The sequence below is a fragment of the Streptomyces sp. NPDC047028 genome, assembly GCF_040644095.1.
Classification (GTDB): domain Bacteria; phylum Actinomycetota; class Actinomycetes; order Streptomycetales; family Streptomycetaceae; genus Streptomyces.
In genome coordinates this window covers 68,296-163,257 of record NZ_JBEYVS010000015.1, presented here as the reverse complement: position 1 = coordinate 163,257, position 94,962 = coordinate 68,296, and the positions used below count along the sequence as shown (strand labels likewise).

78 protein-coding genes, 1 pseudogene and 1 riboswitch are annotated in these 94,962 nt (G+C 71.1%); of the genes and pseudogenes, 54 read left to right on the top strand and 25 right to left on the bottom strand.

The window, feature by feature from the left end; translation table 11 throughout:
- A pseudogene (locus tag ABZ854_RS16225) lies at positions 1-90 on the bottom strand (sigma factor); the annotation flags it as partial.
- A gap of 11 nt (positions 91-101) precedes the next feature.
- Positions 102-635 (bottom strand): TerD family protein, encoded by a 534-nt coding sequence (locus ABZ854_RS16220; protein WP_361210399.1) that lies wholly within the window; start codon positions 633-635, stop codon positions 102-104.
- Positions 636-786: 151 nt separating this feature from the next.
- On the opposite strand from ABZ854_RS16220, the gene ABZ854_RS16215 reads away from it, so the two are divergent.
- The 3 genes from ABZ854_RS16215 (at position 787) to ABZ854_RS16205 (ending at position 3,108) form a co-directional block, all read left to right on the top strand.
- Positions 787-1,392, top strand: a complete 606-nt coding sequence (locus ABZ854_RS16215) for a YdbC family protein (protein ID WP_361210397.1) — start codon at positions 787-789, stop codon at positions 1,390-1,392.
- A 138-nt stretch (positions 1,393-1,530) separates the two neighbouring features.
- Entirely contained in the window at positions 1,531-2,190 is a 660-nt protein-coding gene (locus ABZ854_RS16210; protein WP_129306165.1) for a histidine phosphatase family protein, read from the top strand.
- Between the two features lie 12 nt (positions 2,191-2,202).
- Positions 2,203-3,108: an ADP-ribosylglycohydrolase family protein gene (locus ABZ854_RS16205; RefSeq protein ID WP_361210393.1), complete on the top strand. Its 906-nt coding sequence runs from the start codon at positions 2,203-2,205 to the stop codon at positions 3,106-3,108.
- 406 nt (positions 3,109-3,514) lie between these two features.
- Here the strand turns inward: ABZ854_RS16205 and ABZ854_RS16200 are convergent, their stop codons facing one another.
- Entirely contained in the window at positions 3,515-5,062 is a 1,548-nt protein-coding gene (locus ABZ854_RS16200) for an MFS transporter (protein WP_361210390.1), read from the bottom strand.
- A gap of 188 nt (positions 5,063-5,250) precedes the next feature.
- Here ABZ854_RS16200 and ABZ854_RS16195 point away from each other — a divergent pair, with 188 nt between their 5' ends.
- From ABZ854_RS16195 to ABZ854_RS16185, 3 genes are all read left to right on the top strand, one after another.
- Complete coding sequence (locus ABZ854_RS16195; protein ID WP_361210387.1) at positions 5,251-5,874, top strand: TetR/AcrR family transcriptional regulator; 624 nt, start codon at positions 5,251-5,253, stop codon at positions 5,872-5,874.
- An 80-nt stretch (positions 5,875-5,954) separates the two neighbouring features.
- Positions 5,955-6,656 carry a ribonuclease HII gene (locus tag ABZ854_RS16190; RefSeq protein WP_361210384.1) on the top strand — a complete coding sequence of 234 codons (702 nt, stop codon included), beginning with the start codon at positions 5,955-5,957 and terminating at the stop codon, positions 6,654-6,656.
- 68 nt (positions 6,657-6,724) lie between these two features.
- Positions 6,725-7,354, top strand: coding sequence for a hypothetical protein (locus tag ABZ854_RS16185; protein WP_361210381.1), 630 nt, complete (start codon positions 6,725-6,727; stop codon positions 7,352-7,354).
- 273 nt (positions 7,355-7,627) lie between these two features.
- Here the strand turns inward: ABZ854_RS16185 and ABZ854_RS16180 are convergent, their stop codons facing one another.
- Together ABZ854_RS16180 and ABZ854_RS16175 are read right to left on the bottom strand one after the other, a co-directional pair.
- The gene (locus tag ABZ854_RS16180; protein ID WP_361210379.1) at positions 7,628-8,245 is read right to left on the bottom strand and encodes a hypothetical protein; all 618 of its coding nucleotides are present in this window, start codon (positions 8,243-8,245) and stop codon (positions 7,628-7,630) included.
- Between the two features lie 284 nt (positions 8,246-8,529).
- The gene (locus ABZ854_RS16175; protein ID WP_361210376.1) at positions 8,530-10,695 is read right to left on the bottom strand and encodes a RecQ family ATP-dependent DNA helicase; all 2,166 of its coding nucleotides are present in this window, start codon (positions 10,693-10,695) and stop codon (positions 8,530-8,532) included.
- Positions 10,696-10,826: 131 nt separating this feature from the next.
- On the opposite strand from ABZ854_RS16175, the gene ABZ854_RS16170 reads away from it, so the two are divergent.
- The 7 genes from ABZ854_RS16170 to ABZ854_RS16140 all read left to right on the top strand — a co-directional run bounded on the left by ABZ854_RS16170 (position 10,827) and on the right by ABZ854_RS16140 (position 22,902).
- Entirely contained in the window at positions 10,827-12,599 is a 1,773-nt protein-coding gene (locus ABZ854_RS16170) for a DUF4192 domain-containing protein (protein ID WP_361210373.1), read from the top strand.
- A 556-nt stretch (positions 12,600-13,155) separates the two neighbouring features.
- On the top strand, positions 13,156-15,144 hold the full coding sequence (locus ABZ854_RS16165; RefSeq protein ID WP_361210370.1) for a glycogen debranching N-terminal domain-containing protein: 1,989 nt from the start codon (positions 13,156-13,158) through the stop codon (positions 15,142-15,144).
- 129 nt (positions 15,145-15,273) lie between these two features.
- The gene (locus ABZ854_RS16160) at positions 15,274-16,032 is read left to right on the top strand and encodes an NUDIX hydrolase (protein ID WP_361210367.1); all 759 of its coding nucleotides are present in this window, start codon (positions 15,274-15,276) and stop codon (positions 16,030-16,032) included.
- Positions 16,033-16,156: 124 nt separating this feature from the next.
- Positions 16,157-18,850, top strand: coding sequence for an ATP-binding cassette domain-containing protein (locus ABZ854_RS16155; RefSeq protein WP_361210364.1), 2,694 nt, complete (start codon positions 16,157-16,159; stop codon positions 18,848-18,850).
- A 166-nt stretch (positions 18,851-19,016) separates the two neighbouring features.
- The gene (locus ABZ854_RS16150; protein ID WP_361210361.1) at positions 19,017-19,904 is read left to right on the top strand and encodes a FadR/GntR family transcriptional regulator; all 888 of its coding nucleotides are present in this window, start codon (positions 19,017-19,019) and stop codon (positions 19,902-19,904) included.
- Between the two features lie 481 nt (positions 19,905-20,385).
- Positions 20,386-21,912 (top strand): RNA polymerase sigma factor, encoded by a 1,527-nt coding sequence (locus tag ABZ854_RS16145; protein ID WP_361210358.1) that lies wholly within the window; start codon positions 20,386-20,388, stop codon positions 21,910-21,912.
- 129 nt (positions 21,913-22,041) lie between these two features.
- A complete protein-coding gene (locus ABZ854_RS16140; protein WP_361210355.1) occupies positions 22,042-22,902 on the top strand; it encodes a serine protease in 861 nt (286 codons plus the stop codon).
- Between the two features lie 119 nt (positions 22,903-23,021).
- Here ABZ854_RS16140 and ABZ854_RS16135 read toward each other — a convergent pair whose 3' ends face one another.
- Positions 23,022-23,252: a hypothetical protein gene (locus tag ABZ854_RS16135; RefSeq protein WP_030735014.1), complete on the bottom strand. Its 231-nt coding sequence runs from the start codon at positions 23,250-23,252 to the stop codon at positions 23,022-23,024.
- A 438-nt stretch (positions 23,253-23,690) separates the two neighbouring features.
- Here ABZ854_RS16135 and ABZ854_RS16130 point away from each other — a divergent pair, with 438 nt between their 5' ends.
- The 6 genes from ABZ854_RS16130 (at position 23,691) to ABZ854_RS16105 (ending at position 30,966) form a co-directional block, all read left to right on the top strand.
- A complete protein-coding gene (locus ABZ854_RS16130) occupies positions 23,691-25,814 on the top strand; it encodes a DNA topoisomerase IV subunit B (protein WP_361210352.1) in 2,124 nt (707 codons plus the stop codon).
- 587 nt (positions 25,815-26,401) lie between these two features.
- Positions 26,402-26,923, top strand: coding sequence for a DUF1453 domain-containing protein (locus ABZ854_RS16125; RefSeq protein WP_361210349.1), 522 nt, complete (start codon positions 26,402-26,404; stop codon positions 26,921-26,923).
- On the top strand, positions 26,920-28,071 hold the full coding sequence (locus ABZ854_RS16120; protein WP_361210346.1) for a histidine kinase: 1,152 nt from the start codon (positions 26,920-26,922) through the stop codon (positions 28,069-28,071). The genes ABZ854_RS16125 and ABZ854_RS16120 overlap by 4 nt, the downstream gene beginning before the upstream one ends.
- Positions 28,068-28,751 carry a response regulator transcription factor gene (locus ABZ854_RS16115; RefSeq protein ID WP_361210343.1) on the top strand — a complete coding sequence of 228 codons (684 nt, stop codon included), beginning with the start codon at positions 28,068-28,070 and terminating at the stop codon, positions 28,749-28,751. Before ABZ854_RS16120 ends, ABZ854_RS16115 begins: the two co-directional genes overlap by 4 nt.
- Positions 28,752-28,828: 77 nt before the next feature.
- Positions 28,829-29,377 carry a DUF485 domain-containing protein gene (locus ABZ854_RS16110; protein ID WP_361210340.1) on the top strand — a complete coding sequence of 183 codons (549 nt, stop codon included), beginning with the start codon at positions 28,829-28,831 and terminating at the stop codon, positions 29,375-29,377.
- The gene (locus ABZ854_RS16105) at positions 29,374-30,966 is read left to right on the top strand and encodes a cation acetate symporter (protein WP_361210337.1); all 1,593 of its coding nucleotides are present in this window, start codon (positions 29,374-29,376) and stop codon (positions 30,964-30,966) included. The genes ABZ854_RS16110 and ABZ854_RS16105 overlap by 4 nt, the downstream gene beginning before the upstream one ends.
- A 28-nt stretch (positions 30,967-30,994) precedes the next feature.
- On the opposite strand, the gene ABZ854_RS16100 is transcribed toward ABZ854_RS16105, so the two are convergent.
- Positions 30,995-31,687, bottom strand: a complete 693-nt coding sequence (locus tag ABZ854_RS16100) for a response regulator (protein WP_361210334.1) — start codon at positions 31,685-31,687, stop codon at positions 30,995-30,997.
- Positions 31,688-31,846: 159 nt separating this feature from the next.
- Between ABZ854_RS16100 and ABZ854_RS16095 the strand changes: the two genes are divergently transcribed.
- The 3 genes from ABZ854_RS16095 to ABZ854_RS16085 are packed head-to-tail and all read left to right on the top strand — an operon-like array spanning position 31,847 to position 34,631.
- Entirely contained in the window at positions 31,847-32,662 is an 816-nt protein-coding gene (locus ABZ854_RS16095; RefSeq protein WP_129306143.1) for an ABC transporter ATP-binding protein, read from the top strand.
- Positions 32,652-33,515: an ABC transporter permease gene (locus ABZ854_RS16090; protein ID WP_361210330.1), complete on the top strand. Its 864-nt coding sequence runs from the start codon at positions 32,652-32,654 to the stop codon at positions 33,513-33,515. The genes ABZ854_RS16095 and ABZ854_RS16090 overlap by 11 nt, the downstream gene beginning before the upstream one ends.
- A 60-nt stretch (positions 33,516-33,575) precedes the next feature.
- Positions 33,576-34,631, top strand: coding sequence for an ABC transporter substrate-binding protein (locus ABZ854_RS16085; protein ID WP_361210327.1), 1,056 nt, complete (start codon positions 33,576-33,578; stop codon positions 34,629-34,631).
- 42 nt (positions 34,632-34,673) lie between these two features.
- On the opposite strand, the gene ABZ854_RS16080 is transcribed toward ABZ854_RS16085, so the two are convergent.
- The 4 genes from ABZ854_RS16080 to ABZ854_RS16065 all read right to left on the bottom strand — a co-directional run bounded on the left by ABZ854_RS16080 (position 34,674) and on the right by ABZ854_RS16065 (position 39,411).
- Positions 34,674-35,354 carry a response regulator gene (locus ABZ854_RS16080; RefSeq protein ID WP_361210324.1) on the bottom strand — a complete coding sequence of 227 codons (681 nt, stop codon included), beginning with the start codon at positions 35,352-35,354 and terminating at the stop codon, positions 34,674-34,676.
- Positions 35,354-37,090 (bottom strand): sensor histidine kinase, encoded by a 1,737-nt coding sequence (locus tag ABZ854_RS16075; RefSeq protein ID WP_361210321.1) that lies wholly within the window; start codon positions 37,088-37,090, stop codon positions 35,354-35,356. The genes ABZ854_RS16080 and ABZ854_RS16075 overlap by 1 nt, the downstream gene beginning before the upstream one ends.
- A gap of 41 nt (positions 37,091-37,131) precedes the next feature.
- On the bottom strand, positions 37,132-38,073 hold the full coding sequence (locus ABZ854_RS16070; protein WP_361210318.1) for a sucrase ferredoxin: 942 nt from the start codon (positions 38,071-38,073) through the stop codon (positions 37,132-37,134).
- A 69-nt stretch (positions 38,074-38,142) separates the two neighbouring features.
- Positions 38,143-39,411 carry a citrate synthase gene (locus tag ABZ854_RS16065; protein WP_361210316.1) on the bottom strand — a complete coding sequence of 423 codons (1,269 nt, stop codon included), beginning with the start codon at positions 39,409-39,411 and terminating at the stop codon, positions 38,143-38,145.
- A gap of 150 nt (positions 39,412-39,561) precedes the next feature.
- On the opposite strand from ABZ854_RS16065, the gene ABZ854_RS16060 reads away from it, so the two are divergent.
- Positions 39,562-40,626 (top strand): GTP-binding protein, encoded by a 1,065-nt coding sequence (locus ABZ854_RS16060; protein ID WP_361210313.1) that lies wholly within the window; start codon positions 39,562-39,564, stop codon positions 40,624-40,626.
- Here ABZ854_RS16060 and ABZ854_RS16055 read toward each other — a convergent pair.
- Positions 40,623-43,082: a DNA topoisomerase IV subunit A gene (locus ABZ854_RS16055; protein ID WP_361210310.1), complete on the bottom strand. Its 2,460-nt coding sequence runs from the start codon at positions 43,080-43,082 to the stop codon at positions 40,623-40,625. The genes ABZ854_RS16060 and ABZ854_RS16055 overlap by 4 nt on opposite strands.
- Before the next feature lie 385 nt (positions 43,083-43,467).
- Here ABZ854_RS16055 and ABZ854_RS16050 point away from each other — a divergent pair, with 385 nt between their 5' ends.
- The 4 genes from ABZ854_RS16050 to ABZ854_RS16035 all read left to right on the top strand — a co-directional run bounded on the left by ABZ854_RS16050 (position 43,468) and on the right by ABZ854_RS16035 (position 48,350).
- The gene (locus ABZ854_RS16050; protein ID WP_361210307.1) at positions 43,468-44,889 is read left to right on the top strand and encodes a pitrilysin family protein; all 1,422 of its coding nucleotides are present in this window, start codon (positions 43,468-43,470) and stop codon (positions 44,887-44,889) included.
- Complete coding sequence (locus ABZ854_RS16045) at positions 44,886-46,274, top strand: pitrilysin family protein (RefSeq protein ID WP_361210304.1); 1,389 nt, start codon at positions 44,886-44,888, stop codon at positions 46,272-46,274. Before ABZ854_RS16050 ends, ABZ854_RS16045 begins: the two co-directional genes overlap by 4 nt.
- A 247-nt stretch (positions 46,275-46,521) precedes the next feature.
- Positions 46,522-46,683: riboswitch (cyclic di-AMP (ydaO/yuaA leader) on the top strand.
- Positions 46,684-46,695: 12 nt separating this feature from the next.
- Positions 46,696-47,451 carry a M23 family metallopeptidase gene (locus ABZ854_RS16040; RefSeq protein WP_361210302.1) on the top strand — a complete coding sequence of 252 codons (756 nt, stop codon included), beginning with the start codon at positions 46,696-46,698 and terminating at the stop codon, positions 47,449-47,451.
- Positions 47,452-47,654: 203 nt separating this feature from the next.
- Positions 47,655-48,350: a GntR family transcriptional regulator gene (locus ABZ854_RS16035; RefSeq protein ID WP_361210299.1), complete on the top strand. Its 696-nt coding sequence runs from the start codon at positions 47,655-47,657 to the stop codon at positions 48,348-48,350.
- A gap of 121 nt (positions 48,351-48,471) precedes the next feature.
- Here the strand turns inward: ABZ854_RS16035 and ABZ854_RS16030 are convergent, their stop codons facing one another.
- A complete protein-coding gene (locus ABZ854_RS16030; RefSeq protein WP_189262368.1) occupies positions 48,472-48,753 on the bottom strand; it encodes an HPr family phosphocarrier protein in 282 nt (93 codons plus the stop codon).
- 177 nt (positions 48,754-48,930) lie between these two features.
- Between ABZ854_RS16030 and ABZ854_RS16025 the strand changes: the two genes are divergently transcribed.
- The 4 genes from ABZ854_RS16025 (at position 48,931) to ABZ854_RS16010 (ending at position 54,629) form a co-directional block, all read left to right on the top strand.
- Entirely contained in the window at positions 48,931-51,975 is a 3,045-nt protein-coding gene (locus ABZ854_RS16025) for a GNAT family N-acetyltransferase (RefSeq protein WP_361210296.1), read from the top strand.
- 170 nt (positions 51,976-52,145) lie between these two features.
- Positions 52,146-52,733 (top strand): DUF5998 family protein, encoded by a 588-nt coding sequence (locus ABZ854_RS16020; protein WP_129306130.1) that lies wholly within the window; start codon positions 52,146-52,148, stop codon positions 52,731-52,733.
- Entirely contained in the window at positions 52,733-53,923 is a 1,191-nt protein-coding gene (locus ABZ854_RS16015) for a nucleotide pyrophosphatase/phosphodiesterase family protein (RefSeq protein WP_361210292.1), read from the top strand. Before ABZ854_RS16020 ends, ABZ854_RS16015 begins: the two co-directional genes overlap by 1 nt.
- Before the next feature lie 55 nt (positions 53,924-53,978).
- Positions 53,979-54,629 (top strand): thymidine kinase, encoded by a 651-nt coding sequence (locus tag ABZ854_RS16010; protein ID WP_361210290.1) that lies wholly within the window; start codon positions 53,979-53,981, stop codon positions 54,627-54,629.
- A gap of 7 nt (positions 54,630-54,636) precedes the next feature.
- Here ABZ854_RS16010 and ABZ854_RS16005 read toward each other — a convergent pair whose 3' ends face one another.
- Together ABZ854_RS16005 and ABZ854_RS16000 are read right to left on the bottom strand one after the other, a co-directional pair.
- On the bottom strand, positions 54,637-55,146 hold the full coding sequence (locus ABZ854_RS16005; protein WP_361210288.1) for a DUF4232 domain-containing protein: 510 nt from the start codon (positions 55,144-55,146) through the stop codon (positions 54,637-54,639).
- Between the two features lie 178 nt (positions 55,147-55,324).
- Positions 55,325-56,116, bottom strand: coding sequence for a VOC family protein (locus ABZ854_RS16000; RefSeq protein ID WP_361210286.1), 792 nt, complete (start codon positions 56,114-56,116; stop codon positions 55,325-55,327).
- 310 nt (positions 56,117-56,426) lie between these two features.
- Here ABZ854_RS16000 and ABZ854_RS15995 point away from each other — a divergent pair, with 310 nt between their 5' ends.
- A complete protein-coding gene (locus tag ABZ854_RS15995; protein WP_361210284.1) occupies positions 56,427-57,278 on the top strand; it encodes a sulfurtransferase in 852 nt (283 codons plus the stop codon).
- A gap of 75 nt (positions 57,279-57,353) precedes the next feature.
- Here the strand turns inward: ABZ854_RS15995 and sepH are convergent, their stop codons facing one another.
- From sepH to ABZ854_RS15980, 3 genes are all read right to left on the bottom strand, one after another.
- Positions 57,354-58,406 (bottom strand): septation protein SepH, encoded by a 1,053-nt coding sequence (sepH, locus tag ABZ854_RS15990; protein ID WP_361210281.1) that lies wholly within the window; start codon positions 58,404-58,406, stop codon positions 57,354-57,356.
- Positions 58,407-58,832: 426 nt separating this feature from the next.
- Entirely contained in the window at positions 58,833-60,152 is a 1,320-nt protein-coding gene (locus tag ABZ854_RS15985) for a D-arabinono-1,4-lactone oxidase (protein WP_361210278.1), read from the bottom strand.
- Positions 60,112-61,350 (bottom strand): MFS transporter, encoded by a 1,239-nt coding sequence (locus ABZ854_RS15980; protein WP_361210276.1) that lies wholly within the window; start codon positions 61,348-61,350, stop codon positions 60,112-60,114. The genes ABZ854_RS15985 and ABZ854_RS15980 overlap by 41 nt, the downstream gene beginning before the upstream one ends.
- A 193-nt stretch (positions 61,351-61,543) precedes the next feature.
- Between ABZ854_RS15980 and ABZ854_RS15975 the strand changes: the two genes are divergently transcribed.
- The gene (locus tag ABZ854_RS15975; RefSeq protein ID WP_361210274.1) at positions 61,544-62,674 is read left to right on the top strand and encodes a ferrochelatase; all 1,131 of its coding nucleotides are present in this window, start codon (positions 61,544-61,546) and stop codon (positions 62,672-62,674) included.
- 8 nt (positions 62,675-62,682) lie between these two features.
- Positions 62,683-63,510 carry an inositol monophosphatase family protein gene (locus ABZ854_RS15970; RefSeq protein ID WP_361210271.1) on the top strand — a complete coding sequence of 276 codons (828 nt, stop codon included), beginning with the start codon at positions 62,683-62,685 and terminating at the stop codon, positions 63,508-63,510.
- Positions 63,511-63,658: 148 nt separating this feature from the next.
- Here ABZ854_RS15970 and ABZ854_RS15965 read toward each other — a convergent pair whose 3' ends face one another.
- Positions 63,659-63,832 (bottom strand): hypothetical protein, encoded by a 174-nt coding sequence (locus ABZ854_RS15965; RefSeq protein ID WP_164992265.1) that lies wholly within the window; start codon positions 63,830-63,832, stop codon positions 63,659-63,661.
- A 468-nt stretch (positions 63,833-64,300) separates the two neighbouring features.
- On the opposite strand from ABZ854_RS15965, the gene ABZ854_RS15960 reads away from it, so the two are divergent.
- From ABZ854_RS15960 to ABZ854_RS15945, 4 genes are all read left to right on the top strand, one after another.
- Positions 64,301-64,954, top strand: a complete 654-nt coding sequence (locus ABZ854_RS15960; RefSeq protein WP_003993508.1) for a response regulator transcription factor — start codon at positions 64,301-64,303, stop codon at positions 64,952-64,954.
- 5 nt (positions 64,955-64,959) lie between these two features.
- Complete coding sequence (locus ABZ854_RS15955; protein WP_361210267.1) at positions 64,960-66,204, top strand: HAMP domain-containing sensor histidine kinase; 1,245 nt, start codon at positions 64,960-64,962, stop codon at positions 66,202-66,204.
- Positions 66,205-66,597: 393 nt separating this feature from the next.
- Complete coding sequence (locus ABZ854_RS15950; protein ID WP_129306118.1) at positions 66,598-66,894, top strand: DUF4193 domain-containing protein; 297 nt, start codon at positions 66,598-66,600, stop codon at positions 66,892-66,894.
- 13 nt (positions 66,895-66,907) lie between these two features.
- Positions 66,908-67,792: a hypothetical protein gene (locus ABZ854_RS15945; RefSeq protein ID WP_361210264.1), complete on the top strand. Its 885-nt coding sequence runs from the start codon at positions 66,908-66,910 to the stop codon at positions 67,790-67,792.
- Here ABZ854_RS15945 and ABZ854_RS15940 read toward each other — a convergent pair.
- On the bottom strand, positions 67,789-68,247 hold the full coding sequence (locus tag ABZ854_RS15940; protein ID WP_129306116.1) for a DUF3093 domain-containing protein: 459 nt from the start codon (positions 68,245-68,247) through the stop codon (positions 67,789-67,791). The two genes, ABZ854_RS15945 and ABZ854_RS15940, sit on opposite strands and share 4 nt — an antisense overlap.
- A gap of 91 nt (positions 68,248-68,338) precedes the next feature.
- Here ABZ854_RS15940 and ABZ854_RS15935 point away from each other — a divergent pair, with 91 nt between their 5' ends.
- The 8 genes from ABZ854_RS15935 (at position 68,339) to ABZ854_RS15900 (ending at position 75,777) form a co-directional block, all read left to right on the top strand.
- Positions 68,339-68,923 carry a PaaI family thioesterase gene (locus ABZ854_RS15935; RefSeq protein ID WP_361210261.1) on the top strand — a complete coding sequence of 195 codons (585 nt, stop codon included), beginning with the start codon at positions 68,339-68,341 and terminating at the stop codon, positions 68,921-68,923.
- 56 nt (positions 68,924-68,979) lie between these two features.
- On the top strand, positions 68,980-69,516 hold the full coding sequence (gene dut / locus ABZ854_RS15930; protein WP_129311728.1) for a dUTP diphosphatase: 537 nt from the start codon (positions 68,980-68,982) through the stop codon (positions 69,514-69,516).
- Position 69,517: 1 nt separating this feature from the next.
- On the top strand, positions 69,518-70,282 hold the full coding sequence (locus ABZ854_RS15925) for a DUF3710 domain-containing protein (RefSeq protein ID WP_361210258.1): 765 nt from the start codon (positions 69,518-69,520) through the stop codon (positions 70,280-70,282).
- Between the two features lie 189 nt (positions 70,283-70,471).
- On the top strand, positions 70,472-71,164 hold the full coding sequence (locus tag ABZ854_RS15920; RefSeq protein WP_361210255.1) for an ABC transporter ATP-binding protein: 693 nt from the start codon (positions 70,472-70,474) through the stop codon (positions 71,162-71,164).
- Between the two features lie 136 nt (positions 71,165-71,300).
- The gene (locus tag ABZ854_RS15915; protein WP_361210252.1) at positions 71,301-73,856 is read left to right on the top strand and encodes an ATP-binding protein; all 2,556 of its coding nucleotides are present in this window, start codon (positions 71,301-71,303) and stop codon (positions 73,854-73,856) included.
- Complete coding sequence (locus ABZ854_RS15910; RefSeq protein ID WP_361210250.1) at positions 73,853-74,539, top strand: response regulator; 687 nt, start codon at positions 73,853-73,855, stop codon at positions 74,537-74,539. Before ABZ854_RS15915 ends, ABZ854_RS15910 begins: the two co-directional genes overlap by 4 nt.
- 68 nt (positions 74,540-74,607) lie before the next feature.
- The gene (locus ABZ854_RS15905; RefSeq protein ID WP_361210247.1) at positions 74,608-75,006 is read left to right on the top strand and encodes an OB-fold nucleic acid binding domain-containing protein; all 399 of its coding nucleotides are present in this window, start codon (positions 74,608-74,610) and stop codon (positions 75,004-75,006) included.
- A gap of 3 nt (positions 75,007-75,009) precedes the next feature.
- On the top strand, positions 75,010-75,777 hold the full coding sequence (locus ABZ854_RS15900; RefSeq protein ID WP_361210244.1) for a DUF3159 domain-containing protein: 768 nt from the start codon (positions 75,010-75,012) through the stop codon (positions 75,775-75,777).
- 64 nt (positions 75,778-75,841) lie between these two features.
- On the opposite strand, the gene ABZ854_RS15895 is transcribed toward ABZ854_RS15900, so the two are convergent.
- Together ABZ854_RS15895 and ABZ854_RS15890 are read right to left on the bottom strand one after the other, a co-directional pair.
- Complete coding sequence (locus ABZ854_RS15895; RefSeq protein WP_129306109.1) at positions 75,842-76,516, bottom strand: TrkA family potassium uptake protein; 675 nt, start codon at positions 76,514-76,516, stop codon at positions 75,842-75,844.
- Positions 76,516-77,187, bottom strand: coding sequence for a TrkA family potassium uptake protein (locus ABZ854_RS15890; protein ID WP_361210410.1), 672 nt, complete (start codon positions 77,185-77,187; stop codon positions 76,516-76,518). Before ABZ854_RS15890 ends, ABZ854_RS15895 begins: the two co-directional genes overlap by 1 nt.
- Before the next feature lie 426 nt (positions 77,188-77,613).
- Here ABZ854_RS15890 and ABZ854_RS15885 point away from each other — a divergent pair, with 426 nt between their 5' ends.
- Both ABZ854_RS15885 and ABZ854_RS15880 read left to right on the top strand, forming a co-directional pair.
- Complete coding sequence (locus tag ABZ854_RS15885) at positions 77,614-79,665, top strand: APC family permease (RefSeq protein ID WP_361210241.1); 2,052 nt, start codon at positions 77,614-77,616, stop codon at positions 79,663-79,665.
- 112 nt (positions 79,666-79,777) lie between these two features.
- The gene (locus ABZ854_RS15880; RefSeq protein WP_361210238.1) at positions 79,778-81,106 is read left to right on the top strand and encodes a TRAM domain-containing protein; all 1,329 of its coding nucleotides are present in this window, start codon (positions 79,778-79,780) and stop codon (positions 81,104-81,106) included.
- Between the two features lie 270 nt (positions 81,107-81,376).
- Here ABZ854_RS15880 and ABZ854_RS15875 read toward each other — a convergent pair whose 3' ends face one another.
- Positions 81,377-83,104, bottom strand: a complete 1,728-nt coding sequence (locus ABZ854_RS15875) for a glycoside hydrolase family 6 protein (protein ID WP_361210235.1) — start codon at positions 83,102-83,104, stop codon at positions 81,377-81,379.
- A 31-nt stretch (positions 83,105-83,135) separates the two neighbouring features.
- A complete protein-coding gene (locus ABZ854_RS15870; protein WP_361210232.1) occupies positions 83,136-84,608 on the bottom strand; it encodes a cellulose binding domain-containing protein in 1,473 nt (490 codons plus the stop codon).
- Between the two features lie 258 nt (positions 84,609-84,866).
- Here ABZ854_RS15870 and ABZ854_RS15865 point away from each other — a divergent pair, with 258 nt between their 5' ends.
- The 6 genes from ABZ854_RS15865 to ABZ854_RS15840 all read left to right on the top strand — a co-directional run bounded on the left by ABZ854_RS15865 (position 84,867) and on the right by ABZ854_RS15840 (position 92,941).
- On the top strand, positions 84,867-87,782 hold the full coding sequence (locus tag ABZ854_RS15865) for a glycoside hydrolase family 48 protein (RefSeq protein WP_361210229.1): 2,916 nt from the start codon (positions 84,867-84,869) through the stop codon (positions 87,780-87,782).
- 188 nt (positions 87,783-87,970) lie between these two features.
- Positions 87,971-89,101 carry a cellulose binding domain-containing protein gene (locus ABZ854_RS15860; protein ID WP_361210226.1) on the top strand — a complete coding sequence of 377 codons (1,131 nt, stop codon included), beginning with the start codon at positions 87,971-87,973 and terminating at the stop codon, positions 89,099-89,101.
- 286 nt (positions 89,102-89,387) lie between these two features.
- Positions 89,388-90,410 carry a LacI family DNA-binding transcriptional regulator gene (locus tag ABZ854_RS15855; RefSeq protein ID WP_361210223.1) on the top strand — a complete coding sequence of 341 codons (1,023 nt, stop codon included), beginning with the start codon at positions 89,388-89,390 and terminating at the stop codon, positions 90,408-90,410.
- A 462-nt stretch (positions 90,411-90,872) separates the two neighbouring features.
- A complete protein-coding gene (locus ABZ854_RS15850) occupies positions 90,873-91,127 on the top strand; it encodes a CopG family transcriptional regulator (RefSeq protein WP_361210220.1) in 255 nt (84 codons plus the stop codon).
- Positions 91,124-91,567 carry a PIN domain-containing protein gene (locus ABZ854_RS15845; protein WP_361210217.1) on the top strand — a complete coding sequence of 148 codons (444 nt, stop codon included), beginning with the start codon at positions 91,124-91,126 and terminating at the stop codon, positions 91,565-91,567. The genes ABZ854_RS15850 and ABZ854_RS15845 overlap by 4 nt, the downstream gene beginning before the upstream one ends.
- An 819-nt stretch (positions 91,568-92,386) precedes the next feature.
- Positions 92,387-92,941: an NAD(P)H-dependent oxidoreductase gene (locus tag ABZ854_RS15840; RefSeq protein ID WP_361210215.1), complete on the top strand. Its 555-nt coding sequence runs from the start codon at positions 92,387-92,389 to the stop codon at positions 92,939-92,941.
- Positions 92,942-93,367: 426 nt separating this feature from the next.
- On the opposite strand, the gene ABZ854_RS15835 is transcribed toward ABZ854_RS15840, so the two are convergent.
- Entirely contained in the window at positions 93,368-94,435 is a 1,068-nt protein-coding gene (locus ABZ854_RS15835; protein WP_361210213.1) for an AsnC family transcriptional regulator, read from the bottom strand.
- Positions 94,436-94,962 lie beyond the last annotated feature (527 nt).

Genomic DNA, 94,962 nt, shown 5'->3' with positions numbered 1-94,962 from the left:
GCCCTCGCGGAACTGGTGGAAGGACGCGTACGCCTTGGCGTAGGTCTCCTGCACCAGGTCCTCGGCGTCGGCCGGGTTGCGCGTCGTCCGCTTCTGCCCCTTCAGGCCGGATGCGCCCGGCCCATGACCCTGGAGAAAGCCGCCGGGTCCTCGTCGAAGCCGCGGACACCGGGACGGAAGACCCAGTCACCGGCCTCGTCGCGCACGAACTCGGCGACCGTGGCGGCCGTAGCCCCGAGGACGGATCCGAAGTCGTCCTCGGCGAGCACCGTGTAGCCCTCGCGCACGCGCAGGGCGGGGTTGAGCACGTCGGCGAAAGTCCGCGGCGCCGGATGCTGCTGGATGACGACACCGACCACCACGCGCGCGTACCGTGCGTCGAGACGGTCGAGTTCCAGCGACATCACCTCGTCCCAGCCGAAGCCCCTGCCGTCCGTGCTGTCGCGGTTGAGGAAGATCGTGCCGTCGGGGGAGCGGCTGTCGAAATGCACCAGATAGGCCGGAGTTCCGTACGCGTCCCCCGAGACGAACGCGGCGGCCACGATGTCCAGATCGGTGGGTGGCAGACTGGCCGGACTCGGGTCCCACTTGAGCGCGACCTCCACCTTGCGGATTCCCTTGCCGAAGCCGTTCATCAGGCCCCCTTCCCCCCTTGAAGATCCACTCGCCCAACTCCCCGGGAGCAGGGGCTCCTTGCCCATCGTGCCACGCGCGCGGGGGAGCGTGCGCGGGCGATCTCCGCCGGAGCGTGACCGACGCCACGTCCTGTGGCCGTACGATGGCGCGGTGCTGGTCAAGTGGATTCGCTGCACCGTGGTGGACCGCCGCGGCTTCGAGCGGGGGCAGCGGAAATGGGCGGGGCTTCTGGGGGAGCCGGGGTTTCGGGGACAGGGCGGAGGCTGGAGCCGGCAGCGGGCCGGAGTGGCGCACATCTTCGCCTTCTGGGAGAGCCGTGCCTTCTACGACTCCTTCATGGCTCGTTCCCACGACCGCCTGGCCGCCGCCCAGGCGGGCACGTTCAAAGATCCCCAGGTCAAACTGTTCGAGTACCGCTTCGACGTGAAGACCGGCTTCGAACCCCGGTTCACCGACTCGGACCTGATCCGCGTCGCCCTCTGCCAGATCCGCGAGGACCGGGTCGAACACTTCACCCTCATGCAGGAGAAGGTCTGGAACCCGGCGATGGCCGGCTCACCCGGCATGATCCGTGGCATGTTCGCGGAGGCGCCCGAACAGGAGTTCATGATCCTCTCCATGTGGCGGGCGGCGGCCGAGCACGGGAAGTACCGCACCGAACGGGTGGAGCGCCTGGCCCTGCGTGCCCAGACCGAGACGGACATCGCGGCCCTGTCGGGTGACATCGTGGAACTGGAGCCATCCTGGACGGTGTGAAACACACTGGGAGCATGTGAGGAACAAACGCGCGGAGCGAGTACTCGCCGGCGGCCCGAGGCAGGGATTCGTGTGACCTACGCCGTACAGGGACCGGAGAAGTGCTCGGCAGCCCGCCTCTCGATCTAGAGTTTTGGCATGGCACGACCACGGCGCATCGTCCTTGTCCGGCACGGCGAGTCCATGGGCAACGTCGACGACTCCGTGTACGAGCGGGAGCCGGACCACGCCCTGGCCCTGACCGAGCGCGGCCGGCGGCAGGCCGAGGAGACCGGCAAGCGGCTCCGTGACACCTTCGGGCAGGAACGCGTCAGCGTGTACGTGTCCCCGTACCGCCGGACGCACGAGACGCTGTGCGCCTTCCACCTCGACCCCGGCCTGATACGGGTGCGCGAGGAACCCAGGCTGCGCGAGCAGGACTGGGGCAACTGGCAGGACCGTGACGACGTCCGCCTGCAGAAGGCCTACCGGGACGCCTACGGCCACTTCTTCTTCCGCTTCCCGCAGGGGGAGTCCGGAGCCGATGTCTACGACCGCGTCGGAGGCTTCCTGGAGAGCCTGTACCGCAGCTTCGAGGCGCCCGACCATCCGCCGAACGTGCTCCTGGTCACGCACGGACTCGCCATGCGGCTCTTCTGCATGCGCTGGTTCCACTGGACGGTGGCCGAATTCGAGTCCTTGTCGAACCCCGGGAACGCGGAGATGCGCATGCTCGTTCTGGGGGAGAACGGCAAGTACCGACTGGACCGGCCCTTCGAGCGCTGGCGGGATCCGGTGCCGCACTGGGTCACCGGATAGAGTGGCAGGGCGATGACCGCTGACTCCTCTCCCCTCGCGCGCCTGGACCGCGCCCTGGCCTGCCTGCGCGGACTTACTGTGGGGGACGCCCTGGGCTCCCAGTTCTTCGTCCCGGCGAACTATCCGCTGCTGAAGCGGCGTGAGCTGCCCGACGCTCCCTGGCAATGGACCGACGACACGGAGATGGCCTGCTCCGTCGTGGCCGTGCTGGCCGCCCACCACCGCATCGACCAGGACGCCCTGGCCCGTTCCTTCGCCGAGCACCACGACTTCGACCGCGGCTACGGTCCCGCGGTCAACCGACTCCTCCGCCTCGTCCGCGAGGGCCAGGACTGGCGGGAACTGGCCGCCGCGCTCTTCAACGGGCAGGGCTCCTGGGGCAACGGAGCGGCGATGCGCATCGCGCCCCTCGGCGCCTGGCACGCGGACGACCCGGAGCAGGCCACGCACCAGGCGGAGATCTCCGCCTACCCCACCCATCAGCACCGCGAGGCGGTCGTGGGCGCCATGGCCGTCGCCGCGGCCGCCGCGCTGGCCGCCGCCCCCGACGGCCCGCCCGAGCCGGAGACGCTCCTCGACGGCGTGATCGCCCTCATCCCGAAGAGCGCCGTCGGCCAGGGGCTGCGCCGTGCCCGGGACATGCTCGACTACGCGGACGCGGCCACGGTCGCCGCTGTCCTGGGCTGCGGCCGTCGTACGTCCGCGCACGACACCGTCCCCTTCGCCCTCTGGTCGGCCGCACGATCCCTCGCCGACTTCGAGACGGCTTTCTGGACGACCGCACAGGTGGGTGGGGACGTGGACACCACCTGCGCCATCGTGGGCGGTGTCCTCGCCGCGGGGAAGGCGGGGGCACCGCCCGCCGCGTGGGTGGAGCGGACCGAGGCGTTGCCCGACTGGGTGCCGACGAGCGTCTGACGGATCCGCCTGCCGGACCTGCCTGACCTCACCAGTTCTGCCATGGCGTGCGGCTCGCGGTCTGTTTGCGGCGCGTTGCTCTCGGGCTGACCACTCTCCCGTTCTCCCTCCCGACCGATGGAAACTCTCTGTATCGGATGGGAACCCTGCGTGACCCTCCGTCGTTTTCCGAGTGCCGCCCTTCGCGGCGAGTCGAATGAGAACTCGAAGAGGCGCGGCGGCAGCGCTCGACTGTCGACGGAGAAGAGGGCGGGGTGGGGTGAAGGTCTTGGTGTCGTTCCTGCTGGTCTCCGCGGTGTGGTGCGTGGCGCTGCGGCGCATGGTGCGGCCGGCCGGACCACCGCTCCTTCCGGAGATCCCCCGGCGGCGATCCGGCCGGCCGCGGCTCTGTGCGGCCCGATCCGGGTCAGCCCATGCCCGCGCCCGCCGTACCGGCCAGCGCTTCGAGGTCGCTCGCGCGTACCGGGATCACCAGCCAGGCGGTGAGGAACGCGAGTACCGCCATCGCCGCTGCCGGGACGAACGCGGTCGAGATGCCGTGGGCGAGCACCTCGTGCCCCCAGGGCGCGGGCAACTGGTGGGTCTTGGCGAACTGGGCCTTCTGTTCCGCCGAGCCGTTGGCGAGGAACTTCGGGAGCTGCTTCTTCGCCTCGTCCTTGCTGGCGGAGCCGAAGACCGTCGTCAGGATGGACAGGCCGAGCGACCCGCCCACCTGCTGCATGGCGTTGAGCAGCCCGGAGGCCGCGCCCGCCTCGTGCGGAGCGACACCCGACACCGCGGTGACGGTGACCGTCACGAAGTTCAGGCCCATGCCGAAGCCGAACACCAGCATCGGGCCGAGCACGCCGCCGACATAGGAGCTGTCGGGGCTGATGAAGCTCTGCCACACGAGTCCGCCGACGGCGAGGGCCGATCCGGCCATCATGAACGGTTTCGGGCCGAGCGTGGGCAGGAACCGCTGCGACAGGCCCGCGCCGACGGCGATCGCGAAGGTCACCGGGAGAAAGGCCAGTCCGGCCTTGATCGCGCTGTAGCCGAGCACGTTCTGCACGAACAGCACGATGTAGAAGAACATGCCGAACATCGCCGCGGCCAGGCACAGCATGACCACGTACGTGCCGGAGCGGTTGCGGGAGGCGAACATGCGCAGCGGGGTGATCGGCTCCCGAGCTCGTATCTCGATGAGGACGAAGGCGATCAGCAGGACCACCGCGGCGCCGAAGGAACCGAGGGTGAGGCCGTCCCGCCAGCCCTTCTCCGACGCCCGGATGAAGCCGTAGACCAGAGAGGCCATACCGGTCGTCGAGGTCAGGGCGCCCGCGATGTCGAACCGTCCCGGATGCCGCTCGGACTCGCTGATGTACAGCGGCGAGAGGACGACGATCAGCACTCCGATGGGCACGTTGACGAACAGCACCCACCGCCAGTCGAGCCAGTCGGTCAGCATGCCGCCGGCGAGCAGGCCGATGGCGCCGCCACCGGCGGACACGGCGGCGAACACGCCGAATGCCCTATTGCGCTCGGGGCCCTCGGGGAACGTTGTGGTGATCAGCGCCAGAGACGTGGGCGAGGCGATCGCACCGCCCACCCCCTGCAAGGCGCGTGCGGCCAGCAGCTGCCAGGGTTCCTGGGCGAAGCCGCCGAGGAGCGAGGCGAAGCTGAACAGGAGGATGCCGCTCATGAAGACCCTGCGGCGGCCGAGGATGTCACCGGCCCGTGCTCCGAGGAGCAGGAGACCGCCGAAGGTGAGTGTGTAGGCGCTGACGACCCAGGTGAGGTCCGTGGTGCTGAACTCGAGTGCGTCTTGAATGTGCGGGAGCGCGATGTTCACAATCGTCGCGTCGAGGACCACCATGAGCTGGCAGGCCGCGATGACGGTGAGTGCGATGCCGGGGTGCCCGCCCCGGCGGGCCGCGCCCGGTTTCCGTTCCTGCAGGAGTTGAGAGGTTGTCACTATGCGTCCCCCACGAAGCCTTTAGTGAACGCTCGCGTTCACTGTTACGTCAACGGTAGTGAGTCCCTGACAGAGAACGCAAGCGTTCACTTAATTTCGCGTCGCGTGTCGCGTCCCCCATTGCTGCCGCGCGGCGCACCCCCTGCCCCCGGAACCCCCGCTTCCCCTGTTCGCTGGAGACAACTCGAATGGCTACCTCGCCCTGGACGGCCGCCACCGCTCGGTCGGCTTCCCCCCGTCGGCGCGGTCCGGTGCTGGAGCGTGCGATCCTCGACGCCGCTCTGGAACAGCTCAGTACCGTCGGCTGGAAGGGCCTGACCATGGAAGGCGTCGCAGCCGGCGCCCAGACCGGAAAGGCCGCTGTCTATCGCCGGTGGCCTTCCAAGGAGGACCTCGTCGCCGACGCGCTGGAGGCCGGCCTGCCGAGCATGGAGGAGGTGCCGGATCTTGGCAGTGTCCGCGAAGATCTGCTGACCCTGTGCCGCCGGGCCAGGGACGCCATGTACTCGCGCCCCGGACTCGCTCTTCGCGCCGTGATTCACGAGTGTGATCCGTCGCAGGCTGAACGCTTCCATGCGGTGATCTTCGACGGGGTGGTGGAACCTGTCAGCGCACTGCTGCGAGAGGTGATCAACAGGGGCATACGGCGTGGAGAAGTCCGCTCGGACGCGGCCAACGGGTATGTCTACGACGCCATTCCGGCGATGATGATGTACCGCTCCAAAATGTGCACAAGTGAATGGAGCGACCGTGATCTCGAAGAGATGGTCGACCAGTTGATGCTTCCGCTGCTGCGGCCGGCCGAGGAGTGAAGGGCGCCCCCCGTGAGAGCGGTGACAGCGGGGGGTCGGGGTGTCGCGCGGGGTTCCGGGCGGCGTAGTCTAAGGGCGCCATGCCGTACGAACCGCCTACTCATACCGTCGAGCGCTCCCTTCGCGCCACGACCGGAGCGAAGATCATCGCAGGCGTCGACGAGGTGGGGCGTGGTGCCTGGGCCGGGCCCGTCACGGTCTGCGCGGCGATCACCGGCCTCCGTCGGCCGCCCGAGGGTCTCACCGACTCGAAGCTGTTGACCATCAAGAGGCGTACGGAACTCGCCCCGATCCTCCAGTCGTGGGTCACGTCCTACGCGCTCGGGCACGCCTCCCCGGAGGAGATCGACAGCATGGGAATGACGGCCGCGCTGCGGCTGGCCGCCGTGCGCGCCCTGGAGGGCCTGCCGGTCCGTCCCGACGCCGTCATTCTCGACGGAAAGCACGACTATCTCGGCATCCCCTGGAAGGTGCGCACGGTGATCAAGGGCGATCAGTCGTGCGTGGCCGTCGCGGCGGCTTCGGTGATCGCCAAGGTCCAGCGCGACAAAATGATGGCCGAACTGGGTGCCGACCATGCAGACTTCGGTTTCGCGGACAACGCCGGGTATCCGTCCCCCGTGCACAAGGCCGCATTGGAGGAGCGGGGACCCACCCCGTACCACCGCTTGTCGTGGGCGTATCTTGATGCGTTGCCCCAGTGGCGGCACCTCAAGAAGGTCCGCAGCTGGGCGGACGGATCCATTCCGGAGATCGAGGGTCGGCTCGGCTTCGATTTCTGACGGTTCCGCTCGCACTGATGTGCCACCCGGTCATCCGCACCGCGCCAACGTTTGATAAAAATCAGCTCATGCCTCTCCTTCCCGAGGAGCCTCAGATTCACGAGAGTGCCCAGGGTCCCCGCGTCACTCCGGCCAACGGCCGTACCGCGCCGACCCCCCGTCCCGTACCCGGCCCCCGCCCCGCGGCGCCGCCGCGTCCCGGTCGTCCCGGCCCGCCGAGGCCCGCGCCGCCGGCGCAGCGCACGCCGCGTGATGCGGCCCCGGCCGAGCCCGGCCCGTCGGCCCCCGCCGCTCCCGTCGCTTCGGCGACCCCGCAGATCCAGCTGATCCCCGCTTCGGCCGAGGGCGCGCTCGACGCCGCCGAGGAGGCGCTGGACCTGCTCCTGGAGTCGGGCCGTGCCCCCGGTGAGGTGCTGGTGGTCACCACCGGTGCCCAACACCCGTGGGCCGAGCACGAACTGTCCTTCGGCGAGGCCGCCTACTGGGCGCAGCACGACGCCGGTGACGACGTCTTCTACGCGGACGCCACCGCCGCCTCCCGTGCCGCGTCCCGCCCGGTGGTCGTCGTGGCCGTCAACGGCGGCTCCGACTCCGCTGCCGCCGCCGCGCTTCCGCTGGCCCTCTCCCGGGCCGGTGCGCTGCTGATCGTCTGCGGCGACCCGCAGCAGATCAACGCGGTGCTGGGCGCCGGCGTCTGAGCCACGTTCGACACCCAGCACGGCGGTGTCGTGGCGCCGCCTTCGCGGGCGGCCGCACGGTGGGGTGTCCGGCATGCCCCGACGGCCCGCGGCGGCCGCTCCCTGGAGCGGCCGCCGGGAACGCCGCCTCCGTGGTCGTCCCCCGGGGGAGCCGTGGGGCGCGGGGCTGTCATTTCGGGTGTGGTCGAGCGTCTCGCGGTGCGTGGCCGCCCGGCGTCCTGGTGGTCTGCTGGAGCGCCGGCCGGGGTGGAAACGGCGCGTGGGCCGGCCGCTTCAGCGGGCCGCTGCCCGACGCAGAACCTCGGACATCGGACCGCCGGTGCGCGGCGTCAGGGGCAGAGCCTCCGACAAGGCGACGGACTCCGCTTTCGAGTGAGCGTGAGGGCGGCGCCCGCCACGGCCCTCGCCGAGTACCTGCCAGCCGTCCTGGGTCAGCGTGATGTACGCCCCGCAGCGCAGTCCGTGCAGCGTGCAGGCATCGCGCAGCCCCCACATCCACGCGCCGTCCTCCTCCGTCCACCGCGCGTCGCCCTCGCGGCAGTAGAGCAGGACCGCCGTGCGCACCGGGGTGCGGCGACGCAGGTCGTGGGGGATGACCCGGCGCAGTTGGGCCAGGAGCGCGTTGCGGAACATCCAGCCGTCCGCCGAGGCCTGACGGCGGGTGAACGACGCGCTGGCGCGCAGCCGCTCCTCCGGATCGAGCACGGCCACGATCGCGGTGGACGGCCCGGGGTGGTGCCGGGCGTGCAGCCCGCTCACCACTTCACGAGGGTTGCGCAGCAAGGGAATTCCCGCGGCAGCCCACTCCGCGGGCTCCAGCAGGCGACTGGCGGACGCGCCGGACGCGGACGTCAGCGGTGCGGCCGAGGACGAGGCGAATCCGAAGGTCACGTTCCTCCCTTCGGCTACGCGCCCACACTGCGGGCGAGGTCGGATTCGGGGGAGCGCGCACCGCAGCAAAGCCCTATCGGAGGATGGGCGAGTCGCGCGGGGTGCGGACTTCAATTCTTCCTGGCGAACTGGGATGCGGCAACGAGCAATTGGGACCACCGGGGGTTATCTGACGGTGCGAGGCTTATATCCCTACCCACCGGTGCCGTCGGCGACGCGCGGAGCACCGGACTCCGGTACGTCCCTGTGCTGTGGCGTCACCCCCCGGCGTCCGGTGCGCCGTGTCATCCCTGGACGGCCAGCACCAGCGGCAACACGCCTTGTGCCCCGGCCTTTCTGAGCAGCCGCGCCGCGACGGCGAGGGTCCATCCGGTCTCCGTGAAGTCGTCGACCAGCAGGACCGGTCCTGGCGCTCCGGCGAGGGCGGAGGCGAGCGCGGCTGGTACCGTCAACGCCCCGTCCAGCCCCTTGAGTCGCTGGGCACTGTTACTGCGGGGCACCCGGTGAGCGTCACCGGCGAACTCCACGGACCCCAGCAGCGGCAGCCGGCCGATCTCGGCGATGCGCGCACCGAGCGACTGGATCAGCAGCGGCCTGGTGCGTGAGGCGAGTGTGACCACACCCGCGGGCCGGGCGGGTGCGTCGGCCGAGCCGGAGGCCCAGCCGCCGGGGCCCCTCGCCCAGTCGGCCAGCACGTCCACCACAGCTCGCGCGACATCCTCCGGCACCGGCGCGTCCGGTGCCCCGGATGCGAACAGCGGTCGCAGCCGATTGCCCCAGCCGATGTCCGACAGGCGGCCCAACGCCCTTCCGGGAGAAGCCTGTTCGCTCACAGGGATGCGTCCCTTGAGCTCGATGCCGATCGCCGGCAGCCCGGTCGGCCACATACGACGGGCCTCGACCTCGACCCCCGCACGGCCGAGGTCGACGCGCGCCGCGTCCAGAGCGGCACCGGTGGTGTCGGCGGTGAAGCGCGGTCCGGCGCAGTTGTCACAGCGGCCGCACGGCTTGGCGCCCTCGTCGTCGAGCTGTCGCTGCAGGTACTCCATCCGGCACTCGGTGGTGGAGGCGTACGCGCGCATCGCCTCCTGCTCGGCCTTGCGCTGCCGCGCCACCCACGCATACCGGTCGGCGTCGTAGGTCCAGGGCTGCCCGGTCGCGATCCAGCCGCCCGTGACGCGTCTGACCGCGCCGTCCACGTCGAGGACCTTCAGCATCGTCTCCAGCCGCGAACGGCGCAGCTCCACCAGCGGTTCCAGGGCCGGCAGCGACAGCGGTCCGCCGGCGCGGGCCAGGACGTCCAGGGTGCGGCGGACGAGGTCCTCCGAGGGGAAGGCGAGCGAGGCGAAGTACGTCCAGATCGCCTCGTCCTCCTTGCCAGGCAGCAGGAGCACCTCCGCATGCTCGACACCACGTCCCGCGCGGCCCACCTGCTGGTAGTAGGCGATGGGGGAGGACGGCGACCCGAGGTGCAGCACGAACCCGAGGTCGGGCTTGTCGAAGCCCATGCCGAGCGCCGACGTGGCGACCAGCGCCTTGACCCGGTTGGCCAGCAGATCGTCCTCGGCCTGCTGTCGCTCGGCGTTCTCCGTCTTGCCCGTGTACGCCGCGACGACGTGCCCGCGCTGCCGCAGGAACGCGGTGACCTCCTCGGCGGCGGCCACGGTGAGCGTGTAGATGATCCCGGACCCCGGCAGCTCGCCGAGGTGGTCCGCGAGCCAGGCCATACGGTGAGCGGCGTCCGGCAACCGCAGCACTCCGAGGCTGAGACTCTCCCGGTCCAGCGGGCCGCGCAGCACCAGGGCGTCCGAGGCGCCGCCCGTGCCGAGCTGCTCGGCGACGTCGGCAGTGACGCGGGCGTTGGCCGTGGCGGTGGTGGCCAGCACGGGCACGCCGGGCGGGAGGTCGGCGAGCATGGTGCGCAGCCGCCGGTAGTCGGGGCGGAAGTCGTGTCCCCAGTCGGAGATGCAGTGCGCCTCGTCCACGACCAGCAGGCCGGTCGCCGCCGAGAGCTTGGGCAGGACCTGATCGCGGAAGTCGGGATTGTTCAGCCGCTCAGGGCTGACGAGCAGCACGTCCACCTCACCGGCGGCGATCTCGGTCTGCACGTCCTCCCACTGTTCGGTGTTCGACGAGTTGATGGTCCGGGCGCGGATGCCCGCCCGGGCCGCGGCTTCCACCTGGTTGCGCATGAGCGCGAGCAGTGGTGAGACGATCACCGTGGGCCCGCCGCCTCTGGCCCGCAGCAGGGCCGTCGCCACGAAATAGACCGCGGACTTCCCCCATCCGGTGCGCTGGACGACCAGGGCCCGGCGGCGATCGGCGACGAGTGTCTCGATCGCCCGCCACTGGTCCTCCCGCAGCCGGGCGGTGCCCGTGCCATCCCCGACGAGGCGGGCGAGGACGGCGTCGGCCCGCGCCCTGAGGTCCGCGTTGTTCGTGTGCTCCATGCGTTCCATACAACAGGACAGGACTGACAAGCGGGCGGGCCTGTGGGCAACCCGGGACGGCGTTGACGTGTCCCTGATTCGAGTTATCCACAGGGTAACCGGAATGTCACGATCCGCGAGATCGTCTGCGCATGACGAATCACAGCGAAACGACCGGACCCTTCGAAGACGACGACTTGCCCGGAAGCGGCACGGAACATGACGCCGGTGAGGGCTCGGCCGGAGGCGGCACGGCCCCACGTACCACCGGGGGCGACCCGCCCGGCATCGTCCGCCGCGAGCCGCTCGACCTGCCGTCCGCGCACGACACCCAGGTCATCCTCCGCACCCCCGCCGAACTGGCCGACGCCCTGCCCTACCTGCTCGGCTACCGCCCCGAGGACAGCATCGTTCTGGTCGCCCTGCACGACCGTGACCGCAAGGGCCGGTTCGGCGGCCGGGCCCGGCTCGGGATCCCGGCCAGTCTGGACGACTGGGAAGCGGCCGCACGGCAGCTGGCCCGTGGTCTGGTGACGGGCGCCGAGCGACGCGGGCCCCGGCCCGAGCAGATGGTCGCCTATGTCTGCCAGGAGCCGGGTCCGGGTGAGACGGGCCGTGACGTCATGCGGCGGCTCCGCCCGCTCGCCCAACTGCTGCGCACCGAGTGCGGCGACCTCGACGTGCCGGTCATCGAGGCCCTGTGCCTCTCGGACGGGCGCTTCTGGTCATACTGCTGTGCGGTCGAGGGGTGCTGCCCCGGCGAAGGATCCCCGATGGGCCTGCCGGGCACCTCGGTCCTCGCAGCTGCCGCCACCTACGCCGGCATCCAAGTGCGCGGCACTCTCCGGGAGTTGCGGGACAGGCTGTCACCCTGGGAGACCGCCGCCGCGGTCGGGCGGCAGGAGATCGCCCTGGACACGGCCGGCACGGGGATCGTGCCCCGCATTGTGGACGACACCTCCCGCGCCGCTGTGGCCGATGAGACCCTCGATCTCGCCGAGCGAGTCATCCGCCGCTTCGCCGAAGCACCACCGGTCTCCGGCACTCATCCGGCGGACCTGCGCGACGACGAACTGCTGACACACGAGGAAGCAGCCGTCCTCATCCTCGGCCTCCAGGACCGCACGACCCGCGACCAGGCCGCCGCATGGATGGAAGGGGAGGAGGCGGGTCCTGCCCTCCGGCTCTGGCGCGCCCTCGCCCGCCGGTGCGTCGGGCCCTACGGCGAGCACGCGGCCGCGCCACTGACCCTGGCCGGCTGGGTCGCCTGGTCGACCGGCGACGAACTGGAGGCGCGGGAGGCACTGGCGATGGCGCTGGGCGCGGACCCGGACTATCTCTTCGCCCGACTGCTGCACCAGGCCTGCAACGAGGGGCTGGACCCGGAATCCATCCGCCGCTGCCTGCGCACCCAGCGCGCGGCCGCCGCGGCCCCCGTCGTACAGGACCAGCGCTCCGAAGAGGCGGGCTCCCGGGGCGTGGAGGTGCCGGCGGACACGACCGACGCTGCGGACCGGGGCCTTGCCGTCAGCAGTCTCAACAGTCCAGGAGCTCCCCGGAACGGGACTTCCGCCGACGGCGCCGCCGGTCCAGGACGGCCTTGGGGCCCCGCAGTGGTGGCTCCGGGAGACGAGCCCCATGACGAGCCTGGACCGGTCCCGGGCCCACGGCGCCGCCGCCGGGGACCCTCTTCACACCACACCGACAGTGGCCCGCGACCGGCTCGGGCGGGAGCCGGGCGGCGTCGGCAACCCATCGGAACCCGCCCCCGGCCCTCGGTGGCAGGACGTTCAGGGGCCGGCACCGGGCCGGACGGCACGCGCACACGTGCGGCCGACCGGCGTACCAGCGCGGCCCCTCGAAGCACCGCTGCCGAAAATGTGCCCTGTGCCGACGCCCGCCCGGACCGAGAGGGCGACGAATGAGCAGCACGACGGGCCGCGCCGGCCCCCTCCAGTGCAGGACGATCCGCGCCCAGGACCAGGGCGCCGGCCCGCCCTGCGCCGAACAGCACAGCGCCCTCACCCCTCCGGCACGTCGTCGTCCGGTCGGCTTCACCGCTGGGAAGCGTGACCCCGGCAGGCGTTCCTCCGTTCACCTGAGCGGCGGAACACCTGGACGGGTGCGGCCGCCCTACGACGACCCGTGTCCCGACGGGCGCCCCCGGCGCTCAGCACGTCCGAGGCGCACCGAGTGCAGGAGAAGCCAGACCATGCACCAGCAGCCGACGGTGCCGTCCCCCACCGGCCCGCGTCCGCTTCCGGGCCACCGTGGGGCTCACCCACCCGGAGGCGCCGCACCCCGCCCACCAGGCGGCGAAGGCCCCGGCGCGCCTGGCAGCCCGCAGCCCCGCCCGACCCAGGACGCGGGCACCTCGACACCGGGACCCGCGGGGACGCCGAATCCGGCACCGCCCACAGCCGCCCGGCTCCACAACCGGCCCAGGCCCACGCACGCCGGGCCTCCGACCCGCCTCCGCCGGTGACCGCGCCGGGGGCGTCGCCCGCGAGTCTCCGTAGCGTCCCGGACCTGACGCCCACCCACCAGGCCCTGATCTGTGTCTCCCTTCCGGGGCTCGCCATCTCCGGCGAAAGCGGCCAGCTCACCGGCCACGGGCTGGAAGGGTTCTACCGAGGAGGCCGACGCCTGCTCTCGCGGTGCCGGGTGCGCGTGGGCGGGCGGGAGCCCCTGCCCCTCCAGGCACGGACGATCGGTGCCGACCGAGCCCGCTTCGTGGCCACGCTGCGCGTCTCTTCGGCTGCGAGTCCCGACCCGGACGTCGTCGTCGAGCGCACCCGCCACGCCGACGGAACCGAAACCGTCACGCTCCGCAGCGCCGCCTCACGGCCCTTGCGCGTGCCGCTCGACATCACCCTCGGTACCGACTTGGCGGAGCTCGGCGCCATCGCGGCCGGCAGGACAGGCCCCGAACTCCCGGCCGCGGTCCACGACTCGGGACTGCGCTGGGTCTCGTCCGGCGTAGGTGCCTGTGTCACCGCCGACCCGCCTCCCGCCGACGCTGTGGCGTCCGCCGGACTGCTGCGCTGGGAACTCGAACTGCCTCCGGGCGGCACGGCGGCCGTGCGGCTGCGGGTACGCCCGGCTGGAGCGGGCCCGCTCCGGCCCGTGAGCCACACTTCGGCCGGTACGCTCGCGCCGGCGCGCGCCGCCGGAGACGATCCGCGCCCGGCCGCGCTGCTGCGGGCTTCCGTCGACGATCTCCAGGCCCTGCTGCTCCGCGACCCTGCGCACCCCTCCGACATCCATCTCGCCGCAGGCGTGCCCTGGCGTTGCGGAATGGCCCCCGCCGACGCCCTGGCCGCGGCCCGGATGGTGCTGCCCCTCGGCACCCGCCTCGCGGCGGGCACCCTCCGCGCCCTGGCACGTACCCAGCACCTCGGCACGGGGCCGCGGGCAGGCATGATCCCCGGCCCACGACGTGACGTCGGCCCGCACCTCCCGCCCGGCTGCACGGGCACCGAGGCCACGCTCCTCTTCCCCGTCCTGCTCGCGGAAGCCCGCCGCTGGGGCCTCCCGGAACCCGAGACGCAGGAACTGCTGCCCGCCGCCGAGCGCTGCCTGACCTGGCTGCGCGCCACCGCGGGCGACGGCCCGTACCTCCCCGACCTTCGATCCACCGACCCCGTCCGCTGCGAAACCCAGGCCCACGCGCACCGCACGGCGCTCCTCGGAGCCGATCTCCTCGAGGCCTACGACAGACCGGGCGCCGCGGAACTACGACAGTGGGCCCAGGTGCTCCGGACTGCCTTCCGCGAGGACTTCTGGATCGAGGACCGGTCCGGAGGGCGACCGGCCGCCGCCCTCACCCCGGACGGCCGCCCCCTGCCCCACCTGAGCTGCGCAGCCGCCCACCTCCTCGACACCGGCCTGCTCGGCGGCGGCCGGTTCGCCCCGGGACTGCTCGACACCGTGCGAACCGAACGCCTCGCCCGGCTGCTCGGGGATCCGGCAATGGACACGGGCTGGGGCCTGGGCGGCCTGGGCGCGAGAGAGCCCGGACACAATCCGTTCGGGCACCGAGCCGGAGCCGTACGGGTCCAGGAGACGGCCGTCGCCGTCGCCGGACTGGCCGCCGCGGGCTATGAGCGGGAGGCGAGCACCCTGCTGCGCGGCCTGCTGGACGCGGCGGAACACTTCGGCCACCGCCTGCCGGAGATGTTCGCCGGTGAGCAGCGCACCACCGGAAGCGTCCCACTCCCGCACCCCGCGGCCTGCCGGCCGGCCGCCACCGCGGCGGCCTCAGCGGTCCTGCTCCTCACCGCGCTCCTCGGTATCCGGCCCGACGTGCCCGCCCGCACGGTCACCCTGCGGCCCATGCGGAGTGCTCCTCTCGGCGAGACCGGGTTGACCGGCTTGCGCGTCGCGGGCGCGCCCTTCTCCGTACGCGTCTCCCGGCTCGGAGTCGCCCTGGTCGAGGAGGCGGCGGAGGGACTGCAATTGGGAGCCTGACCTCGCACGACACGAGTGTCGTCAAGAGCCGGAGCGGGTTGTGCGCTCTTAACCGAACGAAGCGGATCAGCCGTCGTCGCGGCTGACGAAGGGAGTGTTTATCGTCAGGCAGACGACTATGATCGCGGCATGCCCTACGACCCGTCAGCCTTCCCGCCGTTTGCCGTCACCGTGGACCTGGTCGTGCTGACCGTGCGCCGCCATGCCCTCTGCGCGCTGGCGGTACGCAGGGGTGAGTCCCCGTTCCAGGGTCGATGGGCACTGCCCGGGGGTTTCGTGCGGGCCGACGAGGATCTGTCCCAGGCGGCGGCGCGTGAGCTGGCCGAGGAGACGGGGCTGCGCGCCCACGACACCGCGGTGCCCGTCCAGGACAACGGCGCGCACCTGGAGCAGCTCGCCACCTACGGTGACCCGAAGCGGGACCCGCGGATGCGCGTCGTCAGCGTCGCGCACCTCGCGCTCGCCCCCGACCTCCCCGCTCCCAGAGCCGGCGGGGACGCGAGCAACGCACGCTGGGCACCCGTCGAGGAACTGCTCCAGCAGGGCGGTTACGGCCGCGACAGCGACCCCGTGGCGCCGCTCGCCTTCGACCACGCACAGATCCTCGCGGACGGGGTCGAGCGCGCCCGCTCGAAGATCGAGTACTCGTCGCTGGCCACCGCCTTCTGTGCTCCCGAGTTCACCGTCGGGGAACTGCGGCGGGTCTACGAGGCGGTGTGGGGCGTAGCGCTCGACCCGCGCAACTTCCACCGCAAGGTCACCGGCACGCCCGGATTCCTCGTCCCCACCGGCGGTACGACCACACGGCAGGGCGGTCGTCCGGCCCAGCTCTTCCGGGCGGGGGGAGCCACGCTGCTCAACCCGCCGATGCTGCGACCCGAGGTGTGACCCGTAGGGCGCCGGGCCGGCCGCAGCGGGGTCCGTCGAATGGCGGACATCCACGGCGTCGGTATGTACGCCACTCGCGGACAAGCCGTCTTATACACGTAAAAATCGGACACCGCACGCTATCTTGCTGCAGGTGATCGAGGCCTTCGGACTGACCAGCAATCCCCGCAAGGCGCACCCGCCCGCCGTCGACGACGTCTCCTTCGAAGCGCGCGCCGGCCATGTCACCGCGCTCCTCGGGCCGGTGGGTGCGGGTAAGACGACGACGCTCAGACTGATGCTCGAACTCCAACAGGGCCGGGGCACCGCCTACTTCAGAGGGCGGCCGCTGCACCGGATCGCCCATCCGTCGCGCGAGGTGGGCGTCCTGCTCGGCGACGTACCCGGGCATCCGGCCCGCTCGGTCCGCGGCCATCTGCGGATGCTCTGTGCCGCGGCCGGCGTTCCCGTCCGCCGCGCCGACGAGGTCCTCGAAGTGGTCGGTCTCGCCAGCTTCCGCGAGGAGCGCCTCGGCACCCTGTCGCGAGGCATGGACCGTCGACTCGGTCTCGCCTGCACCTTGCTGCCCGACCCGCACACCCTGGTCCTGGACGAACCCGCCGAGGGACTCTCCCCCCGCGAGCAGCGCTGGCTGCACGGCATGCTGCGGGCCCACGCACAGCAGGGCGGCACGGTGCTGTTCACGACGGCCGACCCCAAAGAGGCCGCGCGCGCGGCCGACCGGGTCGTCACTCTCGACGGTGGGAGACTGCTCGCCGACCAGGAAGGCAAGGAGTTCGCCCGTACCAGGCTGCGGCCCCGTGTGGCAGTGCGCAGTCCTCACGCGGCCCGTCTGGCAGCCCTGCTGGCCAAGGAGGCCCGTGCCGGCCGCCGCTCCGTCGAGGTGGTGCGGGAGGGTGGCAACCGCCTCTCCGTGTACGGCAGTACGACCGCCGACGTCGGCGAGATCGCGTTCCGCAACGGCATCCTCGTCCACCAACTCGCCGACGAGGTCGGCGATATGGGCCCGGCCTCGGGAACTGTAGCCGAGGACGGCGCAGAGCCCAGCCGTACCGCCCGTGCCGCGGCGCAGGTGCCGGCCGGTGAGCCGACTCGGGCTGCGGGGGAGCGGACCCAGGGGGAGAAGCAATCCGCGGCGGCGCGGTCCGTGCGGGCAGTCCCGGGTCCCTCGGCGGGGCAGCGGCGGGGGGACGGCGATGAGCGGCCGGAAGGGCACGAGCGGCAGGAGGAGCGGCCCGCCGCCGCAACACCCTCACCGGCTGCCGAGCCGCAGACCCGGCCGATGAAGCGGTCCACGCCCGTCGTGCCCGGTCCGACGGCTGCCGAGGGAACCAGAACTGCCACCTCGGCCGCCAAGGCCCAGGACCGGCACCCCGAAGCCGGTCAGGACGCGCCAGGTGAGTCCTCCCCGACATCCGCGGCCACCGTCGACGAATCGTCGGACCAGAGCGAACCACAGCCCGGCCCCCGGCCTTCCCAGAAGAACCGGCCGGAACCCGAGGACGACACACTCGCCGTCGTGCTCGCACTCTGCGCCGACGAGCCCGACGCCGAGAAGACGGCAAAACTCCGCGACGCCTCCCGCACCGCGAAGGCGCCCTCCGTGAGCGACGAACCCGCGGCCGGCCCCCGACCCGGCCGCCACCCCGGCACCGTGACCGGACGCCGCCCCAGCATCCAGGCCGGAGACGATCCCGGCACCGAGACGGAAAAACATCCCGGCTCCCAGACGAGGCCCCTCCCCGGCTCTGGAACAGGGCACCGTGCCACCCCCGCCCCCGCCCCAGCGCCGCCGAGCCCGGCCTCAGCCAAGCTCCCCGCCTCCCCCCTCCGTCCCTCGGACGCGCACTCGCATCCACACCCGCATGGGGAGCCGGGCCCGCACCCGGACCCCGCCGGCGCCCCGCACTCCGCCGCCGCCCCGCGTCCCATCGGCGCCCTCGGCCCTGGCGGCCCCCAGCCCGAGTCGCCCCGGCCGCCCCGTTCGGCCGGGCCCGCTCCGCGCCTCGACTCCCTGTCCGCCCTTCCACCCCCCATCTCCGTGCGTCCCGCCCCCAGCCCGCTCCGCCCGCTGCGCTACGAACTCCGGCGCGCCGGGGGGATCGGCACCGGATTCCTGGCCTGCGGCGCCGCCCTGGTGGTGTCCGCGCTCACCGCCGTATTCCTGGCACGTCTCGGGCACACCCCGCAGGCGCGGCTGTTCGCGGCCTGGCCCCGGGAACTGCCGTTGCCGCCCACGGCACTCGTGGCCGGCCTGCTGGGCGCACTGGCCTTTGGAGACGAGTTCCGCCACCCAGCCCTCGCGGCGGATCGCGGCACGGTGCCCCGAAGACTGGGCCTGCTCACCGCGAAGCTCCTCGTCTGCGGGGCCACCGCCCTGCTGCTCGCCTTCCTGACCGTGGGCTGCGACGCCGAAGTGCTCTACCTCGTATACGGACGGGGGACGACGCAGGTTCCCGCGGACTGGCTCTCGCTGACCGCCGCTTGGTTCGGGCTGGTACTCGGCTGTGCCTGGGCCGGTGTGCTGGCGGCGGGTGTCTTCCGGTCCACCACTGCCGGTCTGGCCGCCGTACTCGCCGTACCCGTCGTCGTCGTACCCCTGGCGCACACGGTGCTCAAGGGATCAGCGGTGCGGGACGCGGCCGGATTGTCGCTGCGGACCCGCGAGGTCCTGCTGTCGCAGTGGCCCTTCGGGGGTGAGCGCTACCTGGCCGGACTGGTCCGGATCATCGCCCAACCCGTGGGGGGCGCCCTGACGTTGTCCCTGGCCGCCCTGTTGGGCGCGTACCTGTTCACGACGCTCCGCGCGCGGGCGTGATGAGAGGCGTCCCGGACCCTTCCGGTCCTCTCGTGCGCACAACTTCCCGAAGAGCGGCCATTTCTTTCCGATAAGGCGTCAATTGCGATGGGGTGAGCGATCACCCTTTCGTGTGCTTTTCACCAAAGCCCTCAAGGGAGTTGGAGACGACGCCGACAAAGGATGCGTGAGTACCCTTGCGCACACCATGATGACCGCCGCCCGCTCCGCCGACTCCGGTCTGTCCGGCCCGGGCGAACTCGACCGCTACCCCTACGCGGAGGCGCCGCTGCCCGATCGCGTCGGAGCGCCCGTCTGGGACGGAGGGGAACCCGAACTCGGCCGGGTGGGCCGGCGCACAGCGGGCAACCGCGGCCGCGGCCTGCACGGTCAACTCGTCCAGCAGCTGGGTCAGATGATCGTCTCCGGTGACCTCGGGGCGGACCGCCCGCTGGTGCCCGAGGAGATCGGCCAGCGCTTCGAGGTGTCCCGCACCGTCGTCCGCGAGTCCCTCCGTGTGCTGGAGGCCAAGGGGCTCGTGAGCGCCCGGCCGAACGTCGGCACGCGCGTGCGGCCCGTCAGCGACTGGAACCTCCTCGACCCGGACATCATCGAGTGGCGGGCCTTCGGCCCCCAGCGCGACGATCAGCGCCGCGAGCTGACCGAGCTGCGGTGGACCATCGAGCCGCTCGCCGCCCGCCTCGCCGCCGGGCACGGGCGCGAAGAGGTGCAGCAGCGTCTGTGTGACATGGTCGAGATCATGAGCCACGCCATGGCCCAGGGCGACGCCCTCACCTTCTCGCGCGCCGACGCCGAGTTCCACGCGCTGCTCATCCAGGTCGCGGGCAACCGCATGCTCGAGCACCTGTCCGGCATCGTGTCGGCGGCCCTCCAGGTGTCCGGCGGTCCTGTCACGGGGTGTGAGCGGCCGAACGAGGCGTCCCTGGCGCAGCACGCGCGGATCGTCGACGCGCTCGGCACGGGCGACGGCACCGCGGCGGAGACGGCCATGAGGCAACTGCTCACGGTCCACCCCGAGGTGGAGCGGGTGGTCCCCGCCCCGCGCGAGCACTGACCGCGCCGAAGGCGGTGCGATCGTGAGTGCGGGGTGTTCTCGCGGCGGCTCCGGGAACCCGAACCGGCCGGACCTCGTCGGATCCCGCGGGGTCCGGCCGGGCCCGGCGGTGTGAGGCGGCAGGCGATTCGCCACGGGTCCCGGTGGGCCCGTCGTAGTACGGAGAAGTGCGGGCCTCGTGGTCCCAAGAAGTGTCCGGGCGGCCCGGATCGGGGTATGGGTGAACTCATCTGAGAGTATCTGACCGATTTTGACCGCTTACGGGGTGTGACTCGGGCCACGCAGATTGGGCGTAACGCTCGCGGAGACAGTGCGATGACCTAAGAGGTGACAGCCGCGGAGGGAATACGGACGCCGAGCAAGGCGCTGTGCATCTTCCCGGCCCCGCCCGCTCCGTCGGCCCGTCCCCAGGCCGGTGGTCGGCTCCTGTCCGTCATGGACGGGGCCGGAAGCCGTTTTCCAACGTTCCGAGAGGTTGTTCGTGTCGGCCAGCACATCCCGTACGCTCCCGCCGGAGATCGCCGAGTCCGTCTCTGTCATGGCGCTCATTGAGCGGGGAAAGGCTGAGGGGCAGATCGCCGGCGACGATGTGCGTCGGGCCTTCGAAGCTGACCAGATTCCGGCCACTCAGTGGAAGAACGTACTGCGCAGCCTCAACCAGATTCTTGAGGAAGAGGGTGTGACGCTGATGGTCAGTGCCGCAGAGCCCAAGCGCACCCGAAAGAGCGTCGCAGCGAAGAGCCCGGCGAAGCGCACCGCCACCAAGGCCGTCGCCGCGAAGACGGTGGCCGCCCGGAAGGCCACTGCCACCGCGGCTGCCCCGGCAACGCCCGCCGACGCCGAGACCGTCGACCCCGCCGAGGAAGCCGCGCCCGCCAAGAAGGCCGCGGCGAAGAAGGCGACCGCCAAGAAGACCGTCGCCAAGAAGGCCACGGCCAAGAAGACGGCCGGCAAGAAGGACGACGCCGAGGTCCCCGAGGAAGAGGCGCTCGAGGAGACCAAGGCCGCCGACGAGCCCGAGGGTGCCGAGAGCGCGGGCTTCGTGCTCTCAGACGAGGACGAGGACGACGCGCCCGCCCAGCAGGTCGCCGCGGCCGGCGCCACGGCCGACCCGGTCAAGGACTACCTCAAGCAGATCGGCAAGGTCCCCCTGCTCAACGCCGAGCAGGAGGTCGAACTGGCCAAGCGCATCGAGGCCGGCCTGTTCGCCGAGGACAAACTCGCCAACGCCGACAAGCTGGCGCCCAAGCTCAAGCGCGAGCTGGAGATCATCGCCGAGGACGGCCGACGCGCCAAGAACCACCTCCTGGAGGCCAACCTCCGCCTGGTGGTCTCCCTGGCCAAGCGCTACACCGGCCGCGGCATGCTCTTCCTGGACCTCATCCAGGAGGGCAACCTCGGTCTGATCCGCGCGGTCGAGAAGTTCGACTACACCAAGGGCTACAAGTTCTCCACGTACGCCACCTGGTGGATCCGTCAGGCGATCACCCGCGCCATGGCGGACCAGGCCCGCACCATCCGTATCCCGGTGCACATGGTCGAGGTCATCAACAAGCTCGCGCGCGTGCAGCGCCAGATGCTTCAGGACCTGGGCCGCGAGCCCACCCCGGAGGAGCTGGCCAAGGAACTCGACATGACCCCGGAGAAGGTCATCGAGGTCCAGAAGTACGGCCGTGAGCCCATCTCCCTGCACACCCCGCTGGGCGAGGACGGCGACAGCGAGTTCGGTGACCTCATCGAGGACTCCGAGGCCGTCGTCCCGGCCGACGCCGTCAGCTTCACGCTCCTGCAGGAGCAACTGCACTCCGTCCTGGACACCCTGTCCGAGCGCGAGGCCGGCGTCGTCTCCATGCGTTTCGGTCTCACCGACGGCCAGCCGAAAACCCTCGACGAGATCGGCAAGGTCTACGGCGTGACCCGTGAGCGCATCCGCCAGATCGAGTCCAAGACCATGTCGAAGCTGCGCCACCCGTCGCGCTCCCAGGTCCTGCGCGACTACCTCGACTAGGCCGCTAGGCCGCGGCCGTACGACAGCGAAGGCCCGGTTCCCCTTTCGGGGGCCGGGCCTTCGTGCTGCGCGACGCGACGTCGTGGATCACTCTGGGTTTCCCAGCAACACCGAGAGTGAGGCTCCTGTATGCGTCGTTCCCTTGCCCGCACGTTGGTCCGGCCGCTGGCCCTGGCGGCCGCCATGGCCGCGATACCACTGGCCGACGCGGCCCCTGCGGCCGCCGGCAGCGCTCCCGCGGCCGTCGGCGGCGTCGTCGTCGGGGGCTTTCCGATAGACATCTCGCAGGCCCCCTGGACCGTCGCGCTGAGCAGCCGTGACCGGTTCGGGGGTACGCGGGCGGGGCAGTTCTGCGGTGGGGTGGCGATCGCACGGACCACTGTGCTCACCGCGGCCCACTGTCTGGCCACCGATGTGCTGGGGGCGCCGCCGAACCGGGCGCGCGATCTGAAGGTCATCGCGGGCCGGACGGACCTGCTGGGCAGCGACGGGCAGGAGATCGCCGTGCGCGACGCCCGTGTCAATCCGGCCTACGACGCCGCTCTCAACTCGGGCGACTTCGCCCTGCTCACCCTGTCCGAGCCGCTGCCCGAGAGCGCGGTCGTGACCATGGCGGGCCCGGACGACGCGGCCTACGCCCCAGGGACGGCGGCCCTGGTGTCCGGGTGGGGTGACACGACCGGCGGCGGCGCCTACGCGCGCCGGCTCCACGCCGCCCACGTGAGCGTGCTCTCCGACGACCTGTGCGAGCGTGCCTACCAGGGCAGCTCCGACGGGACCTACCGGGCCGACACGATGCTGTGCGCCGGAAAGGCCGCGGGTGGCCCCGACGCCTGCCAGGGAGACAGCGGAGGCCCGCTCGTCGCCGGCGGACGGCTGATCGGGCTGGTGTCCTGGGGGAGCGGCTGCGGGCGGCCGGGCTACCCCGGCGTCTACACGCGGGTGTCGGACGTCGTACAGGCGCTGAAGGGAGCCGACAGCCTCGCCTGAGGACCACGACAGCCCTTCTGAAGGGCCACGAGGCAAGAGCTACGGGCGGCCGCTCCCCGGAAGGAGCGACCGCCCGTTCACCGGCCTGTGCCGGGGTTGGCTCGTCGTAGGTGCGAGATTCAGCGCTCTTCTTCGGAGGCGGTGTTCGGAACGGACGTCAGCCGCTCCGTCTCGTCCTGTATCTCAGCGGCGATCTTCTTGAGTTCCGGCTCGAACTTGCGCCCGTGGTGGGCACAGAAGAGCAGTTCTCCGCCGCTCAGCAGGACGACGCGCAGGTATGCCTGGGCGCCGCAGCGGTCGCAGCGATCGGCGGCCGTCAGTGGGCTCGCGGGGGTCAGAACAGTAGTCACGTCGCCTCTTCTCTAGCTCGACGAGCTGTCGTACCAGGGTCAACATCCAACCAGCCCGAAAACGTTCCCGCTCGTGGCTTTTCCTCGAAAAAATCTTTCGGGGCGGCTGTCTGCTGCCGGTTGGCGGCGAATGTGCCGTAGTGCGTCTCTTGTGTACTTACGGTTTCGCGCTGTCTTCGTTTCAGTCCTCCCGGCGGGGTTGCCGGTTGTTCATGAGGACGTGCCCGGAGCCTAAATGGTTCATGCCTCCAAGGGAACGTGATGTGTACTTCACTCCTACGAGGGATCGAACATCCATACGACGCTGGACTAGTCTGAGTTCTCGACGAGGGTGGCGTTACAACGGCTCTACCAGGCCTCGGTACCCTCTGAGCGGCAACCGAAGCCATCCCCTTACCCAGTAGGGGGTCACCTGAAATTCAGCGAGGAGCGAACCGCGTGACCGCCGATACGTCCGTGCCGTCCACAGCGCTGCTGGCAGGAGCAGACCGGGACGGTTCCAACTACACCGCGCGGCACCTGCTCGTCCTTGAGGGCCTCGAGGCCGTGCGCAAGCGCCCTGGCATGTACATCGGCTCGACCGACAGCCGCGGTCTGATGCACTGCCTGTGGGAGATCATCGACAACGCGGTGGACGAGGCCCTGGGCGGCTACTGCGACCACATCGAGGTGATCCTCCACGACGACGGCTCGGTGGAGGTGCGGGACAACGGCCGCGGCATCCCCGTGGACGTGGAGCCGAAGACCGGCCTGTCCGGTGTCGAGGTCGTCATGACCAAGCTCCACGCGGGCGGCAAGTTCGGCGGCGGCTCCTACGCCGCCTCCGGCGGCCTGCACGGCGTCGGTGCCTCGGTGGTCAACGCGCTCTCCGCCCGTCTGGACGTCGAGGTCGACCGAGCCGGCCATGTCCACGCCATCAGCTTCCGTAGGGGCGTCCCGGGCGCCTTCGCCGCGGCCGGCCCGGACGCGAAGTTCGAGGCCAAGAGCGGCATGCGCAAGACCAAGAAGGTCCCCAAGACCCGCAGCGGCACGCGCGTGCGGTACTGGGCCGACCGGCAGATCTTCCTGAAGGACGCCAAGCTCTCCCTGGAGAACCTGCACCAGCGCGCCCGCCAGACCGCGTTCCTGGTCCCCGGCCTCACCATCGTCGTCCGGGACGAGTTCGGCCTCGGTGAGGGCGGCAGCAAGGGCGAGGAGTCCTTCCGCTTCGACGGCGGCATCAGCGAGTTCTGCGAGTACCTGGCGCGCGACAAGGCCGTCTGCGACGTCCTCCGCTTCTCCGGACAGGGCACCTTCAAGGAGACCGTCCCGGTCCTGGACGAGCACGGCCAGATGACGCCCAAGGAGGTCACCCGCGAACTGGGCGTCGACGTGGCGCTGCGCTGGGGCACCGGCTACGACGCCACCCTGCGGTCGTTCGTCAACATCATCGCCACGCCCAAGGGCGGCACGCACATGGCCGGCTTCGAGCAGGCCCTCACCCAGACCATGAACGAGGTGCTCCGCGCCAAGAAGCTGCTGCGCGTCGCCGAGGACAACGTGGTCAAGGACGACGCCCTGGAGGGCCTCAGCGCCGTCGTCACCGTGCGGCTCTCCGAGCCGCAGTTCGAGGGGCAGACCAAGGAGGTCCTCGGTACCTCGGCGGCGCGCCGCATCGTGAACAACGTGGTGACCAAGGAGCTGAAGGCGTTCCTGACGTCCACCAAGAGGGATGCAGCGGCCCAGGCCCGGGTGATCATGGAGAAGGTGGTGGCCGCCGCCCGGACGCGCGTCGCGGCCCGCCAGCACAAGGACGCCCAGCGCCGGAAGACCGCTCTGGAGTCCTCCTCGCTGCCCGCGAAGCTCGCCGACTGCCGCAGCGACGACGTGGACCGCAGCGAGCTGTTCATCGTCGAGGGCGACTCCGCGCTCGGTACGGCGAAGCTGGCGCGGAACTCCGAGTTCCAGGCGCTGCTGCCCATTCGGGGCAAGATCCTCAACGTGCAGCGCTCGTCGGTCACCGACATGCTCAAGAACGCCGAGTGCGGCGCGATCATCCAGGTCATAGGAGCGGGCTCGGGCCGCACCTTCGACATCGACCAGGCCCGCTACGGCAAGATCATCATGATGACCGACGCCGATGTGGACGGCTCACACATCCGCTGCCTGCTGCTCACGCTGTTCCAGCGGTACATGCGGCCGATGGTCGAGTCCGGCCGGGTCTTCGCCGCCGTGCCGCCGCTGCACCGCATCGAGCTGATCCAGCCGAAGAAGGGCCAGGACAAGTACGTCTACACCTACTCGGACCGCGAGCTGCGCGACAAACTCATGGAGCTCCAGAGCAAGAACATCCGGTACAAGGACTCCATCCAGCGCTACAAGGGCCTCGGTGAGATGGACGCCGACCAGCTGGCCGAGACCACGATGGATCCCCGCCACCGCACCCTGCGCCGCATCAACCTCGCCGACCTGGAGGCCGCCGAGCAGGTCTTCGACCTGCTGATGGGCAACGATGTGGCACCGCGCAAGGAGTTCATCTCCAGCTCGGCCGCCACCCTGGACCGGTCCCGCATCGACGCGTAGCCGCTGCGCTCGGCCGGGGCAGGGGCCGGGGACGACCGGGTACGGGCCCTGGGCACGGCAGAGTGTGGTGCCGTCGCCGAGGGCGAGCGGGGCACCCCGGGCGGGCGGGCCGCAGGCCGGTGCGCTGCCGGACCGGTGAGGTGCCGACACGCCCGGCCGGCCGGGCGTGTCACGTGGAGGTGCTGCCGCTCCGCCGCCCGGCGCCCGACCGCCCCGGCCGCTCGGCGGAGCGGGCGGCCCTTCGCACCACCTGCCCGCCACCTCGCCGACAGCTTCGTGGCGCCCGTCGTCCCGCGCCCCGCCCCGCGCCCCCGCCCCTCGTCGTCGATCCGGCCGAGCCGCTCCTCCGTTGATGAGCAGCCGGGGGAGCCATGCCCTCCGCTCCGGAAGGCCGGTGGGCTGAGCAGCCGCGCCCCCCACGCCGGTGCGGCCCCGCGCTTCTCCACCCGGGGGTGGAGACCGTGGGGGCTCGGGTTTCCACCCCTGATCCACCCCCGCTCCGATCTCCTGGACCGTGGATTTCCGTAACGTCGAAGGCGTCGGCAGCGCTCGGCTCCGACATCCCTTCCCCGCTCACGGAGGCTCTGATGCCCGGGCTCGTCAACGCGCTGGTGATCGTGATCGTCGCCGCCCTAGTGATCGCACGACAGTTCCGCGCGCGCCCGATCGACACCGACCGGCGCTGGTGGGTCCTGCCCGCCGTCCTCGCTGTCGTCGCGCTGCGCGAGCCCGGCATACTCGACGCCCATCACCACACGGGGTCCGCGGTGCTGCTCGCCGTGGAACTGCTGATCGGTCTGGGCACGGGCGCCGGATGGGCATGGACCACACGGGTGTGGACGGAGCCGGACGGGTCCGTGTGGACCAGGAGCAGCAAGGCGAGCGGCGCCGTGTGGGCCGCCGGCATAGCCCTGCGGGTCGGCGTCTTCGCCCTCGGGGCGGCCCTCGGGATCCACCAGGACAGCTCCGCCCTGATGCTCGGCCTCGCCGGCACCCTGCTCGTCCGTTCCGGCGTCCTGACCTGGCGGGCGCGGTCGCTCGACGACGTGAGCCCCTCGTCCTCGGCGTACGGTGACGCCATGCCGGCCACCCGGAAGGAGTTCGTGTGACGGAGAACGCCTGGACGCGCTGGCCGTCGCGCGAAGCGCTCGGCAGCGAAGGGATCGCCCGGATCCGGAGACTGATCGGCTGGGCCGTCCGGATGCTGGCCCTCGGGATGCTCCTGTGGGGCACCTTCAGCCAGAACCGAGTCGGCATCTGGCCCGGAATCCTGGCAGGGGCGGGAGTCCTCCTGGCCGGCGCGGTCTCCTGGGCCTTCTTCCGTACCACCTACCAGCACCGGCTGGTGCCCTCCCTGGCGTGCGTCAGCGTGTTGCTGGCGATCGCGGTCGCGGCACAGGCCACCGGATTCAGGGTGGTGGCGCTGGTCATCTGGTGCGGCTGCGGTATCACCGCACTGGAACGGCTGCCGCTCGGGGCAGCGCTTCCCGTGACGTCGGTGGCGCTGGCATCGTTCTCCGCCTTCAACAACGACGTATGGCTGACCACCGCCGCCACCGCGGCGGGCATGGCTCTCGCCGGATACGTGCTGCGGCTGGACGCGGAGGCCCGGGGGAGCGCGCAGCGGCTGCTCGCCCAGGAGCGGGCGGCCCGGGCCGCGGAGGCGGAGTCCGCGGCGCTGGCGGAGCGGGCGAGGATCGCGCGCGAGATCCACGACGTGCTGGCCCACAGCCTGTCGGCGCAGCTCGTGCACCTGGAGGCGGCGCGGCTGCTGATCGAGCGCGAGGCCGACCGGCAGCAGATCCTCGAACGAGTGGTCGCCGCCCGGGGCATGGCCCGGGACGGGCTCACCGAGACGCGGCAGGCACTGTCCGCGCTGCGCGGTGAGCTGACGCCGCTCGAGGACTTCCTGGCCGAGCTCGTCAGCGAGGCCGCCGGTGCGGAGGTCACCGTCACGGGGGAGCGCAGGCCCCTGCCGGCCGAGGCGTCCCAGGCGGTCCGCCGGGTAGCGCAGGAGGCGCTGACGAACGTCCGCAAGCACGCACAAGGGGCCAAGGTCCAGCTGCGGCTCGACTACAGCGATCACCAGGTGATGTTGAACGTACGGGACTCGGGCGGCCGTCCGGGCGAACTCACCGGGGCCGGCGGCGGGTACGGTCTGCTGGGGATGCGGGAGCGCGCCGAACTGCTGGGCGGTTCGCTGGACGCGGGACCGGAGGAGGAGGGGTTCGTGGTGACGCTGAAGGTGCCCGTATGACGGAAATGAAGGAGGAGGGGAAGCCGGCGCGTGTGGTGGTCGCCGACGACCAGACCGTGGTCCGGGAAGGCATCGTGATGCTGCTCGGGCTGCTGGAGGGAGTCGAGGTCGTCGGTTCCGCGGGCGACGGTGAGGAGGCCGTGCGGCTGGTCGCCGACCTCGCCCCGGACGTGGTGCTGATGGACCTGCGGATGCCCCGCTGCGACGGGGTGGAGGCGACGCGGCGGATCCGGTCGCAGTATCCGGGAACCCAGGTCGTGGTCCTGACCACGTACGCGGACGACGAATCGCTGTTTCCCGCGCTTCACGCCGGGGCTCGCGGTTATCTCACCAAGGACGCGGGCGGCGACGAGATCGTGCGGGCCGTGCACAGCGTCCTGTCCGGGCAGGCCGGGCTGGCGCCGAGTGTCCAGCGCCGGTTGCTGGAACGGCTGTCGGAGCCCGAGCCCGGACCGGCGGCCGTCGAACCGCCCGACGGGCTGACCGCGAGGGAGACCGAGGTCCTGGTGCTGATCGCGGACGGCCTCACCAACCAGGAGATCGCCCAGCGGCTGCACGTGTCCACGGCGACCGTCAAGACCCACATCAACAACCTGTTCGCCAAGACGGGCCTCAAGGACCGGGCACAGGCGGTGCGTTACGCGTATGCGAAGGGGCTGGTGCGGCCGTCCGGGGAGTGAGTCACCGAGGTCACCTGATGGGGTGAAGACCTGGGGGAAGAAGAGCCGGGGATCTTCCGGTCTGTCCATCCTTGGGCATGCACTCGAACAACGGCCGTTCCCGCGGAGCCGGTGACGGTCCCGAGAGCCCCGCAGGCAATCACGACGACCGGGCCGCGGCCCCCCGCGAGGTGAGGTACGAGGACCCCTGGTACGACGCGCTCGCCTCCGGCTGGGGCGAGTCGGCCGGCACCGGGACCTCGGCGGCGGCCGTGCCCTTCCCGAGAGGGGAGGCAGGGGAAACGGTCGTACGCGCCCGCGACGTGTACCTGGAAGTACAGCGCAGTGAGGCCTTCCAGGAGGTGCGCTCGCGGTACCGCGGATTCGTGGTCCCGGGTGCCGTCCTCTTCCTCTCCTGGTACGTCGCGTACGTGATCGCCGCGACGACGGCGCCCGGGCTGATGGCCCGGCCCGTCGCCGGGGCGGTGAACGTGGCGCTGCTCGCGGGGCTCGGCCAGTTCCTCACGACGTTTCTGCTGACCTGGGCCTACGTCCGGCATGCGCGGCTGCGCCGGGACCGTGCCGCGCTGGAACTGCGCTGGGACACGCAGGAGATGACGCGCGGGGCCGACGGAGGTTCCTCGTGACAGGGCATCACCAGGCTCTGGCGCTGGTGCTGTTCAGCGGCTTCGTGGCCGTGACGCTGGGCATCACCACCTGGGTGAGCCGTAACCGGCGTGGGTCGGCCGAGGAGTTCTACGCCGGCGGCCGGCTCTTCTCTCCGATGGAGAATGGTTTTGCCATCTCCGGTGACTACATGTCGGCCGCGTCGTTCCTGGGCGTCACCGGACTCATCGCGTTGTACGGCTACGACGGGCTGCTCTATGTCGTGGGCTTCCTCGTGGCCTGGCTGCTGGTGCTGTTCCTGGTGGCGGAACTGGTACGCAACTGCGGGCGGTTCACCCTGGCGGACGTGGTGGCCGCGCGGATGAGCGAGCGACCGGTGCGCATCGCTGCGGGCACCTCGTCGGTCACCGTGTCCGTGCTGTACCTGGTGGCGCAGATGGTGGGCGCGGGCAGCCTGGTGGCGCTGCTGCTGGGGCGGACCAGCGGGGCGGCCCAGGCGTGGACGGTCATCGGGGTCGGCGCGCTCATGGTGGTCTATGTGTCGCTGGGCGGGATGCGGGCCACCACCTGGATCCAGATCGTCAAGGCGGTCCTGCTGATCAGCGGGACGATCGCGCTGACCGTGCTGGTCCTGGTGCGCTTCCACGGCGATGTCGACCGGCTCCTGGTCACCGCCGCACAGCGCAGCGGACACGGGAACGCCTTCCTGGCACCGGGCCTGAAGTACGGCGGGAGCTGGACGGCGCGCCTGGACTTCATCAGCCTGGGCCTCGCGCTCGTGCTGGGCACGGGCGGGCTGCCACACATCCTCTCGCGCTTCTACACCGTGCCGACCGCACGGGCGGCCCGCCGCTCGGCGGTGTGGTCCATCGGCCTGATCGGCGGCTTCTACCTGATGACGATCGTCCTCGGCTTCGGCGCGGCCGCGATTGTGGGCCCCGAGGCGGTGCGTGCCTCCAACGCGGCCGGGAACACCGCGGTGCCGCTGCTCGCCCTCGACCTGGGGGGCGGTGCGCGGTCCACGGGGGGAACGGTGCTGTTCGCGGTCGTCGCCGCCGTGGCCTTCGCCACCATCCTCGCGGTGGTCGCCGGGATCACGCTCGCCTCGTCGGCGTCGGTGGCCCACGACCTGTACGCGTCGCTGCGGCGGCCGGGCTCCGAAGCGCGTAGCGAGGTGGCGGTGGCGCGGTGGGCGGCGGTCGGTATCGGTGTCGTCGCGATCGCGCTCGGGCTGCTGGCCCGTGACCTCAACGTGGCCTTCCTGGTCGGGCTCGCCTTCGCCGTGGCCGCGTCCGCGAATCTGCCGGTGCTGCTCTACTCGCTGTTCTGGCGGGGCTTCACCACGCGCGGCGCGGTGTGGGCCGTGTACGGCGGGCTGGTCCCCGCGCTGGGGCTGGTGGTGCTGTCCCCGGTGGTCTCGGGCAGCCCGGGTTCGCTGTTCCCGGGGGTCGACTTTCAGTACTTCCCGCTGCAGAACCCGGGCATCGTCTCGATTCCGCTCGGCTTCCTGGCCGGCTGGCTCGGCACGCTCGCCTCGGACGAGGCCGCCGACGAGGCCAAGTACGCGGAGACCGAGGTGCGCTCGCTGACCGGTGCCGGCGCCGCGTAGTCCCGCGGTTCCCGGCGCTCGGCAGAGCTCAGGGTGCCACCCACGCGTAGCGGTGTTCCGGGCGGCCGGTGTCGCCGTACTTCAGGAACAGGCGCAGCCGGCCCGCCTGTTCCAGGTGGCGGAGGTAGCGCTGGGCGGTGGAGCGGCTCAGGCCGGTCTCGGCGGCCACCTCGTGGGCGGACAGGGGGTGCTGGGCCCGGTGCAGGACGCCGCAGATGAGATCCGTGGTGGGTTCCGAGTGGCCGCTGGGCAGGCCGGGGGCCGAGGGCGCGGGGGCCGTCCGCAGGGCGCCGAAGATGCGGTCGACCTGCTCCTGGCCAGTGAGGCCGCGGCCGCCGACCCGGTCGACGGTTCGGCGCAGCGCCGCGTAGGACTCCAGACGGGTGCGCAGCGCGGCGAAGGTGAAGGGTTTGACCAGGTAGTGCAGGGCGCCCAGGCGCATCGCCTTCTGGACGGTCGTCACGTCGCTGGCCGCCGTGATCATGATGATGTCGGTGCCGTGGCCGTGTTCGCGCATGCGGTGCACGAGGTCCAGGCCGGTCTCGTCGGGCAGGTAGTGGTCGAGCAGCACGAGGTCGACCGAGTGGCGTTCGACGGCGGCCAGTGCCTGGGCAGCGCTGTGCGCGCGGGCGGTGACCCGGAAGCCGGGAACCTTTCCCACGTACTTGGCGTTTATCTCGGCGACGCGGAAGTCGTCGTCCACCACCAGGACGTCAATCATCGGGCCTCTCCTCACAAGGCCGGCGAGCGCTTGGCCCGTGTTTCGGCTCCGCAGTTGTAACCCGAGCAGAATGAGCACAACAGGCTCTTGCGAGCAAAAGAACGGCATGTGCTCACAAGACTGCTGCTGTGGCAGGGGCCACATCTACCGTCCCAGGCCATGAGCGCAGACACCAGCCCCGCCATCGAGCTCCGGGGCGCGAGCAAGATTTTCAAGACCCCGTCGGGGGGTCTGCACACGGCCGTGCACGGTCTGGACCTCACCGTCCGGCGTGGTGAGTTCGTCGCCGTCGTCGGGCCCACCGGCTGCGGCAAGTCCACCACACTGACCCTGGTCAGCGGTCTGGAGGAGCCCACCGAGGGCGAGGTGCTGGTGGCCGGCGAGCCGGTCGACGGCGTCGGCGACAAGGTCGGTTTCGTCTTCCAGCAGGACGCCACCTTCCCCTGGCGCACGGTCCTGTCCAACGTCATGGCCGGTCCCCGCTTCCGCGGCGTGCCCAAGGCCGAGGCCAAGGAGCGGGCCCGCGAGTGGCTGGCCCGCGTCGGCCTCGCCGCCTTCGAGGACCGCTATCCGCATCAGCTCTCGGGCGGCCAGCGCAAGCGTGTCGCTCTCGCCGCCACCTTCGTCAACGACCCCGAGATCCTGCTGATGGACGAGCCGTTCTCCGCGCTCGACGTGCAGACCCGGGCGCTGATGTCGGACGAGCTGCTGGAGCTGTGGGAGGGCACGGGCGCGTCCGTCGTCTTCGTCACTCACGACCTGGAGGAGTCCATCGCGCTGGCCGACAAGGTGGTCGTGATGACCGCCGGCCCCGCGACCGTCAAGCAGGTCTTCGACATCGACCTGCCCCGGCCGCGCAAGGTCGAGTCCGTCCGCCTGGAGCCGCGGTTCATCGAGATCTACCGCGAGATCTGGGAGTCCCTCGGCGAAGAGGTCCGCATCACCCGTGAAAGAGGTGCCGCCCATGTCGCCTGAGGTCCTCAGCACGCCCGTCGTCGACACCGTCAAGAGCCCCGACCGCGCACAGACCCGCGCGCGTGCCGCACGCCGCCACAAGGTCGTCGTCAACGCGACCCGCGCCCTGGTCCTCGTGGCCTTCCTCGGGCTGTGGGAGGGGCTCTCCCGCGCGAAGATCATCGATCCGTTCAACTTCTCGATGCCCTCGAAGATCTGGGACCAGATCTCCACCTGGGTGATGCACGGAACGGCACAGGGCTCGTTGGGCGAGCAGATCTGGGCCACCTTGCAGGAGGCTCTGCTCGGCTGGGTCCTCGGTGTCGTCGCCGGTGTGGTCTTCGGTATCGCGCTGGGGCGGATCACCTTCCTCGCCGAGGTCCTCGGCCCGTTCATCAAGGTGCTCAACTCCCTCCCCAGGATCGTCCTGGCCCCGATCTTCGTGATCTGGTTCGGGCTGGGCCCCGCCTCCAAGGTCGCCTCGGCCGTGGTGCTGGTGTTCTTCCCGGTGTTCTTCAACGCCTTCCAGGGCGCCCGTGAGGTCGACCGCAACCTGGTGGCCAACGCCCGCATCCTCGGCGCGAGCGATCGCAGGGTGACGCTGCAGGTGGTCGTCCCGTCGGCGACCTCCTGGATCTTCACCAGCCTTCACATCAGCTTCGGCTTCGCCCTGATCGGCGCCATCGTCGGCGAGTACATCGGCGCCACCAAGGGCATCGGCCTGCTCGTCGCCGCGTCGCAGGGCACCTTCAACGCCGCCGGCGTCTACGCCGCGATGGTCATCCTCGCGGTCGTCGCCCTCCTGGCCGAGGGTCTGCTGACCTTCGCCGAGCACCGCATCTTCCGGTGGAAGCCGGCGAACTCCGGCCACTGAGTCCCGGCTTCCTCGCACCCCCCTTCCCCGCACCGCTCTCCCACAAGGACGTGAACCGTCATGCGCAAGACCGCCAGATACGCCGCGCTCGCCGCCTCCGGACTGCTCGCCCTCTCCTCGCTCACCGCCTGCGCCAACGACGCGGCGAGCAGCACCTCCACCGCCGGCAGCAAGGGCGACGGCAAGGGCACGAAGGTCAAGATCATGGTCGGCGGCCTGGACAAGGTCATCTACATGCCGGCGATGCTGACCCAGCGGCTCGGCTACTTCGACTCCGAGGGCCTCGACGTGGAGCTGCTCAGCGAGCCCGCCGGTGTCCAGGCCGAGACCGCGCTCGTCTCCGGCCAGGTCCAAGGCGCCGTCGGCTTCTACGACCACACCCTCGACCTGCAGACCAAGGGCAAGGCCGTGGAGTCCGTCGTGCAGTTCTCGCACGCGCCCGGCGAGGTGGAGGTCGTCTCCGCCAAGCAGGCGGGGAGCATCTCCTCGCCCGTGGACTTCAAGGGGAAGAAGCTCGGCATCACGGGTCTCGGCTCGTCGACCGACTTCCTGACCAAGTACCTCGCCGTCAAGAACGGCGTGAAGGTCAGCGACTTCACGCCGGTCGCCGTGGGAGCGGGGCCGACGTTCATCGCGGCGTTGCAGCAGGGCTCGATCGACGCCGGTATGACGACCGACCCGACCGTCGCCACGATCCTGGACAAGAAGGCCGGCAAGGTCCTCCTCGACATGCGGACGCCCGAGGGTTCGCAGAAGGCGCTCGGCGGCCCGTACCCGTCGTCCAGTCTGTACATGCAGACGGACTGGGTGAACGGGCACAAGGAGACCGTCCAGAAGCTGGCCAACGCGTTCGTCAAGACGCTCAAGTGGATGTCCACGCACAGCGCGTCCGAGATCGCGGCCAAGATGCCCGCAGACTACTCCCAGGGCAACAAGAAGCTCTACGCGGAGTCGATCAAGAGCACCCTGCCGATGTTCACCGACGACGGCGTGATGCCCCAGAACGGGCCGCAGACCGTCGAGAAGGTCCTCAAGGCGTTCAACCCGAACATCAAGAACGCCAAGGTGGACCTCGGCAAGACGTACACGACGGAGTTCGTCGACGCGGCCAAGTAGCCCCGGCCGGCCAGACCGCCGCGAAGCCCGCTCGAAGCCTGTTCAGGCGCGGGTCGCCCACACGTAACGGTGTTCCGGGCGGCCCGCGTCGCCGTATTTCAGGGTCAGCCGCGCCCGTCCCGTGCGCTCCAGGAGCTTCAGATAGCGCTGGGCGGTCTGGCGGCTCAGCCCGGTGCGTTCGGCGATCTCCTGGGCGGACAGCGGCCCCTCGCCGTTCATCAGCGCCTGGCGCACGAGCTCCGCCGTGGTGGGGGAGTGCCCCTTGGGCAGCCCCGGCTCCGACGACGCGGACAGCGCCCCGAAGATGCGGTCCACCTCGGCCTGTTCCGCCTCGCCACCGCCGTCCAGGGTCCGGCGCAGTCCGGCGTACGCCTCCAGCTTGGCCCGCAGTCCCGCGAAGGCGAACGGTTTCACCAGGTACTGCAGCGCCCCGTGCCGCATCGCTGCCTGGACCGTGGAGACGTCCCGGGCCGCGGTCACCATGATCACGTCCGTCTGATGGCCGCGCCGGCGCATCTCCCGTACGACCGCCAGGCCGGTGTCGTCGGGGAGATAGTGGTCCAGGAGCACCAGGTCGAGTTGCGGCAGCGTCTCCATCCGGTCCAGCGCCTCGGCCGCGCTGTGCGCCTCGCCGGCCACGTGGAAGCCGGGCACCTTCTCCACGTAGGCGGCGTTGACCCGGGCGACCCGGGTGTCGTCGTCCACGACCAGGACCTCGATCATCACACCTCCTCCTCGGCGACGACGGCCCCGGACGCCCTCGCAGCGTCGGCAGCACCAGCACCAGCCCCGAGCCCGGCACCCGGCACAGCATCCGGCTCGTGCGCCGTCAGCACCGGCTGCAGCTCCGGTTCGGTCAGCGCCTCGGGCAGGACGACCGTGAACTCGGCGCCGCCCCCGTCCGCCGCGTCCACCGTCGCGCTCCCGCCCTGGCGTTCCGCCAGCCGGCGCACCAGCGAGAGCCCTATGCCGCGCTTGCCGTGGGCCGGCGGCTTCTTGGTGGACCACCCCTCGGTGAAGATCAGCTCCCGCTGCTCCTCCGGTATCCCGGGGCCCGTGTCGCGCACCCTGAGCACCACCGTGCGCCCCTCGGCGCGCAACTCGACCTCCACGCGCGCGTGGAGGGTGGCCGCGACCGCGTCCAGGGCGTTGTCCACCAGGTTGCCCACCACCGTCACCAGCCCCCGCGGGTCGATCAGCCGGTCCGGGAGACGCGTGCGCTCCGAGACCCACAGGGCCACGCCGCGCTCGGCGGCCACGGTCGCCTTGCCGACCAGCAGGGCGGCCAGCAGCGGATCGTGGATCTTCTCGGTGACCTGCTCGGCGGTGACCCGGTGATCGCCGACCACCTCGCCGACGAACTCCACCGCGTCGTCGTACATCTCCAGTTCCAGCAGCCCGAGCAGGGTGTGCATGCGGTTGGCGTGCTCGTGGTCCTGGGCGCGCAGTGCGTCGATCAGCCCGCGCGTGGAGTCGAGTTCCCGGCCCAGCTGCTCCAGCTCGGTGCGGTCCCGCAGGGTGGCCACGGCGCCGCCGTCGTCCGTGGGCATCCGGTTGGCGATCAGCACCCGGTGGCCGCGCACCGTGAGCAGGTCGGTGCCGGTGACCCGTCCGGCCAGGACGTCCGTCGTACGGCCCTCGCCCAGAGCCTCGTCCGGCGGCAGGCCGACGGCCTCGTCGCCGATGCCCAGCAGCCGCCGTGCCTCGTCGTTGAGCAGGCGTATGCGGCCGCCGCGGTCCAGGGCGACCACGCCCTCCCGGATGCCGTGCAGCATCGCCTCACGCTCGGCGAGCAGCGCCGAGATGTCGGAGAAGGCCAGGTCCCGGGTCTGCCGCTGCACCCTGCGGGAGATCAGCCACGCGGCCAGCGCGCCCACCGCCAGAGCGCCGCCGGCGTACGCGAACAACCCCGGGATCGCGCTGATCAGCCGCGCCCGCACGCTGTCGTAGGCGATGCCCACGGACACCGCGCCGATGATCCTGTGACGGGAGTCGTACAGCGGCACCTTGCCGCGCGCCGAGCGCCCCAGGGTGCCCTTGTCGATCTCCATGACCTCGTGGCCTTTGAGTGCTTCCTCGGGGCTGGTGGAGACGGGCTTGCCGATGTTGGAGAGCGTGGGGTGCGACCAGCGCAGCTTGTGCCGGTCCAGTACCACGATGTACTCCGCGCGCGTGGCCTTGCGGATCCGCTCGGCCTCCTTCTGCACCGGCCCGCTCGCGGTGGGCGGCGTGGTCAGCACGCCCTCGGCGATCTGCGGGTCCTGTGCCGTGGTCTGCGCGATGGCCAGCGCCCGGTGCTCGGCCTCCTGGTCGAGCTGCTTGCTCAGCGGCGCCAGGAACAGGCCGGTGGCGAGCACGGCGACTCCCGCGGCGATCGTCAGCTGCATCAGCAGCACCTGGGAGAAGACCCGGCGGGGCAGCCCGAGGCGCAGACGGCGGGCGGGGGGACTGGGGCTCATACCCAAGACGGTACGTGTACCGGCCCGAAGCCCTCCAGCAGTCAGCTCGCCAGAGCCGTCGGCCGTACCTCCCGGACGGCCACCACGTCCATCCGCGCCGGCGTCCCGAGGACCGCCGCCCCGCAGCTCTCCGGGCGCGGTGGGAGGGACGCGCCCTGGACGACGGTGACCCGCCAGCGGCGGCCGTCGGCGTGGGCGACGGTGACCTGCCAGCGCGGTGCCCCGCCCTCGGTCCGTACGACACTCAGCGCACCGGCCGCGTCCTCGCGCGCCGTCGAGCGGACCGCCAGCTCGGCCGCCTGGCCCGGCCGCTCCCACGCGGAGCGGCCCCGGCACCCGTCGAGGACCACGCGGCCCTCCCGCGCGCCGCGCAGCGCCGCCTCGACCGTGTGGACGTCGGCGCGGCCGTACGCGTAGCCGTACGGCAGCACGAGCACCGTCGGCGCGAACCGGTGACCCCCCAGATGGGTGACCTCCCACACGTCGTGCTCGCCGGACGCGGACAGCTCGTCGGCGAGCGGCCGGCCCAGCAGGGCGCAGCAGCGGTCCCGCTTGCCGTTGGTGCACACCAGCGCGAGCGGGCCGTCCGGGTGCGGCCGGCCGCCGAGGACCGTGCCGAAGGAACGCGGGTCGCCCGCGCCGAGCCCCGCGAGGTCCAGGTCGAGCAGGGCGTACGGGTCACGGGTCGTGGCGCTGTGCAGCCAGACGTCCCCGGGGACGCAGTGCGCCGCGTACACGTGCCGGACGGAGGGCCGGCCGGGGTCGGCGTGACGGCCGGGGCGCCGGACGAGCGCGACGCGTACGCCCGTCCCCTCGGCGGCGGCCTCCAGCGCCCGGCCCAGCGCGGGGTCGAGATGGCTCGAGGTGAGCGCCCTGGCACCCCAGGGTCCCGGCTGTTCGAGGAGCAGCCACGTCGCCGCCGTGGCCGCCGTGCCGGAAACGGGCTCGTCAAGGCTCCGGGAGACGGTCGTACACCTACTCACACAGGCGAGCCTAACCTGCCCCGGGGCGCTGCGACTTCCGGCCGCGGTCGTGTGTCCCCGGTGCTGCCCTCAGTGCTGGGCCTGGTACGGCAGGGGCTGCGGCGGGCGCGGGCCGACGTAGTGGCCGCTGGGGCGCATGCGCAGGGGCCGCTCGCCGTACTCCTCCAGGGCGTGGGCGATCCAGCCCGCCGTGCGGGCCACGGCGAAGATCGTCTCGCCCGCCGAGGCGGGCATGCCGCAGGAGACGGTGAACACGGCGAGCGCCAGGTCCACGTTGGCGTGCAACGGGGTGTGCCGGGCGGTGGTGGCGACGATGTCGCGGGCCGCCAGCAGGGCGGGCTCCGCGCGCGGGACCTGCTCCAGGAGGGCGAACAGCACGCGCGCGCGGGGATCCTCCCCGGTGTAGAGCCGGTGGCCGAGCCCGGGGATGCGGCGCCCGGCACGGAGCTCGTCCGCGATCACCGGAACGGCCGTGCCCTGGTCGAGGACGTCCAGCAGCAGCCGGTGGGCCAGACCGCTGGAGGCGCCGTGCAGGGGGCCCTCCAGCACGCCGAGCCCGGCCGACACGGCCGCGTACGCGTGCGCGCGTGCCGACGCCGCGACCCGCACCGCGAGCGTGGAGGCCGCCAGGTCGTGGTCGGTGAGCAGGCCGAGGGCGGTGTCCAGGACGCGCAGGCAGTCCTCGTCGACCGGCCGCCCGCTCAGCCGCCCCCACAGGCGGCGGGCCAGGGAGCCCTCGTCCCGGTGACCCGGCCGGACCGGCGGCAGCGCCGCGACCAGGGTCGGGATGAGGACCCGCGCGGTGTTCAGCACGGCCTCCTCCGACAGGTCGAAGCGCAGCGGGTCCTCGGCCGCCGCGGCGATCGTCGCGACCCGGAGCCGGTCGGTGGGCGAGGTGTGCTCGGGCAGGGCGTCCACCGCGTGCCGGGCGAGCGCGACCGCGGTGCCGGGCGCGGTGAACGTCGCGCCGGGGGCCGGCCGGCCCGTCCAGAGCCACTCCGCGACCTCCTCGTAGGAGTGACGTGCGGCCAGCTCCGTGGCGTCGACACCACGGAAGTAGTAGCGGTCACCGTCGATCAGCGTCAGACGCGTCCGGACCGACAACTCGCCGCCGGAACCCGGGGTGCCCGCGGCGTCGCGCCGGTTGCGCCGGGCGAGCTCCTCGACCTCCCGCACGTCGAAGGTGCTGGCCCGCCCGCCGGGTTCGCGCCTGCTGCCGAGCAGCCCGCGGCTCACATAGGCGTACACCGTCTCCGGCTTCACACCGAGCACCTCGGCGGTCTCCCTGGTGGTCAGCCTCCGCCCGGGGCGACCGGCAGCGGGTTCGTGATCGCGCATGGGCCTCACCGTAGCGGCCGTCTCCCACGTCGCCGGACCGCCGGATACGCGTAGGTGAGCGCCCCGGGCGGGACCGGGGCCGCCCGCTCCTATGCTGGTCCCGGCCGTCCGGCTGTCCGTCCGCCCACCGTCCCAGAGAGGCCCGCCCCCTTGGCGAACAGTCCACAGCAGATCCCCGTCGTCGTGCTCGCCGGCTTCCTTGGTTCCGGGAAGACCACGCTCCTCAACCACCTGCTGCACCGCAGCGGGGGCAGCCGGATGGGGGCGATCGTCAACGACTTCGGGGCCATCGAGATCGACGCGATGGCCGTGGCCGGCGCCCTCGGCGACTCGACCGTCTCGCTCGGCAACGGCTGCCTGTGCTGCGCGGTGGACGCCGGTGAACTCGACGGCTACCTCGACCGGCTCGCCGCGCCCGGCACCGGGATCGACGTCATCGTCATCGAGGCCAGCGGACTCGCCGAACCGCAGGAACTGGTCCGGATGGTGCTGGCCAGCGAACACCCGGGAATCGTCTACGGCGGCCTCGTCGAGGTCGTCGACGCGGCCGAGTTCGACGACACGCGCGCGCGGCACCCCGAGATCGACCGGCATCTCGCCCTCGCCGACGTGGTGGTGGTCAACAAGCTGGACCGGGCCGCGGACACCGACCGCGTCCTCGGTCTCGTCCGCACGCTCACCGACCGCGCCGCCGTCGTCCCCGCGACCTACGGCCGCGTCGCACCCGAGTTCCTCTTCGACTGCAGGCCGAGCGAGGAACGCGTCGGCCAGCTGTCCTTCGACGACCTGCACGACCACGGCGCACCCGAGGACGAGGCCGCAGGCCATCTCCACACCGGCTACGACAGCCTGCCCTTCACCTCCGGCGCGCCGATGGACCCGCGCGCACTGATCCGCTTCCTGGACAGCCGTCCCGAAGGGCTGTACCGGATCAAGGGATACGTCGACTTCGGGCCGTACGACACGCTCAACCGGTACGCCGTCCACGCCGTCGGCCGCTTCCTGCGCTTCCACCCCGAGCCCTGGCCCGCGGCCGGGGCCCGTCTCACCCAGCTCGTGCTCATCGGCGCCGGCATCGACGCCGACGCCCTCCACAAGGAACTCCAGGAGTGTGTGCGGGACGCCCCGCACGCCGACGAGCAAGGCATGTGGGGCGTCCTGCGCTACGTACCGGGCACCGAGGAAGAACCCGGTCCCGACCCGTACGACTCCTAGAGCACCGGTCCCGCGACCACCGACACCGTCTTCGGCAGCGACGTGCCCGAACCGTCCCGGCGGGGGTCCATGTCGGGCAGCTCGGCCGGGGTGCCGTTCCGCTGGGCCGCGCGCGCGGGCGACGGGCCCGCCCAGGCCAGGGACAGGCAGTCCTCGCCCTTCAGGAACCGCTGGCAGCGCACGCCGCCGGTGGCCCGGCCCTTGCGCGGGTACTGGTCGAACGGGGTCAGCTTCGCCGTCGTCTGCACGGAGTCGTCCAGTGTGCCGCGCGAGCCCGCCACCGTGAAGACCACCGCCTCGACCGCCGGGTCCACGGCCGTGAAGCAGATGACCTTGGCGCCCTCGGCGAGCTTGATGCCCGCCATACCGCCCGCCGGGCGGCCCTGCGGACGCACGATCGACGCCTGGAAGCGCAGCAGTTGGGCGTCGTCCGTGAGGAACACCAGGTCCTCCTCGCCGGTGCGCAGCTCCACCGCGCCGACGATGCGGTCGCCCTCCTTGAGGGTGATGACCTCCAACTCGTCCTTGTTGGACGGGTAGTCGGGTACCACACGCTTGACGACGCCCTGCTCGGTGCCGAGCGCCAGGCCCGGGGACGACTCGTCCAGCGTGGTCAGGCAGACCAGGGTCTCGTCGTCCTCCAGGGACACGAACTCGGCGAGCGGAGCCCCTCCGGAGAGGTTCGGGGCCGTCGCCGTCTCGGGCAGCTGCGGCAGGTCGACCACGTTGATCCGCAGCAGCCGGCCTCCGGAGGTCACCGCGCCGATCTCACCGCGCGCGGTCGCCGGGACCGCCGAGACGATCACGTCGTGCTTGACCCGCTTGGCGCCGGCGGCCGCCGGGAACGGCTCGTTCGTCGCCGTACGCGCCAGCAGACCCGTCGAGGACAGCAGCACCCGGCACGGGTCGTCGGCGACCTGCAGCGGCACGGCGGCCACCGGGGCGCCCCCTGCCTCCAGCAGCACCGTGCGCCGGTCGGTGCCGAACTTCTTCGCCACCTCGGCCAGTTCGGCCGAGACCAGCTTGCGCAGCTCCGTGTCCGACTCCAGGATCCGGGTCAGCTCCGCGATCTCCGCGGTGAGCCGGTCCTTCTCCGTCTCCAGCTCGATGCGGTCGTACTTGGTGAGCCGGCGCAGCGGCGTGTCGAGGATGTACTGCGTCTGCACGTCGCTCAGCGAGAACCGCTCCATCAGGCGCTGCTTGGCCTGCGCCGAGTTCTCGCTGGACCGGATCAGCCGGATGACCTCGTCGATGTCGACCAGCGCGGTCAGCAGGCCCTCGACCAGGTGCAGCCGGTCCCGGCGCTTGCCGCGGCGGAACTCACTGCGCCGCCGGACCACGTCGAAACGGTGGTCGAGGTAGACCTCCAGCAGCTCCTTCAGGCCCAGCGTGAGCGGCTGGCCGTCCACCAGGGCCACGTTGTTGATGCCGAAGGACTCCTCCATCGGCGTCAGCTTGTACAGCTGCTCCAGGATCGCCTCCGGCACGAAGCCGTTCTTGATCTCGATGACCAGGCGCAGGCCGTGCGCGCGGTCGGTCAGGTCCTTGACGTCGGCGATGCCCTGGACCTTCTTGGCGTTCACCAGGTCCTTGATCTTGGCGATCACCTTCTCCGGGCCCACCGTGAACGGCAGTTCGGTGACCACCAGGCCCTTGCGGCGGGCGGTCACCGTGTCCACCGTGACGGTCGCGCGCATCTTGAACGTGCCCCGGCCCGTCGCGTACGCGTCCCGGATGCCGTCCAGGCCGGCGATCCGGCCGCCGGTGGGCAGGTCCGGGCCAGGGACGTGCTTCATCAGCGCGTCCAGGTCCGCGTTCGGGTGCCTGATCAGGTGCCGGGCGGCCGCGATCACCTCTCGCAGGTTGTGCGGCGGCATGTTCGTCGCCATGCCGACCGCGATACCGGACGAGCCGTTCACCAGCAGGTTCGGGAAGGCGGCCGGCAGGGCCACCGGCTCCTGCTCCTGCCCGTCGTAGTTCGGCGCGAAGTCGACCGTGTCCTCGTCGATCGACTCAGTCATCAGGCTGGTCGCCTCGGCCATCCGGCACTCGGTGTACCGCATGGCGGCCGGCGGGTCGTCGTTGCCCAGGGAGCCGAAGTTGCCGTGGCCGTCGACCAGCGGGACGCGCATCGAGAACGGCTGGGCCATGCGCACCAGCGCGTCGTAGATCGACGCGTCGCCGTGCGGGTGCAGCTTGCCCATGACCTCGCCGACGACACGGGCGCACTTCACGTAGCTCCGGTCGGGGCGCACGCCCATCTCGTTCATCTGGTAGACGATCCGGCGGTGCACCGGCTTGAGACCGTCGCGGGCGTCGGGCAGGGCGCGCGAGTAGATGACCGAGTACGCGTACTCGAGGTAGGAGCCGCGCATCTCGTCCACGACGTCGATGTCGAGGATCTTCTCCTCGTACGAATCGTCGGGCGGCGGGGTCTTCGTGGTGCGGCGGGCCATCGCTGCCGGCTCCTCCTGATCTGGTCGCTCGCCTACGGGGCGCGCACCCTTCGGCTCGCTCGTGCTGAAGCGTGTGACGGTATCTCTGACGGGTGTGACGGGATCTGTCGCGGACCATTGTGGACCTCGGCACTGACAACGCGGGCCGCGACCCGGTGTCAACGGCCGCGCCCGGTGCCCACCGACGCCCAGCGGCCCTCGGCCGCCGGTGCCGCACGGCGCACCGCGGCCGTCCCGCGCCCGCGCCGGAGGCAGGCTACGCGATCCGCTGTGGGCGTACGCCTCGCGGGAACTTCGCCGGGGTCCCGCACGCTTTGCATAAAGTGGCAGGAACGGCAGGAAGACCGCGGTTTTTTCGACCGCCTCCGCTCGCGAAGGGACGTACATGCCCATGGGTCACACGACCACGGCCGAGGCAGGCTCCGGGGGCCTGACAGCGACCGAGCACCGCCTGGCCAACGGTCTGCGCGTGGTGCTCTCCGAGGATCACCTGACCCCGGTGGCGGCGGTGTGCCTCTGGTACGACGTCGGCTCGCGCCACGAAGTCAAGGGGCGTACCGGCCTGGCTCACCTTTTCGAGCACCTGATGTTCCAGGGCTCCGGCCAGGTGAAGGGCAACGGCCACTTCGAACTGGTGCAGGGCGCCGGCGGCTCGCTCAACGGCACCACCAGCTTCGAGCGCACCAACTACTTCGAGACCATGCCCGCCCACCAGCTGGAGCTCGCCCTCTGGCTGGAGGCCGACCGCATGGGCTCCCTGCTCACCGCCCTGGACGACGAGTCCATGGAGAACCAGCGGGACGTCGTCAAGAACGAGCGCCGCCAGCGCTACGACAACGTGCCCTACGGCACCGCGTTCGAGAAGCTGACCGCCCTGGCCTACCCGGACGGCCACCCGTACCACCACACGCCGATCGGCTCGATGGCGGACCTGGACGCGGCCACCCTGGAGGACGCCCGCCAGTTCTTCCGCACCTACTACGCGCCGGGCAACGCGGTCCTCTCCGTGGTCGGCGACATCGACCCCGCGCAGACCCTCGCCTGGGTCGAGAAGTACTTCGGGTCCATCGCCGCCCACGACGGCAAGCCCGCCCCCCGCGACGGCTCGCTGCCGGAGGTCCTCGGCGAGGAGAAGCGCGAGGTCGTCGTCGAGGAGGTCCCCGCGCGCGCCCTGATGGCCGCCTACCGGCTCCCGCACGACGGCACGCGCGGGTCCGACGCCGCCGACCTCGCCCTGACCGTCCTCGGCGGCGGCGAGTCCTCCCGCCTCTACAACCGCCTGGTGCGCCGCGACCGCACGGCCGTCGCCGCCGGCTTCGGCATGCTGCGCCTGGCCGGCGCGCCCTCCCTGGGCTGGCTGGACGTGAAGACCTCCGGTGACGTCGAGGTGCCGGTCATCGAGGCCGCCATCGACGAGGAACTCGCCCGGTTCGCTGCGGAGGGCCCCACTCCGGAGGAGATGGAACGCGCCCAGGCCCAGTTGGAGCGCGAGTGGCTGGACCGGCTCGGCACCGTCGCCGGGCGCGCCGACGAACTGTGCCGGTTCGCGGTGCTGTTCGGCGACCCGCAGCTCGCCCTGACCGCCGTCAACCGCGTACTGGACGTGACCGCCGAGGAGGTCCAGGAGGTCGCCAAGGCCCGGCTGCGCCCCGACAACCGCGCGGTGCTCGTCTACGAGCCGCTGTCCGCCGAATCCGCCGAACACACCGACGACCCGGGCCTGCCCGAGAACCCCGAGTCGGAGGCCACCGTCGAAGCGGGCGCCGACCGGGCCGACCGGAACGACAACGAGGAGACGGGCAAGTGAGCGAGCTCGCCACGATGGACTTCCACCCCCAGCCGCAGCCGGGCGAGGCGAAGCCGTGGGCGTTCCCCGCCCCGGAGCGCGGCGCGCTCGGCAACGGCCTGACAGTGCTGCGCTGCCACCGCCCCGGCCAGCAGGTCGTCGCCGTCGAGGTGCTGCTGGACGCACCCCTGGACGCCGAACCGGCCGGCCTGGACGGCGTGGGCACGATCATGGCGCGGGCCTTCTCCGAGGGCACCGACAAGCACTCCGCCGAGGAGTTCGCCGCCGAACTGGAGCGCGCCGGCGCCACACTCGACGCGCACGCCGACCACCCCGGCGTCCGGCTCAGCCTGGAGGTTCCCGCCTCCCGCCTCGCCAAGGGCCTCGGCCTGCTCGCCGACGCGCTGCGGGCGCCCGCCTTCGCCGAGAGCGAGATCGAGCGGCTGGTCCGCAACCGCCTCGACGAGATCCCGCACGAGCTGGCCAACCCGGCCCGGCGGGCCGCCAAGGAACTCTCCAAGGAGCTGTTCCCGGCCACCTCGCGCATGTCGCGCCCGCGTCAGGGCACCGAGGAGACCGTCGCCAAGATCGACGCCGCAGCGGTCCGCGCCTTCTACGACCGTCACGTGCGGCCCGCGACGGCCACGGCGATCGTGGTCGGCGACCTCACCGGAACGGACCTGGACGCCCTGCTCGGCGACACCCTGGGCGCGTGGACGGGCACCCCGGGCGAACCCCGCCCCGTGCCGCCGGTGACCGCGGACGACACCGGCCGCGCGGTCATCGTCCACCGGCCCGGCGCCGTCCAGACCCAGCTGCTCATCGGCCGGATCGGACCCGACCGGCACGACCGTGTGTGGCCCGCCCAGGTGCTCGGCACCTACTGCCTCGGCGGCACCCTCACCTCCCGCCTGGACCGCGTCCTGCGCGAGGAGAAGGGCTACACCTACGGGGTGCGCGCCTTCGGGCAGGTCCTGCGCGCCGCGCCCGAGGGCACCGGCGCCGCGATGCTCGCCATCAGCGGCTCCGTGGACACCCCGAACACCGGCCCCGCGCTCCAGGACCTGTGGACGGTGCTGCGCACACTCGCGGCGGACGGCCTCACCGACGCCGAGCGCGACGTCGCCGTGCAGAACCTCGTCGGCGTGGCCCCGCTGAAGTACGAGACGGCGGCGGCCGTCGCGGGCACGCTCGCCGACCAGGTCGAGCAGCACCTGCCCGACGACTACCAGGCGACGCTCTACCAGCGGCTCGCCGCCACGGGCACCGTGGAGGCCACCGCGGCCGCCGTGAACGCCTTCCCGGTGGACCGGCTGGTGACCGTCCTCGTCGGCGACGCGACGCAGATCAAGGAGCCGGTCGAGGCGCTCGGCATCGGTGAAGTCACCGTCGTGACGGCCGAGTAGAGCATCTATGCGGGCGGCGCGCCCCGCACGCGCGCGTGGGCCCCTGACGACCGACGGGTCGTCAGGGGCCCACGCCGTTTTCGGCCCGTTCCCCTTGCTCGCCCTCAAATGTCCGAATTGGGGCAGAGGTTGCCTGTCTGCCCTGTGGCATGCGCTACAAAAACCCGGATGCGTTTGGGTATTGAACGCACCTCGCCTTAGCGTCGTCCGGGCTGTTCGTCAGGCAGTGCGCCGCACCCGTGGCACCGGACAGCCATCGCCGAGTCCCCGTACGGCGCGAGCCAGGGGAGCCGGGGACCCACGCAGTCCCTGGGGTGAATCGGACGCCCGCGCGCAGCGAGGGGGTCCGTAGGAGACCTTCCTGCTCCGAACCCGTCAGCTAACCCGGTAGGCGAGAGGGAAGGAAAGGACCAGCCACTTCATGGCGTTCATGTGCGCCACCGGGAAGCACCGCAAGCCCGGCCGGGTCAAGCGCACCACCGCGCAGGCCGCCGGCATCGCCGCCCTCACCACGACCGGTGTCATCGGCACCCTCGCGGCCTCCCCGGCGCTCGCCGCGGAGAGCCCCGTCGAGCAGAGCGGCCTCACCCCGGTCATCACCGTCAGCGACGACGTCGCCCAGCAGATCGACGCACAGGCCGCCGCGCAGAAGGCCGCCGCGGAGCAGAAGGCGGCCGAGGAGGCCGCGGCCAAGGTGGCCGCCGAGAGGGCCAAGGAGGAGCGCGCGGCCCAGGCGCGCGCCGCCCGTGAGGCCGAGCGCAAGCGGCTGAACACCTTCGTCGCCCCGGTCGCGCACTCGTACGTCTCGACGGGCTACAAGGTCGGCGGCACCCTGTGGTCGTCCGGCTCGCACACCGGCATCGACTTCCACGCGGCGAGCGGCACCGCCGTCCACGCGGTCGGTTCCGGCACCGTCGTCTCCACCGGCTGGGGCGGCGCCTACGGCAACCAGATCGTGATCCGGATGGCCGACGGCATGTACACCCAGTACGGCCACCTGTCGTCCATCGGCGTCACGGTGGGCCAGAAGGTCACCCCCGGCCAGCAGATCGCCCTGTCCGGCGCGACCGGCAACGTCACCGGCCCGCATCTGCACTTCGAGGCCCGGACGACCCCCGACTACGGCTCGGACGTCGACCCCATCGCCTACCTGAGCAAGCACGGTGTGCACGTCTGACCCGTCGCGCGGCACCTGCGAAAGCCCCGGCCCACCGGCCGGGGCTTTCGCCGTTCTCCGGGTGCGTGAAGGCGCCGCACACCTCGCTGTCCAAAAGGCATCCATGAATTCCGGCTTCTCGCCGGAAATTCAGGCCGCCTGGCCTAGAGTCGCGGAAAACGCCCGTCGTCGGCGTTTCACGGGGAACAAGGCGGAGGTCGGTCATGCGTATTCCGGCGCATTCGGTGTGCACGGCGATCCGGGACGACATCGTCGCCGGTGTCCACGCGCGTGGCGGCCGGCTCACCGAGGAAGTGCTCGCCCGGCGGTACGGCGTCTCACGCGTCCCCGTCCGGGAGGCCCTGCGCACCCTGGAGGCGGAGGGCTTCGTCGTGACCCGGCGGCACGCGGGCGCGTGCGTGGCCGAGCCGACCGAACAGGAGGCCGCCGACCTGCTGGAGATGCGGCTGCTGCTGGAGCCGCTCGGTGCCGCCCGGGCCGCCCAGCGGCGCACCGCCGCCCATCTGAAGGTGCTGCGCGGCCTGGTCCGGCTCGGCCAGGAGCGGGCGGGCCGGGGCGCCGGCGGCGACCTGCGCCCGCTCGGCGGCTGGTTCCACGACACGCTCGCCCAGGCGTGCGGCAGTCCCTCGCTGGCCTCGACGCTCGTCCGGACGCGGCACAAGATCACCTGGATGTTCGCGGTACGGCCGGCGCCGAATCCCGCCGAGTCCTGGGCGGAGCACGGCGCCATCGTGGACGCGGTGGCGCGCGGCGACGGCGAACGCGCGCGGGCGCTCACGGCGGCGCACACCCAGCGGACGGCGGCGGCGCACCAGTTGCGGCCCGCCCGGCTCACCGGACCCGCCGGCCGCGTGAGGGATTCGCAACGTGCCGTAAACACTCCGGGTCCGCGGAATTAACACCGACGGGGTATACGGAATTCCGCGCGAAAAGGCGGAGCCGGATGTCCGGCCAATAAACAGCGCAGCCGCGCCACCCCGTAAAGGGTGACGCGGCCGCGGTGTTTCGCGGGTGCCGCGCTCAGACGGTCTCGGGCAGTTCCTCGAGGCCCTCGGCGACCAGCTTGGCCAGCCGGTCCAGGGCCGCGTCCGCGCCCTCGGCTTCGGAGGCCAGGACGATCTCCTCGCCGCCCTGGGCGCCGAGGCCGAGGACGGCCAGCATGGAGGCCGCGTTGACGGGGTTGCCGTCGGCCTTGGCGATCGTCACCGGGATACCTGCGGCCGTGGCGGCCCGGACGAAGATGGAAGCGGGGCGGGCGTGGAGGCCCTCGGCCCAGCCGACGTTGACGCGGCGCTCAGCCATGTGATGCTGCCCTTCGGTGTTCAGGGTTGTCTAGACCAGTTTCCCATATCGTGGAGCATGCCCGGAGCGGTCGTGCGCCCGCCCCCCTTTCGGCACCGGACCGCGGCCTCGGCCCGGGGGTCGCCCTCCACAGACTGCCTCGCGCCGTTGTCGTACGCGAGCCGTACTCTGGGGCCCATGCAGACCTCGGCGGACCGGCAGGACCGGCACCAGTACCCCGCCCACTGGGAGGCGGACGTGGTGCTGCGCGACGGGGGCACCGCACGCATCAGGCCCATCACCGTCGATGACGCCGACCGCCTGGTCAGTTTCTACGAGCAGGTCTCGGACGAGTCGAAGTACTACCGCTTCTTCGCGCCGTACCCCAGGCTCTCCGCCAAGGACGTCCACCGCTTCACCCACCACGACTTCGTGGACCGGGTGGGACTCGCGGCCACGATCGGCGGCGAGTTCATCGCGACCGTGCGCTACGACCGCGTCGGCGCCGACGGCATGCCCGCGTCCGCCCCCGCCGACGAGGCCGAGGTCGCCTTCCTGGTGCAGGACGCGCACCAGGGCCGAGGCGTCGCCTCCACGCTGCTGGAACACATCGCCGCCGTCGCCCGCGAGCGCGGCATCCGCCGCTTCACCGCCGAGGTGCTGCCCGCCAACAGCAAGATGATCAAGGTGTTCACCGACGCCGGGTACACGCAGAAGCGCAGCTTCGAGGACGGCGTCGTACGCCTGGAGTTCGACCTCGAACCCACCGACCGCTCCCTCGCCGTGCAGCGCGCGCGGGAACAGCGCGCCGAGGCCCGCTCGGTACGACGGCTGCTGGCGCCCGGCTCCGTGGCCGTCGTCGGCGTCGGCCGCGCCCCGGGCGGGGTCGGGCGCAGCGTGCTCGGCAACATGCGGGACGCCGGCTTCCCCGGCCGGCTGCACGCGGTGAACGCGGCCTTCCCCGAGGATCTCAAGGAGGTCGACGGGGTGCCCGCGTACCGGTCGGTGCGGGACATCGAGGGGCCGGTGGACCTCGCCGTCGTCGCGGTACCGGCGGAGCGGGTGCCCGAGGTCGTCGACGCGTGCGGTGAGCACGGGGTCCAGGGGCTCGTGGTGCTCGCCGCCGGGTACGCCGAGAGCGGGCCCGAGGGGCGTGAGCGGCAGCGGGCGCTCGTCCGGCACGCGCGGGCGTACGGGATGCGGCTCATCGGGCCGAACGCCTTCGGGATCATCAACACCGCGGCCGGCGTCTCGTTGAACGCCTCGCTGGCACCGGAGATGCCCCGGCCGGGGCGCATCGGGATGTTCGCGCAGTCCGGGGCCATCGGGATCGCCCTGCTGTCCCGGCTGCACCGGCGCGGGGGAGGGGTCACCGGAGTCACGGGCGTGTCCACCTTCGTCTCCTCCGGCAACCGGGCCGACGTCTCCGGGAACGACGTCCTTCAGTACTGGTACGACGACCCCGACACCGACGTCGTCCTCATGTACCTGGAGTCCATCGGCAACCCGCGCAAGTTCACGCGCCTGTCCCGGCGGACTGCGGCGGCGAAGCCGCTGGTCGTGGTGCAGGGCGCCGGGTCCGCGCCGCAGGGGCACGCCGTCCGGGCGACGCGGCTGCCGCACGCGACCGTGTCCGCGCTGCTGCGGCAGGCCGGGGTGATCCGGGTGGACACCATCACCGAGCTGGTCGACGCGGGGCTGCTGCTCGCCCGGCAGCCGCTGCCGGCCGGGCCCCGGGTCGCGATCCTCGGTAACTCGGAGTCGCTGGGCGTCCTGACGTACGACCGGTGTCTGGCGGAGGGCCTGCGCCCCTCCCGCCCCCTGGACCTGACCACCGGGGCGACTGCGGAGGACTTCCACCGGGCGCTGGCGCGGGCCCTGGCCGACGACACGTCCGACGCCGTCGTCGTCACCGCCATCCCGGCGATCGGGGAGGGATCACCGGCAGACGCCGAGCTGGCGGAGGCCCTTCGCTCCGCGGCGGCGGCCGCACCGGGCAAGCCGGTCCTGGTGGTCCACGTGGAACTGGGCGGCCTCGCGGAAGCACTCTCCGCGGCGGCGAGCACGGGCCCACCTGCGACCGGCAGAGGCAATGCAGCACAGGTTGCCGCTACGGCACCCGGCACCGAGGGCGGTGCCCACCCTCCCCCACTCTCGGCTTCGCTCGAGCGGGGGGACCCCCATCGCCCTGCGGAACGCCTGCCCACCGCGGAAGAGGTCGCCCCGGAAGGGGCGCGGGGAGCTGCGCGACAAGCAACGACGCGGACGCACCCGGCGACGCGGCAGTCAGGGGCAGACGCGCTCCCGCCGGCCGGCGCGGGTGCCGGACTCGAAGTCGGGGACCTGGACGGGGCCGGGGCCGGGGGCGGAACCGTCGGAGACCGGCTCATTCCGGCCTACCCCGCCGCGGAGCGGGCCGTGCGGGCTCTCGCCGAGGCCGTCCGGTACGGCGAGTGGAGGCGGGAGAGTGGCCGGCCGGGCAAGGTGCCCGAGTACGAGGACATCGACGAGAAGGGAGCCGCCGACCTGATCAGCGGACTGCTCGCGCGCGGGCAGGGCCTGAGCATCAACGAGGCGGACACCTGCGAACTGCTCGGCACGTACGGCATCCAGGTCCGCCGGGCCATCCCCGCCACCGGCCCGGAGGCGGCCGTCGACGCCGCCCGCGCCCTCGGCTACCCCGTCGCCCTCAAGGCCACCGCGCCGCACCTGCGGCACCGTGCCGACCTCGGCGGCGTCCGGCTGGACCTCGCGGACGAGGAACAACTGCGCAGGGCCTATGCCGAGTTGACCGAGCTGTTCGGCCCCCCGGGGGAGCTGCGGCCGGTGGTGCAGGCCATGGCACCCCGGGGCGTCGACACCGTCGTACGGGCCGTGATCGATCCCGCGGCCGGTGCCGTGCTCTCCTTCGGGCTGGCCGGGGCGCCGTCGCAGCTGCTCGGTGACATGGCGCACCGGCTGGTCCCGGTCACCGACCGGGAGGCGACCTCGCTGGTGCGGTCGATCCGGACGGCGCCCCTGCTGTTCGGCTGGCGCGGCTCGACCCCCGTGGACACCCCCGCGCTGGAGGAACTGCTTCTGCGCCTGTCCCGGCTGGTCGACGACCACCCGGAGGTCGTCGCGGTGACCCTGGAACCGGTCGTGGTGGCGCAGCACGGGGTGAGTGTGCTGGGAGCCACGGTGCGGCTGGCGCCGCCGCCGGCCCGCGACGACCTCGGCCCCCGGACCATGCCGGCCTACTGAGCCCACTGCCCGCGCGCGGGTGCGGGTGTGGCGGGTGCTCGCGCAGTTCCCCGCGCTCCTGGGCCCGCTGTCGCCGGCGTCGGTCCCATACGCCCCGGGGCCCGCCGCCCAGGTCCCCCCTGCCCTTGGCTGGCCCGGAGCCGTCCTGCCCACGGACTAAGATGGACGCCATGGCCAAGACCAGTACGACGACCCAGGGGCTGCGCGCGGCGATCGAGCGCAGCGGCTACTACCCGGCCCTCGTGGCCGAGGCGGTGGAGGCCGCCGTGGGCGGCGAGCCCATCCGGTCGTACCTGGTCCACCAGGAGACCACGTTCGACCAGAACGAGGTGCGCCGGCACGTGACCGTGCTGGTGCTCACCGGTAACCGCTTCATCGTCAGCCACACCGACGAGCAGGCCGCCGACAGCACCTCCCCGACGCCGTACGCCACCACCTCCACGGAGTCGGTGAAGCTCGGCCGGATCTCGTCGGTCGTCGTCAGCCGGGTGGTGGCCAACCCGGAGCAGTACGTCCCGGGCACGCTGCCCCGCGAGGTCGTCCTCACCATCGGCTGGGGCGCGGTCAGCCGCCTCGACCTGGAACCCGCCGCCTGCGGCGACCCCAACTGCGAGGCCGACCACGGCTACACGGGCAACTCCACGGCCGACGACCTCAGCCTCAGGGTCAGCGAGGCCGGTGACGGCCCCGAGACCGTGCGCCAGACACTCGTCTTCGCCCAGGCCGTCTCCGAGGCCACCGCGGACGTCGGCCGCTGATGACGCAGTCCTTCGTCTGGGACCACCCGGAACCGCTCGCCCTGGACACCGCGCCGCTGCCCGAGTACGGCACCGGCTCGCTCGCCGACCTGCTGCCCACCCTGGCCGCCGGGATGGGCGTACCCGGCCTGACCGCCGGCATCGGGGAACTCGCCCCGGCCGATCGGGTGTGCGTCTTCCTGGTCGACGGGCTCGGCTGGGAGCAGCTCAGGGCGCACCCCGACGAGGCCCCCTTCCTGAACTCGCTTCTCGGCAGCTCCCGCGGCGGCACCGGCCGCCCCCTCACCGCCGGCTACCCGGCGACCACCGCGACCTCCCTCGCCTCCGTCGGCACCGGCCTGCCGCCCGGCGCCCACGGGCTGCCCGGCTACAGCGTCCGCAACCCGGCCACCGGCGAGCTGATGAACCAGCTCCGCTGGCAGCCGTACACCGACCCGCGCCCCTGGCAGCCGTACCCCACCGTCTTCCAGCGGGCGCACGACGCCGGGGTGCACGCCGCGCAGGTGTCCTCGCCCGTCTTCGAACGGACCCCGCTGACGAAGATCGCGCTCAGCGGCGGCACCTTCCATGGGCGGCTCACCGGCGAGGAGCGCATGGACCTCGCGGCCGAACAACTCGCCGCCGGCGACCGCGCGCTGGTCTACACGTACTACGCCGAGCTGGACGGCGCCGGGCACCGCTACGGCGTGGCCTCCGACACCTGGCGCGGCCAGCTGATGCGCGTGGACCGGCTCGCCCAGCGGCTCGCCGAGCAACTCCCCCCGCGCAGCGCCCTGTACGTCACCGCCGACCACGGAATGGTCGACGTGCCGTTCGACGACGAGCACCGCGTCGACTTCGACGAGGACTGGGAACTGCGCGCCGGGGTCGCCCTGCTGGGCGGCGAGGGGCGGGCGCGGCACGTGTACGCGGTGCCGGGCGCCGCGAGTGACGTGCTGACCTGTTGGCGCGAGGTGCTCGGCGACCGGTTCTGGGTGGCCTCGCGGGACGAGGCGATCGCGGCGGGCTGGTTCGGGCCGGCCATCGACGAGCGTGTGTACGCGCGGCTCGGGGACGTGATCGCGGCCGCACACGACGACGTCCTGATCATCGCCTCCGAGCGGGAGCCGAAGGAGTCGGCGCTGGTCGGCAACCACGGTTCGATGACCCCCGCCGAGCAGCTCGTCCCGCTGCTCGAAGTACGCTCCTGAACGCCGTCCGCGCCGCCGCCCCTCGACACTCCCACCGAAAGGTGCCCCACCCACCATGCCCGAGCTGGTGTTCTTCTCCGGAACGATGGACTGCGGGAAATCGACACTGGCTCTCCAGATCAACCACAACCGGTCCGCGGGCGGCCTCCAGGGCGTCATCTTCACCCGTGACGACCGGGCGGGCGCGGGTAAACTGTCGTCCCGGCTCGGCCTGGTGACCGAGGCCGTCGAGGCCGAACCGGGCATGGACCTGTACGCCTATGTCGTCAGCCTGATGTCCCGGGGCGGCAAGGTCGACTACCTGATCGTCGACGAGGCGCAATTCCTCGCCCCGGAACAGATCGACCAGCTCGCCCGGGTCGTCGACGAGCTGGGACTGGACGTCTTCGCCTTCGGCATCACCACCGACTTCCGCACCAAGCTCTTCCCGGGCTCGCAGCGGCTGATCGAACTGGCGGACCGGATAGAGGCCCTCCAGGTCGAGGCGATGTGCTGGTGCGGAGCGCGCGCCACGCACAACGCCCGCACGGTCGGCGGCGAGATGGTGGTCGAGGGCGAGCAGGTCGTCGTCGGAGACGTGAACCGGCCGGCGGCGGAGGTCGGCTACGAGGTGCTGTGCCGCCGTCACCACCGCCGCCGCATGACCAGCGCCTCCGCGCGGGCCGGCGTCCTCTCCCCGGACGTCCTGCCGGTCGTACCTTCCTGACCGCGCCTCAGAACACCGTCTGGGTCGTCACCGGCCCGACGGTGAACAGGCCCGAGCAGACCCGCAGCGGGGCCGGCACGAGGACCGCCCTGGTCGACGCCGGCGGATACACCCGGAGGTACTTCCCGGTGCTGTTGCAGGGCCCGCCGACCGGGCCGTTCGTCGTGCGGACCACCGACGTCACCGTCTGGCCCGGGGTGACCTTGACCGTGCCGTACTTCTCCCCGGTCCGGGACGCGGCGGCGCCTATCTGGTGGTGCGCGGTGCTGAGCACGCTCACCCCGGGGTAGCCGCGCAGCGCGCAGGTGCCGGTGCTCGTGTTGGTGAACCGGACGGGCCAGTACAGCGAGCCCGCCGCCGCGTCCTGGCGGCCCATGGACAGATACAGGTCGTTCGTCGTGCAGGTCCGCGTGCCGGCCGTCGCCGCGTTCGCCTGGACCGCGCCCCAGGTGCCTCCGGCGGCGGCGAGCAGCGCGGCCGTACCGAACACGGCCACGCGCCTCGGGATTGCTTGCATGGTGTACGCCCCCATCGTGATCAACCCTTGATCGGTGGACTTGGTCGCGCTCTGGTTGATCAAGGTGATTGATATGTCTCTGTTTGATGAGACATGTGTACGGGGCGGAAGGTTGTACGCAGCAGGTTGTCCGGCTCAACCGGCCCCGGTCCACTGTGAGCATGGGCCCGGCGGCGGTTCAGTGGGGGCTCTGCACCACCGAGAAGACCGCTCCCTCCCGGTCCGCCACCGTGCCGACGCGGCCGTGTGCGCTGTCGCGGGCGGGCTTGAGCACCTGGCCGCCCAGGACGGCGACCCGGTCCAGGGTCTCGTCGGTGTCCGCGACCTCGAAGTACGTCATCCAGTGCGGTCCGCGCTCCCTGGGCACCGCCTGTCCCACGCCGTGGATGCCGGCCACGTGGCGGCCGTCGAGGCGCAGGGTGACGTAGTCGATGTCGGCGGAGACGACCGGCTCCTCCTCGTAACCGAACACCGTGGAGTAGAACTTGGCGACGCTCTCGGTCTCGAAGGTCAGCAGCTCGTCCCAGGCGGGGGTGCCGGGGAGGCCGGTGACCGCCGTGCCGAGGTGGGCGGCCGTCTGCCAGATGCCGAAGACGGCGCCGCAGGGGTCGGAGGCGAGGGCCATGCGCCCGGCGTCGCCCGCGTCCAGCGGGCCGACGGCCACCGTGCCGCCGCACAGCCGTACCTGATCGGCCGTCCGGTCCACGTCGTCCGAGGCGAGATAGGGAGTCCAGGCGATCGGCAGCCTGCGGTCCGGGGGCAGCTGGCCGATGCCGGCCACCTCGTCGCCGTCCAGCAGCGCCCGCACGTACGGGCCGAGCTGCTGCGGGCCGGGCCGGAACTCCCAGCCGAACAGCTCCCCGTAGAACTCCTCGGTGGTGGCCAGCCCATGCACCATCAGGCTCACCCAGCAGGGCGTGCCGGGCGTGCGCCGCGCGTGCGGACCGGCCGGCTCCCGTGCCTCGGTCATCTATCACTCTCTCCCCGGCCCTCGTGGTGGCCGTGTCGCTTCCGCTTCCGGAAGGGGCTGTGCCGCTGGCGCGCGCACGCCCGTGCCGGTCCCGCGTCCTGCGCGGTGCCGCGTGCGCCGGCGCGCGGCGGTGGCTATCCGAAGGATGCCCTGATGGACGTGTATCGCCGCTTTCTGGCGAGTGCCGACACGTGTTCGTCAGCTGTACAGCATGTGCTCGATCCCATACGCCTCGTGATCGACCCTGTCCGGCGGAGCAGAGTAGCCGTAGCTGGACGCCGCGGCCACCCCTGACGTATGGATGGACGCCATGACAGCCATCATCACCGCACCCGAACTCGTCCATGAGCTGACCGGCGCGCGTCCGCCCGTACTGCTGGACGTCCGCTGGCAGTTCAGCCTGGCGAAGGCGGCGGGCGCCCCGGCGCAGGACGGGCGGGCCGAGTACGCCGCCGGGCACCTGCCCGGCGCGGTCTTCGTCGACCTGGACCAGGAGCTGGCCGCGCCGCCCGGGGAGGGCGGTCGGCACCCGCTGCCGGACCTCGCGGAGTTCGGCGCGGTCATGCGCCGGGCGGGCGTGTCGGCGGCCCGGCCGGTCGTCGTGTACGACGGCGGGCTGAACTGGGCGGCCGCGCGCGCGTGGTGGATGCTGCGATTCACGGGTCACCCGGACGTGCGGGTCCTGGACGGCGGGTTGCCGGCCTGGGAGGGCCCCCTGTCCACCGAGGTGCCCACGCCGGCGGAGGGCGACTTCCGGCCGGCGCCGGACGCCTCCGCGCTGCTCGACGCGGACGGGGCCGCCGCGCTGGCCCGCGCGGGGGTGCTGCTGGACGCGCGCGCGGGGGAGCGGTACCGCGGTGAGGTGGAGCCCATCGACCGGGTCGGCGGGCACATCCCGGGCGCGGTGTCGGCGCCGACGACCGAGAACGTGGGCCCCGACGGCCGTTTCCTGCCCGCGGAGGAGCTGCGGGACCGCTTCAAGGCCCTGGGCGTGTCCGCGGGCACCCCCGTGGGCCTGTACTGCGGCTCGGGCGTCTCGGCGGCGCACGAGGCTCTGGCGCTGGCGGCGGCGGGCATCCCGGCGGCGCTGTACGTCGGTTCGTGGTCGGAATGGTCCTCGGACCCGTCCCGCCCGGTGGCGGTGGGCCCGGACCCGCAGTAGGGGCGTGTGCGGACAGCACGGAGGGGGCACGCGCGCGTGCCCCCTCCGCGGTGCGCTCCCACGGCCCGCGGGCCGCTACTCCTGCTTCTTGCGCCGGGTGCCGAACACGATCTCGTCCCAGCTCGGCACCGCGGCCCGGCGGCCGGGGCGGACGCCGTCGGCCTCCGCCTGGCGGTCGGTGGCGCCGATCAGCCGGTCCCGGTGACTGCCGACGGAGCGCGGCATGAGCACGTCCGCGTAGGCGGAGCCGGCCGAGGCGGCGGGCGCCGGGGGCTCCTCCTCCACCGGTTCGTCGACGGGCTCCTCGGGCACCTCCGCGGGCCGCTCCGGGACGACCAGATCGCCCCGGAAGCTCGGCACCGCCTCCAGGAGGCTGGTGAGCGAGTCCCGTTCGGCGGGGCTCTCCTCCGCCGGCTCGGGCGACTGGGCCGGCAGGCTCGGCCGGTCCCGGTCGCCCCGGTCGAGCGCCCGGTCCAGCGCGCGGTCGAGCGAACGTTCGCGCGGCAGGCGGGCGATGCGGGGTACGAACGGGAAGCTCGGCTCCGGTACGGCGAGGTCGTCGGACTCGCCGATCAGCGAGCGCGCCTCCTCGTCGACCGCCTGCACGAGCCGCCGGGGCGGGTCGTACGTCCAGCTCGCCGAGTGGGGTTCGCCCGCGACCAGGTAGACCAGCAGGACCTCCCAGGTGCCGTCGTCGCGGCGCCAGGAGTCCCACTGCACGGTGTCCTTGTCGGCGCCGCGCAGCAGCAGCCGTTCCTGCACGGCCTCGCCGAGCAGCGGGCCGGAGTTCTCCCCGGGCCGACGGACCGGTGTCTTGCGGGCCCGTTCCGCCATGAACGCGCGCTCGGCCAGCACAGGACCCTCGAAGCGCCGTACCCGGTCGACGGGGATGCCGGCGAGCTGGGCGACCTCTTCGGCCGTGGCGCCCGCGCGTATACGGGCCTGGATGTCACGGGGGCGGAGATGGCTCTCCACCTCGATCTCGATCTGGCCGAGCCGGGGCCGGTCGCCGCGCACGGCGGCACGCAGCCGCTCGTCGATCGGAAGCGTGTACTCCGTGGAGTCGGCAGCCTTGAGCACCAGCCGTGTGCCGTCATTCGAGACGGCCACGACACGCAGTTCGGGCATGGGGACCTCCCGGGTGGTGCCTGCCGACGTCACGTGCGTCGCTGCTTCCGCTAGTCGAGTGTGGCCTGCCCGGGTGCAGCCTGCCACAACCTTGCCGAGTTGCCCGGCGTGTCGGGCACGGGCCCTGGACCGCCGTTATGGCACGGTTACCTATTCGCAACGCTAAGTGACAAACTCCGTCACCCTGTGCAACTAGCCCCCTCCCGGCGGTCTTTCGAGGCCGCGGACACCCTGGTGGGAGACCGGACCCAGGGCTCGCAACAGTACTCCATTCGGGCCACGTGCGTGGATTGGCACGCCGCCCAACTTCTGGGGAGGGGCGGGACTTGGCCCTCCGCAACCCGTATCGGCGATCACGCGGGTGGCGAACTTCACGCGATCCCCCGATGCGGAACGACGGCTTCGTCCGTGCGCTCCCTTCGGGAACTACGCGCCCAGAACCCTCCGCAAGTAGTCGTTCTGGAACAGGCGTTCCGGGTCGAGGCGGTCGCGCAGGGCGGTGAACTCGCCGAAGCGCGGGTACACCTCGGCGAAGTACTCCGCGTCCCGGGTGTGCATCTTGCCCCAGTGCGGACGGCCCTCGTGCGCGGTGAAGATGCGCTCGGCGGCGGTGAAGTAGGCGTGGTACGGCGTGCCGCGGAACATGTGGACGGCGACGTAGGCGCTGTCCCGGCCCGAGGCGGTGGACAGGGTGATGTCGTCGGCCGGCGCGGTGCGCACCTCCACGGGGAAGCTGACCCGCAGGCCCGACCGGTCCACCATGGCCTTCAGTTCACGCAGGGTGTCGGTCAGGGCCGCGCGCGGGACGGCGAACTCCATCTCCACGAACCGCACCCGGCGGGGCGAGGTGAAGACTTTGTAGGGGATGTCGGTGTACGTCCGCGCGGACAGGGCCCTGCTGGAGATCCGGGCGATGGCCGGGACGGTCGACGGCGCGGCCCGGCCGACCCACTGGGCCACCTGGAAGACGCCGTTGGACAGCAACTCGTCCTCGAACCACCCGGCGAGCTGTCCCACGGGCTGCTCGGGGCCAGCGCTGCGGTTGTTGCGCTTGGTGTTGGTGTTCCCGGTGTGCGGGAACCAGTAGAACTCGAAGTGCTCGTTCTCCGCCCACAGCTGGTCGAACTCGGCCAGGACCCGCTCGATCGGCATCGGCTCCTCGCGGGCGGTGAGCAGGAAGACCGGCTCGACGGCGAAGGTGATGGCGGTGACGATGCCGAGCGCGCCGAGCCCGATGCGGGCGGCCGCGAAGACCTCGGGGTTCTCGGTCTCGGAACAGGTGAGCACCGAGCCGTCCGCGGTGACCAGTTCCAGCCCCTTGATCTGCGCGGAGATCGACGCCGACTCGCGGCCCGTGCCGTGCGTGCCGGTGCTGGTGGCCCCCGAAACCGTCTGCTCCATGATGTCGCCCATGTTGGTGAGCGACAGACCCTCGCGCGCGAGCGCCAGATTGAGTCGCTTGAGCGGGGTGCCGGCCTCGACCGTGACGGTCATGGCCTTCCGGTCGATGGTGCGTATGCCGGTCAACAGTTGAGGGCGTATCAACACACCGTCGGTGGCGGCTATGGACGTGAAGGAGTGCCCGGTGCCGACCGCCTTCACCTTCAGGCCGTCCTCGGCGGCCCGGCGCACGGCCGCGGCCAGCTCGTCCACGGAGGCCGGCACGACCTGCCGGGCGGGCCGGGCGGCGACGTTGCCGCCCCAGTTACGCCAGGTGCCGTTCTTCCCGCTCGTTGTGCTGCTCAACGGTGCCTCCCCGACCCGCGGCCGGCCTGCGGAGCCGGCGGTACCCGAGGAAACCGACCGCCGCCGCGACGGCTCCGGACACGGCCGGAACCCCGTACCCGGCGCGCGCGCCGGCTGCGTCGATCACCCAGCCGGCCACGGCGGAACCGAGCGCGACCCCGACCGCGAGGCCGGTGCTCACCCACGTCATGCCCTCGGTGAGCCGCGCGCGAGGTACGTGCTCTTCGATGAGGGACATCGTCGTGATCATCGTCGGTGCGATGGACAGGCCTGCAACGAACAGCGCCACGGCCAGAAGCGGCAAGTTTCCGACCAGTAGGAGGGGGATCATACTCACGGCCATGGCCGTCACGCCCAGCAGCCACCTGCGCTCCGGCGCCCCCGCCACCCGCAGCAGCCCGAAGACCGCCCCGGACACGCAGGAGCCGGCGGCGTACAGCGCGAGGACGACGCTCGCGACGGCCTTGTGGCCGCGCTCGTCGGCGAAGGCCACGGTCACCACGTCGACCGACCCGAAGATGGCCCCCGTCGCCGTGAACGTCGCCACCAGGACCCTCAGCCCCGGCAAGCGCAGCGCGCTGCCGCCGTCGTGCCGCTCGCGCGGGTGCGGTTCCGGTTCGGTGGCGCGCTGCGCGGTCAGCCAGAAGACGCCGGCCGCCAGGAAACATCCGGCCAGCAGCGGCCCCGCCTCCGGGAACCAGGCCGTGGACAGGCCGATGGAGACGATCGGACCGACGATGAAGCACACCTCGTCGACCACCGACTCGAACGAGTAGGCGGTGTGCAGCCTCGGCGTCCCCCGGTACAGGGCCGCCCAGCGGGACCGGATCATCGCGCCGAGGCTCGGCACCGAACCGATCCCGGCGGCGCACAGGAACAGCGTCCAGTCCGGCCCGCCCAGATGCGCGGCGAGCAGCAGCCCGGCCGCCGCCACGAGCGCGACGAGGGTCGCGGGGCGCAGGATCCGGCGCTGCCCGTACTGGTCCACCAGCCGCGAGATCCGCGGCCCGATGGCGGCCGCGGACAGGGCGATGGTCGCCGACAGCGCGCCCGCGAGGCCGTACCGCCCGGTGAGCTGGGAGATCATCGTCACCACGCCGATGCCCATCATGGACAGCGGCAGGCGGCCGAGGAACCCCGCGGCGGAGAAGGCCTTGGTGCCGGGCTCGGCGAACAGGGCGCGGTAGGGGCTCGGCACGGGGTTCTCCGGAAGTGACTCGGTAAGCCGCGAACGCGGTGGATACAGCTTACGAGCCGACCGGGCCGCCAGGCACCGGATTTCGGCCGGAACCCTTCCGGATCACGCCGGAACCCGGTCGCCGGAAGTGGCCGGAAACCGCCGGGGCGGCCGTCCGTTTCCGGCTGTCAGTGCCGGGTGGCAGGATCGAGACATGCCAGACGCGCTCGATGCCAGCCCCTACGACGCCCTGCTCCTGCTCTCCTTCGGCGGCCCCGAAGGCCCGGACGACGTGGTTCCCTTCCTGGAGAACGTCACCCGGGGGCGGGGCATCCCGAAGGAACGCCTCAAGGAAGTCGGGCAGCACTACTTCCTGTTCGGCGGGGTCAGCCCGATCAACGACCAGAACCGCACCCTGCTCGACGCCCTCCGCAAGGACTTCGCCGAGCACGGTCTGGACCTGCCGGTCTACTGGGGCAACCGCAACTGGGCGCCGTACCTGACGGACACGCTGCGCGAGATGGTGGCCGACGGCCGCCGCCGCGTCCTGGTGCTCGCCACCAGCGCGTACGCCTCCTACTCGGGCTGCCGGCAGTACCGGGAGAACCTCGCGGACGCGCTGGCCGCACTCCAGGCCGAGGGCCTGGAGCCGCCGCGGATCGACAAGCTGCGGCACTACTTCAACCACCCCGGCTTCGTCGAACCCATGACCGAGGGCGTGCTGCGCTCCCTGGCGGACCTCCCCGACGAGGTCCGCGACGGCGCCCACATCGCGTTCACCACCCACTCCATCCCGACCGCCGCCGCCGACACCTCCGGCCCCACCGAGTCCCACGGCGACGGCGGGGCGTACGTCGCGCAGCACCTGGACGTGGCCCGGCTGATCGCCGACGCCGTCCGCGAGCGCACCGGCGTCGACCACCCCTGGCAGCTCGTCTACCAGTCCCGCTCCGGCGCCCCGCACATCCCGTGGCTGGAGCCCGACATCTGCGACCACCTCGCGGAGCGGCAGGCGGCCGGCGCCCCGGCGGTCGTCATGGCGCCCATCGGCTTCGTCTCCGACCACATGGAGGTCCTGTACGACCTCGACACCGAGGCCGAGGCCAGAGCGGCGGAACTGGGCCTGCCGGTGCGCCGCTCGGCCACCGTCGGGGCCGACCCGAGGTTCGCCGCAGCCGTCCGCGAACTGATCACGGAGCGCGCCGCCGCGGAGCGCGGACAGCGGGTCACCCCGTGCGCCCTGGGCGCGCTCGGCCCCAGCCACGACCTCTGCCCGGTGGGCTGCTGCCCGGCCCGCACCCCGCACCCGGCCGCCGCGGGCGCCGACAGCCCGTACGAAGCGTGAGGAGCGCCGTGACCGACACCCAGAACGGCCGCCCGTACGCCGACCTGCTCGGGCTCGCCCAGGAGGCCGCCCGACGGGCGGGGGAACTGCTGCGGGACGGCCGCCCGGCCGACCTCGCCGTGGCCCACACCAAGTCCAGCCCGATCGACGTCGTCACCGAGATGGACATCGCGGCCGAGAAGCTGATCACCGACCTGATCTCCGGCCGGCGCCCGGACGACGGCTTCCTCGGCGAGGAGGGCGCGTCCGCGGCGGGCACCAGCGGCGTCCGGTGGGTGATCGACCCGCTCGACGGCACGGTGAACTACCTGTACGGGCTGCCGACCTGGGCGGTGTCGATCGCGGCCGAACAGGACGGCGAGACCGTCGTCGGGGTCGTCGCGGCCCCGATGCGCGGCGAGACGTACCACGCGGTGCGCGGCGGCGGCGCGTGGGCCACGGGCGCGTGGGAGGGCGAGCGCGCCCTGTCCTGCCGTACGGCGACACCGCTGACGCACGCGTTGGTCTCCACCGGCTTCAACTACGTCGCCGAGGTTCGCGCCCACCAGGCGGAGGTGGCCGCACGGCTCGTCCCGCTGGTGCGCGACATCCGGCGGGGCGGCTCGGCGGCGATCGACCTGTGCGACGTGGCCTGCGGCCGGCTGGACGGGTACTACGAGCGGGGGCTCCACCCCTGGGACCTCGCGGCGGGCGACCTGATCGCCCGCGAGGCGGGCGCGCTGACCGGTGGACGCCCCGGAGAGCGCCCCACGGGCGAACTGACACTCGCCGCCACCCCCGGCGTCTTCGAGCCCCTCCAGCACCTCCTGGAGGACGCCGGGGCCTGGCACGACTGAGGACGCCCCGTCGCCGGTCGCACCGTTCCCGCGCCCCTCACGGGGCACGTCCGGCGAGGCGGTGTTGATCGGTTCGGGTGGGCACCCGGAACGGGCGGAACCCCCGGCGCTGGATTCGCCGGGGGCTCCGTGTCGCGCTTCGGGCCGATCAGACGCGTGACGCGCTGACCTCCACACCGTGTTCGGCGGCGAGGCGGCGCAGGTCGTCGAGCTCTCCCTGCTCCACCTCCACGAGGAAGTCGTCGCCCTCGTCACGAGCCCGCGTCAGGTCGGACTCGGTCGCCCTTATGCGCTGCAGAAGTCCTGCGGTGAAAGCGTCCATGCTGCGCCCCCTCGTCCTGGGTCGTGGGTCGGTTTCTCCCGCTCGCTCGCCCCGGGGACGCCTCGGGTCCCGTCGGCTCGCTCGCTTGGCACGGGGGTGTGCCGTTCGGAAAGGGCGATCACATCTCTCGCAGGTGCCCAGCGCTGCCCTGCCGGGCGGCGACGGTGCCGGACACCCACGCCCACTCTGTGAAAGCGGACCGTGGAGTACCGCATGGTGCTGCGGCACATGCAGAGCGTGATCGCGGGGTGTACAGCCGTCCTCCCCAAGCTCCCTTCCGCGGAAACCTCAACCGCCGGAGGAAATCTCGCATTCCCGCTCCGTCACCCCCGTCTCTGCGGCCCGCAGCCCGTCTTACAGCCGACTTATGACCGAAAAGGGCAGGATGGAGGCCACACCCCACGAACACCCCTGCCCGCACGCGCCCGAGGAAGCGTCGTGCGGGCGGACACAGGAAGGACAACCGACGTGCGCGTACTCGTCGTCGAGGACGAGCAGCTGCTCGCCGATGCGGTGGCCACCGGACTGCGCCGGGAGGCCATGGCCGTCGACGTCGTGTACGACGGTGCGGCCGCCCTGGAGCGCATCGGCGTCAACGACTACGACGTGGTCGTCCTCGACCGCGACCTCCCCCTCGTGCACGGCGACGACGTCTGCCGCAAGATCGTGGAGCTGGGCATGCCCACGCGCGTGCTCATGCTCACCGCCTCCGGAGACGTCAGCGACCGCGTCGAGGGCCTGGAGATCGGCGCCGACGACTACCTGCCCAAGCCGTTCGCCTTCAGCGAGCTGATCGCACGCGTGCGTGCCCTCGGCCGCCGCACCAGCGTGCCCCTGCCGCCGGTCCTGGAGCGCGCCGGCATCAAGCTCGACCCCAACCGCCGCGAGGTCTTCCGCGACGGCAAGGAGGTCCAGCTCGCGCCCAAGGAGTTCGCCGTGCTGGAGGTGCTGATGCGCAGCGAGGGCGCGGTCGTCTCGGCCGAGCAGCTGCTGGAGAAGGCCTGGGACGAGAACACCGACCCGTTCACCAACGTGGTCCGCGTCACCGTGATGACCCTGCGCCGCAAGCTCGGCGAGCCGCCGGTGATCGTCACCGTCCCCGGCTCCGGCTACCGGATCTGACCGCCATGGCCGCGACCCCCGCGCCGCCACAGGCGCCACCGAAGCCCACCTGGGACCCCCGCGGGCAGCAGCCGCCCTTCCCGTGGCTGCGCCCCACCATCCGCATACGGCTCACGCTGCTGTACGGCGGCATGTTCCTGATCGCCGGCATCCTGCTGCTGTCGATCATCTACCTGCTGGCCGCGCAGGCCATCAACACGGGCAACGAACCGCTGTTCAAGATCGTCGACGCCAGCGGTCTGAAGGTCACCAGCAACCGCTGCCCCGGCATCGCCAACGACCTGCCGCTGTCGCAGTTCAACGACGCGATCACCCAGTGCATGGACCACCAGCGCCAGGTCGCCCTGAACAACCTGCTCAGCCGCTCCCTGCTGGCCCTGCTGGGCCTCGCAGTGATCGCTTTCGCGTTCGGCTACGCGATGGCGGGCCGGGTGCTGTCCCCGCTCGGCCGGATCACCCGCACCGCCCGGCAGGTGGCCGGCTCGGACCTGTCCCGCCGTATCGAGCTGGACGGCCCGGACGACGAGCTGAAGGAGCTGGCGGACACCTTCGACGACATGCTGGAGCGGCTGCAGCGCGCCTTCACCGCCCAGCAGCGCTTCGTCGGCAACGCCTCCCACGAGCTGCGCACCCCGCTCGCGATCAACAGGACCCTCCTGGAGGTCCACCTGTCCGATCCGAACGCCCCGGTGGAGCTGCAGCAGCTCGGCAAGACGCTGCTGGCCACCAACGAGCGCAGCGAACAACTGGTCGAGGGGCTGCTGCTGCTCGCCCGCAGCGACAACCAGATCGTCGAGCGCAAACCGGTCGACCTGGCCGAGGTGGCCGCACAGGCCGTCGACCAGGTGCACGCGGAGGCGGAGGCCAAGGGCGTGCAGATCCGCGCCGAGACCAAACCGGCCGTGGTGCAGGGCAACGGCGTCCTGCTGGAGCGGATCGCGCTGAACCTCGTGCAGAACGCGGTGCGCTACAACGCGCCGGAGGAGGGCTGGGTGGAGGTGACCACACAGGTGCAGCACGGGCAGGCGGTGCTCACCGTCTCGAACACCGGGCCGGTGGTGCCGGCGTACGAGATCGACAACCTCTTCGAGCCCTTCAGACGGCTCCGGACGGAGCGCACGGGCAGCGACAAGGGCGTGGGCCTCGGCCTTTCCATCGCCCGCTCCGTCGCCCGCGCGCACGGCGGGCACATCGCGGCGCAGCCGCGTGACGGCGGCGGGCTGGTGATGCGCGTCACGCTGCCGGTGTGAGCATGGGTCGACACACGCGGAGGATGTTCGCTTTGCGCGGAATTTTCCATCCGTCTTACGAGGTTCTTGTTGTGTGATCGATCACATGGGCGGATTTCCGGCCATGCACAGTCCGTGATCATGAAGCGGTACGGAAAGCCGGGAAAATGCCAGTTTTCAGGGCTCCTGATCACGGGAAGTACACGGTGAGGCGCCTTTGAGGCGCGCTATGGGAACCGTGTACGGTCCTCACCGCCATCCAAGCCGATCACTCTTGAGGGGTCGGGTTGGGTGTCGATTGAGTAACAGACCTTGATGTGAGGCAAAATCTCCGCCTCAGGTCGGGCACAAGTCCGGCCTCTCACGCGTTACGTGCGCTGGAGACACCGCAGACACCCAGAGGGGGAGAGCGACATGGCAACCGATTACGACACTCCACGCAAGACCGACGACGACGTCGACTCGGACAGTCTTGAAGAGCTGAAGGCTCGACGGAACGACAAGGCCACCTCCTCGGTGGACGTCGACGAGTTCGAGGCCGCCGAAGGCCTCGAACTGCCCGGGGCGGACCTCTCGAACGAGGAGTTGGCCGTCCGGGTCCTGCCCAAGCAGCAGGACGAGTTCACCTGCATGAGCTGCTTCCTGGTGCACCACCGCAGCCAGCTGGCCAGGGAGAAGAACGGCCAGCCGATCTGCCGCGACTGCGACTGAGGACGGGTCGGCCGTGACTGGCTCGACCCCTCCACGGAAGCGCCGCTTCCCCCTGCCGGGAGCGGACCCGGGGCCGTCCGACGGCCCCCACGGCGCGCGTGACGACGAGCGGGGCTCACCGCCTGCGGGAGCCTCGCTCGAACCGGCGGCCGGCCGGGACGACCCGCCGGCGTCGGCATCACAGCCGCGCCCCATCGCCCGGCGCAGGGCCGCGGCGATCCGGGACATGGCCCGGGAAGGGGCCCGCAGGGGCGGCAGCCGCGCCAGGGCGGGACTGTCGTACCTCGCGGACCGCATCATCGAGATGGCCCCGCGTATCCCCGTACGTGACCTCGCGACGCTGCGCGGGCAGTTCCCCGGACTGGGGCCGGAGCAGCTCGCCGACAAGCTCGTGGCGGGCGCGGCGAACGCGACGTCCACGGTCGGGGCCGGAATCGGGGCCGCGGCGATGCTGCCCGTGCCACCGGCGATGCCTACCGAACTGGCCGCGGAGATCACCGGGGTCGCCGCGATCGAGCTGAAGCTCATCGCCGAACTGCACGAGGTCTACGGCGTACGGCCGCCCGGCGGCCTCAAGGCCCGCAGCACCGCGTATCTGTCCTCCTGGTCGGGGGAGCGCGGGATCGACGTGATGAAGCCGGCGACGGTGAACGCGGCCCTCGGCGGGCAGATGAAACGCGAACTGCGTCAGCAGATCATGAAGCGGATGGTCCGCGACCTGCCCAACCTCATGCCCTTCATGGTCGGCGCGGCGGTCGGCGCGGTGATGAACCGCCGGGACACCAAGCGGGTCGCCGCTCGCATCAGAGCCGACCTGCGCAAGATCCAGGTCCCGTGGGACAGCCTCCCCGAGCTGCCTCCGCTGGAGCCTCCGGCCGACCCCCTGAAGCTTCCCTAGGCGCCCCGCGCCGCCTTGATCGCCGCCGCCAGCTTCTCCGGCTCCCGGGTGGACAGGTACAGGTATGGGGTCGGGTCCGCCGGGTCCGTCACCTCCACCCGCAGGGCCCCGGGGATGTAGGCGCGCAGCAGCAGGAACGCGCGCGTGTCCGCCTTGTACGTACGCCAGGCGCGGGCCTCCTCGGCGTCCAGGACCTCCGACTCGCCCAGCGCGGACACGGGGATCTTCGCCTCGCCCGCGATCAGGGAGTCGCCGACGATCCGGATGCGCGGGGAGCCGTAGGAACTGGCCACCACCGCGGCCGCGGCCGTACCGCCGACCAGACCGCCCAGCATCGGCAGCGTGCCGAAGGGGAGCAGGATCAGGGCGAACGAGACGCCCACGAGGAAGCTGATCAGCCACCAGGAGCGGGGCGCGGTGAGCCGTTCTTCGTACGGGGCCGGGGAGAGCTGCATGGAGCCAAGCTTGGCACGGTGCCCGGAAGGGACGGCAATCAGGGCGGCGAGCGCGAAGCGCCCCCAGGCGGTGCGGGTAAGGTCTGCGGCTGTGAGTGGTAGTTCCCCGGCTCTTCAGCCCCCAGCCGACGCGGTCGCACCGGTACGGCATCCCGACGCGCCCGCGCCCGGCGAGCCCCTCGGTGCCCACTACGAACACTGTTTCGGGTGTGGGCACGAGCAGCCGCACGGACTGCACCTGGAGGCCCGCGCCGGCGAGGGCGTGTCCCTCACCGCCGAGTTCACCGTCCAGGCGGCCCACCAGGGCGCCCCGGGCCTCGCGCACGGCGGTGTGCTCGCCACGGCCCTGGACGAGACCCTCGGCTCGCTGAACTGGCTGCTGCGGACCATCGCCGTCACCGGCCGGCTGGAGACCGACTTCGTACGGCCCGTCCCCGTCGGCACCACGCTGCATCTGGAGGCCGAGGTCACGGCCGTCGCCGGACGCAAGATCTACTCCCGGGCCACCGGACGCATCGGCGGCCCCGACGGGCCCGTCGCCGTCCGCGCCGAGGCCCTCTTCATCGAGGTGAAGGTCGACCACTTCATCGACCACGGCCGTCAGGAGGAGATCCAGGCCGCCATGAGCGACCCCGACCAGATCCGCCGGGCCCGCGCCTTCGAGGTGAACCCGTGAGCCACGGCCTCGACCCCCGCCCCGACCCCGGTCCGGGTGGCCCCGGCCGTGAGGCCCTGCGGGTGCTCATCCGCCGCGTCGACCCCGATGTACCGCTTCCGGAGTACGCGCGGCCCGGTGACGCCGGCGCCGATGTGCGCACCACCGAGGCCTGCGAACTGAAGCCGGGCGAGCGGGCCGTTCTGCCCACCGGGGTGTCGATCGCCCTCCCGGAGGGGTACGCGGCCTTCGTGCACCCGCGATCCGGTCTGGCCGCCCGCTGCGGCGTCGCTCTGGTGAATGCCCCAGGGACGGTTGATGCCGGGTACCGTGGGGAGATCAAGGTGATCGTGGTGAATCTCGACCCGCACGAGACCGTGCGGTTCGAGCGCTTCGACCGGATTGCCCAACTGGTCGTCCAGCAGGTCGAGAGGGTCCGCTTCCACGAGGTGGCGGAACTTCCCGGCTCCGCGCGGGCCGAAGGGGGCTTCGGGTCCACCGGTGGCCATGCCGCGGTGGGCGGCGAGAGCGGCACAAGCGGTCAGGCCGCCGTGGGCGGTCTGGCGGGTGGGAATCGATACGCTTCGGTCGTATCCGACCGGGAAGGACAGTGACGTGTTCGGACGTCGCAACAAGAAGGGTGCCGCCGAGGACGCGGCCGGCGAGGCCGAGCAGGTCGTCGACAGCGTCGACACCGAGGCGGACGACGAGGAGGCCGAGCGCGAGCGCGTCCGGCTGGAGCCCGAGCCGCGGCCCGACGGGCCGTGGGACAGCACCGAGGTGACGGACCCGGGCGAGGGGCGCGTGGACCTCGGCGGCCTGTTCGTGGCGGGCGTCGACGGCATGGAGCTGCGGGTGGAGGTCGCCGGCGACGCGATCGTCGCGGCGACCGTCGTACTGCGTGACAGCGCCATCCAGCTGCAGGCGTTCGCCGCGCCCAAGCGCGAGGGCATCTGGGGCGAGGTGCGCGAGGAGATCGGGTCCGGGATCACCCAGCAGGGCGGCATCATCGACGAGGTCGAGGGCCCGCTGGGCTGGGAGCTGCGCGCGCAGGTCCCGGTGCAGCTGCCCGACGGCACCGGCGGCTTCCAGGTCGTCCGGTTCGTCGGCGTGGACGGCCCCCGCTGGTTCCTGCGGGGTGTCATCTCCGGGCAGGGAGCGGTGCAGCCGCAGGCGGCCGGGCTGCTGGAGCAGATCTTCCGGGACACGGTCGTGGTGCGGGGTGAGGGGCCGATGGCTCCTCGTGACCCGATCGTGCTGAAGCTGCCGAATGACGCGCAGATGGTTCCTGAAGGGGTTCAGCAGCAGGACGAGTCCTCTCGGTTCGCCGGGGGGATGGGGCAGTTGCAGCGGGGGCCGGAGATCACGGAAGTTCGTTGAGCCTTTCAGCTCGGGACACGGGCCGTACCTCTTGGAGGTGCGGCCCGTTTCCTTTGCGGGGTCGCGGTGGGGCGCGGGCCTGCGCTGCCGGGTGCGGGTGCGTCGTGGCTTGTCGCGCAGTTCCCCGCGCCCCTTTCGGGGCGCTGGTGTGACCGGGGATACTGGCCCACCGGCGAAGGGGGAGACGTGGTGAGCGGTGTTGTTACCGAGACCATGGTCAGGGTCGACGGAGTGCACAAGGCGTATGGGCGGGGGGCCGGGGCCGTGCATGCGTTGCGGGGGGTTTCGTTCGAGGTGCCTCGGGGGGAGCTCGTCGCGCTCAAGGGGCGCTCGGGGTCGGGGAAGACCACGCTGCTGAACATCGTCGGCGGGCTCGACGCGCCCGACCGGGGGCGGGTGGAGGTCGACGGGGAGGATCTCGCGGGGCTCGGCGAGGACGGGCTGCTGCGGCTGCGCCGGGACCGGGTCGGGTTCGTGTTCCAGTCGTTCGGACTCATTCCCATCCTCACCGCCGCCGAGAACGTCGGCGTACCGCTGCGGCTGCGCCGCGCCGATCCGCGCGAGCGGGAGGAGCGCGTCGAGCTGCTGCTCTCCCTCGTCGGGCTGGCCGACCACACCGCCCAGCGGCCCGGGGAGCTGTCCGGCGGGCAGCAGCAGCGGGTCGCCATCGCCCGCGCCCTCGCCAACCGGCCCGCCCTGCTCATCGCCGACGAACCGACCGGCCAGCTCGACGCCGAGACCGGGCACTCCGTGATGGAGCTGCTGCGGACCGTCGTGCACAGCGAGCAGGTCACCGCCCTGGTCGCCACGCACGACACCACCTTGCTCGACCTGGCCGACCGGGTGCTGGAGCTGCACGACGGGGAGATCACCGAGCACTGAGCCGGGCTGCCTGCGGCCCGGGGCGTCAGGGTTGCGTCAAGGACCGCCGGCGACCGGTTCCCCGTCCGCTTCGCCCGCTTCCGGGGACGTAGGGTCGACGCTGCGTAGGCGGCAGTCACCGGAAGACAATGGGGCCATGGCACGCGGCAGACTTCGGATCCACCTCGGGGCGGCACCGGGCGTGGGCAAGACCTACGCCATGCTGGCCGAGGCGCACCGCCGCGTCGAACGCGGGACCGACTGCGTGGTGGCCATCGCCGAGCACCACGGCCGGCCGCGTACCGAGGCGTTGCTGCCCGGCCTGGAAGTCGTGCCGCGCCGGGAACTGACGCACCAGGACGCCACCTTCGACGAGATGGACGTCGACGCGGTGCTGCGCCGGGCCCCGGCCGTCGCCCTCGTGGACGAACTCGCCCACACCAACGTCCCCGGCTCCCGCAACGCCAAGCGCTGGCAGGACGTCGAGGAACTGCTCGCGGCCGGCATCGACGTCGTCTCCACCGTCGACATCCAGCATCTGGAGTCGCTCGGCGACATCGTGGAGTCGATCACCGGGGTACGGCAGCGGGAGACCGTGCCCGACGAGGTCATACGGCGGGCCGACGACGTCGAACTGGTCGACATGTCGCCCCAGGCGCTGCGCCGCCGCATGGCCCACGGCAACATCTACCAGCCGGACCGGGTCGACGCCGCCCTGTCCAACTACTTCCGGCCCGGCAACCTCACCGCCCTGCGCGAGCTGGCGCTGCTGTGGGTGGCCGACCGGGTCGACGAGTACCTGAACGAGTACCGCAGCGAGCACCGGGTCTCGAGGATATGGGGCTCCCGGGAGCGGATCGTCGTCGGCCTGACCGGCGGCCCCGAGGGAGGCACCCTCATCCGTCGGGCCGCGCGGCTCGCCGAGAAGGGCGCCGGCGGCGAGGTGCTCGCCGTCTACATATCGCGCAGCGACGGCCTGACCGCCGCCTCACCCAAGCAACTGGCCGTCCAGCGGACCCTGGTGGAGGATCTCGGCGGCACCTTCCACCACGTCGTCGGCGACGACATACCCGCCGCCCTCCTCGACTTCGCGCGCGGCGTCAACGCCACCCAGATCGTGCTCGGCTCCTCGCGCCGCAAGACCTGGCAGTACGTCTTCGGACCGGGCGTCGGCGCCACGGTCGCCCGTGACTCCGGACCCGACCTCGACGTCCACATCGTCACCCACGAGGAGGTCGCGAAGGGCCGCGGACTGCCCGTCGCCCGGGGCGCGCGGCTCGGCCGGGCCCGGATCGTCTGGGGCTGGGGAACCGGGCTGGCCGGACCGGCCCTGTTCGCGGTGCTGCTGAACACCGTGGACCTCGGCCTCGCCAACGACATGCTGCTGTTCCTGGCCGTGACCGTCGCCGCGGCCCTGCTCGGCGGGCTCCTCCCGGCGCTGGCGTCGGCCGCCTTCGGCTCGCTCCTGCTGAACTACTTCTACACTCCGCCGCTGCACCGCTGGACGATCGCCGACCCGAAGAACATCGTCGCCATCTCGATCTTCGTCGGCGTCGGCGTGTCCGTCGCCTCCGTGGTGGACCTGGCGGCCCGGCGCACCCACCAGGCGGCCCGGCTGCGCGCCGAGTCGGAGATCCTCTCCTTCCTCGCCGGCAACGTGCTGCGCGGCGAGACCAGCCTGGAGGAACTGCTGGAGCGGGTCCGGGAGACCTTCGCCATGGAATCGGCCGCCCTGCTGGAACGGGCGAGCGACGTCGAGCCGTGGACCTGCGCGGGCCGCGCCGGACTCGGACCGCCGCTGCGGCGCCCTGAGGAGGCCGACGTCGACATGCCGGTCGGCGACCACCTGGCGCTCGCGCTGACCGGCCGGGTGCTGCCGGCCGAGGACCGCCGGGTGCTGGCCGCGTTCGCCGCCCAGGCCGCCGTCGCACTGGACCGACGGCGCCTTCAGGAGGAGGCCGAACGGGCTCGCGCGCTCGCCGAGGGCAACCGGATCCGTACGGCGCTGCTGGCCGCGGTCAGCCACGATCTGCGCACCCCGCTGGCCGGCATCAAGGCCGCCGTATCCTCGCTGCGGTCCGACGACGTGGACTGGTCGGAGGAGGACCGGGCGGAGCTGCTGGAGGGCATCGAGGACGGCGCCGACCGGCTCGACCACCTCGTGGGCAACCTGCTCGACATGTCGCGGCTGCAGACCGGCACCGTCACCCCGCTGATCCGCGAGATCGACGTCGACGAGGTGGTGCCGATGGCCCTGGGGGGCGTACCGGAGGGCAGCGTGGAGCTGGACGTGCCCGAGACGCTTCCGATGGTCGCCGTCGACCCCGGGCTACTGGAGCGGTCGGTGGCCAACCTGGTGGAGAACGCCGTCAAGTACAGCCCGCGGGGGCGGCCCGTCCTGGTCGCCGCCAGCGCCATGGCCGACCGCGTCGAGGTACGGGTCGTCGACCGGGGACCGGGCGTGCCGGACGTGGCCAAGGACCGCATCTTCGAGCCCTTCCAGCGGTACGGGGACGCTCCGCGCGGCGCCGGCGTCGGACTGGGCCTCGCCGTCGCACGGGGCTTCGCCGAGGCGATGGGCGGCACACTGAACGCCGAGGACACGCCGGGCGGCGGACTCACCATGGTCCTCAGCCTCCGGGCGGCGGGATCACGACAGGGCGTCACCGTGGAACAGGACGTCACCGTGGAACAAGAGAGGCAGACCCTATGACCCGCGTCCTCGTGGTCGACGACGAGCCGCAGATCGTGCGCGCCCTCGTGATCAACCTCAAGGCACGCAAGTACGAGGTCGACGCGGCGTCGGACGGACGGACCGCCCTCGAACTCGCCGCCTCGCGCCACCCCGACGTGGTCGTCCTCGACCTCGGCCTGCCCGACCTGGACGGCGTCGAGGTGATCAGGTCGCTGCGCGGCTGGACCCGGGTGCCGATCCTGGTGCTGTCGGCCCGGCACTCCTCCGACGAGAAGGTCCAGGCGCTGGACGCGGGCGCCGACGACTACGTCACCAAGCCCTTCGGCATGGACGAACTGCTGGCCCGGCTGCGGGCCGCGGTCCGCCGGGCCGAGCCGGCCGGGCCGGGCGAGGACGACGTGACGGTCGTGGAGACGGCGGGCTTCACCGTCGACCTGGCCGCGAAGAAGGTCAACCGCGCCGGCAAGGACCTCCGGCTCACCCCGACCGAGTGGCACCTGCTGGAGGTGCTGGTCCGCAACACCGGCAGGCTGGTCGGCCAGAAGCAGCTCCTCCAGGAGGTCTGGGGCCCGTCGTACGGCACGGAGACCAACTACCTGCGCGTGTACATGGCCCAGCTGCGCCGCAAGCTGGAGGCCGACCCGTCCCACCCGAAGCACTTCCTCACGGAGCCGGGGATGGGGTACCGGTTCGAGAAGTAGGGCGGGCACGTGAGCGGGGGAAGTGAGCTGGTTACGGTCTTGTCCGTGGGCCCCGGTACGCTTCTTGTATGGGTGCTGTTCCTCGTTCCGAAAAGCCGGCCGGCCGGTTCCGGCGCATGCTCGACCGGCTCTCCTCGTCACAGGAGGACCTGGAGTCGGAGGAGCTGCGCGAGGACGCCGAGACGACGGGCTGCGTCAAGATCGGTGACTGCCGGGACCGGCAGATCGTCACCGTAACTGGTACCTTGCGCACGGTCACCCTGCGGCCGCGTGCAGGTGTCCCCGCCCTGGAGGCCGAGCTGTTCGACGGCTCCGCCGCACTGGACGTGGTGTGGCTCGGCAGGCGTTCCATCGTGGGCATAGAACCGGGGCGCAAGCTGATCGCATCGGGCCGGATCTCCATGAGCCGGGGCCGCCGGGTGCTGTTCAATCCCAAGTACGAACTGCGACCCCTCGGACGGGAGTAGCCGGTGACGTCACTCGACAAGCCGACCGAAGACACCGAAGAGACTCAGCCGGACGATGCCCGGGCGGTGACCGAGGCCGCGCTGTTCGAGGCGTTCGGCGGCGTCCGCGGCATGGTCGAGACGGTCGTTCCCGGACTCCTGTTCGTCGCCATCTTCACGATCAACAAGAACCTGCACGTGTCGGCGATCGCCGCGCTGATCGTGTCCCTGGTGATGGTCGCCGTGCGACTGGTCCGCAAGGACACCGTCAAGCACGCCTTCAGCGGTGTCTTCGGCGTGGCCTTCGGCGTCGTCTTCGCGATGATCACCGGCAACGCCAAGAACTTCTACCTGCCGGGCATGCTCTACACCCTGGGCCTGGCGCTGGCGTACATCGTCAGCGCCGTGGCCGGTGTGCCCCTGCTGGGGCTGATGCTCGGCCCGGTGTTCAAGGAGAACCTGTCCTGGCGGACCCGGAACCCCGGGCGCAAGGCGGCCTACACGAAGGCCAGCTGGGCCTGGGGCCTGATCCTGCTCGCCAAGAGCGCGATCCTCTTCCCGCTGTACTGGTGGGCCGACACCGCGCAGCTGGGCTGGGTCCTGGTCGCCCTGAAGATCCCGCCGTTCCTGCTGGCGGTCTGGCTGACCTGGATCTTCCTGGCGAAGGCGCCCGCGCCGATCGACGTGTTCGCCGAGATGGAGGCGGAGGAGGCTGCGGCCAAGGCCGCGGAGGCCGCCGCTTCGGCTTCGGCTCCGGCCTCGGGGGACGGTGGCGGCCGACACCGTAAGTGAAGGACGAAAGCGAAAGGGCGCCCCGGTTGTCCGGGGCGCCCTTCCTCGTCGTATGCGGCGGACGTCAGGCCTCGTCGTCCCGCCGCACCGACAGCAGTTCCTCCAGCTGCTCCTCGCGGGCCTGGGCGGCCACGAAGAGGAGTTCGTCGCCCGGCTCCAGGGAGTCCTCCTTGGACGGGGTCAGCACCCGGGTGCCCCGGATGATCGTGACCAGCGAGGTGTCCTCCGGCCAGCGCACCTCGCCGACCTGGGTGCCGGCCAGCGCCGACTCCTCGGGCAGGGTCAGCTCGACCAGGTTGGCGTCGCCGTGGCTGAAGCGCAGCAGCCGGACCAGGTCGCCGACGCTCACCGCCTCCTCGACCAGGGCGGACATCAGACGCGGGGTGGACACGGCCACGTCCACGCCCCAGGACTCGTTGAACAACCACTCGTTCTTCGGGTTGTTCACCCGGGCGACGACGCGCGGCACGCCGTACTCCGTCTTGGCGAGCAGCGAGACGACCAGGTTGACCTTGTCGTCGCCGGTCGCGGCGATCACGACGTTGCAGCGCTGCAGCGCCGCCTCGTCCAGGGACGTGATCTCGCAGGCGTCGGCCAGCAGCCACTCCGCCTGCGGCACCCGCTCCACCGAGATGGCGGTCGGGGCCTTGTCGACGAGCAGGACCTCGTGGCCGTTCTCCAGCAGCTCGCCCGCGATCGAACGGCCGACGGCGCCGGCTCCGGCAATGGCGACCCTCATCAGTGACCGCCCTCCTCTTCCGGGCCCTGGGCGAACGCCGCCTCGACCTTCTCGACGTCGTCCGTCCGCATCATCACGTGCACGAGGTCGCCTTCCTGCAGCACCGTCTGCGACGTGGGCAGGATCGCCTCGCCGAGCCGGGTCAGGAACGCCACCCGCACGCCCGTCTCGTCCTGCAGCTTGCTGATCTTGTGTCCGACCCAGTTCGCGGAGGCGTGCACCTCGGCGAGCTGCACCCCGCCCGTCGGGTCGCGCCACAGCGGCTCCGCGCCCGAGGGCAGCAGCCGGCGCAGCATCTGGTCGGCGGTCCAGCGCACCGTGGCCACGGTGGGGATGCCCAGGCGCTGGTAGACCTCGGCGCGGCGCGGGTCGTAGATCCGGGCGGCCACGTTCTCCACGCCGAACATCTCGCGGGCCACGCGCGCGGAGATGATGTTGGAGTTGTCACCGCTGGAGACGGCGGCGAACGCGCCCGCCTCCTCGATGCCCGCCTCGCGCAGCGTGTCCTGGTCGAAGCCGACACCGGTGACCCGGCGGCCGCCGAAGCCCGGTCCCAGCCGGCGGAAGGCGGTGGGGTCCTGGTCGATCACGGCGACCGTGTGTCCCTGTTGCTCCAGGGTCTGGGCAAGAGCGGAACCCACTCTTCCGCAGCCCATGATGACGATGTGCACGACCGTCCTTCCGGTGTCCATAAGAGACTGGCGTCCATAGGAGCTGGCGTCCATAGGAGACTGCTCAGCCTCAGGGTCTCAGACCGATGCCCAAAGCTACACACGGGCACTTCGGGGTGGGCACCCCGGTGCGGCGGTTCGCCGGCCCCGTCGGCGCGTGATGCTGCGCACGCTGCACAGGGTCAGGATTCCGAGGCCGGCGAGGGCCAGGAGGGCCCCGATCAGCTCTGCGGTCGGCGGCATGGGACCTCCGGAGGGCGAGGACAGGCGGTCTTTGCCAACTAGACACGTACCGCGGCCCCACCACGGAAACCGCAGGTCCGGACGGTCCGGATTTCACTCGCGGAGCAGACAGCGCAACCTCGTGGCCCGGATATGGGAAGCCGGGTGGGCGGCTGCCTGTTCGAAGGCTTACGATCCTCTCTCGTGTCCAAACTGACCGACGTGCCCAAACGGATCCTGATCGGGCGCGCACTGCGCAGTGACAGGCTGGGCGAGACCCTTCTGTCGAAGCGCATCGCACTCCCCGTCTTCGCTTCCGACCCGCTCTCCTCCGTCGCCTACGCGCCCGGAGAGGTCCTGCTGGTCCTGTCCGCGGCGGGCGTGTCGGCGTACAGCTTCAGCCCCTGGATCGCCGTCGCGGTCGTCGTGCTGATGTTCACCGTCGTCGCCTCCTACCGGCAGAACGTCCACGCCTACCCCAGCGGCGGCGGCGACTACGAGGTGGCGACCACCAACCTCGGGCCCAAGGCCGGCCTGACCGTCGCCAGCGCGCTCCTCGTGGACTACGTGCTGACCGTCGCCGTGTCCATCGCCTCCGGCATCGAGAACCTCGGCTCCGCGATCCCCTTCGTTGTCGAGCACAAGGTGCTGTGCGCGGTCGCCGTCATCGTGCTGCTGACGCTGATGAACCTGCGCGGTGTGAAGGAGTCGGGCAAGCTCTTCGCGATCCCGACGTACGTGTTCGTCGGCGGCGTCTTCATCATGATCCTGTGGGGCGCCTTCCGCGGCCTGGTCCTCGGCGACACCATGCGCGCTCCCACCGCCGACTTCCACATCAAGGCCGAGCACCAGGGCCTCGCCGGCTTCGCGCTGATCTTCCTGATGCTGCGCGCGTTCTCCTCCGGCTGTGCCGCGCTGACCGGTGTGGAGGCCATCTCCAACGGCGTGCCGGCCTTCCGCAAGCCCAAGTCGAAGAACGCGGCGACCACGCTGGCGATGATGGGCCTGCTGGCCGTCACGATGTTCTGCGGCATCATCGCCCTCGCCATGTCGACCAAGGTCCGCATGGCCGAGAACCCGGCCGCCGACCTCCTCCACCACGGCGTCCCGGTCGGCTCCAGCTTCGTCCAGGACCCGGTGATCTCCCAGGTCGCCGAGGCGGTGTTCGGCAAAGGCAGCTTCCTGTTCGTGCTGCTCGCCGCCGCCACCGCGCTGGTCCTGTTCCTCGCGGCGAACACGGCGTACAACGGCTTCCCCCTGCTCGGCGCGATCCTCGCCCAGGACCGCTACCTGCCCCGCCAGCTGCACACCCGCGGCGACCGCCTCGCCTTCTCCAACGGCATCGTGCTCCTCGCCGGCGCGGCGATGCTGCTCGTGGTCATCTACGGCGCCGAGTCGACCCGGCTGATCCAGCTCTACATCGTCGGCGTGTTCGTCTCCTTCACGCTCAGCCAGACCGGCATGGTCCGGCACTGGAACCGCCTGCTGGCCACCGAGCGGGACCAGGCCAAGCGCCGCCACATGTTCCGCTCGCGCGCGATCAACACCTTCGGCGCCTTCTTCACCGGCCTGGTCCTGGTCGTCGTCCTCGTCACGAAGTTCACCCACGGCGCCTGGGTGGCGCTGCTCGGCATGTGCATCTTCTTCGCGACGATGACGGCGATCCGCAAGCACTACGACCGGGTCGCCGAGGAGATCGCCGCCCCCGACGGTCCCGGCGACGACACCGTACGGCCCTCCCGGGTGCGCTCGGTCGTCCTGATCTCCAAGATCCACCGCCCCACCCTGCGCGCCCTGGCCTACGCCAAACTGATGCGCTCGGACACCCTGGAGGCGCTCACCGTCAACGTCGACGCGGCGGAGACCAAGGCGCTGCGCGCGGAGTGGGAGCGGCGCGGGATCGACGTACCGCTGAAGGTGCTGGACTCGCCGTACCGCGAGATCACGCGGCCGATCATCGAGTACGTCAAGAGCCTGCGCAAGGAGTCCCCGCGCGACGCGGTCTCGGTGATCATCCCCGAGTACGTGGTGGGCCACTGGTACGAGCACCTGCTGCACAACCAGAGCGCCCTGCGCCTGAAGGGCCGGCTGCTGTTCACGCCCGGCATCATGGTCACCTCCGTGCCCTACCAGCTCGCCTCCTCCGAACGCGCCCGCAACCGGGCCCGCAGGCGCCAGGAGTGGAACGCCCCGGGCGCGGTCCGCCGCGGCCCGGCGGTGGAGCGCCCGAAGGAGCCGCAGGCGAACAAGGACTGAGGCCCGGTGGGGAGGCCGTAGACTGGTGGGCTGTTGTTCCGCGAGGCCACCGGCCTAGGGCCTTCCCCCCTCGCTCCCCGTCCCTCCCTTTCCGATCTGGAGTCACCCCGCCATGCAGGCAGAACCGAAGAAGTCGCTGGTCGGGGACGAGTACGAGGTCGAGATCGGCCCGGTGGCGCACGGCGGCCACTGCATCGCCCGCACCGCCGAGGGCCAGGTGCTGTTCGTCCGGCACGCGCTGCCGGGGGAGCGGGTGCTGGCCCGAGTGACCGAGGGCGAGGAGGGTGCCCGCTTCCTGCGGGCCGACGCGGTGGAGATCCTCGACGCCTCCAAGGACCGCATCGAGGCCCCCTGCCCCTTCGCCGGCCCCGGCCGGTGTGGCGGCTGCGACTGGCAGCACGCCAAGCCGGGCGCCCAGCGCCGGCTCAAGGGAGAGGTGATCGCCGAGCAGCTCCAGCGTCTCGCGGGTCTCACCCCCGAGGAGGCCGGCTGGGACGGCACGGTGATGCCGGCCGAGGGCGACAAGCTGCCCGCGGGACAGGTCCCGCAGTGGCGCACCCGCGTCCAGTACGCCGTCGACGCCGAGGGCCACGCCGGGCTGCGCCGCCACCGCTCGCACGAGGTCGAGCGGATCGACCACTGCATGATCGCGGCGGCCGGGGTCAGCGAGCTGGGCATCGAGAAGCGCGACTGGACCGGCATGGAGTCGGTGGAGGCGATCGCAGCGACGGGCTCGCAGGACCGCCAGGTGATCCTGACGCCCCGCCCGGGCGCCCGCCTCCCGCTCGTCGAACTCGACCGGCCCGTCTCGGTCCTCCGGGTCGGCGAGAAGGACGGCGGCGTCCACCGCGTCCACGGTCGCCCCTTCGTCCGCGAGCGCGCCGACGACCACACGTACCGCGTCGGCAACGGAGGCTTCTGGCAGGTCCACCCGAAGGCCGCCGACACCCTGGCGACGGCCGTCATGCAGGGCCTGCTGCCCCGCAAGGGCGAGACCGCCCTCGACCTCTACTGCGGGGTCGGCCTCTTCGCCGGCGCCCTCGCCGACCGCCTCGGCGAGCAGGGCGCGGTCCTCGGGATCGAGTCCGGCAAGCGGTCTGTGGAGGACGCGCGGCACAACCTCGCCGACTTCCCGCGCGTCCGCATCGAACAGGGCAAGGTCGAGTCGGTCCTCCCGCGCACCGGCATCACCGAGGCCGACCTCATCGTCCTCGACCCGCCCCGGGCCGGCGCCGGCCGCACCACGGTCGCCCACCTCACCGCCCTCGGCGCCCGCCGCATCGCCTACGTGGCCTGCGACCCCGCGGCCCTCGCCCGCGACCTGGCGTACTTCCGCGACGGCGGCTACCGGGTCCGCACCCTCCGGGCGTTCGACCTGTTCCCGATGACGCATCATGTGGAGTGCGTGGCGATTCTTGAACCCGCTGCGAAGAACCTCTGACCGGCGGATTCTCCGAGGCCTAAGGTTGCGGTCCGGCGGGCCAGACCTGTTTGCGCGAGCGGACGACATGAAGCCCGTCGGCTTCTTCCGAGTGTCGTCTGACCTGGCGTTGTGCAGGGATGCCGGCTGGGGTGCGGTCTCCCTCTTCCGGATCGGCTTCCACCAGTCTGTCCGTCTCGCTCATCGGCGGTCACCGGGTTGGTCCCGACGCCTGCGCCGGGGCCGGTCCTTCAGGGACCGGCCCCGGCGCGTGCTCACCGTCTCAGAAGGCTACGGCAGGGGCGGGTAGGCGTTCTGCATGAGCTGCTGGAACTGGGCGGAGAACCAGTGTCCGGCCAGCGGTGCGTCCGGCAGGGCGCCGGTGGGGTTGTTGCCGTTGCGGGCGTTGCCGCCGTAGGTGGGGTCGCACATGCGGTCGAATCCCTTGCCCTCGTCGTTGGACACGGCGGAGCTGGAGCCGTCGGACTCACCCGGGGGCTTGACCCAGACGTAGGCGTCGATTCCGGCGGCGGGAGCCGCGGTGGGCCGCTCGCCGAGGCCGGCGCCGCTCTGGTTGCACCAGTTGCCGGCGTGGATGCGCCGGTCGATGCGGCTGCCGTTCACGTAGTCGTCGACGGAGGTCATCGGGCCGGGGCCGGTGGGGCGGGCCGTGCCGCCCCAGCCGTCACGGGAGGTGTCGATCAGCATGCCGAGGCCGGAGTCGAACCCGGCCGCCACGAGCTTGTCGCGCAGTCCGAGCGCGAACGACTGCTCGTCCACGTACTGGTTCCAGTCGACCCACTTCGACTGGCGCACGGTCTGCCCGTTCACCGTGTCGGTGACCTTGAAGTTCGGCTCCTTGACGGGGCTGTAGTTGGCGGTGTTGACGATGAAGCCGGCCACGTCGTTCGGGCTCGCGCCATTGGTCGTGGCGACCTTGGCGAACTCCTGCACGGCCGGCCCGAGGTTGCTGTCCCAGCCGAGCCAGCCGTGGTGACCGGCGTCGATGTAGTTGTACACGTTCGGGATGGCGCCGAGCGTGTCCAGGGCGTAGGAGACGCCCTTCTCGTAGTTGCCGTTGCTCTTCATGGTCACGCAGGCGTCGGTTGTGGTGGGGGTGCCGCCGGCGTTGGTGACCAGGTTGGGCAGCGAGTCGGGCTCGATGACGGTGGAGATCCGCAGGCCCGCGTACTTCGGGTCGGAGAGGATCGAGGCGATGGGGTCGATGTACTGGGACTTGTACGTGTCGATGTCGTTCGGCCCCAGTTCACCGTTGGAGGCGAGGGCGGCGCAGTCACGGCCCGGCAGGTCGTAGATGACCAGCTGGACGACGAGGTCGCCGGAGCCCCTCTGCTTCAGCGCCTCGTCGAGATGGTCGCGCAGGCCCATGCCGCCGTTGACACCGTTGATCGCGGCGATCCGGTCGAGCCAGACGGCGGTGGGCTGGTTGGCGATGCGGTTGCCACCCGGCTCGGCGGCGGCCTTGGCCGACCATTCGGGGTTCACGTACACCCTGGCGCCTGCATAGGGGTTGCCGACCCGGCCGTCCGCGCCGCCGCCCCCTCCGCCACCGGTGCCGCCACCGGTACTGCCGCCCGAGCCACCGCCGTCGACGTTGCAGGTGACGCCGTCGAGAGTGAACGTGGTGGGAACAGCGTCGGTGCCGCTGGAGGAACCGTTGAAGCCGAAGCTGACCGAACCGCCGGTGGCCAGTGTGCCGTTGTAGCTCTCGTTGGCGGCGGTGACGTCACTGCCGCTCTGGGTGATCTTCGCGTTCCAGTAGTTGTTGACCTTCTGGTTGCCAGCGTACGACCACTTCAGCGACCAGCCCGACTTGGCTGCGGCGTTGTTGGTGATCGTGACGGCGGCGGTGAAACCGGTGTCCCACTGGCTTTGCACCTTGTAGTCCACGGTGCAGGGAACCGAGGCGGCGTCGGCCGGGGCCGTGAGGAGCGCCGCCCCAGAGGTACCGGCGAGTACCGCCAGCGCGGCGAACAGCGACATGTTGGTGCGACTCATGAGTGCGGGTTCCTTCTCATTCGGAGGATGATCACGGGTTGAGGGCGCGCAGGTGGTCGCGCAGCCCGGTGCCGTACGCGGTGGGAGTGCCGTCGTAGGCGGAGATCAGGGACGGCCCGGAGGAGCAGTCCCAGGTGTTCCAGGTCCAGCCCAGATAGGACAGGTCCCGGTCGTCGAACCACTTCATGACCCGGTCGACGAAACCGTGCGAGCAGGTGTTCTCTCCGGTCCCCCCGGCCACGAGCCGTACTCGTGCGGCGACCGGGGCGAGGGTGGAGCTCCAGCAGCTCTCGTTGGAGCAGGAGTTGAAGTTGTAGACGTGCCAGGCGGCAGCGAGATTGCCGACCGGGTCGGTGGGCTTGTACGTCAGCCACTGGCTCAGGTCGTTGGAGTACGCCAGTCCGCCGGCCAGGACGACGTTCTTCGCACCGGCGCTCCGCACGGCGTTCACGAGGTCCTGCATGCCGGCGACCGGGTAGGGGATCCCGGGGCAGGTGCCGCCGTCCCGCCAGTACTTCCAGGCGTCCGTGGCACTGCTTGTCGCACGGTCCGGATAGGGCTCGTTGAACAGGTCGAACACCGGGGCCGGATCGTCCTGGAAAGTGCTCGCCACCGACGCCCAGAACGCCGGGCTGTACTGCTTGTCCGGCATCGGCTTCTGGCAGGTGGCGTGGACGTCGGAGCAGCCGGCCGAGTTGCCCGTGTACTGCCCGTACGTCCAGTGAAGGTCGAGGACCGGGGTCATGCCATGCGCCTCGACGCGGGCCACCAGGTCCTTGACGGCGCTGATGTAGTTGCCGCCGCCGTACTCCGGTTTGACGTTGGAAAGACCCAGCCAGCACTCCTCGTTGAGCGGAATGCGGACCGCGTTCGCCTTCCATTCGGCGATCGCCTTGACCGCCTCGTCGTCGACCGGACCGTCCCAGATGCCCCGGCCCTGCACGCACATGAACTCACCGCCCGAGCGATTCACACCGAGCAGCCGGCGGCCCCTACCGTCAGGGCCCACGAGCTTCGCACGGGAGACATGCAGCGCGGGCGCCTTGCCGTCGGGCGGCGGCGGAGGCGTCGGCGGCGGAGTCTGCTCCGGGGCGCCGCTGCATGTCGCGCCGTTGAGCCTGAACGCCGTCGGCGCGGTGTTGCTCGCCGACGAGGAGGCGACGAAGCCGACGGTGATGCTCGAGCCGGTGGCGAGAGCGCCGTTCCAGCTCTCGTTCGTGGCGGTCACGGTGCTGCCGGACTGGGACCACTTGGCGCTCCAGCCCTGGGTGACCTTCTGGCCGTCGGCGAAGTCGAAGGCGAGTTGCCAACCGCTCACGGGCGCCTGGTTGTAGGTGATCTCCACGGAGCCCTGGAAACCACCGTCCCACTGGCTGGTGACGGCGTAGTCCACGGTGCACGCGGGGGCGGCTCCCTGGGCCGGGACCACCGGCAGGACGGCGCCCGAGACGAGCGCGACCGCACCGGCGGCGGCAAGAACTCCGGAATGCGGGGGGTGTCGCATGAGCGACTCCTTGCAGCTTGGCGCGCCGTGACGGCCGCGTCGACTGATGGAATCGCTCCCACTGGTGCCAGCGAAGCTAGCGCCAACCGGGCTGCTTTCACAGGGTTGTTGCTTAACTTTCTTCACCGGATGCAGGTCATTTCGATTCAACTACTCAACGACTTGACGGCATGAGCCCTGCCTCTCACTATGGGAGCGCTCCCACTGGTTCAAGCCTTGACCCCCACCGAGCCGCACTCCGCAAGGAGGACCGGGAAGATGGATCCCGGACGCAAGCGCAGATCCGTACGGCGGCTGTGGACCGCCGTCGCAGCCGCGTTGGCACTACCCCTGTCGACGCTCGCCGTACGTTCAACACCCGCTCAAGCAGCGGGAGTGCAATGCAGCGTCGACTACAAGACGAACGACTGGGGCTCCGGTTTCACGGCAGACCTGACCATCACCAACCGCGGTACCGACACGATCGACGGCTGGACACTGACGTACGCCTACAGCGGTGACCAGAAACTCGCCAACGGCTGGAACGGCACCTGGTCGCAGTCCGGGCAGTCGATCAGCGTGAAGGACGCCGGGTACAACGCCACGATCGCGGCGGGTGCCGCCGTCTCCACGGGTGCCCAGTTCAGCTACAACGGCACCAACACCGCTCCCACCGGCTTCGCGGTCAACGGCACCACCTGCACGGGCGCGCACCAGCCGCCGGTCGCCGTGGTGACCAGTCCGAAACCGGGCGCGGTCTACACCCAGGGCGCCGCGGTGCCGCTCGCGGCGACCGCGGCGGCGGCCGACAGCGCGACGATCAGTAAGGTGGAGTTCTACGACGACACGAGCCTGCTGGGCACCGACACCAGCGCTCCGAACTCGCTCTCGGCCTCAAGTTTGTCCGTGGGCAGTCATTCGCTGGTGGCGAAGGCGTACGACAGCCTCGGCGCGTCCGCGGTGTCGACCCCGGTCGGCATCACGGTGGCCTCGGGCCCAGCGGTCGTCGCCGCCCCCGCCCAACTGGGTGTCCAGCAGGGCAAGTCGGGTACCTACGCGGTGAAGCTGTCGACTCAGCCCTCGTCCGATGTGACCGTGACGACGGCCCGTGCCGGCGGCAACCCGGGGCTGTCGGTGACAGGCGGTAAGACGCTCACCTTCACGCCCGCCAACTGGAGCGCCGCCCAGGACGTGACCGTCACCGCCGACTCCTCGGGCACCGGCTCGGCGTCGTTCGAGTCGGCGGCCACGGGCTACTCCAAGTCGACGGTCACCGTGACGGAGCTGGCAGCGCAGAAGGCGTACGACGCGCGGTTCCTGGACCTCTACGGGAAGATCACCAACCCGGCGAACGGTTACTTCTCACCCGAGGGCATCCCCTACCACTCGGTGGAGACGCTGATCGTCGAGGCTCCCGACCAGGGCCATGAGACCACGTCGGAAGCGTACAGCTACCTGATGTGGCTGCAGGCGAGGTACGGCAGGGTCACCGGCGACTGGTCGAAGTTCAACGGCGCGTGGGCCCTGATGGAGAAGTACATGATCCCCAGCCACGCCGACCAGCCGACGAACTCCTTCTACAACTCCTCCAGGCCGGCGACCTACGCGCCGGAGGCGGACACGCCGAACGAGTATCCGACCAAGCTGGACCAGTCGGTGCCGGTCGGTTCGGACCCGCTTGCCGGTGAACTGAAGTCGACGTACAACACGGACGACATCTACGGCATGCACTGGCTGGAGGACGTCGACGACGTCTACGGCTTCGGCGACACCGGCGGGACCTGCGAGGGCGGTCCGAGCGCAAAGGGGCCCTCCTACATCAACACCTTCCAGCGCGGTCCGCAGGAGTCGGTGTGGGAGACGGTTCCGCAGCCGACCTGCGACGCCTTCAAGTACGGCGGCAAGAACGGCTACCTGGACCTGTTCACCGGCGACTCCGCCTATGCCGAACAGTGGAAGTACACCGACGCACCTGACGCCGACGCGCGCGCCGTCCAGGCGGCGTACTGGGCCGATGTGTGGGCCAAGCAGCAGGGCAAGGGCGCTGACGTCTCCGCGACCGTCGGCAAGGCGGCCAAGATGGGCGACTACCTCCGGTATGCGATGTACGACAAGTACTTCAAGAAGATCGGCAACTGCGTCGGCCCCACGGCCTGCCCGGCCGGCACCGGCAAGGACGCTTCGCACTACCTGCTGTCCTGGTACTACGCCTGGGGCGGCTCGAACGACACGAGCGGGGGCTGGGCCTGGCGCATCGGCTCCAGCTACGCCCACAGCGGCTATCAGAACCCGCTCGCGGCGTACGCGCTCAGCTCCGACGCCGACCTGAAGCCCAAGTCGGCGACAGGCGCGGCGGACTGGAGCAAGTCGCTGACCCGGCAGCTGGAGTTCTACCGCTGGCTGCAGTCGTCCGAGGGTGCCATCGCGGGGGGTGCGACCAACAGCTGGGCGGGCCGGTATGCCACCCCGCCGGCCGGTACGCCCACCTTCTACGGCATGTACTACGACGAGCAGCCCGTCTATCACGACCCGCCGTCCAACCAGTGGTTCGGCTTCCAGGCCTGGTCGATGGAGCGGGTCGCCGAGCTCTACCAGCAGACGGGCAACGCGCAGGCCAAGGCGGTCCTCGACAAGTGGGTGACGTGGGCGCTGTCCAAGACCACGATCAATCCGGACGGCACCTATCAGATCCCCTCCACCCTCCACTGGTCAGGCCGGCCCGACACCTGGAACCCGTCGAGCCCCGGCTCCAACAGCGGGCTCCATGTCACCGTCGCCGACTACACCGACGACGTCGGTGTGGCGGCCGCGTACGCCAAGGTGCTGACGTACTACGGCGCGAAGTCAGGGGACACCACCGCGAAGTCGACCGCGAAGGCGCTGCTGGACGGCATGTGGAACAACTACCAGGACAGCCTGGGCGTCGCCGTCCCCGAGACCCGCGCCGACTACAGCCGCTTCGGCGACAGCGTGTACGTGCCGAGCGGCTGGAGCGGCGCCATGCCCAACGGCGACGCCATCAACTCCTCCTCGACGTTCACCTCGCTCCGGTCCTTCTACAACAACGACCCGGCCTGGTCGAAGATCGAGGACTACCTCAAGGGCGGCGCCGCGCCCAGCTTCACCTATCACCGGTTCTGGGCCCAGGCGGACATCGCGCTGGCCATGGGCTCGTACGCGGAGCTCCTCGAATAGCCCCGCTGAAGCTCCGCGTACGTGACCCCGTCGCAGGGAGACGGGGTCACCTGGCCGGGCGGTCCTCAGCCGCACAGAGGACCCGGCAGTTGTCAGGGCCATGATCATCTGCGCTGGCAACCATTTGGGAGCGCTCCCAATCGCGGCGCGCTCTCACTGTTCCCCATACATCCCAGCGGAGGATCCGCATGCAACAGTTGAAGCACAGGGGCAGGGCGCACGCTCTGTTCGGCGCGCTGCTGACGTCACTCGTCGCGATGGCGGCGCTTCTCACAGCCGCTACGGCCTCGCACGCCGACACGACCCTCTGCGAGCAATTCGGCTCGACCACGATCCAGGGCCGTTACGTCGTCCAGAACAACCGGTGGGGCACCAGCGCCACCCAGTGCATCACGGTCACGGACTCCGGCTTCAGGATCGCCCAGGCCGACGGCTCGGTCCCGACGAACGGCGCGCCGAAGTCCTACCCGTCCGTCTACAACGGCTGCCACTACACCAACTGCTCTCCCGGGACCAACCTCCCGGCCCGGCTGAGCTCGATCTCGAGTGCGCCCACGGGCATCTCCAACAGCTACGTGAGCGGTGCGGCCTACGACGCCGCGTACGACATCTGGCTGGACCCGACACCACGCACCGACGGCGTGAACCGCACCGAGGTCATGGTCTGGTTCAACCACGTGGGAGGCGTGCAGCCGGTCGGCTCGCCCACCGGCAGCGCCATCGTGGCCGGCCGTTCGTGGCAGGTGTGGTCCGGCAACAACGGCTCCAACGACGTACTGTCCTTCGTCGCTCCATCGGCGATCGACAGCTGGAACTTCGACGTGATGGACTTCGTCCGTCAGGCCGTTTCCCGCGGACTGGCCCAGGACGACTGGTACCTCACGAGTGTTCAGGCCGGCTTCGAGCCCTGGCAGAACGGCGCGGGACTGGCGGTGTCGTCGTTCTCCTCGAACGTCAACGTCGGTGGCAGCACCGGAGGGGCGGGTGGCTCAGGCGGCTCGTCGGCGTGCAAGGTGACGTACGGCACGAACGTGTGGCAGGGCGGCTTCACCGCCGACGTCACCGTGACCAACGCGGGTTCTTCCCCCGTCGACGGCTGGAACGCCACGTTCACGTTGCCCGCCGGGCAGAGGATCACGAGTGCCTGGAGCGCCGCCCTCTCTCCCTCGTCGGGAGTGGTGACGGCCGGCGGTCTGGCGTACAACGCGTCCATCGCACCGGGCGGTCAGGTCTCCTTCGGGTTCCAGGGCACCTACGACGGTGCCTTCGCCGAACCGGCCGGTTTCACCCTGAACGGCACGTCCTGCACCACCGCCTGACGGCGTCGGCACGGGCGGCCTGAGACCGGAGAGCCTACCGGCCGGGCTGCGGCGAACCGCGCGCCGGACGCGAGTGCACTTGCGTCCACCCTGTACCCACCCGCCTGACACTCGTGTTCAATCGGGTGGGTACGGCTTCTTCGGCTTCTTCCAGAGCCGGCCCGTCGACCACCTCCACCTCCGTCGGCTCCCTTCCCGCCGGGCACAGCCGGTCACGATCGGAAGTCGGGTGCCCGCTGCCTGGGGCCCGTAAGATCGGTGATCTCGCGGGTGGGGAGAGGTGGTCATGGCGAGGCGACGCCCTGGAGTGCCGACGCTGGAAGAGGTGGCCGTCCACGCCGGGGTGGGGCGGGGCACGGTCTCCCGGGTCATCAACAACGCGGCCGGTGTGAAGGAGTCGACACGCCGGGCCGTACAACGTGCCATCGAGGAACTGGGGTACGTGCCCAATCTGGCGGCCCGGTCCCTGGCCGGACGGCGGGCCGACGCCGTGGCCCTCGTCCTGACGGAGCCGGACTGGAGGCAGTTCGCCGAGCCGTTCTTCTCGGAGATCGTCCGCTCGCTCGGCGATGCGCTGGGGGGCACCGGGATGCAGCTGATGTTGACTCTGGTCCGCTCGGAGACCGAACGGCAGCGCTTCCTGGAGTACGCACGCGGCGGCCGGGTCGACGGGGTCCTGCTGATGTCCGTGCACGCGGGCGATCGACTGCCGGACATGCTTGCCGAGGCGGGGTTGCCGACCGTGCTGCTGGGGCGCCGGTCGGGCGACGAGTACGTCAGCTACGTGGACGCCGACAATCTGGGCGGGGCCCGAAGTGCTGTCTCGCACCTGCTGAAACAGGGCCGCACGGCGATCGCCACCATTACGGGGCCGCTGGACATGTACGTCGCGCAGTGCCGGCTGCGCGGGTATCAGGATGCCCTGGAGGCGGCCGGTCTGGAGGGCACGCGGTCCTTGGTCGCGGAGAGCGACTTCACGGAGGAGGGCGGGCGCCGCGCCATGGCGGAACTTCTCGAACGGCACCCTGAGGTCGACGGCGTGCTGGCCGCGTCGGACACCTCGGCGGCAGGAGCGCTGCAGGCGCTGCGCGCGGCGGGACGGCGGGTGCCGGAGGACGTCGCCGTGATCGGATTCGACGACTTCCCGTTGGCTCGGCGCACCGAACCGCGCCTGACCACAGTGCGTCAGCCGGTGGAGGAGATGGGGCGTGCCATGATCAGGCTGCTGCTCGAGGAGATGGAGGAGCCGTGCGTGGCCTGGCGCCACGTGATCCTCCGCACGGAGTTGGTCGCTCGTGAGTCGTCCTGACGACCGTCCGCGGCCGCCTCGGTGACCGTCCTCTGCGACGGTGCTGTTCTCCTCCACGGACCTCGGCGCCATCCGTTTCGAGGCCCGTCTGCGGAGCCGATGGCGTTCACGACCTGTCACTGGCCTTGTGTGGCGACTTCCAGTTCGCCGGTGATGGACATGACTCCTCCGCAGCCCACGAGCCGGACGGCGACGCGGCCGCCTTCGGTGCCTTTGAAGTGAGGCATGTCGGATAGGGGAACCCACTCCCGGTCGAAGTTCATCCGGCCGTGGGGAACGATGACCTTCCGGCTTGTCCGGACGGTGGTCTCTGGTGGTCCTCAACAGTGCTGCCCCGGCCGGTGAGCCCCTGCACCACGGCACGGGATACGACGGTCTGCTCCCCGGTCGCGATGGATCGCTGGGGAGCGGCCGGAACGCGATAGGCATACATCATTGTGGTATATACACCACTCTTGGTACGTGTCGATGAAGCGCACCAACGTCTACGCCGATCCGGAAGACCTCGCGATCATCAAAGAGGCCGCGAAGCTGCGCGGCATCAGCGAGGCAGAGATCATCCACCAGGGCATCCATCTCGCGGCCATGGCCAACCGTGTGTGGGACGAGCCTCTCTTCCCCCGCACCTTCCGGGGAGCGGGGCGCACCCCCGGCAAGCAGGACGTGCGTGACGCTGTTGCCGATGCGGTGCGCCGCGAGACCGGGACTGCTGCGTGATCGTCGTCATCGCGGGCACCTCCGGGCTGCTTGCGGCGCTCGACTCCGCCCACCCCGAGCACCAAGCGTCGAACGAAGCCATCATGGCTGCTGGGCTCCTGGTGATGTCCCCGCTGCTGCTCGCGGAGATCGACCACGTCGCCACGCGCGAGCTCGGCCGTGAAGCGGCGCTCGGCGCGGTCGACGACATCCGCCATTGGGTGCGACGAGGCCGTGTCGTTCTGCCCGAGATCACGGAGGACCATCTGGGCGTCGCCCAGTCGGTGCGCGCCCGCTGTCGCGACTTGGACCTGGACCTCGCGGACGCGGTGAAGGTGGCGCTTGCCGCCGAGTACGACACCGACGCTGTACTCACGCTCGACCGGCGCGATTTCCGGGCTGTGCGCCCATTGGGCCTGCACAAGGTGTTCCGGGTGCTGCCCGACGACCTTCCGCTCTGATGTCGGATGGTGCCTGGCGTGTCGTCCGTCGGTTTCCGTCGGTCGTGACGCTCGCGATCCTCCCGGGCTCCCTTGTGGGGCCGGGAGACCCTGCCTGACCTGCAGTTTCTCGGAGGTGGTTCCGGGCGACACCTTTCCGATGACGCCGGCTGCGGGCCGGAGTGCGTGGCGATTCTGGAACCTGCCGTGAGGGGTTCCTAACCGGCGCAATTATTCGCGCGCAGTATGTGCGGTGTGGGCGTTACGGGCGGTATCGCGACGCTGAATCGACGCACGCATGACCTTCATTCATGTGGGGTGTCAGGCGCTCTGTGGCAGGTCAGGTCCTGCCAGGGCGAGGTATTTTGATCAGGTGCCGGAGTGTGTGTGACGTCCCGAGTGGCTGCTGGCCCCAGATGGCCGGTTGTCCTGAAATGGACCAGCGGGGCCTGCCGGCCACCGACGCCGGCAGGCGAGCTGGGAGGGTGCACTGTCTGGTGGCCGGCGGTCGGCCGCGATCGGGGCGGTGCCCCAAGGCCCTGCTCCGCCGACGCCGGCCGACTCTGCCGAAATCATGGGGCGTTGAGGTGTGCGTGAATATCCACCACCCGGACGGCCTCCGGTGGAACGAGTCCGTCAATATTGCGTGAATAAACGCCGCTCGGACACCGACCGCCTTTACTTGCAGAGACACAGCCGCTCGTTCCGGCACGATCGCACGATCGCCCTTCAAAGCGTTCGAGAAGAACGCGTGAGTCCGAACACGGGCCGAACCGCTCACCAACGTTGACATTGAGGACGCGCACGGGTTCGCGTCCTGCACGAGAAATGGAATAGTCAGTGACCACCAATCGCACCCTCGTCATTGTCGCCCACCCGAACCTCACGGAATCCCGTGCCAACGCCACCCGGCTCGCCGAGATCAAGGACCTGGACAACGTCACCGTCCACGACCTCTACCAGGCTTACCCCGATTCCAACATCGATGTCGCACGCGAGCACCAGCTGTTGCGCGAGCACGACACCATCATTCTGCAGTTCCCGGTCTACTGGTACAACGTGCCCTCGCTGCTCAAGGCTTGGTTCGACGCGGTGCTGGTCTACGGTTTCGCATTCAACTTCGATGGCTCCCCCTCCGCGCTGCATGGTAAGAAGGCTTGGCTGGCCGTCACGGTCGGAAGCACCATGGAGACCTATGCCACGGACGGCCTCGCCCGACGGACCCTTGAGGAGTACCTCGCCCCGGTCACTCAGACGCTGGAGTTCTGCCAGTTTGACTACCAGGGTTTCCATGCCGTCTACGGCATGATGTTCGACCCATCGGAAGAGAACCTCATCCTGGACGCCAAGGAATACCGCAGGCTCGTCGCGACGTGCGAGACGCCGGCCGCCTGACCTCAAATATTCGTGAAGCTCGACTATTCGCGAATTTTTCGAGTTTTCACGATCAATCACGACGTCGACTCTGGCGGCCCAGCCCCAATCCGCACGTTCCTGCATGTCACCCCCCGAGTCCATCGCTGAACTCGACGGAGTTCAGCGAAGAAAGATGACGATCTTCGCCTCGTGCCGGTTCGGCGGTGATCGCCGGCTGTGTGCAAGAACCCGGGGCGTCCGCGCCGGCATTCCTCGATCACGAGGCTCGTGCTGTCCACCATGCACTTCACGCAGGCCAGGCCGCGTCATCATCAGGCCTTTGGTCGAGGAGGCGAGGCTCACGCACGCTGCGGTAGCCGGGGGTGAGATTCCCCCGGTCACCGGCATTTCGTACACGATGCTGAAACCTGGACTGATTGAAGGCCGGAAGTCCCCGAACCCGCGTCAGACTGAATTGACACGTTTGGGGCGGCTGTGCAGGAACGGACTGCAGGTTTTCAGGGTCCTCTGGACAGGACTCGTTTCGAGCATGCGGATGGAGTCCAGCGCGCTGAGCCTGTTGGCCAGGTAGTCGTGCAGTTCACTGGGACTCTTGCACAGGACAAGGGCCACCAGGTTGGTTGGGCCGGTGGTGGAGGCCAGGAAGGCTAGTTCCTTGTGTTGGACCAAGGTGCTCGCTACCTGGTTCAGGTACGCCGGGGCGACCGACATCCACAGCAGGGCTTGCGTGGTGATGCCGTATACCTGAGCACTGATCTCGACGTCGAAGGTGAGCATGCCGCTGGCCTGCAAAGCAGCGAGTCGGCGCGTAATCGTCGAGGAAGACTGGCCGGTCTCGGCGGCGAGGTCTGTGTAGCTGATGCGGCCGTTGTTCTGCAAGGCGGCCAGCAGGTGCCAGTCCGCCTGCGTCAGGGTTGAGCGCAGCTTGGGAGGCTCGTCAGCGCCATCTGACGAGTCGACTGCTCGGCGCAGTTGTCCCTGCTGCTCGTTGGTGAGCGCGGTGGTGTGCCCCTGCCAGGCGGTGGGACCGCCCAGATAGATGTGCAGCAGGCGGTGCGCCGACACCTCGGCGATGTTGGCCACGCGAGGGATCTCGCCGAACAGCAGCGCATGATGCGCCGCCGAGTTCGTGACGAAGCATATTTCGCTTCCCCCGGACACGAGCCGCACCCAGGTGGTGTCGTTCCGCCGAGCCAGGCTCTGCGCGACGCTCTGAGCGCTGTTCGGGCTGGCCGTGAGCCTCAGAATCCACTTCCCGCCTGACTGTTGCCGTGGGTTCACCACCCCGACAACGCGAAGCGACAACTCGCTGCTCAGTCGTCCGTAGCGACGGGCGACTGTTTGCGTGGAGACGCCCAGAACCTCGGCGATTCGGCTGAATGGCGCCCGACCGTCGATACGCAGGGCATGAATTATACAATGGTCCAATTCATCGATTGAAGGGACCGTTTGCTCAGAAAAGTCGCCCACTGGTCGCCTGGGGCCGGAAACGCTCAGCAAGGATTGCGGCATCAGTCTTCCTTATGTAGCCTGGTTCAAAACCTCGTCAATTGCCTTGACTGTCAGCGGACTTGGCTGTCGGCGACGGCGGTTTCCCCCACCAGGGCCTCGGCTGAGTTCCGTTCCGTGATGATGGTCAGTCAGTTATCGTGATTGATCATGCTTTGCCGGACTTGGCCGCGCGGCCATGGAGTGCACAGAGGTGGTTCAAAGAGTACGGATTCAATATCACCCGCCTGCCCGGCGTCCCGACCCGGTACCTAGCCACCTGGCGGCCTGTCAACGGCCGTACTGGTTGGCCGAGTACTGGCATCATCTCCTGGATGACACTTTCGAGGAGGAGGGCAGCCAGGCGCCTACCGCACGACTTCCTAGGACCCCCTACCTGGCATGAGCTGTCCACCCCGCACGACCTGGTATTTCAATGCATCCGCCGCCACTACACCAGCCCCCCGACCAGCTCATGAACTACTACGGACCGTGACCATCTTCAGGAAGTGGACATCGATAGGTCAATTTCTATCTTCGGGCGAGTGTAC

What these genes read in the sequence shown, in the direction of transcription:
- ABZ854_RS16085 (WP_361210327.1), top strand. Translation starts at nt 33,576, where the DNA reads ATGCGCAAGACCGCCAGATACGCCGCGCTCGCCGCCTCCGGACTGCTC.
- ABZ854_RS16205 (WP_361210393.1), top strand. Translation starts at nt 2,203, where the DNA reads ATGACCGCTGACTCCTCTCCCCTCGCGCGCCTGGACCGCGCCCTGGCC.
- ABZ854_RS15940 (WP_129306116.1), bottom strand. Translation starts at nt 68,247, where the DNA reads ATGCAGCTCTCCCCGGCCCCGTACGAAGAACGGCTCACCGCGCCCCGC.
- ABZ854_RS16055 (WP_361210310.1), bottom strand. Translation starts at nt 43,082, where the DNA reads ATGGCCCGCCGCACCACGAAGACCCCGCCGCCCGACGATTCGTACGAG.
- ABZ854_RS15955 (WP_361210267.1), top strand. Translation starts at nt 64,960, where the DNA reads ATGGCCGCGACCCCCGCGCCGCCACAGGCGCCACCGAAGCCCACCTGG.
- ABZ854_RS16090 (WP_361210330.1), top strand. Translation starts at nt 32,652, where the DNA reads ATGTCGCCTGAGGTCCTCAGCACGCCCGTCGTCGACACCGTCAAGAGC.
- ABZ854_RS15950 (WP_129306118.1), top strand. Translation starts at nt 66,598, where the DNA reads ATGGCAACCGATTACGACACTCCACGCAAGACCGACGACGACGTCGAC.
- ABZ854_RS15975 (WP_361210274.1), top strand. Translation starts at nt 61,544, where the DNA reads ATGCCAGACGCGCTCGATGCCAGCCCCTACGACGCCCTGCTCCTGCTC.
- ABZ854_RS16220 (WP_361210399.1), bottom strand. Translation starts at nt 635, where the DNA reads ATGAACGGCTTCGGCAAGGGAATCCGCAAGGTGGAGGTCGCGCTCAAG.
- ABZ854_RS16030 (WP_189262368.1), bottom strand. Translation starts at nt 48,753, where the DNA reads ATGGCTGAGCGCCGCGTCAACGTCGGCTGGGCCGAGGGCCTCCACGCC.
- ABZ854_RS16185 (WP_361210381.1), top strand. Translation starts at nt 6,725, where the DNA reads ATGCCTCTCCTTCCCGAGGAGCCTCAGATTCACGAGAGTGCCCAGGGT.
- ABZ854_RS16095 (WP_129306143.1), top strand. Translation starts at nt 31,847, where the DNA reads ATGAGCGCAGACACCAGCCCCGCCATCGAGCTCCGGGGCGCGAGCAAG.
- ABZ854_RS16025 (WP_361210296.1), top strand. Translation starts at nt 48,931, where the DNA reads ATGCAGACCTCGGCGGACCGGCAGGACCGGCACCAGTACCCCGCCCAC.
- ABZ854_RS16050 (WP_361210307.1), top strand. Translation starts at nt 43,468, where the DNA reads ATGCCCATGGGTCACACGACCACGGCCGAGGCAGGCTCCGGGGGCCTG.
- ABZ854_RS15895 (WP_129306109.1), bottom strand. Translation starts at nt 76,516, where the DNA reads ATGAGGGTCGCCATTGCCGGAGCCGGCGCCGTCGGCCGTTCGATCGCG.
- ABZ854_RS15875 (WP_361210235.1), bottom strand. Translation starts at nt 83,104, where the DNA reads ATGAGTCGCACCAACATGTCGCTGTTCGCCGCGCTGGCGGTACTCGCC.
- ABZ854_RS16065 (WP_361210316.1), bottom strand. Translation starts at nt 39,411, where the DNA reads ATGCGCGATCACGAACCCGCTGCCGGTCGCCCCGGGCGGAGGCTGACC.
- ABZ854_RS16160 (WP_361210367.1), top strand. Translation starts at nt 15,274, where the DNA reads ATGCCCTACGACCCGTCAGCCTTCCCGCCGTTTGCCGTCACCGTGGAC.
- ABZ854_RS16115 (WP_361210343.1), top strand. Translation starts at nt 28,068, where the DNA reads ATGACGGAAATGAAGGAGGAGGGGAAGCCGGCGCGTGTGGTGGTCGCC.
- ABZ854_RS15835 (WP_361210213.1), bottom strand. Translation starts at nt 94,435, where the DNA reads ATGCCGCAATCCTTGCTGAGCGTTTCCGGCCCCAGGCGACCAGTGGGC.
- ABZ854_RS16040 (WP_361210302.1), top strand. Translation starts at nt 46,696, where the DNA reads ATGGCGTTCATGTGCGCCACCGGGAAGCACCGCAAGCCCGGCCGGGTC.
- ABZ854_RS16110 (WP_361210340.1), top strand. Translation starts at nt 28,829, where the DNA reads ATGCACTCGAACAACGGCCGTTCCCGCGGAGCCGGTGACGGTCCCGAG.
- ABZ854_RS16190 (WP_361210384.1), top strand. Translation starts at nt 5,955, where the DNA reads ATGCCGTACGAACCGCCTACTCATACCGTCGAGCGCTCCCTTCGCGCC.
- ABZ854_RS15855 (WP_361210223.1), top strand. Translation starts at nt 89,388, where the DNA reads ATGGCGAGGCGACGCCCTGGAGTGCCGACGCTGGAAGAGGTGGCCGTC.
- ABZ854_RS16005 (WP_361210288.1), bottom strand. Translation starts at nt 55,146, where the DNA reads ATGCAAGCAATCCCGAGGCGCGTGGCCGTGTTCGGTACGGCCGCGCTG.
- ABZ854_RS16020 (WP_129306130.1), top strand. Translation starts at nt 52,146, where the DNA reads ATGGCCAAGACCAGTACGACGACCCAGGGGCTGCGCGCGGCGATCGAG.
- ABZ854_RS15865 (WP_361210229.1), top strand. Translation starts at nt 84,867, where the DNA reads ATGGATCCCGGACGCAAGCGCAGATCCGTACGGCGGCTGTGGACCGCC.
- ABZ854_RS15880 (WP_361210238.1), top strand. Translation starts at nt 79,778, where the DNA reads ATGCAGGCAGAACCGAAGAAGTCGCTGGTCGGGGACGAGTACGAGGTC.
- ABZ854_RS16015 (WP_361210292.1), top strand. Translation starts at nt 52,733, where the DNA reads ATGACGCAGTCCTTCGTCTGGGACCACCCGGAACCGCTCGCCCTGGAC.
- ABZ854_RS16075 (WP_361210321.1), bottom strand. Translation starts at nt 37,090, where the DNA reads ATGAGCCCCAGTCCCCCCGCCCGCCGTCTGCGCCTCGGGCTGCCCCGC.
- ABZ854_RS15995 (WP_361210284.1), top strand. Translation starts at nt 56,427, where the DNA reads ATGACAGCCATCATCACCGCACCCGAACTCGTCCATGAGCTGACCGGC.
- ABZ854_RS15910 (WP_361210250.1), top strand. Translation starts at nt 73,853, where the DNA reads ATGACCCGCGTCCTCGTGGTCGACGACGAGCCGCAGATCGTGCGCGCC.
- ABZ854_RS15965 (WP_164992265.1), bottom strand. Translation starts at nt 63,832, where the DNA reads ATGGACGCTTTCACCGCAGGACTTCTGCAGCGCATAAGGGCGACCGAG.
- ABZ854_RS15915 (WP_361210252.1), top strand. Translation starts at nt 71,301, where the DNA reads ATGGCACGCGGCAGACTTCGGATCCACCTCGGGGCGGCACCGGGCGTG.
- ABZ854_RS16210 (WP_129306165.1), top strand. Translation starts at nt 1,531, where the DNA reads ATGGCACGACCACGGCGCATCGTCCTTGTCCGGCACGGCGAGTCCATG.
- ABZ854_RS16000 (WP_361210286.1), bottom strand. Translation starts at nt 56,116, where the DNA reads ATGACCGAGGCACGGGAGCCGGCCGGTCCGCACGCGCGGCGCACGCCC.
- ABZ854_RS16100 (WP_361210334.1), bottom strand. Translation starts at nt 31,687, where the DNA reads ATGATTGACGTCCTGGTGGTGGACGACGACTTCCGCGTCGCCGAGATA.
- ABZ854_RS15860 (WP_361210226.1), top strand. Translation starts at nt 87,971, where the DNA reads ATGCAACAGTTGAAGCACAGGGGCAGGGCGCACGCTCTGTTCGGCGCG.
- ABZ854_RS16125 (WP_361210349.1), top strand. Translation starts at nt 26,402, where the DNA reads ATGCCCGGGCTCGTCAACGCGCTGGTGATCGTGATCGTCGCCGCCCTA.
- ABZ854_RS16035 (WP_361210299.1), top strand. Translation starts at nt 47,655, where the DNA reads ATGCGTATTCCGGCGCATTCGGTGTGCACGGCGATCCGGGACGACATC.
- ABZ854_RS16170 (WP_361210373.1), top strand. Translation starts at nt 10,827, where the DNA reads ATGACGAATCACAGCGAAACGACCGGACCCTTCGAAGACGACGACTTG.
- ABZ854_RS15870 (WP_361210232.1), bottom strand. Translation starts at nt 84,608, where the DNA reads ATGCGACACCCCCCGCATTCCGGAGTTCTTGCCGCCGCCGGTGCGGTC.
- ABZ854_RS16175 (WP_361210376.1), bottom strand. Translation starts at nt 10,695, where the DNA reads ATGGAGCACACGAACAACGCGGACCTCAGGGCGCGGGCCGACGCCGTC.
- sepH (WP_361210281.1), bottom strand. Translation starts at nt 58,406, where the DNA reads ATGCCCGAACTGCGTGTCGTGGCCGTCTCGAATGACGGCACACGGCTG.
- ABZ854_RS15905 (WP_361210247.1), top strand. Translation starts at nt 74,608, where the DNA reads ATGGGTGCTGTTCCTCGTTCCGAAAAGCCGGCCGGCCGGTTCCGGCGC.
- ABZ854_RS16010 (WP_361210290.1), top strand. Translation starts at nt 53,979, where the DNA reads ATGCCCGAGCTGGTGTTCTTCTCCGGAACGATGGACTGCGGGAAATCG.
- ABZ854_RS16080 (WP_361210324.1), bottom strand. Translation starts at nt 35,354, where the DNA reads ATGATCGAGGTCCTGGTCGTGGACGACGACACCCGGGTCGCCCGGGTC.
- ABZ854_RS16195 (WP_361210387.1), top strand. Translation starts at nt 5,251, where the DNA reads ATGGCTACCTCGCCCTGGACGGCCGCCACCGCTCGGTCGGCTTCCCCC.
- ABZ854_RS16140 (WP_361210355.1), top strand. Translation starts at nt 22,042, where the DNA reads ATGCGTCGTTCCCTTGCCCGCACGTTGGTCCGGCCGCTGGCCCTGGCG.